The organism is Alphaproteobacteria bacterium (assembly GCA_017308135.1).
Lineage (GTDB): Bacteria > Pseudomonadota > Alphaproteobacteria > CACIAM-22H2 > CACIAM-22H2 > Tagaea.
The window spans coordinates 136,578-250,759 of sequence record JAFKFM010000007.1 but is presented as its reverse complement, the minus strand read 5'-3'; the positions used below and the strand labels follow the sequence as shown (position 1 = coordinate 250,759).

Annotated in this window: 107 protein-coding genes, 1 tRNA gene and 2 other RNA genes (2 of these 110 cut by a window edge); 38 read left to right on the top strand and 72 right to left on the bottom strand. The window is 64.5% G+C overall.

The window, feature by feature from the left end; genetic code table 11:
- Window positions 1–69, bottom strand: the 5' end (the start) of a protein-coding gene (locus tag J0H39_05650) for a dihydrodipicolinate synthase family protein (protein MBN9496216.1). Its footprint begins 891 nt before the window's first position; the window shows 69 of its 960 coding nt (coding positions 1–69); its start codon is at window positions 67–69; its stop codon lies off the left edge, out of view.
- Window positions 70–222: 153 nt separating this feature from the next.
- On the opposite strand from J0H39_05650, the gene J0H39_05645 reads away from it, so the two are divergent.
- From J0H39_05645 to J0H39_05635, 3 genes are all read left to right on the top strand, one after another.
- Entirely contained in the window at window positions 223–1,935 is a 1,713-nt protein-coding gene (locus J0H39_05645; protein MBN9496215.1) for a GMC family oxidoreductase N-terminal domain-containing protein, read from the top strand.
- A gap of 81 nt (window positions 1,936–2,016) precedes the next feature.
- Window positions 2,017–3,483, top strand: a complete 1,467-nt coding sequence (locus J0H39_05640) for an aldehyde dehydrogenase family protein (protein ID MBN9496214.1) — start codon at window positions 2,017–2,019, stop codon at window positions 3,481–3,483.
- 14 nt (window positions 3,484–3,497) lie between these two features.
- Window positions 3,498–4,688, top strand: coding sequence for a CoA transferase (locus tag J0H39_05635; protein MBN9496213.1), 1,191 nt, complete (start codon window positions 3,498–3,500; stop codon window positions 4,686–4,688).
- A gap of 39 nt (window positions 4,689–4,727) precedes the next feature.
- On the opposite strand, the gene J0H39_05630 is transcribed toward J0H39_05635, so the two are convergent.
- The 17 genes from J0H39_05630 to J0H39_05550 all read right to left on the bottom strand — a co-directional run bounded on the left by J0H39_05630 (window position 4,728) and on the right by J0H39_05550 (window position 23,113).
- On the bottom strand, window positions 4,728–5,519 hold the full coding sequence (locus tag J0H39_05630) for an enoyl-CoA hydratase/isomerase family protein (protein MBN9496212.1): 792 nt from the start codon (window positions 5,517–5,519) through the stop codon (window positions 4,728–4,730).
- Between the two features lie 21 nt (window positions 5,520–5,540).
- Window positions 5,541–6,827, bottom strand: coding sequence for a TRAP transporter large permease (locus J0H39_05625; protein ID MBN9496211.1), 1,287 nt, complete (start codon window positions 6,825–6,827; stop codon window positions 5,541–5,543).
- Between the two features lie 13 nt (window positions 6,828–6,840).
- The gene (locus J0H39_05620; GenBank protein MBN9496210.1) at window positions 6,841–7,338 is read right to left on the bottom strand and encodes a TRAP transporter small permease; all 498 of its coding nucleotides are present in this window, start codon (window positions 7,336–7,338) and stop codon (window positions 6,841–6,843) included.
- Window positions 7,339–7,365: 27 nt separating this feature from the next.
- On the bottom strand, window positions 7,366–8,376 hold the full coding sequence (locus J0H39_05615; GenBank protein MBN9496209.1) for a TRAP transporter substrate-binding protein: 1,011 nt from the start codon (window positions 8,374–8,376) through the stop codon (window positions 7,366–7,368).
- Between the two features lie 196 nt (window positions 8,377–8,572).
- Window positions 8,573–9,568: a substrate-binding domain-containing protein gene (locus J0H39_05610; GenBank protein MBN9496208.1), complete on the bottom strand. Its 996-nt coding sequence runs from the start codon at window positions 9,566–9,568 to the stop codon at window positions 8,573–8,575.
- A gap of 152 nt (window positions 9,569–9,720) precedes the next feature.
- Window positions 9,721–10,806 (bottom strand): Gfo/Idh/MocA family oxidoreductase, encoded by a 1,086-nt coding sequence (locus tag J0H39_05605; protein ID MBN9496207.1) that lies wholly within the window; start codon window positions 10,804–10,806, stop codon window positions 9,721–9,723.
- Window positions 10,803–12,509: a dihydroxy-acid dehydratase gene (locus J0H39_05600; protein MBN9496206.1), complete on the bottom strand. Its 1,707-nt coding sequence runs from the start codon at window positions 12,507–12,509 to the stop codon at window positions 10,803–10,805. The genes J0H39_05605 and J0H39_05600 overlap by 4 nt, the downstream gene beginning before the upstream one ends.
- A gap of 17 nt (window positions 12,510–12,526) precedes the next feature.
- Entirely contained in the window at window positions 12,527–13,633 is a 1,107-nt protein-coding gene (locus J0H39_05595; GenBank protein MBN9496205.1) for a mandelate racemase/muconate lactonizing enzyme family protein, read from the bottom strand.
- Window positions 13,630–14,541, bottom strand: a complete 912-nt coding sequence (locus J0H39_05590) for a Gfo/Idh/MocA family oxidoreductase (GenBank protein ID MBN9496204.1) — start codon at window positions 14,539–14,541, stop codon at window positions 13,630–13,632. Before J0H39_05590 ends, J0H39_05595 begins: the two co-directional genes overlap by 4 nt.
- A gap of 113 nt (window positions 14,542–14,654) precedes the next feature.
- Window positions 14,655–15,491 carry an ABC transporter ATP-binding protein gene (locus J0H39_05585; protein ID MBN9496203.1) on the bottom strand — a complete coding sequence of 279 codons (837 nt, stop codon included), beginning with the start codon at window positions 15,489–15,491 and terminating at the stop codon, window positions 14,655–14,657.
- A 1-nt stretch (window position 15,492) separates the two neighbouring features.
- Window positions 15,493–16,473, bottom strand: a complete 981-nt coding sequence (locus J0H39_05580; protein MBN9496202.1) for an ABC transporter substrate-binding protein — start codon at window positions 16,471–16,473, stop codon at window positions 15,493–15,495.
- A 22-nt stretch (window positions 16,474–16,495) separates the two neighbouring features.
- The gene (locus tag J0H39_05575; protein MBN9496201.1) at window positions 16,496–17,272 is read right to left on the bottom strand and encodes an ABC transporter permease; all 777 of its coding nucleotides are present in this window, start codon (window positions 17,270–17,272) and stop codon (window positions 16,496–16,498) included.
- A gap of 113 nt (window positions 17,273–17,385) precedes the next feature.
- Complete coding sequence (locus J0H39_05570) at window positions 17,386–18,126, bottom strand: SDR family oxidoreductase (protein ID MBN9496200.1); 741 nt, start codon at window positions 18,124–18,126, stop codon at window positions 17,386–17,388.
- A gap of 18 nt (window positions 18,127–18,144) precedes the next feature.
- Window positions 18,145–19,221, bottom strand: a complete 1,077-nt coding sequence (locus J0H39_05565; protein MBN9496199.1) for a mandelate racemase/muconate lactonizing enzyme family protein — start codon at window positions 19,219–19,221, stop codon at window positions 18,145–18,147.
- 17 nt (window positions 19,222–19,238) lie between these two features.
- Complete coding sequence (locus J0H39_05560; protein ID MBN9496198.1) at window positions 19,239–20,354, bottom strand: ABC transporter ATP-binding protein; 1,116 nt, start codon at window positions 20,352–20,354, stop codon at window positions 19,239–19,241.
- Entirely contained in the window at window positions 20,335–21,378 is a 1,044-nt protein-coding gene (locus J0H39_05555; protein ID MBN9496197.1) for an extracellular solute-binding protein, read from the bottom strand. Before J0H39_05555 ends, J0H39_05560 begins: the two co-directional genes overlap by 20 nt.
- Before the next feature lie 40 nt (window positions 21,379–21,418).
- On the bottom strand, window positions 21,419–23,113 hold the full coding sequence (locus tag J0H39_05550; protein ID MBN9496196.1) for an iron ABC transporter permease: 1,695 nt from the start codon (window positions 23,111–23,113) through the stop codon (window positions 21,419–21,421).
- Window positions 23,114–23,352: 239 nt separating this feature from the next.
- Here J0H39_05550 and J0H39_05545 point away from each other — a divergent pair, with 239 nt between their 5' ends.
- Complete coding sequence (locus J0H39_05545) at window positions 23,353–24,738, top strand: MmgE/PrpD family protein (GenBank protein ID MBN9496195.1); 1,386 nt, start codon at window positions 23,353–23,355, stop codon at window positions 24,736–24,738.
- Between the two features lie 15 nt (window positions 24,739–24,753).
- On the opposite strand, the gene J0H39_05540 is transcribed toward J0H39_05545, so the two are convergent.
- Genes J0H39_05540 through J0H39_05510 form a run of 7 tightly spaced genes read right to left on the bottom strand, consistent with a single transcriptional unit; the run spans window position 24,754 to window position 31,726 of the window.
- A complete protein-coding gene (locus tag J0H39_05540; GenBank protein MBN9496194.1) occupies window positions 24,754–25,545 on the bottom strand; it encodes a dihydrodipicolinate synthase family protein in 792 nt (263 codons plus the stop codon).
- Between the two features lie 31 nt (window positions 25,546–25,576).
- Complete coding sequence (locus J0H39_05535; protein ID MBN9496193.1) at window positions 25,577–26,218, bottom strand: aldolase; 642 nt, start codon at window positions 26,216–26,218, stop codon at window positions 25,577–25,579.
- 15 nt (window positions 26,219–26,233) lie between these two features.
- Window positions 26,234–27,013 carry a TIM barrel protein gene (locus tag J0H39_05530; protein MBN9496192.1) on the bottom strand — a complete coding sequence of 260 codons (780 nt, stop codon included), beginning with the start codon at window positions 27,011–27,013 and terminating at the stop codon, window positions 26,234–26,236.
- Entirely contained in the window at window positions 27,013–28,275 is a 1,263-nt protein-coding gene (locus J0H39_05525) for a four-carbon acid sugar kinase family protein (GenBank protein MBN9496191.1), read from the bottom strand. Before J0H39_05525 ends, J0H39_05530 begins: the two co-directional genes overlap by 1 nt.
- A gap of 20 nt (window positions 28,276–28,295) precedes the next feature.
- A complete protein-coding gene (locus J0H39_05520; GenBank protein ID MBN9496190.1) occupies window positions 28,296–29,279 on the bottom strand; it encodes an SDR family oxidoreductase in 984 nt (327 codons plus the stop codon).
- Window positions 29,276–30,112 (bottom strand): shikimate dehydrogenase, encoded by an 837-nt coding sequence (locus J0H39_05515; protein MBN9496189.1) that lies wholly within the window; start codon window positions 30,110–30,112, stop codon window positions 29,276–29,278. Before J0H39_05515 ends, J0H39_05520 begins: the two co-directional genes overlap by 4 nt.
- A gap of 15 nt (window positions 30,113–30,127) precedes the next feature.
- Window positions 30,128–31,726: a 3-oxoacid CoA-transferase gene (locus J0H39_05510; protein MBN9496188.1), complete on the bottom strand. Its 1,599-nt coding sequence runs from the start codon at window positions 31,724–31,726 to the stop codon at window positions 30,128–30,130.
- A gap of 124 nt (window positions 31,727–31,850) precedes the next feature.
- Between J0H39_05510 and J0H39_05505 the strand changes: the two genes are divergently transcribed.
- The 3 genes from J0H39_05505 to J0H39_05495 all read left to right on the top strand — a co-directional run bounded on the left by J0H39_05505 (window position 31,851) and on the right by J0H39_05495 (window position 34,684).
- On the top strand, window positions 31,851–32,549 hold the full coding sequence (locus J0H39_05505; protein ID MBN9496187.1) for a hypothetical protein: 699 nt from the start codon (window positions 31,851–31,853) through the stop codon (window positions 32,547–32,549).
- Window positions 32,550–32,691: 142 nt separating this feature from the next.
- The gene (locus J0H39_05500) at window positions 32,692–33,705 is read left to right on the top strand and encodes a LacI family DNA-binding transcriptional regulator (protein ID MBN9496186.1); all 1,014 of its coding nucleotides are present in this window, start codon (window positions 32,692–32,694) and stop codon (window positions 33,703–33,705) included.
- Window positions 33,706–33,793: 88 nt separating this feature from the next.
- Entirely contained in the window at window positions 33,794–34,684 is an 891-nt protein-coding gene (locus J0H39_05495) for a fumarylacetoacetate hydrolase family protein (protein MBN9496185.1), read from the top strand.
- 11 nt (window positions 34,685–34,695) lie between these two features.
- On the opposite strand, the gene J0H39_05490 is transcribed toward J0H39_05495, so the two are convergent.
- The 10 genes from J0H39_05490 to J0H39_05445 form a co-directional block, all read right to left on the bottom strand.
- Window positions 34,696–35,565, bottom strand: a complete 870-nt coding sequence (locus J0H39_05490; protein MBN9496184.1) for an isocitrate lyase/PEP mutase family protein — start codon at window positions 35,563–35,565, stop codon at window positions 34,696–34,698.
- Entirely contained in the window at window positions 35,565–36,692 is a 1,128-nt protein-coding gene (gene ugpC, locus J0H39_05485; protein MBN9496183.1) for a sn-glycerol-3-phosphate ABC transporter ATP-binding protein UgpC, read from the bottom strand. Before ugpC ends, J0H39_05490 begins: the two co-directional genes overlap by 1 nt.
- 3 nt (window positions 36,693–36,695) lie before the next feature.
- Window positions 36,696–37,553: a carbohydrate ABC transporter permease gene (locus J0H39_05480; GenBank protein ID MBN9496182.1), complete on the bottom strand. Its 858-nt coding sequence runs from the start codon at window positions 37,551–37,553 to the stop codon at window positions 36,696–36,698.
- On the bottom strand, window positions 37,543–38,421 hold the full coding sequence (locus tag J0H39_05475; protein MBN9496181.1) for a sugar ABC transporter permease: 879 nt from the start codon (window positions 38,419–38,421) through the stop codon (window positions 37,543–37,545). Before J0H39_05475 ends, J0H39_05480 begins: the two co-directional genes overlap by 11 nt.
- Before the next feature lie 166 nt (window positions 38,422–38,587).
- Window positions 38,588–39,784 (bottom strand): carbohydrate ABC transporter substrate-binding protein, encoded by a 1,197-nt coding sequence (locus tag J0H39_05470; GenBank protein MBN9496180.1) that lies wholly within the window; start codon window positions 39,782–39,784, stop codon window positions 38,588–38,590.
- A 257-nt stretch (window positions 39,785–40,041) separates the two neighbouring features.
- Window positions 40,042–40,806 carry an enoyl-CoA hydratase/isomerase family protein gene (locus tag J0H39_05465; protein ID MBN9496179.1) on the bottom strand — a complete coding sequence of 255 codons (765 nt, stop codon included), beginning with the start codon at window positions 40,804–40,806 and terminating at the stop codon, window positions 40,042–40,044.
- A 17-nt stretch (window positions 40,807–40,823) separates the two neighbouring features.
- The gene (locus tag J0H39_05460) at window positions 40,824–41,657 is read right to left on the bottom strand and encodes an ABC transporter ATP-binding protein (protein ID MBN9496178.1); all 834 of its coding nucleotides are present in this window, start codon (window positions 41,655–41,657) and stop codon (window positions 40,824–40,826) included.
- 1 nt (window position 41,658) lies between these two features.
- Window positions 41,659–42,168 (bottom strand): dehydratase, encoded by a 510-nt coding sequence (locus J0H39_05455; protein ID MBN9496177.1) that lies wholly within the window; start codon window positions 42,166–42,168, stop codon window positions 41,659–41,661.
- Window positions 42,169–42,195: 27 nt separating this feature from the next.
- Window positions 42,196–43,200 (bottom strand): ABC transporter substrate-binding protein, encoded by a 1,005-nt coding sequence (locus J0H39_05450; protein ID MBN9496176.1) that lies wholly within the window; start codon window positions 43,198–43,200, stop codon window positions 42,196–42,198.
- 35 nt (window positions 43,201–43,235) lie between these two features.
- Window positions 43,236–43,961, bottom strand: coding sequence for an ABC transporter permease (locus tag J0H39_05445; protein ID MBN9496175.1), 726 nt, complete (start codon window positions 43,959–43,961; stop codon window positions 43,236–43,238).
- Window positions 43,962–44,230: 269 nt separating this feature from the next.
- Here J0H39_05445 and J0H39_05440 point away from each other — a divergent pair, with 269 nt between their 5' ends.
- On the top strand, window positions 44,231–45,781 hold the full coding sequence (locus tag J0H39_05440; GenBank protein MBN9496174.1) for a 3-oxoacid CoA-transferase: 1,551 nt from the start codon (window positions 44,231–44,233) through the stop codon (window positions 45,779–45,781).
- A 262-nt stretch (window positions 45,782–46,043) separates the two neighbouring features.
- Here J0H39_05440 and J0H39_05435 read toward each other — a convergent pair.
- From J0H39_05435 to miaA, 11 genes are all read right to left on the bottom strand, one after another.
- Window positions 46,044–46,119, bottom strand: a tRNA-Lys gene (locus J0H39_05435).
- A 99-nt stretch (window positions 46,120–46,218) separates the two neighbouring features.
- Window positions 46,219–47,367 (bottom strand): rod shape-determining protein RodA, encoded by a 1,149-nt coding sequence (rodA, locus tag J0H39_05430; protein MBN9496173.1) that lies wholly within the window; start codon window positions 47,365–47,367, stop codon window positions 46,219–46,221.
- Window positions 47,367–49,253, bottom strand: a complete 1,887-nt coding sequence (gene mrdA, locus J0H39_05425) for a penicillin-binding protein 2 (GenBank protein ID MBN9496172.1) — start codon at window positions 49,251–49,253, stop codon at window positions 47,367–47,369. Before mrdA ends, rodA begins: the two co-directional genes overlap by 1 nt.
- Window positions 49,254–49,272: 19 nt before the next feature.
- Window positions 49,273–49,788 carry a rod shape-determining protein MreD gene (gene mreD, locus J0H39_05420; GenBank protein MBN9496171.1) on the bottom strand — a complete coding sequence of 172 codons (516 nt, stop codon included), beginning with the start codon at window positions 49,786–49,788 and terminating at the stop codon, window positions 49,273–49,275.
- Window positions 49,789–49,797: 9 nt separating this feature from the next.
- Window positions 49,798–50,676 carry a rod shape-determining protein MreC gene (mreC, locus tag J0H39_05415; protein ID MBN9496170.1) on the bottom strand — a complete coding sequence of 293 codons (879 nt, stop codon included), beginning with the start codon at window positions 50,674–50,676 and terminating at the stop codon, window positions 49,798–49,800.
- Between the two features lie 10 nt (window positions 50,677–50,686).
- Window positions 50,687–51,727, bottom strand: a complete 1,041-nt coding sequence (locus J0H39_05410; protein ID MBN9496169.1) for a rod shape-determining protein — start codon at window positions 51,725–51,727, stop codon at window positions 50,687–50,689.
- Window positions 51,728–52,114: 387 nt separating this feature from the next.
- On the bottom strand, window positions 52,115–52,945 hold the full coding sequence (locus J0H39_05405; GenBank protein MBN9496168.1) for a flagellin: 831 nt from the start codon (window positions 52,943–52,945) through the stop codon (window positions 52,115–52,117).
- A 142-nt stretch (window positions 52,946–53,087) separates the two neighbouring features.
- Window positions 53,088–54,107: a ketol-acid reductoisomerase gene (ilvC, locus tag J0H39_05400; GenBank protein MBN9496167.1), complete on the bottom strand. Its 1,020-nt coding sequence runs from the start codon at window positions 54,105–54,107 to the stop codon at window positions 53,088–53,090.
- 25 nt (window positions 54,108–54,132) lie between these two features.
- Window positions 54,133–54,645, bottom strand: a complete 513-nt coding sequence (gene ilvN / locus J0H39_05395; protein ID MBN9496166.1) for an acetolactate synthase small subunit — start codon at window positions 54,643–54,645, stop codon at window positions 54,133–54,135.
- A 49-nt stretch (window positions 54,646–54,694) separates the two neighbouring features.
- Window positions 54,695–56,503 (bottom strand): acetolactate synthase 3 large subunit, encoded by a 1,809-nt coding sequence (locus J0H39_05390; protein ID MBN9496165.1) that lies wholly within the window; start codon window positions 56,501–56,503, stop codon window positions 54,695–54,697.
- A gap of 66 nt (window positions 56,504–56,569) precedes the next feature.
- Window positions 56,570–57,508: a tRNA (adenosine(37)-N6)-dimethylallyltransferase MiaA gene (miaA, locus tag J0H39_05385; protein ID MBN9496164.1), complete on the bottom strand. Its 939-nt coding sequence runs from the start codon at window positions 57,506–57,508 to the stop codon at window positions 56,570–56,572.
- Window positions 57,509–57,520: 12 nt separating this feature from the next.
- On the opposite strand from miaA, the gene serB reads away from it, so the two are divergent.
- Window positions 57,521–58,417, top strand: a complete 897-nt coding sequence (gene serB / locus J0H39_05380) for a phosphoserine phosphatase SerB (GenBank protein ID MBN9496163.1) — start codon at window positions 57,521–57,523, stop codon at window positions 58,415–58,417.
- 13 nt (window positions 58,418–58,430) lie between these two features.
- The gene (locus J0H39_05375) at window positions 58,431–59,027 is read left to right on the top strand and encodes a UbiX family flavin prenyltransferase (protein MBN9496162.1); all 597 of its coding nucleotides are present in this window, start codon (window positions 58,431–58,433) and stop codon (window positions 59,025–59,027) included.
- A 34-nt stretch (window positions 59,028–59,061) separates the two neighbouring features.
- Here the strand turns inward: J0H39_05375 and J0H39_05370 are convergent, their stop codons facing one another.
- The 3 genes from J0H39_05370 to hflK form a co-directional block, all read right to left on the bottom strand.
- Entirely contained in the window at window positions 59,062–60,609 is a 1,548-nt protein-coding gene (locus tag J0H39_05370) for a DegQ family serine endoprotease (GenBank protein MBN9496161.1), read from the bottom strand.
- Window positions 60,610–60,947: 338 nt separating this feature from the next.
- Window positions 60,948–61,838 carry a protease modulator HflC gene (hflC, locus tag J0H39_05365; GenBank protein ID MBN9496160.1) on the bottom strand — a complete coding sequence of 297 codons (891 nt, stop codon included), beginning with the start codon at window positions 61,836–61,838 and terminating at the stop codon, window positions 60,948–60,950.
- A complete protein-coding gene (hflK, locus tag J0H39_05360) occupies window positions 61,835–63,037 on the bottom strand; it encodes an FtsH protease activity modulator HflK (GenBank protein MBN9496159.1) in 1,203 nt (400 codons plus the stop codon). The genes hflC and hflK overlap by 4 nt, the downstream gene beginning before the upstream one ends.
- 226 nt (window positions 63,038–63,263) lie before the next feature.
- Between hflK and apbC the strand changes: the two genes are divergently transcribed.
- Together apbC and J0H39_05350 are read left to right on the top strand one after the other, a co-directional pair.
- Complete coding sequence (gene apbC / locus J0H39_05355; GenBank protein ID MBN9496158.1) at window positions 63,264–64,367, top strand: iron-sulfur cluster carrier protein ApbC; 1,104 nt, start codon at window positions 63,264–63,266, stop codon at window positions 64,365–64,367.
- Between the two features lie 77 nt (window positions 64,368–64,444).
- Window positions 64,445–65,212, top strand: a complete 768-nt coding sequence (locus J0H39_05350) for an SPOR domain-containing protein (protein MBN9496157.1) — start codon at window positions 64,445–64,447, stop codon at window positions 65,210–65,212.
- Window position 65,213: 1 nt separating this feature from the next.
- On the opposite strand, the gene J0H39_05345 is transcribed toward J0H39_05350, so the two are convergent.
- Both J0H39_05345 and J0H39_05340 read right to left on the bottom strand, forming a co-directional pair.
- Window positions 65,214–65,465: a DUF1476 family protein gene (locus tag J0H39_05345; GenBank protein MBN9496156.1), complete on the bottom strand. Its 252-nt coding sequence runs from the start codon at window positions 65,463–65,465 to the stop codon at window positions 65,214–65,216.
- A 65-nt stretch (window positions 65,466–65,530) separates the two neighbouring features.
- Window positions 65,531–66,466: an FAD-dependent thymidylate synthase gene (locus J0H39_05340; GenBank protein MBN9496155.1), complete on the bottom strand. Its 936-nt coding sequence runs from the start codon at window positions 66,464–66,466 to the stop codon at window positions 65,531–65,533.
- A gap of 49 nt (window positions 66,467–66,515) precedes the next feature.
- Between J0H39_05340 and ssrA the strand changes: the two genes are divergently transcribed.
- The 5 genes from ssrA to J0H39_05315 all read left to right on the top strand — a co-directional run bounded on the left by ssrA (window position 66,516) and on the right by J0H39_05315 (window position 71,447).
- Window positions 66,516–66,833, top strand: a transfer-messenger RNA (tmRNA) gene (gene ssrA, locus J0H39_05335).
- A gap of 106 nt (window positions 66,834–66,939) precedes the next feature.
- A complete protein-coding gene (locus tag J0H39_05330; GenBank protein MBN9496154.1) occupies window positions 66,940–67,401 on the top strand; it encodes a hypothetical protein in 462 nt (153 codons plus the stop codon).
- A gap of 216 nt (window positions 67,402–67,617) precedes the next feature.
- Entirely contained in the window at window positions 67,618–69,117 is a 1,500-nt protein-coding gene (locus tag J0H39_05325) for a PAS domain-containing methyl-accepting chemotaxis protein (protein MBN9496153.1), read from the top strand.
- A gap of 81 nt (window positions 69,118–69,198) precedes the next feature.
- The gene (locus J0H39_05320) at window positions 69,199–70,815 is read left to right on the top strand and encodes a fumarate hydratase (GenBank protein MBN9496152.1); all 1,617 of its coding nucleotides are present in this window, start codon (window positions 69,199–69,201) and stop codon (window positions 70,813–70,815) included.
- 5 nt (window positions 70,816–70,820) lie between these two features.
- Complete coding sequence (locus J0H39_05315; GenBank protein ID MBN9496151.1) at window positions 70,821–71,447, top strand: glutathione S-transferase family protein; 627 nt, start codon at window positions 70,821–70,823, stop codon at window positions 71,445–71,447.
- Between the two features lie 12 nt (window positions 71,448–71,459).
- On the opposite strand, the gene J0H39_05310 is transcribed toward J0H39_05315, so the two are convergent.
- Window positions 71,460–71,966 carry a PAS domain-containing protein gene (locus tag J0H39_05310; GenBank protein MBN9496150.1) on the bottom strand — a complete coding sequence of 169 codons (507 nt, stop codon included), beginning with the start codon at window positions 71,964–71,966 and terminating at the stop codon, window positions 71,460–71,462.
- Between the two features lie 86 nt (window positions 71,967–72,052).
- Here J0H39_05310 and queC point away from each other — a divergent pair, with 86 nt between their 5' ends.
- The gene (gene queC / locus J0H39_05305) at window positions 72,053–72,751 is read left to right on the top strand and encodes a 7-cyano-7-deazaguanine synthase QueC (GenBank protein MBN9496149.1); all 699 of its coding nucleotides are present in this window, start codon (window positions 72,053–72,055) and stop codon (window positions 72,749–72,751) included.
- Window positions 72,752–72,758: 7 nt separating this feature from the next.
- Here the strand turns inward: queC and J0H39_05300 are convergent, their stop codons facing one another.
- Window positions 72,759–73,349 carry a hypothetical protein gene (locus tag J0H39_05300; GenBank protein ID MBN9496148.1) on the bottom strand — a complete coding sequence of 197 codons (591 nt, stop codon included), beginning with the start codon at window positions 73,347–73,349 and terminating at the stop codon, window positions 72,759–72,761.
- Window positions 73,350–73,385: 36 nt separating this feature from the next.
- Here J0H39_05300 and J0H39_05295 point away from each other — a divergent pair, with 36 nt between their 5' ends.
- Window positions 73,386–74,366, top strand: a complete 981-nt coding sequence (locus tag J0H39_05295) for a class I SAM-dependent methyltransferase (protein MBN9496147.1) — start codon at window positions 73,386–73,388, stop codon at window positions 74,364–74,366.
- Here J0H39_05295 and J0H39_05290 read toward each other — a convergent pair.
- The 4 genes from J0H39_05290 to J0H39_05275 all read right to left on the bottom strand — a co-directional run bounded on the left by J0H39_05290 (window position 74,347) and on the right by J0H39_05275 (window position 78,557).
- A complete protein-coding gene (locus J0H39_05290) occupies window positions 74,347–75,477 on the bottom strand; it encodes a type III PLP-dependent enzyme (GenBank protein MBN9496146.1) in 1,131 nt (376 codons plus the stop codon). The genes J0H39_05295 and J0H39_05290 overlap by 20 nt on opposite strands.
- Before the next feature lie 34 nt (window positions 75,478–75,511).
- Entirely contained in the window at window positions 75,512–76,930 is a 1,419-nt protein-coding gene (locus J0H39_05285; GenBank protein ID MBN9496145.1) for a homospermidine synthase, read from the bottom strand.
- A 595-nt stretch (window positions 76,931–77,525) separates the two neighbouring features.
- Entirely contained in the window at window positions 77,526–78,017 is a 492-nt protein-coding gene (locus tag J0H39_05280) for a transcriptional regulator (protein ID MBN9496144.1), read from the bottom strand.
- 30 nt (window positions 78,018–78,047) lie between these two features.
- Complete coding sequence (locus J0H39_05275) at window positions 78,048–78,557, bottom strand: response regulator (GenBank protein ID MBN9496143.1); 510 nt, start codon at window positions 78,555–78,557, stop codon at window positions 78,048–78,050.
- Between the two features lie 253 nt (window positions 78,558–78,810).
- On the opposite strand from J0H39_05275, the gene fumC reads away from it, so the two are divergent.
- From fumC to J0H39_05260, 3 genes are read left to right on the top strand one after another with little or no spacing between them, the layout of a single operon-like run.
- Entirely contained in the window at window positions 78,811–80,232 is a 1,422-nt protein-coding gene (gene fumC, locus J0H39_05270) for a class II fumarate hydratase (protein MBN9496142.1), read from the top strand.
- A 3-nt stretch (window positions 80,233–80,235) separates the two neighbouring features.
- A complete protein-coding gene (locus tag J0H39_05265) occupies window positions 80,236–80,526 on the top strand; it encodes a ribbon-helix-helix domain-containing protein (GenBank protein ID MBN9496141.1) in 291 nt (96 codons plus the stop codon).
- 5 nt (window positions 80,527–80,531) lie between these two features.
- Entirely contained in the window at window positions 80,532–81,041 is a 510-nt protein-coding gene (locus J0H39_05260) for a sel1 repeat family protein (GenBank protein MBN9496140.1), read from the top strand.
- Here J0H39_05260 and J0H39_05255 read toward each other — a convergent pair.
- Complete coding sequence (locus tag J0H39_05255; GenBank protein ID MBN9496139.1) at window positions 80,965–83,058, bottom strand: AsmA family protein; 2,094 nt, start codon at window positions 83,056–83,058, stop codon at window positions 80,965–80,967. The genes J0H39_05260 and J0H39_05255 overlap by 77 nt on opposite strands.
- Window positions 83,059–83,068: 10 nt before the next feature.
- A complete protein-coding gene (locus J0H39_05250) occupies window positions 83,069–83,461 on the bottom strand; it encodes a DUF4112 domain-containing protein (GenBank protein MBN9496138.1) in 393 nt (130 codons plus the stop codon).
- Window positions 83,462–83,586: 125 nt separating this feature from the next.
- Between J0H39_05250 and J0H39_05245 the strand changes: the two genes are divergently transcribed.
- Window positions 83,587–84,237 (top strand): TerC family protein, encoded by a 651-nt coding sequence (locus J0H39_05245; protein MBN9496137.1) that lies wholly within the window; start codon window positions 83,587–83,589, stop codon window positions 84,235–84,237.
- A 117-nt stretch (window positions 84,238–84,354) separates the two neighbouring features.
- Window positions 84,355–85,011 (top strand): YjbE family putative metal transport protein, encoded by a 657-nt coding sequence (locus tag J0H39_05240; protein MBN9496136.1) that lies wholly within the window; start codon window positions 84,355–84,357, stop codon window positions 85,009–85,011.
- Here the strand turns inward: J0H39_05240 and J0H39_05235 are convergent.
- The 4 genes from J0H39_05235 to J0H39_05220 all read right to left on the bottom strand — a co-directional run bounded on the left by J0H39_05235 (window position 85,008) and on the right by J0H39_05220 (window position 89,059).
- Window positions 85,008–85,805, bottom strand: coding sequence for a fumarylacetoacetate hydrolase family protein (locus J0H39_05235; GenBank protein ID MBN9496135.1), 798 nt, complete (start codon window positions 85,803–85,805; stop codon window positions 85,008–85,010). The two genes, J0H39_05240 and J0H39_05235, sit on opposite strands and share 4 nt — an antisense overlap.
- A gap of 1 nt (window position 85,806) precedes the next feature.
- Window positions 85,807–87,246, bottom strand: a complete 1,440-nt coding sequence (locus tag J0H39_05230; GenBank protein MBN9496134.1) for a TRAP transporter large permease subunit — start codon at window positions 87,244–87,246, stop codon at window positions 85,807–85,809.
- A gap of 31 nt (window positions 87,247–87,277) precedes the next feature.
- Complete coding sequence (locus J0H39_05225) at window positions 87,278–87,859, bottom strand: TRAP transporter small permease subunit (protein ID MBN9496133.1); 582 nt, start codon at window positions 87,857–87,859, stop codon at window positions 87,278–87,280.
- Window positions 87,860–87,934: 75 nt separating this feature from the next.
- Window positions 87,935–89,059, bottom strand: a complete 1,125-nt coding sequence (locus J0H39_05220) for a TRAP transporter substrate-binding protein (GenBank protein ID MBN9496132.1) — start codon at window positions 89,057–89,059, stop codon at window positions 87,935–87,937.
- A 295-nt stretch (window positions 89,060–89,354) separates the two neighbouring features.
- Between J0H39_05220 and J0H39_05215 the strand changes: the two genes are divergently transcribed.
- Window positions 89,355–90,173: a phytanoyl-CoA dioxygenase family protein gene (locus tag J0H39_05215; GenBank protein ID MBN9496131.1), complete on the top strand. Its 819-nt coding sequence runs from the start codon at window positions 89,355–89,357 to the stop codon at window positions 90,171–90,173.
- Here the strand turns inward: J0H39_05215 and J0H39_05210 are convergent.
- Window positions 90,170–91,576, bottom strand: a complete 1,407-nt coding sequence (locus J0H39_05210) for an FAD-binding protein (protein MBN9496130.1) — start codon at window positions 91,574–91,576, stop codon at window positions 90,170–90,172. The genes J0H39_05215 and J0H39_05210 overlap by 4 nt on opposite strands.
- Before the next feature lie 29 nt (window positions 91,577–91,605).
- A complete protein-coding gene (locus J0H39_05205; GenBank protein MBN9496129.1) occupies window positions 91,606–92,484 on the bottom strand; it encodes a DMT family transporter in 879 nt (292 codons plus the stop codon).
- A 142-nt stretch (window positions 92,485–92,626) separates the two neighbouring features.
- Between J0H39_05205 and J0H39_05200 the strand changes: the two genes are divergently transcribed.
- Complete coding sequence (locus J0H39_05200; protein MBN9496128.1) at window positions 92,627–94,006, top strand: CoA transferase; 1,380 nt, start codon at window positions 92,627–92,629, stop codon at window positions 94,004–94,006.
- Between the two features lies 1 nt (window position 94,007).
- Here J0H39_05200 and J0H39_05195 read toward each other — a convergent pair whose 3' ends face one another.
- From J0H39_05195 to J0H39_05165, 7 genes are all read right to left on the bottom strand, one after another.
- Window positions 94,008–97,607, bottom strand: coding sequence for a hydantoinase B/oxoprolinase family protein (locus tag J0H39_05195; protein MBN9496127.1), 3,600 nt, complete (start codon window positions 97,605–97,607; stop codon window positions 94,008–94,010).
- A 54-nt stretch (window positions 97,608–97,661) separates the two neighbouring features.
- A complete protein-coding gene (locus tag J0H39_05190; GenBank protein MBN9496126.1) occupies window positions 97,662–98,186 on the bottom strand; it encodes a winged helix DNA-binding protein in 525 nt (174 codons plus the stop codon).
- A gap of 46 nt (window positions 98,187–98,232) precedes the next feature.
- Window positions 98,233–98,763, bottom strand: coding sequence for an N-acetyltransferase (locus tag J0H39_05185; protein ID MBN9496125.1), 531 nt, complete (start codon window positions 98,761–98,763; stop codon window positions 98,233–98,235).
- Between the two features lie 205 nt (window positions 98,764–98,968).
- Window positions 98,969–99,868 carry an ABC transporter permease gene (locus J0H39_05180; protein MBN9496124.1) on the bottom strand — a complete coding sequence of 300 codons (900 nt, stop codon included), beginning with the start codon at window positions 99,866–99,868 and terminating at the stop codon, window positions 98,969–98,971.
- 1 nt (window position 99,869) lies between these two features.
- Window positions 99,870–100,829 carry an ABC transporter permease gene (locus tag J0H39_05175; protein MBN9496123.1) on the bottom strand — a complete coding sequence of 320 codons (960 nt, stop codon included), beginning with the start codon at window positions 100,827–100,829 and terminating at the stop codon, window positions 99,870–99,872.
- Between the two features lie 10 nt (window positions 100,830–100,839).
- Window positions 100,840–102,462 (bottom strand): twin-arginine translocation signal domain-containing protein, encoded by a 1,623-nt coding sequence (locus J0H39_05170; protein ID MBN9496122.1) that lies wholly within the window; start codon window positions 102,460–102,462, stop codon window positions 100,840–100,842.
- 62 nt (window positions 102,463–102,524) lie between these two features.
- Window positions 102,525–104,570, bottom strand: coding sequence for an ABC transporter ATP-binding protein (locus tag J0H39_05165; GenBank protein ID MBN9496121.1), 2,046 nt, complete (start codon window positions 104,568–104,570; stop codon window positions 102,525–102,527).
- A 164-nt stretch (window positions 104,571–104,734) separates the two neighbouring features.
- Between J0H39_05165 and J0H39_05160 the strand changes: the two genes are divergently transcribed.
- The 12 genes from J0H39_05160 to J0H39_05105 all read left to right on the top strand — a co-directional run.
- Window positions 104,735–105,469, top strand: a complete 735-nt coding sequence (locus J0H39_05160) for a TerB family tellurite resistance protein (GenBank protein MBN9496120.1) — start codon at window positions 104,735–104,737, stop codon at window positions 105,467–105,469.
- Window positions 105,466–106,350: an EamA family transporter gene (locus J0H39_05155; GenBank protein ID MBN9496119.1), complete on the top strand. Its 885-nt coding sequence runs from the start codon at window positions 105,466–105,468 to the stop codon at window positions 106,348–106,350. Before J0H39_05160 ends, J0H39_05155 begins: the two co-directional genes overlap by 4 nt.
- Complete coding sequence (locus J0H39_05150; GenBank protein MBN9496118.1) at window positions 106,347–107,078, top strand: N-acetylmuramoyl-L-alanine amidase; 732 nt, start codon at window positions 106,347–106,349, stop codon at window positions 107,076–107,078. Before J0H39_05155 ends, J0H39_05150 begins: the two co-directional genes overlap by 4 nt.
- Window positions 107,079–107,113: 35 nt before the next feature.
- The gene (locus J0H39_05145) at window positions 107,114–108,136 is read left to right on the top strand and encodes an aromatic ring-hydroxylating dioxygenase subunit alpha (GenBank protein ID MBN9496117.1); all 1,023 of its coding nucleotides are present in this window, start codon (window positions 107,114–107,116) and stop codon (window positions 108,134–108,136) included.
- Between the two features lie 100 nt (window positions 108,137–108,236).
- Window positions 108,237–108,431, top strand: a complete 195-nt coding sequence (locus J0H39_05140; protein ID MBN9496116.1) for a type II toxin-antitoxin system HicA family toxin — start codon at window positions 108,237–108,239, stop codon at window positions 108,429–108,431.
- Window positions 108,431–108,892, top strand: coding sequence for a type II toxin-antitoxin system HicB family antitoxin (locus tag J0H39_05135; protein MBN9496115.1), 462 nt, complete (start codon window positions 108,431–108,433; stop codon window positions 108,890–108,892). Before J0H39_05140 ends, J0H39_05135 begins: the two co-directional genes overlap by 1 nt.
- A gap of 33 nt (window positions 108,893–108,925) precedes the next feature.
- An RNA gene (rnpB, locus tag J0H39_05130) (RNase P RNA component class A) lies at window positions 108,926–109,339 on the top strand.
- A 287-nt stretch (window positions 109,340–109,626) separates the two neighbouring features.
- The gene (locus J0H39_05125) at window positions 109,627–110,067 is read left to right on the top strand and encodes a division/cell wall cluster transcriptional repressor MraZ (protein ID MBN9496114.1); all 441 of its coding nucleotides are present in this window, start codon (window positions 109,627–109,629) and stop codon (window positions 110,065–110,067) included.
- The gene (gene rsmH, locus J0H39_05120; protein MBN9496113.1) at window positions 110,064–111,011 is read left to right on the top strand and encodes a 16S rRNA (cytosine(1402)-N(4))-methyltransferase RsmH; all 948 of its coding nucleotides are present in this window, start codon (window positions 110,064–110,066) and stop codon (window positions 111,009–111,011) included. The genes J0H39_05125 and rsmH overlap by 4 nt, the downstream gene beginning before the upstream one ends.
- Window positions 111,008–111,334 (top strand): hypothetical protein, encoded by a 327-nt coding sequence (locus tag J0H39_05115; protein MBN9496112.1) that lies wholly within the window; start codon window positions 111,008–111,010, stop codon window positions 111,332–111,334. The genes rsmH and J0H39_05115 overlap by 4 nt, the downstream gene beginning before the upstream one ends.
- Entirely contained in the window at window positions 111,334–113,040 is a 1,707-nt protein-coding gene (locus tag J0H39_05110; protein ID MBN9496111.1) for a penicillin-binding protein 2, read from the top strand. The genes J0H39_05115 and J0H39_05110 overlap by 1 nt, the downstream gene beginning before the upstream one ends.
- A gap of 5 nt (window positions 113,041–113,045) precedes the next feature.
- Window positions 113,046–114,182, top strand: partial view of a UDP-N-acetylmuramoyl-L-alanyl-D-glutamate--2,6-diaminopimelate ligase gene (locus J0H39_05105; GenBank protein MBN9496110.1) — the 5' portion only. The gene runs 327 nt beyond the window's last position; the window shows 1,137 of its 1,464 coding nt (coding positions 1–1,137); the start codon lies at window positions 113,046–113,048; the stop codon falls past the right edge of the window.

The following is a 114,182-nucleotide window of genomic DNA, read 5'->3' as shown; positions in this document are numbered from 1 at the left end:
GACGGACTCGTCCGGATTGAACGGCGTTACCGGTGCGGCGATAACGCCGCGTGTAATGTCGTGCTTCATCGCTTCACTCCCTCACAATTTGATGGTAGCGCTTACATTACTAATCGAAGAGTGTCAATAGGACCGGCTTTCGGTGACGAAACATCCAAGTCCGCGATGCGGCCGCAAGCCTGATTGAGCCTGAAAATGAAAGCGGTTATAACGCGCGTGGGGATGGAAATGACTTACGACTACATCATCGTTGGCGGCGGCTCCGCCGGTTGCGTTCTGGCGGCCCGCCTTTCGGAAAAAAGCGAGTGCCGCGTTCTGTTGATCGAGGCCGGCCGCGACATCAAGGACGGCGCCACGCCCGACGAGATTCTCGACAGCTTCGCCGCGCGTGCGTTCCTCGATAAACGCTTCCTGTGGAACGACCTGCGCGTCACGACCGAGAGAATGCCGCAGAACCAGCCGGACGCGCCGCGTGCGCGGCTGCGCAAATACGAGCAAGCGCGCGTCCTGGGCGGCGGTTCGTCGATCAACGGCCAGCTCGCCAATCGCGGCGGTCCCGTCGATTACGACGAATGGGAATCGCGCGGCGCAAAAGGGTGGAACTGGAATTCCGTCCTGCCCTATTTCCGCAAACTCGAACGCGACATGGATTTCGACGATCCGCTGCACGGCAAGGACGGCCCGATGCCGATCCGGCGGATCTTCCCGGAAATGTGGGCCGGGCACGGCAAGGCGATGGCGGCCGGCTTCGAAGAACTCGGCTATCGCTACGTCGCGGATCAGAACGGTGCGTTCGAGGACGGCTATCACCCCTTCACGATTTCGAACGCCTATGACCGGCGCGTGCCGACGGCGATCGCGTATCTCACGCCGACGGTGCGCGCCCGGTCCAATCTGACGATCGAAACCGACGCGACGGTCGCCGCGCTGTTGTTCGAGGGGCGCAAATGCGCCGGCGTGCGCGTTGCCATGCGCGGCGAAGAACGCGAATTCCGCGCGAACGAAGTCATACTTTCCGCGGGCGCCATCCATTCGCCCGCGATCATGCTGCGCGCGGGCATCGGCGCGCCGGGCCATCTGCGCGATCTCGGCATCGATGTCCGTCACGCGCTCCAAGGCGTGGGCAAACGCTTGATGGACCACCCTTCCGTGGCCTTGGCCGCTTTCATACGGCCGCATGCGCGCCTCAACGGACGCACGCGCCGGCATCTTCTCGTGGGCTTGCGCTTCTCCTCCGGATTGCCGGATATGCCGGTCTCCGACATGGCGGTGTCGGTCTCGACGAAAGCCGCGTGGCACGCCGTGGGCGAGCAGATCTGCTCGGTCACGACATGGGTCAACAAGACCTTCTCGGAAGCCGGCGAAGTGCTTCTCGAATCGTCCGACTGGCGCCGATCGCCGCGCGTCGATTTCCGGCTGCTGCATGATCGGCGCGACGTCGATCGTATGATGGCCGCCCTACGCCATCTGCGCCGCGTGTTCGACACCAAGGCGGTGCGCGAGGTGTGCGATGATCCCTTCGCGGCCAGCTTCAGCGAAAAGGTGCGCCAGGTCGGCGAGATCAACGCCCGCAACGCCTTCCTGACCCGCATCATGGCGACGATGCTGGACGGCCCCGCGCCGTTTCGCCGCTTCCTGATGCGCAACTTCATCCTCGAAGCGCCGCCGCTCGACAAACTGCTGGCGGACGACGACGCGCTCGAGGCGTTCATCCGCCGTGCGGCCGTCGGCGTGTGGCACGCCTCGTGTTCGTGCCGCATGGGCGCCGAGGACGACCCGATGGCCGTGGTCGATTCCGAGGGCCGCGTGCGCGGCATCGACGGTTTGCGGATCGTCGACGCGTCGATCATGCCCACGATCCCCCGCGCCAATATCAACCTGCCCACGATCATGATCGCCGAACGAATCGCCGATCTGGTGAAACAATCCGGCTGAACGGCGCCGATTTCGTGTCCCTATTGACCAAAAAAGAAAGCGATTACATTATGCCTATCCAATTGGGGAGGAAGCAAATCCATGGCTGAAGCTTCGCGACGCGTTTCGTTGCCCGCGTCCCCTCATGAATTCGCGGCCCTTATCGGCGACAAATTGATCGCACCGGGCGCCGACGCCATCGTCCGCGAGAACCCGGCGCATCGCAGCCCCGTGTCGCGCTACCCCAATTTGGGCGCCAAGGGCGCGCTCGAGGCGATCGCGGCCGCGCGCAAGGCGGCGGATTCGCGCGTCTGGAGTTCGATGTCCGGTGCCGCGCGCGCCAAGGTGCTGCTCGAAGTGGCCCGCCGCATCGAGGCCGAGATCGAGACGCTGCGCGGCATCGAGAGCTTCGAAACCGGCAAACCGCTGGCGAACGCGGAGCGCGAGATGCGCGGCGCCGCCGCGCATTGGGAATACGCCGCCACGCTGGCGCGCCACACCTATGGCGACACCTACGATACGCTGGGGTCCAACCAGTTGGCGCTCGTGCTGCGCGAGCCCGTCGGCGTCGTCGCGATGATCACGCCCTGGAACTATCCGCTGGTCATCATCAGCCAGAAGCTGCCCTTCGCGCTCGCGGTCGGCTGCTCGGTCGTGGTGAAACCCAGCGAGATGACCTCCGGCACGACGCTGGCGCTGGGTCGCATCCTGCGCGAAGCCGGCTTGCCGCCGGGCGTCGTCAATATCGTGCCGGGCTACGGCCACGACGTCGGCGCGGCCCTGTGCGACAGTCCGGATGTCGACGCGATCTCGTTCACCGGATCGACGGGTGTCGGCAAGAAGATCGCCGCAAAAGCCGGCGCGGGGCTCAAGAAGCTTTCGCTCGAGCTCGGCGGAAAATCGGCCCATATCGTGTGCGCGGACGCCGATCTCGACGCGGCGGCCCAGAAAGTGGCGATCGGCGCCACGCGAAACTCCGGGCAGGCCTGCGTCAGCGGTTCGCGGTTGCTCGTCGAAAAGAAGGTCGCCGGCGCGTTCGTCGAGCGTGTGATGGCCCATATGAAGGCCATCAAGGTCGGCGATCCGCTGGAATTCTCGACCGAGATGGGCCCGCTCGTCAGCGCCGCCCAGCACGCGCGCGTGGAAGGCTTCATCGCGGCGGGCAAGCGCGACGGCGCGAAGCATTGGTCTGCCGGCAATGTGCCCGATGGATGGTACGTGCCGCCGACGGTGTTCACCGGCGTCGATCCCGCGAGTTCCATCGCGCGCGAGGAGATCTTCGGACCGGTCCTCTCCGTCATCGAGTTCGATACGGTCGACAAAGCGATCGAGATCGCCAACGGCACGTCCTACGGCCTGTCGGCGGGCGTTTGGACGCGCGATCTCGACAAGGCGTTCCGTTTCGGCCGCGGCCTTGCCGCCGGAACGGTCGAGGTGAACACCTACATGGCCGGCGCGCCGGAACTGCCGCTGGCGGGGCGCAAAGACAGCGGGCTCGGCCACGAACGCGGACGTTTCGCGGTCGACGAGTTCACCCACCTCAAAACGATCCAATTGCAGCTTTCCTAGAGCGGGAGTTTTCCATGCTGGAGAAAATGAAGGTCCTGAGTTTCTGCCACGTCCTGCAGGGCCCCGCTTGCACGCAATATCTCGGGGATCTGGGCGCCGACGTCGTGAAGGTCGAGCCGATCGCGGGCGAACGCGCGCGCCGCTGGGCGGGCCCGCATATCGGCGGCGTCGCGGGGCTTTATCTCTGCGCGTTCCGCAACAAGCGGACCTTCGCCGTCGATCTGAAGAACCCCGATGGGATCGCCGTCATCAAGGACATCGTCCGCCAGACGGACGTCGTGGTCGAGAATTACCGGGCCGGCGTGATGGATCGCCTGGGCTTGGGCTACGAAGCGCTCAAGCAGGTGAAGCCCGATTTGATCTACGCCAGCGGTACGGGCTGGGGCAGCAAGGGCCCGATGATCGAACGCGCGTCGCAGGACATCATCATCCAGGCCCGCACGGGCATGATGGCGGCGAACGGCCACGACACCGCGAAGGCCGTCGGCTCCGCGATCATCGACCAACATGGCGGCGCGGTCCTGGCGATGGGCATCATCGCCGCCTATGTGAAAAAGCTGACCACGGGCAAGGGCACGAAGGTCGAAAGCTCGCTTTATACCGCGGGCCTCGATCTCCAGACGGAACCGTTGACCGTCTATCTATCCACCCGGCCCGACCGCGCGATCATGAAGCGCGACGAGCATCTCGCGACTTGGTATCACCAGGCGCCCTACGGCCAATTCAAACTCGCCGACGCCGAAATCGCCATGTCGGTGAACGATCCGATGAAGGTCGCCGACGCGCTCGACAGCGACGAGCTGCGTGCCTTGGCGAAGATCGATCGCTTCAAGGAACGCGACCGCTACGCCCAAGCCTTCGCGAAGGTCGTCGCCACGCGCAAATTCGCCGATGTCGCGGCCGCGTTCGACAAAGCCGAACTTTGGTACAGCAAGGTCTTCGACTTCGACGACGTTGCCGAGGATCCGCAGGCCGAAGCGGTCGACGCGTTCAAAGAAATCGAAATCCGCGGCGAAAAGGCCGTACTCGTCAATCACCCGGTCAAGTACGACGACGAAACGCCGCCGCTGCGCATCCGGCCCTACGATGTCGGCCAGCATACGCGCGAGGTGCTTTCGGAACTTGGCTACAGCGCGAACAAGATTGACGACCTCGTCTCGCGCGGCGTCGTCGGCGCGGTCGAACAGGCCAAAGCGGCCGAATGACGCTTGCGGGCCCGCGCGTGCGCGCGCGGGCCGGCGGCCTTACTCGCCTTTGAAGGCGGGTGCGCGCTTTTCCAGAAACGCCGACATGCCTTCGCGCCTGTCGGCCGTGCCGGAATTGCGCCAGAGCGAGTCGCGTTCGTAGGCGATGCCGTTCTCGTGCGTGGCGCCCACGGCGACGCCGACGCAAGCCTTGCTGAACTTGACGGCGACCGGCGCGCGCGACGCGATCGTCGCCGCGATCTCGACCGCCCGCGACACCGTACGCTCGACCTCGCAGATTTCGATCACGTAACCGAGGCGGAACGCCGTCTCGACGTCGATCGGATCGCCGGTGAACAACATATACGACGCCCATTGCGGACCGACCTTGCGCGGCAAGCGCTGGGTCCCGCCATCGCCGGCCATGCCGCCGATTTTGACTTCGGGCTGGCCGAACTTGGCGTTCTTGCCGGCGACGATGAAGTCGCAGGTCAACGCGAGTTCGTTCCCCGCGCCGAAGGCGATTCCGTTGACGGCCGCGATGATCGGCTTCGGAAACTTCTCGAGGCTTCGCCACGCCGCGACGCGCTCGGGATTGTTCGACGTGCCCGCCGGGCCGCGCTCGAGCATCTCCTTGATGTCCGCCCCTGCGGCGAAGGATTCGGCACTTCCCGTCAGCACAACGGCCCGCACATCGCGGTCGGTGGCGGCGGCTTCCAGATGCCGCGCGAGCGCGATCACCATCGAGCTATGCAGCGCGTTCTTCTTCTCGGGACGATTGATTCGCAGCAACGCCACATGCGCCGCCGGCGTCTCGCGGACAATCAGATGGGACAGATCGTCTGTCGACATTGGCTTCAATCCGAAAGCGGGTTAACCGAGCAGCATGCGCGGCAGGAACGTCGTCAACGGCGGGATCGCCGCGACCAGGAAAAGCGCCACGCAAAGCGCGATGAAGAAGGGCAAGATCCCGCGGGACGCGCTGCCGATCCCGATGCGCGCGACCGCGGCGCTGATGAACATCAGCGTGCCCACCGGCGGCGTCACACCGCCGATCAGACAGCACATCACGATGATCGTGCCGAATTGCAGCGGATCGTAGCCGAGCGCTTGGCCCACGGCGTAAAGCGGTGCCGCGAACATGATGAGGATCGCCGTGCCGTCGATAAAACAGCCGAGGATCAGCAGCAGGATAACGATCAGCAGCAGCTGCAATTCGGACACGCTGGTGATCGCGTTCAGCAGCGAGATGACTTCGGACTGGAACTGTGCCCGGGTCAGCAGATTGGCGAACACGGTCGACGCCGCCAGAATCAGCATGACCATCGAGGTCGTCAACGCAGCACTCATCACGGCACCGCGCAGCCTCGACCACGTGAAGCTGCCATAGAAGAAATGGCCGATGACCAGGACCGCGACCGCCGCGACGATGCCCGCCTCGGTCGGCGTGAATACGCCGCCGACGATCCCGCCGATGATGATGAACGGGATGGTCAAAGCCGGCGCGGATTCCCGGACCGCCAAGATGAAGCCTTGCGTCGTGCGCGGCGGCGCGTCGTCGTTACGCCCGAATCCGCCCCGGACGGAAATTATGTATGCCGTGATCATCAGGATAACGCCGACGAGCACGCCCGGGATCGCGCCGGCCAGGAAGAGCTGGCCCGTCGAAACGCCAGTGAGAAAGCCGTAAATGATCATCGGGATGCTGGGCGGGATCAGCGCACCGATCGTCGACGAGGTCGCGCATACGCCGACGGCGTAAGGTGCGGGATAGCCTTTTCGCGTCATGCTCGGAATTAGGATCCCGGCCGTCGCCGCGCAGTCGGCGACCGCCGACCCGGAAACGCCGCCGAAGAGCATCGACGTGACGATGTCGACCTGGGCAAGGCCGGCCCGCATGCGCCCGACGAGAAAATTCGCGAGCTGCATGATCCGGTCGACAAGATTGCAAGCGCTCGCGAGCGTGCCCGTCAGAACGAAGAACGGAATCGCCATCAGCGGGAACGAGTCCATGCCGCCGAACAGGCGCGTAATCACTAGCGTGAAAGGCAGACGGTCGTCGAGAATAAGCGGGATGAACGTCGCCGCGCCGATCGAGAAGGCGATCGGCACGCCGAGAATCAGCAGGATGAAGAATACCGAAACGAGAATACCCAGCACGACCGCGACTCCCTTAATCGACCATCGACTGTTCGGATTCCGGAATCGGCTCTCCGCGACTCCAGATCGTCCAACCCAAGCGCAACGTCTCGAAAAGCATCAGCACGCCGCCGATGGGAATCGCGACGTAGACGTATCCCATCGGAAACTCAAGCGACGTCGATTGCTGCTCCATATTGAGGAGCGTGACCTTCGATCCGAACCAGATCAGGACCGCTTCGAACCAGATCATCACCAGTACGGCGAAGAGACCGAGAGCGACCCCGATCCCCTTCGGAAGTGCCGCAAGCAGAAGATCGACACGGAAATGTATGCCGTATCGGATCGTGAGGCCCGAGCAAAGGAAGACCATCCAGATACAAGCGTATCGGATGATCTCCTCCGCCCAATAGAGCCCGCCCCAGCCGGGAACGGCCCGCAGCACCGTCGAAGCGAAACCGATTCCGACCATCGCCGCGATGGCGACGAAGATCAGAACCTCGATGGTCTTGACGTAGATGCGATCAAGCATGGCGTTCCCGGCCGGTCGGTCGTCGGATCAGAACTTGCTGAGCTTCAGCATCTTTTCGTAAACCTCGACCACTTTCGGGCCGCGGTTCGCGAAATGCTGCCGGTTCATATCGACCAGCGGCGCACGGAAGGCCTGAATCTCGGCGTCCGAAAGCTCCGTGATCGTGACGCCGGCCGCCCGCATCGTCGCCAGCGCCTGTTCGTCGGCGGCCTTGTGCAGGGTCAGCTGATAGGCGGCCGCTTCCTGCGCGGAGGTCGTGATGATGTCCTGCAAGTCCTTGGGTAGACGGTCGAACCACGCTTTGTTGACGACGATCGGCTGCGGATAGTGGTTGTGACGCGTGGTGAGCAGGAACTTGGCCTTCTCGTGGAAGTTGCTCGTCACCATCGTCTCGTGCGTGGCTTCCAACGCGGCTATCACGCCGGATTCCAACGAGGTATAGACCTCGGCGAGCGCGATCGCGGTCGGTGTCGCACCCCAGCCGCGCGCGAGGCCGACGAAAAGCGGCGTGTTGGGAATGCGAAGACGCAACCCGCGGAAATCGGCAAGCGTCTTGAGCTGCCGCGTCGAGAGGACGTTGCGTGGCCCCTGGTACATGAGGCCGACGAGGTGGAACCCCTTGGGCTGCACGAAGCCTTGGAGATCGTCGTAGATCGCGTCGGTGATCGCCTTCAGATCTTCGACGTTGCGATAGACGTAGAACGCTTCCATCACCTCGATTTCGGGCGCGTAGGCGCCCGTACCCGGAAGACCGCTCAACACCATCTCGAGCGAGCCGCCGCGGACCATTTCGGCCATCTCGCGCTCGGAGCCCAATTCGCTATTGTTGTAGACGGCGACGGAGATGCGGCCGCCCGACCGCTGCTCGGCGAGCTGCTTGAAGCGGCCCGTCGCCACGGGGATCGTGTGCGTGGCGGGATAGACGTTGCCGACGCGCAAGCGGACTGTTCCGGTCTGCTGGGCATGGGCGTCGGGCCCGAGGGCGGCATAGCCGATAAGGGCGGCAGCCCCGGTCAATACGGTACGGCGTGATTTCATTTTCATTTCCCTCCCTAGGCCGCATCCCGCGGATCGGCGGCCGACGGTTTCGTTTTACGCGCGAACCGGTTTTCCGGCTCACTAAAGCGCTTACATTGTGAAGATGAAGATTCGCGAAGTCAAGCTTAGGCACCGGAATTCCCGGGGAAATCCGGGCACCGTAGCGGTCGATAGACGAACCGCAGCGATGTAAGCGCTAATTAACGGAGGTCGGCGCGCGGGCCGACGAGCCGCGGATCATAAGCTCCGCCTCGAACCGCGAAGGCAGCGTCGCCTCGCCGTTATCGAGCTTTCCGATGATGAACCGGGCGATAGCGTGCCCGATATCGATCGCGGGCACGCGAACCGTGGTCAACGGCGGCTCGAACTGCGCGGCCAATTCCAGATCATCGAAGCCGGTAACGCTGATATCGTCCGGCACGGACAATCCGGCCGCCTTGGCTTCGATGACGGCGCCCGCCGCCAAATAATCGTTCACGCAAACGACGGCGGTTGGGCGCACGCCCGACGTGCTTAAAATACGCTGCATCCCTTCGCGGCCGGCGCCGATCAGATAGCGGTCGACGATGACCTGATGCTGCGGGCGCACGGCCAGCCCGGCCTTCGACAGGACCGACTGCACGGCTTCGATCCGCTGCCGGATCCGGTCGTTGCCTTCGTAGGCGCGGCTGATAATCGCGAAATCGCGATGCCCTTGCTCCAGCAGATACTCGGTCATCCGCGACATTTCGCGGAAATTGTCGAAACCGATGCAGTTGGCCGTTCCATAGCGGCCGCTGGTATAGGCGATGACGTAGAAAACGCCGCGGCTTTTCAGAAAATCCATCAATGCCGGCGGCTGATCCTCGCCCATCAGGATCAAACACTCGATCCCATGCTCGAGCATTTTGGCCGCCTGACGCAACGTCAAATCCGGCTGCTGTGGCTCGGGCTTGCCCAGAAGCAGCGTATAGCCGGCATCCCCCAGATCCTGCTGGATCGCCTCGATCATCGACGTGATCGTCTGGTGGCCGAGCGTCGGAATGAGGGCCCCGACGGTGCGCGTGCGCAACGACGCCAGCGCCTTGGCCGCGCCATGCGGAATCCAGTTCAGTGCGCGGATGGCGGCGAGCACTTTTTCGCGCGTCTCGGCGAGGACTTTGTCCGGCGCATTGATGACGCGCGAGGCGGTCGCCGTGGACACGCCGGCCATACGCGCGACATCCTCGAGTTTCGAAGATCCGACGCTGCCCTTACGGACGCGACGGCGTTTCGGCTCGATTTTCGACGGAGAGCGTTGCTTCGATCGTGCCATGTCCGCGCCGCCTCCTTATCTTTAGAATGTCCGCGTTACACGGTTCGAAATTAGCCCGCGCCCCCCGATTCGTGCCAGCCCCTATATCGGGCGTGACCACCGTCGAGCGGCAGCCGCTGCGCGATGCCCGTATCCGCCGCCGTGAAAATCGCGGTTATCAATTCCAGCGAACGGCGCGCATCGGAAAGCTCGATATCGAACGGCGCACCGGATTTGAGCGCCGCGTGGAACGCCCGGAATTGGCCTTCGAAGAACAGCGCCCCGTCCGGTACGGCGCCGACGATCGCATCGACCTCCGATTGCCGCTCGGGATCTTTCGCGAGGAAACGCCAGGGTTCCAGTGCGGGCTTCGGCGCGTCAAGTCCGCGGCACTCGCGCTCGATGACGAGATTCTCGAAGCACAGCCTGAACCGCGTCAATGGCTCCGCCGAGCCCAGCGTCGCCGTCAACGTCGCCAACGAGCCGTCCGCCATCCGCAATCCGGCAACCGCGCAATCCTCGACCTCGATCGGATTGACGCGCGTCGTCTTGAACGCCACGACGTCACGCACGGGGCCGGCCAACGACAAAAACAGGTCGTGGATATGGATGGACTGCGTCAGCAATACGCCGCCAAGCTCGGTGGCGAACTTGCCCCGCCAGGGCACGCCGTAATAGGCGGGCCCGCGCAACCAAGCCGTCTCGACCGACGACGTATACAGCTTCCCGCCGAACCCCGATTGGACGAGCGCCCGCGCCTTCGCGAAACCGGGCCCGTACCGATACTGGAAGATCGGCATGATCCGCGCGGACGATCGGGTCTGCGCGTCGATGACGTCGTCCATCAACGCGAGCGACGATGTGAAGGGTTTCTCGCACAGAACGTGCTTACCCGCCGCCATCGCCTGACGAACCATCGCGTGGTGCTCGGACGGCGGCGTACAAATACTGACGGCATCGAGATCGCTCAGCGCCAGAATGTCCCGATAGTTGCGGCGCCGGATCGGAATTCCGTACTTCGCCGCGAAACTCTCCATCCGGGCTTCGTCGACGTCGCAACACGCCACGATCTCGAACAGGTCGGGCAACGACGCAAATCCCGTTTCGATCTGGGTGCCCGCAACCCACCCGCAGCCGACGATCGCGATCTTGATCATTCTTCCAGCTTCCCGCCGGCATCGGCGCGTAGAAAACGGAAATCACACCCCTGCTCGGCTTGCAATACTTCGCGCCAATAAAGCCCTTCGTATCCGCGGCCGGGGGGCGGCGGCGGCCGCCAGTCCTTCCGGCGGCGCGCGATTTCCGCTTCGTCGACCAGCAAGTTCAAGCGGCCTTCGTTCGCGTCCAGCGCGATGAGATCGCCGTTGCGCACGAACGCCAACGGACCGCCCTCCGCGCTTTCTGGGCTGATATGCAGCACGATCGTGCCGAACGCCGTGCCGCTCATGCGCGCATCCGAAATCCGCACCATGTCGGTGACGCCTTGCGCGGCGAGCTTGCGCGGAATCGGCAAATAGCCCGCCTCGGGCATGCCCGGCCCGCCCTTCGGGCCGGCGTTCTGCAGGACGAGCACGTCGGCGGCGGTGACGTCGAGTGCGGGATCGTCGATCCGCGCCGCCATATCCGCGAGCGACGTGAACACGACCGCGCGGCCCGTGTGCTTCAGCAATCGCGGCGTCGCCGCGGCATGCTTGATGATCGCCCCATTGGGCGCAAGATTGCCGCGCAACAGACGGATGCCGCCGCCGCGATGGACCGGATCAGCCGCCGAGCGCACGACATTCTGCGCGAAACCCGGTCCGACGGCGGGAATGGAATCGCCGATCGGCTTTCCGGTGACCGTCAGGCAATCGAGATCGAGGCGATCGGAAATCTCGCGCAGGATCGGACCCAGTCCGCCCGCTTTGTGAAGATCCTCCATATACCCGACGCCCGTCGGCTTCAGATCGACAAGCACCGGGATGTCCCGGCCCATACGGTCCAAAGCCTCGAGGTCGATCTCGATGCCAAGGCGGCCCGCGATCGCCGTCAGATGGATCACCGCATTGGTCGAACCGCCGACCGCCTGGAGAACGCGAAGGGCATTGTCGAACGCCTTCGCGGTCATGATTTGCGATGGCTTGAGGCGCTCTTTGCCAATGGCAACGGCGCGGGCCCCGGTTGCCTCGGCGTGGCGCAACCGGTCCGCATCGACGGCGGGCACGCACGCACCACCCGGCAACATCATGCCAAGCGCCTCGGAACACAAAGCCATGGTGCTCGCGGTCCCCATCACCATGCAGGTGCCGGGTCCCGGCGCCAGACGTCCGCCGATCTCTTCGATCTCCGCGGCGTCGATCGTACCGGCGCGATGCTTGGCCCAGAGACGCCGGCAATCCGTACAAGCGCCCAGACGCTCGCCCTTATGGCTGCCGGTGATCATCGGGCCGGTGACCGTCAAAATCGCGGGCACGTCGGCGCTCGCCGCCGCCATCAACAAGGCCGGAACGGTCTTGTCGCAACCGCCGATCAGCACCACCGCGTCCATCGGCTGGGCGCGGATCATCTCCTCCGCCGCCATCGCCATCAGGTTGCGCAGGAACATACTCGTGGGATGCGAGAACGCCTCGTGCAGGGAAATGATCGGAAACTCGATCGGCAAGCCGCCGGCGAGCATCACGCCGCGCTTGATCGCGTCGATCATCTCGGGGACGTTGCGATGGCAGGCGTTGTACGCCGAATAGGTATTCGTGATGCCGACGATCGGACGATCGAGCGCGTCGCCCGAATATCCCATCGCCTTGATGAACGCCTTGCGCAGGAACAGCGAAAATCCGGCGTCGCCGTATTGCGCCAAGCCCTTCTTCAGTCCATTTGCCATGATCGTCCGGAATCCATTCAGGCTTCGTCGTGGTCGCGGACGAAATCCATATCGAGTTCGAGGCCGAGCCCGGGCGCTTCGGGCACTTCCATGAAGCCGTCGACGGGCACGGCCGCATTCTTGAATACGCGCGCGGTGATTTCCTCGAACATCGCCAGGCGCTCCAGGAACGGCGCGTTGGGCGTCGCCGCGACCAGCGGCAGATGGACGTTCTCCATCGCGTGCGGCGCGAATTTCACGTTCCAGGCCTGCGTCATCCCGGCGATTTTCAACATCTCGGTGTAGCCGCCGGCGCGCGCGCCATCGGCCTGCACATAGTCCGCGGCTTCCGCGAGCAGCAGGTCGCGCACGCCGAACTTCGTGTATTCGTGCTCGCCGGTAGCCAGCGGGATATCCGTCGCCCGTCGGAAACGCGACAAACCGGGAATGTCGTCGGCGAAAACCGGCTCCTCGAAAAGCTTGATGTCGTATTCGCGGATGCGGTTGGCGAGTTGCGCCGCGGTGGCAGCGTCGAAACAGTTGTTCGCGTCGACCAGGATGTCGATATCCGGCCCGAGCGCTTCGCGCACCTTGCGTACGCGGACGACGTCGCGGCGGATATCCGTGCCGCCGGCATAACCGACCTTGAACTTCACCATCTTGAAGCCCCGCGCGGCGAAGGATCGCATCTCCGCGACGAGTTGATCGTCGGAGTAGGACGTCCAGCCGCCGCTCGCGTAGACCGGCACGCGCGTGCGGTCGCCGCCGAGCAGCCGGTGGACCGGGATGTTCAGGATCTTGCCCTTCAAATCCCAAAGCGCGATATCGACGGCGCTGAGCGCGCAGAACGTGACGCCCTTGCGGCCCACGCCGCGCAGATAGTGGAAGAATTCGTGCCACAAAGCGTCGCTTTCTAGCGGATCGCGGCCGACGAGTTTGCCGGTCATGTTCCGTACGATGAGATCGCGCACCGCCTCGCCGCCGACTTCGTGATACGTGACGCCGATGCCGGCGAGACCTTTATCGGTCGTCACCCGCACCAGCGTGAAACCGATCGTCTCGACCTTGCGCGTCGCGTCGGCGAAACCGCCGGTGATCGGATACGGCACCAAATGGACGTCGATTTTCGCGATCTTATGCTTCATCGTGATTCTCCCGAACGGCTGGAACTTTTACGCATCGTATCGATCGCTTCGAGGATCGCGGTCGTTTCGACGCCGAATTCGGCGTCCAGCGGATGCGCGCGCTTGCCTTGCGCGATCAACGAAATCAGATTCTCGATCGCGCGGACATAGGCGGACGGATAGTCGGGCGGAAGATCGGGAAACACCATTCGCGTTTCACCGTCGTCGAAAATGTAGCGGTTGCACCGGTCTTCCGGGCGGGCGCTCAACGTGATCAAGCTCGTCGCCATGGCGCCGCTTTCGTGGATCGTCTCGAAGCGCGAGTAACCCTCTTCCGATGGCAACGCGCGCTGCGCGGTCACGGGCCCTAGCGCTTCGATGAGAAGCGAGAGGATATGCGGCCCGAGATCCCACAATTCGGCACCGCTATCCCGGCGCCAAAAAGAATCCTTGTAGGGGCTCTCATTCGAGAATGCGGCGGAGAGTATCTCGACTGTGACGTTGCGCCATTTTCGTTTCTTCGCTTCGGCGACCGCCGCGACGAGTTCCGGAAAAAAACGCCGAGTGAAGAAGACAAGCGCCGTGACGTCGTTCTTCCGGATCTCGGCGGCCAATCGCTTCGCTGCAGCAAGGTTCGTCGCCATCGGCTTTTCGAGAAGCACGTGTTTTCCGGCGGCGATCGCGCGCAGCGCCATCTGCTCTTGGGCCATCGGCGGCAGCGCGAAACTCACAACATCGACCTCGGCGAGCATCGCATTGAAGTCGGCGTAGGCCCGCGCCCCCCATTTCTCGGCCAACGCGGCGGACTTTGCCGGGTCGCGGCCCCATACCGCCGTCAACTTGGCGCCTTTGACGCGTTGAAGGCCGACCATTTGGACGTTCGCAGCCCAGTACGCCGTTCCCGCCACGCCGAATTTAAGAGTTTTCACGCCCCGCCCCGATGACCGCCGAATTTGTTCGATAAGCGTATCATGATTTTGAATTTATGTAAGCGCTATCATAACTAGTGCGCACGCTTCAAGGGCGCATTACGGATCGGTGGTCACTCTTTGAGCACGCCGGCCGCATTGAAGATTTCCTTGATCTCGGCTGAGTACTCCGCAAACCGCGCCGAGGCGAGAACGGCGCTGTTGCGCGGCCGGGGAAGATCGATATCGATGATGCGATCGACGCGGCCCGGCCGCGAGGTCATGACGACGATGCGGTCGGATAGCGCCACGGCCTCTGCGATGCCGTGCGTGATGAACAACACGGTTTGCCGGCGCTCGAGCCAAAGCTTCTCGAGGTCGACGCGCATTTGTTCGCGCGTCAACGCGTCCAGCGCGCCGAACGGTTCGTCGAAGAACAGGAATTGCGGCGCGTGAACCAGCGCACGGCAGATCGCGGCGCGCTGGCGCATACCGCCCGAAAGTTCGAACGGATAGCGGTTTTCGAAACCGGCGAGGCCGACCCGCTTCAGCAGATCCAGCGCCGCCGGCTTCAACGCGCGCTCCGGAATTTTACGCAGCGCCGCATGCAGCAGCACGTTGTCCAGGACTGTGCGCCATTCCAACAACGCGTGATCCTGGAACACGATGCCAAGGTCGGTGAACGGACGATCGACAACACGCCCGTCGATCGTCGTCGTCCCGGCGGTCGCGGGATCGAGGCCCGCCGCGATCAGCATCAGCGTGCTCTTGCCGCAACCGCTGGGCCCCAGCACGGAGACGAACTCACCTTTGCGAACGCCGAAATCCAGCGGCCCCAAAGCCTCGATCGATCCGTCGAGCGCCTCGTAGGTCTTGCGCAAGCCGCGAAAAACGATTGCTTCGGTTACGAGCGTTTCGGCGGCGGGCGCATCCGCGACCGCCGCGCCGTTCGTGACAACGCTAACGCCCATGTCAGGCTGACGGCGCGACGAAATCGTTGGTGTAGAAATGTGTCGCCGGAAGATCGGTCTTGAAGCCGGTGTATTCCTTCAACAAGGCGATGTTCTGTTCCATCGCCGCCGGATCGGTGCGCCCCATGGGCCGCTCGCCGGTCAGCAACGTCGTGAAGGCGGCGAGATTGCCGCGCACCACGCGCGCGTCGAGCGGCGTTTCGGCGTGCTTGACCAATGCTTGCACCGCCGCTTCTGGATCGTCGATCGCCGCCTGCCACGAACGTTGTGTCGCCTGGACGAAGCGGCGCACGAGCCCCGGGTTCTCGCGGATCAGATCGGGATGGGTCGAAATGCCCGAACCTAATGTCGGCACGCCGAGGTCTTTATAGGTCTTGAACCGGGCGGCAAATCCAGCGTTCTGAAGCGTCACGGGCTGGTCGGCGGCGCTGCCCAGAAGCACGTCGCAACGCCCTTCGCGCAAGGCCGCCACGCCCGCCGTGCTGTCGACGTTGAACATTTCGTAGTCAGTCGACTTGATGTTGTTGGCCGCGAGCACCGCAGGCCAAAGTTGGGTGGCGCCGTCGCCCGCTGTACCGCAGACGCGCTTGCCGATGATATCGCGCGCTGTCTCGAACTTGGTACGTCCGTCGATCCATACGCAGGCGAGCGTGCTGATCGCCATCGTCATCACCTGCTTCACCTGCACGCCCTGCGCGGCTGCCAGCAGCAGCGCGCTTGTATCCGCCCAGGCGAACATATCGGCCTTCGTGCCGACTTGGCGCACCGTGACGCCGGATCCCTTGCCCTGGTCGGGGCGAAAATCGATGCCGACATCCTTGTAATAGCCGCGCTGCAGCCCGAGGATCGGCGGCGAATAATTTCCGATCCATGACCAGTTGAAGCGGAAGGTAACGCGATCGGGCGCCTGCGCGATCGCAGGTGCCGCAAGGACGGTCACCGACGCGGCGGTGGACGCAAGAAAGACGCGACGCTTCATCATCGTGTTTCCTCCCGGGGATTTTTCAATTGGGCGTCAAGCGGCGCTGGGCAATGTCCCAGGGCGTCGCGAGACGCTGGATCATTTCGACGACGAAATAGAGGAAAATGCCGATCATGCTGAGCAGCAACATACCGGCGAAGGCGAGCGGTGAATTCATCTCGCCATTAGCGACCAGCACGAGATAGCCGAGACCGCGGCTGGACGCGATAAATTCGCTGACGATCGCGCCGATCGCCGCGGCGGCCATCGACATCTTCAGCCCCGCGAACAGATTCGGCAGCGCGTGCGGCAGGCGCACACGCAGGAACATGTCGATCGGCCCCGCCCCCATCGAACGCGCGACGCGCAAAGGCTCAGGCCGAATCGAGGTAAAGCCGACGATCGCCTGAATCAGGATCGGGAAAAACGAGATCAAGAAGGTGATCAGCACCTTCGGCAACACGCCGAAGCCGAACCAGATGATGAACAACGGCGCGATCGCGATCTTCGGGATCAGCTGCGAAAAAACGACGATCGGATAAATCACGCGGCGGACGATCGGCACGAATGAGATCGAAAGCGCCAACGGGATCGCGACCGTCACCGACAGCGTGAAACCCGATAGAATGACCGACAAGGTCGCCGTGGCGTGACGCGCCAGAATTGGGGCGCGATCGTATATCTCGGCGAATATCCGGGTCGGCCGTGGCAGCAGATGTTCGGAAACGCCGAAGACAATCACCGCAACTTCCCAGCCCGCGAATAGCAGCGCTAGGGCCAAAAGCGGCCCGATCGTGTCGAGTACCTGTCGCTTCCGCAACGGCGCCCTCCCATCGTTTTATGCAATCGCTTACATAGCGCTTCGATCACGTCACGTCAATCGCCAAACGGCATTCTTCCCGCCCTCGGCAATGGGTTCGGCCGCTCATGCGATCAAATCGTCTGGCCACCATCGATCACGTGGATCTGGCCGGTGGTGAACGCGGCCGCGTCGCTCGCGAGATAGACGACGAGGGCCGCAATCTCCTCCGGCGTGCCGAACCGGCCGATCGGTTGACGCGCGATGAACGCCGCGCGCGCCGCCTCGTAATCGCCTTGCGCGCGCAAACGATCCTGCAGCGATGGTGATTCGATTGTGCCGGCGCAGATCGCATTGCAGCGGATACCGTCGCGGATGAAATCGGCCGCCACCGATTTGGTAAGGCCGATCAACGCTGCCTTCGTCGTGCCGTAGGCGAAACGATTGGGCGCACCCTTCACGCTTGATGCGACTGACGCCATGTTGATGATCGAGCCCGATTTGCGCGTCAGCATGCCGGGCAGGAACGCGCGGATCGTGCGCAACGCCGCCGCGACGTTGAGATCGAATGCCGCCGCCAGCATCTCCGGCGCGCAATCGAGAATCGTCCCGCTATCGACGCGACCGGCGCAATTGAACAGGATGTCGATCGGACCGGTCCGCGTGGCCACCGCCGCGATCTCCGCCACCGACAATACGTTGAGCCCAAGCACGGCGACCCGCGGGTCCGCCTTGGGCATATCCGCAAGAGCGCTTTCGTTGATGTCCGTCGCGAAGACTTTTGCGCCCGACGCCGCCAAAGCCAGCGCCGAAGCACGGCCAATGCCTTGTCCGGCCGCCGTCACCAGCGCCGTCTTTCCCGTCAAATCGAACATACCCAATCCTCGTGCCCGTTACGCCGCGCGGTACTTGCGCCAAGCTTCCGCCGTGAATTCCACGCCATGGCCCGGCTTGGTCGGAACGAGCAACATGCCGTTCTCGACTTTCAGTCCTTCGACCAGCAGATCGTCCATGAACGGGTAGAATTCCACATAGGACGCGCGCGGCAACGCCGCCGCGACGTGGATATGCAGCACGGTCATAAAATGCGGCGCGAGCGCCAATCCGGCGCTGTCCGCGATGCGCCCGATGCGCATCGTCTCGGTTATCCCGCCGACGAAGCACATATCCGGCTGCACGACATCGACGGCGCCCGACAGGATGAACGGCATGAAGTCGCGGCGGGAATGGACGTGCTCGCCCATCGCGATCGCCATCGGCAGCGCCTGGCGCAGGCGGCGATAGCCTTCGATATCCTGGGACAAAATCGGCTCTTCGAACCAATGAACGCCGAAATCGGCGAGCTGGCGGCCAAGCCAAAGCGCGGTGGGCAGATCGAGCCGTTCGTTCGCGTCGCACAGAATGCGCGGCGCATCGCCGATCGCCTGGCGCACCGCGCGGATGCGCTCGATATCCTTGCCCGGCTCGCGCCCGACTCGGATCTTCACCGCGTCGAAGCCGTCGCGGATATAGCCCGCCGAAAGCTCGACCAACTCGTCGATCGGAAGGCTGGGACTCGCCTTCCCGCTGCCGTAGCACGGCACGCGGTCGCGCACCTGGCCCAGCATCCGTGCGATCGACATGCCGGCTTCGCGCGCGCGCAAATCCCATAGCGCCACGTCGATCGCCGCGATCGCCATCGCGGCGATACCGTGCCCCAATCGATGGGTGTAGTGGAACAACTCGTCGTTCAGCGCCTCGACATCCATCGCCGCCCGGCCATGTACGCGCTTCAACAGCACCGTATCGAGCAACGCCTTGACCGCCTCGCCGCCGCCGTAATCGGAGGTGAAGGTCCAACCCGTCCCGCGCACACCGTTGTCGTTCTCGAGCGTCACGCCGATCAGCTCGAAGAACTCGTCGCTGCGCTCGGCAGCGGCGCGGTTCGAGGCGAAACGGAGAATCCAGCTTTCGGTCTTCCTGATCGTCATCGGTGTTCCATCCATCGTCAGTCGAGCAGCGCCACGCTGCGGTCGGGTGAGAAGGTTAGTTCGACGGTAGCTCCCGGCTGCGCGGCGGCGGGCGGGGTCGTCTGCACCCGGATCTCCGTGCCGTCGGCAAGCGTCACGAAATAGTCGATCAGACCGCCGGTGAATGCCGTCGTGCGGACATGGCCGCGCAGCACGTTGCGCCCGGCGACGGCCGATCCCGCCGCGCCGATCGCGATTTCCGCCGGGCGGACAGATATGGTCGCCGATCCGCGCGCGGCCGCTTCGGCGAGCGCGCCGGCGGCGACGCGCAGCTTCGTGCCGTCGGCCAAGGTCCCGGCGAGCCCGGCCCCTTCGGCGCCGATATTCCGCAGGGCCAGGAGATTCGTCAGGCCGATGAAGCCGGCCACGAATTTCGATTTCGGCGTGTTGTAGATTTCCGTCGGCGCGCCGAACTGAACGATATTGCCGTCCAGCATCACGGCGATGCGGTCGGACATCGCGAGCGCTTCGTCTTGGCTGTGCGTCACGTAGACGCCGGTGATGCCCAAACGCTGCTGCAACGAGCGGATCTCGAAACGCATCTGCTCGCGCAAGACCGCGTCGAGGTTGCTCAGCGGTTCGTCGAACAACAGAATTCCGGGCTCCGTCGCGATGGCGCGCGACAATGCCACGCGTTGCTGCTGTCCGCCGGACAATTGACCCGGATAGCGCGTCGCGAATTGCGTCATACCGACGATCTTCAGCACCTCGGCGACTTTCGCCTCGATCGATGCACGTTCGCGGCCGCGCCGCTTGAGGCCGTAGGCGATGTTGTCGGACACCGTCATGTGCGGCCACAACGCATAGCTCTGAAAGACCATCCCCAGATCGCGTCGCTCAGGTGGCAATTGCGCGGCACCGTCGACCAGCACGCGATCCCCCGCCACGATACGCCCGCTGTCGGGGCGCTCGAGACCGGCGATCATGCGCAGCGTCGTCGTCTTGCCGCAGCCGCTGGGCCCGATCAACGCGATCATCCCGCCGGCCGGGACGTCGAACGTCACGTCCCGGACGGCGAGAAACGATCCGAAGGACTTGCGCAGCCCTTCGACCTTCAGCGCGATGCCGGCGGCTTTATCGGCCGAGGGCTTCATGGAACTTCCGCGCCTGCGTACGCTTGTTCTCGGAGATGAAGCCGGAATCGACGTTCACGATCTTCACCTGATCGAGCGCCGAGCCGTCGGGGAATTTGTACGCGACGTCGTTGCGCACCGGTGCGCCGCCCAGCGAGGCCGGCATCAGCGCCTGCCCTTCTTCCGAGATAATGAAGTCGAGCCACAGCTTGCCGAGCTCTTTCTGGCGCGAAGCGCGCATCAAGCCGAACGCGGACAGCTCGCCCGGCGCGCCCTCGATCGGCCACACGTTGCTGGTCGGCTCACCGCGATTGGCGGCCGTCTGCGCATTCGCCAGCAGATTGATCCCCAGCGGACGCTCGCCGCTGACCGCCAAGTCACGGATCGTGCCGTGCGAGGATTCGAGATGGACGCCGTTGGCACCGAGCTTCTTGAAATACTCCCAGCCGTATTTCGCCGGATCCTGCTTGACGAGATGGTCGGCGATGAACCAGACGAAGGATTGCACCGACTGCGACGAGTTCGGGTCAGCCATCGCAATCTGGTTGCGCCATTTCGGCTCGAGCAGATCGAACCAGCTTTTCGGCGCATCCGCCGCTGAAATGCGGCGCGTGTTGTAGTGGATGAGATAGAGATTCACGAAGGCGGGCGTGAACACGTCACCGGGGCTGCGCATCTCGGCGCGTGCCTTCTCGATACCGGCGGCCTTGTAGGGTTCGAACGCGTCGTGCCGACGCTGCAGATAGGCGATCGATGCATCGTTGAGCCCGACGACGTCGGCCTTAGGACTGCGGGCGCGCAGTTCGAGTTCCAGCGTGGCGAGCAGCTCTTCACCCGGCTGACGGAAATGATCGACGCCGATACCGGGGTTCTTCGCTTCGAAAGCACGCGCGAGCGGCGCCACCTGCGAATTCTCGTAGGCAGAGTAGATCGTCAGTTTGCGCGCCTGCGCCGAGGCCGGAACGATCGACGCGGCGGCGAGCCCCGTTCCCGCACCTATCAGAAGCGCGCGGCGGGAAATATCGTTATGTTTCGTGCGTTTCATTGTGTCCTCCCTTTTATGCATTTGCGTTTATCAGGTTGATTCAGCCGCCCATGCGTATGCCCGCTTTGCGCGAAAGCGCGGCCGCTGCCCCCAAAATGGTGGCGACGGAAACGAACATCGTCATGCCGAAGGCACAGGCCTGCGCGAGACCGCCATTGCCGTTCCAGATGTCGAGCAGGACGGTCGATAGTGTTTGGGTGTGGATGCCTTTGAGGATGATCGAGGCGCTAAGCTCGGGAAGCGCCAGCACGAAAACCAACAGCCATGTGTAGATGAACGTCTGGCGCATCATCGGCAGAGTAATGAACCCGACTGTGGTGAGGCCGTTGGCGCCCGCAACGCGCGAGGCTTCTTCGAATTCTGGCGAGAGCTGGATCAACGCACTTTGGCTTGTTCGCACACCGAAGGTTACGAAACGCGTGATGTAGGCAACGAACAAGATGCCGAAAGAGCCGTAGAGCCCCAACATGTTGAGTGGCGGATTGAGGTAGATGACCGCCAGCGCGATGGCGAGCGCCGTCCCCGGTACGGCAAGCGGAATGATCGACAAATAGTCGAGCAGTGAGCGTGCCGGAATTTTGGATCGCACGACAACATGCGCGACGAGGAAGCCGAGAATGGCGACCAGCGTCGCGGCCGATGCCGCCAGCGTGATCGATAATTGCGCCGCCGCGCGCACCGCCGGATCCGCGAAAACCACGCGATAATTGTCGAAACTCCAGTTCCCAGCGCTGAACCCGAGCCCGACACTTTTCATCAGCGAGATCACGAGCATCCCGCCATAGGGCACGATCAACGCCGCGAGCACATAGGCAATCCCGAGCGCCGTAAACGCGTGGCCGACCCAGCCCAAATCGGTGTCGCGGCCGCCGAAGGACTTACCGCCGACCGTGCGGAAGCGTTCGGCCTGACGCGTGCTGCGGCGATAGACGACCAGCGCCACAAGCGACATCAGAATCAGAATGATCGAAGCCGCAGACGCGCCTTTGAAGTCGAGCCGGATGAGGGATTCCCGGATCGAGATGGTCAACACGTTGAGCCGCAGCATATGCGGCGGACCGTACATGGCGAGGCTACCTGCGAAGGCCAGCAACGCACCCGACATCAGCGCGGGCCGCATCAGCGGCAGCGTCACATCGCGCAAGGTTTGCAGCGCGCCCGCACCCTGCACGCGCGAAGCTTCCTCCAGCGCGGGATCAACGTTGCGCAAGGCCGGCACGAGCGTCAGGAAGACGTAGGAAACGCCGTGCGGCAACGCGGTGAAGATCAGGCCCCACAGCGTGAAGATATTGAGCGGCCCCGACATGATGTCGAGATCGAAGACGCGACGCAGAGCGAGATTGAAGTACCCGACATTGGGCCCGGCGAGCGCGATATAGGCCATCGCGAGCAGGAAATCGGGAGAAACGAGCGACACGATCATCGTGGCGCTGACGATTGCTTTGCCACGCATGTTGGTGCGCGCGACGCCGAACGCCAAAGGTGCGCCCACCAGCACGCTCAACACCGCCACGCCCGCCGCGACCAACAGAGAATTGCGCATCGCCACGCGCAGCTTGGGATCGTCGAAGAATTCCCGATACGCGGCGAGGGTGAAACCGCCGTCGGTCAGGCTGTCGTAAGCCATGTAGCCGATCGGAATGGCGACCAGATAGCTAAGGCACAGGAAGCCGATCAGCCACGGCACGAGCGGCCCGATGGGATAGCCGGAACGAGGCTGTGCGACGGCGCTCACGCGTTCACCGGAAAGCGCGGCCCAGGCCTTCTCCGGCCCTGCAAAACGAGCTCAAACCACTGCTCCGCAATGCAATTTCCTCCCAGCCCTGGCGCCTGCTCGGTTCCGAACAGAAACCTTGCTTTGCCATGTAAGCGTTTTCATAATCTAGTGATCGAAGTCGAGCCCGTCAAGAAAAACGCGCCGATGCCCGCCTACAGCTGAATGTCGCCGAAACGAATATGGGGGAACCGCCGCCGATGACCGATGTCACGATCGATCGAAACTACGGCTATGGCGCTGCCGTCGCGCGCTACGCCGCCGGCTCGGCTAAATTCCCCTATCCGGATGCGGTCCGCGAGAAAGGCAAACTTCAGCTCCTGGATACACTCGCCGCGATTGTTTCCGGCGCCGCCCTCGAAGCCGGCATCGCGGGAAGGCGTTACGCGGAATCGCTCGGGGGGCGTTCCGTCGCGTCGATCTTAGGGACCGATGCGCGCGCATCCTTGGTTGAAGCCGCACTCGCCAACGGCATGTCGGCCCATGCCGATGAATCCGACGACTCGCACGAAGAAAGTCAAACGCATCCCGGCTGTGGCGTCTTGCCGGCGGCGATGGCGGTCGCGGAGGAATTGGGCAGCTCGGGCGAGGCGCTGCTGCGCGCCACGATTCTCGGCTACGAAATGACGATCCGCTTCGCGCGCGCGCTCGGCGCGGGCATGACGTTCAAAGCATCCTCGATGTCGAGCCACGCCTACGGTCCTTTGTTCGGCGCAGGCTACGCTGCGGGCGCCCTGATGGGCTTCGACGAGCATCGCTTCATGGTCCTACTGAATTATCTCGCGCAGGAAGCATCCGGGCTGACGACGTGGCGGCGCGACGAGCGGCATACGCTGAAAAGCTACGTCTTCGCGGGCATGCCGGCGATGAACGGGGTGAAATGCGCCGCGCTGGTACGTGCGGGATTCTCGGGCGGCGGCGACGTGTTGGAGATGAACGACAGGAACATGCTCGACGCGATCACCGCCAAGCCGAACCCGATGGCGTTGACGGATCGCCTCGGCACGCGGCACGAGATCCTCGATACGGATATCAAGCTCTATCCGGTCGGATATCCGATCGCCGCTCCGCTCGGGGCGCTCGAGAAGATCATCGCGGATCACCGGGTGACGGCCCTGGAAGCCAAGCGCATTCGCATTTTCTATAACGAGGACTGGTACAAGGTGATCGGCGACAAAAGCCGTATGCCCGACGTCAATCTCCGCTATTGCATGGCGGTCACGCTGGTTGACGGCAAACTGACCTTCGATGCTGCCCACGATGCCGAACGGATGCGCGATCCCGCCGTCGAGGCGGTTGGGCGGCGTATCGAGTTTCTGGGGCCATTGCCGCAACTTCAGCGTTTCGACAGCCGTGTCGAGATCGACACCGAACGGGGCACCTTCGGCGCGGATCAAGACCGCAACGTCCTTGGCCGGGCCGAGAATCCGATGTCGAAAGCCCAAGTGCAAACGAAGGCACGGGAATTATTCTCGACCGTTCTAACGGCCGGCGCCGCGGACAAGCTCATCGAGACCGTGGATCGGATCGAGACGGTTGCCGACGTCGGGGAAATTATCCCTTTGATGACGCCGGCACGCCCATAAAGGATCCGGCGACTTTCATCGAGGCATTGCTGTACGGGCGAGTATAAATCCGGGCGGCAAGTTCTCCGGCTTATCTAGACGGTGGCGCACAAAAAAACCATCGATCGCCTCAAGTAAATCCCGATTCGGGGGAGCGATCGGTGCTCGCGTTGTGGCGCTAGCGATTACACGTTGACGGTATAGAATCTGCTTGGCGATCGTCACGAACCTGCCGGCGTCCCCCGTCGCGCAAAACTTGGCCCAAGGCTCGATCTCGCCCCAAAGACGTTCAGCTTGCTGCATATCACCGCGGTCCAGAAAACGGTTGAGCGCAACCATCTTAGACGTCGGCAATCCCGCGAAGCCGAGAACTGCACCGAGACATCCCCTCTTGCGATCGTCAAGAAAGGACACTTCGTCGGTCGTCAGATTCTCTGACATCGCCAAGGACGAGAGCTGGTCGACTGCCAATAGATCGTCCGCACCAGCGATCGACGCTCGCGTTCCACCGGCCGAAATCAAGAATCCTTCAGCACCAGCTTCAGACAAATCTTGCACTGTTTCGCCTATTGTACCCCACCTCGTATCGATGCCGGTCACGACGGCGCAGACACCGCGCGCTGCATCCCTAGCCCGGGCAACGATGTCAACCGCCTCTGTGAGAGAAAGTGCGGCGGCTTCACCGAGGACGGTATTCACAACCAAGCCGTCCGGTGATCCAGCGACGACTTCTGCGAAATATGCACGCAAGGACGGCCAGTCAATCGAACCGTTCGACCAGAACGGCGTCACGCAAGCCGCGTAAATTCCCTTCGTAAAATCGAACACGCGATACTCCCATCTCGCCTATGGATCACAATCAGCTTGGGAACAACTCGCCGAGTTGCGTAACTTGCGCCTGGGTCAGATAGCTGAGCGCCTTCGGGCCATTAAGCAGCAGATAGAGCTTTGCCGTCTCCTCGAGTTCCTCGACGGAATAGACCGCGTCGTCGAGCGATTTGCCCGCGACGATGGGGCCGTGATTGGCGAGCAGCACGGCATTGTGCTTCTCGGCCAAGGCCGCGACCGCGTCGGCGAGCGAACGCTCGCCCGGCGGATAGTAGGGCACGAGCGGCAGCTTGCCGATGCGCATCACGTAATAGGCCGTGATCGGCGGCAACACGTCGCCGGTGTCGTCGTGGCACATGCACGACACCGCGACACAATGCGTGGAATGCAAATGCACAATCGCCTTGGATACCGGGCGTTTGCGATACATCGCGAGATGCAGAAACGCTTCTTTCGACGGCTTGTCCCCGCCGACATGCGTGCCGTCATCCGTAACTTTAGAGATGCGCGCAGGATCGAGCCGCCCCAAGCAGGAATTGGTCGGCGAGATCAGGAAGCCACCTTCGACGCGCGCGCTGATATTGCCCGAACTACCGTGCGCGTAGCCACGTACATAAAGGGATTCTCCGTGGCGCGCGATCCATTCGCGGATCCCCGTTTCGCTGCTGCTCACGTTTATCCTCCCTCGTCAGATACTCCGAAATCGATCGTACCAGCCAAGCCCCTCTTGGGTCGTCGTGCGCGGCTTGTATTCTGCGCCGATCCAACCTTCATAGCCCAGTCGATCCAATGCCCGGACGATATGACCGAAATCGATCTCGCCTTCGTCCGGCTCCGCGCGGCTGGGAACCGCCGCGATCTGGACATGGCCGATCGACGCCAGATGGGCTTCCAGTTTCTTCGTCACGTCGCCTTCCATGACCGCGACATGATAGACGTCGAACATCAAACGGAGATGCGGGAAACCGAGCTCGCCGATGATTTCGAGCGCTGGTGCGATCGTCGAATAGAAATATCCGGGCTTGTCCCGCCGATTGAGCGGCTCGAGCAGAATCCGGAGCCCCTTCTCGCCCGCGATATCGGCGGCGGCGCGAAGGTTCCGTAAGAAAGCCGGACGGGCTTCCGCGACGACCGATGGATCGATCAGCCCCGCCATCACATGAACGCTCGCGGCGCCGGCACGCGAAGCGTAGTCGGCGGCAATGCGCATCGACGCCAGAAAATCCTTCTCGCGGCCCGGCAAGGCCGCCAATCCGAACTCGCCTTTCGCCGTGTCGCCGAGCGGCGAGTTGAGCGCCAGAAGCTTGACCCGGTGTTGCGCGCAAGCCCGCGCGACATCCGCCGCCGGAACTTCGTACGGCCAATGCAATTCCACCGCGCCGAAACCCGCATGCGCCGCCGCAGCGATCCGCTGCGCCAGCGGAAGTTCGGTCCACAAAAACCCGAGATTGGCGGAGAATTTCGCCATTAGCCCCTGCCCTTGCCGGTCGCGAGAGCGCCAAGCGCCGCCGCGAAAAAATCGTCCGCGCCGAAATTGCCGCTTTTGAGCGCCAAGCGATAGGGCGACGCGCCCGCGACGGTCAAGACCGGCACGCCGGGGTCGATCTCCGGCCCGACGCGCATCGTCGTAACGCCCAACGCCGAAACGACGGCGCCCGAGGTTTCGCCGCCGCCGATCGCCAAACGCGTGAAACCCGCGTCGCGCAACGCCACCGCCAGCTTGCCGAAGAAGCTTTCGAGCGCTTCGGCCGCGACCGTCGTTCCGTAACGCTGTTGCGCGGCGCGCACCTCGGCGGGATCGGCGCTCGAATAGATCAGCGGCGACTTATCTTTATTGGCGCGGGCGAAATCGAGCGCCACGGCGACATCCATACGCTTTTCGATCACCGCATCGGCGGAAATCGCCAGCGCAGGATGCGACGCGGCATGCGCTTTCACTTGGCGGCGCGACGCTTCCGAGCACGAGCCGCACAACGCCACACCCGGCCCCGCGATGAAGGGCTCGGCCATCGGTTTCGCCGCCTTGCCGCTTTTGACGAAATTCGCCGCGAGCCCCTTGCCGATGCCCGAGCCGCCGGTCACGAGAACGTCGTCGGCAACCGCTTCGCCCAAAACCAGAAGATCCGCGTCGTCGACCGCATCGGTCACGGCGAAGCCCTGCCCCTTCGCGATGGCGGCATCGAGGGCCGCGCGCACGGCGCTGGCGCCTTTCTTCACGGTCTCATAGGCAACCAAGCCGACCGGCACATCGGTTTGGTACGACAGCCAGCGGCGAATATCGGAATCGGTCATCGGCGTCAGCGGATGGTTGCGCATGCCCGATTCCGCCAATGGCGTGCCGTTGACGAACAGATTGCCCTGGTAAAGCGTGCGGCCGAGCGACGGCGCCACCGGGCAGACGATCGCCATCTTGGCGCCGAGCCTGGCGCGCAAGGCTTGCGCAACCGGGCCGATATTGCCGTCCTTCGTGGAATCGAAGGTCGAGCAATACTTGAACAGAAATTGTTCGCAGCCCGCCGCGATCAACCATTCCAGCGCCGCCAATGATTCGCGCACGGCATCGGCGACGGGAATCGTGCGCGTCTTCAACGAAACGACCAGCGCGTCGCAATCGGGAGCCGCACCTTGCGGTATGCCGACCGACTGAACCGTCGCCATGAAGCCGCGCACCAGCGTATTCGCGGCGTCGCTCGCGCCGGTGAAATCGTCGGCGATCACGCCAAGCCGCATCGCGTCTTCTCCGCTTTCGTTCAAGCCACTACGATACCGCTTAGTTCTTCGTCGATATATGCCCGTATGATCGCATCGATACTTTCGTCGACGGGGAACCCGAACCGAGTGGCCGCATCGCATGCGAAGGCTCTCGGCCACGATCCGACGATCCGCGCGATCGTATCGTCGGGGGACCGGCGCACGCGCGCGACCGCCTTGGCGCCCGCGACGCGCGACAAGGCATCCAACATTTCGCCCGCGGTCACGGTGATGCCCCGGCCCGTCAGCGCATGATCCGCGCCAAGCGTGGCCATATCGATTTCGGCTGCATGGATCAGGGATTGGATGGCGATGCCGGGCGATGCGATCCATGCGGCCACGTCGTCGGCGACGGGTAGTACCGCGTCCTTACCGGCAAGCGGCTCGCGCAAAATCGACGACAGGAAACTCGATGCCGCCTTGTTCGGGGCACCCGGGCGCACGACGATCGTCGGCAAACGTAGCGCGACACCGTCGACATAGGCTTTACGGGCGTAGTCGGCGACGAGCAGTTCGCCGATCGCTTTTTGCGCGCCGTAGGAAGATTGCGGCGTCGTGCGCTGGCTGTCGGGGACGATATCGGGCAACCGGCCGCCGAAGACGGCGAGCGAGGACGAGAACACGAAACGCGGGCGGTTCGCCGCAAGGCGTGCCGCTTCGAGCAGACGTCGCGTCCCTTCGACGTTGACCGCGTAGCCGAGCGGGAAATTCTGCTCGGCTTCGCCCGAGACGATCGCCGCGAGATGAAAGATGTAGTCGGGCGCGCGGCGCGCCAGCAGGCCGTCCAAATCGCCCGCGACGATATCCACGGCTTCGGCGGACGCCGCCGTGCCGAGATCGGCGATTTCGGGCGCCTTGAGATCGACGAGATGCACGGAACCAAGGGGGCGCTTGCCGATACGGCCCTGCGCCAGCAAGCGGCGCGCGAGTTTGCGGCCCAGCATGCCCCCGCCGCCGACGATAAGTACGCGCGCGCCGTTCATCGCGCCGCCTCGTAGCCGAAGAAATCGACCATCTTGCTGATCTGCCCGAGCATCATTTCGCGGCCGCCGAAGGCGACGCAGCCGCCGTCGCGCGCGAGCTTCAGCAGGGGCGTGACTTCCGGCTTCACCACAGCGTCGAATACGACGAGTCCGGCGGCCAGCTTTTCGACCGGCAACGGCAGGCGGGCGTCGCCCAACATTCCGATGGGCGACGCGTTGATAAGAATATCGGCGCTATCCGCGCTCGCCGGGCCGGTCGTCGTGTCGATCGCCGGATCGACGCGCTTCACGCGCGCCGCCAATTCGGCCGCCCGCGCCGCGTCCGGATCGAACAGCCGCAATCTTGCGGGCGCTTCATGCGCGACGGCGACGGCGATCGCCGCGCCGGCGCCGCCGGCCCCGAGGATCTGCACGGTCTTGCCCTTGAATCCCAAGCCGCGCCGGCGGAACGCTTCGACGCAGCCGATCCCGTCGAAAATATCGCCTTCCCAGACGCCGTCTGTGTTTCGCCGCAGGGCGTTGATGGCGCCGACCTTCGTGCCGTTCGAACCGATCTTCCCGGCGAGCGGCACCGCCCGCGCCTTGTAGGGAATCGTGAAGACCAACCCGTCGAGATTCGCCAGACGCATCAATCCGCCGATCGTCGCGTCGAATTCGTCCGGCAGCACATGCAGCGGCAGCATCAACGCGTTCACGCCGCGGCGTTCGAACTCGGCGCCGAAAAGTTCCGGCGACTTCACCTGCTCGATCGGATGACCGACGATGCCGAACAGCCGCGTGCGACCGTTGACATACGCGACCTCGTCCGGAACGTTGGAATGCGCGACCGACATCGTCGTGTCCTTTCCTCAGGTCCGCCGCACGACGCGGCGCGGGGTCCGCGCGGCCCGGCTTGCTTTGGCGATATCGGCGGCCAGCCCCATCGGCGCTTCCGCGAACAGGCGCCCATCCATGGTGCGGATGTCGTCCGCGATCAGCGGCTTGAACGCCATATGCGCGACAATATCGCGCTCGATGTCGATCCCCGGCGCGACTTCGACCAGCCGAAGCCCATTCGCCGTGGCGTGGAACACGGCGCGTTCGGTTACGAAAACGGCCGCGCGTCCCTCCGCTTCCGCCATCTTGCCGTTGTAGCAAATCTGTTCGATCGCCGGGACGAACTTGGCGTGCCGCCCCTCGCGGACGATCTTCAATCGCCCTCCCTCGATAGCGATTTGCAGCCCGCCGGCCGTGAACGTGCCGCTGAAGACGACCTTCCGGGCGTTCTGGCTGATATTGATGAATCCGCCGATGCCGACGATCTTGTCGCCGAAACGGCTGATATTGACGTTCCCGGACGGATCGACTTCGACGAAGGATAGGAACGCGACGTCGAGCCCGCCGCCGTCGTAGAAATCGAACTGGTAGGGCTGATCGACCATCGCGTCGTAGTTCTGCGCGGTGCCCGAATCCGGGCCGGTCAGCGGCGCGCCGCCGATGAAGCCTTGCTCGTTCGTCAGCACGATGCTGTCGAGAATGTTCTCCTCGGCGGCGACGGCGGAAACGCCCGTCGAAATGCCGGCGCCGAGATTGCAGATCGCGCCCGGAACGATCTCCATCGCCGCGCGCCGCGCGATGATCTTGCGTTCCGAGAACGGCAGACGCTTCAAGTTCTCCAACGGAACGCGAAGTTCACCCGAATAGGCGGGATTGTAGACCGTCGCGTATGTCTGGCGCTGCTCGGGATCCACGACGATGTAGTCGACCAGGATGCCCGGGATCTTCACCTGGCGGGCATTGAGCGTGCCGCGCTTCGCCAGGCGCTTGACCTGCACGACGACCGCGGCGCCGAGACGTCGGCCCGCTTGCGCGCTCGACAGCATTTCGCCGGGGATCGCTTCGTGTTCCATCGTGACGTTGCCGTCCTCGTCGGCCGACGTTCCCCGCAGCAGCACGACATCCAATGGAAACGGCTTGAACCGGAGCCACTCTTGTCCGTCGATCGTCAGGAGTTCGACCAGATCCTCCTTCGCGCATTTGCTCTGGCGCGCGCCCAGCTGGCGCGGATCGACGAAGGTGTTGAGGCCGGTCCGCGTGATCAGGCCCGGGCGCCCGGCCGCGATCTCGCGCGTCAGCTGCGCGATCACACCTTGCGGGATCGAATAGGCTTCGATCTTGTCGTCGAGCGCCAATTGGATCAAAGGCGGCGAGTCGATCAGCGCACCCGTGATGCTGCGTTTCAGCATTCCCGGATGACGGAAGCGCGCGGCACCTTGAAGCTGGCGATCGCCGATGCCCACCGCATGGATCAAGGTCAGGTCGCGCGGCTGGCCATGCGCGAGGAAACGCGCCTCGATCGCCGCCAGGATCGTTTCCGGCACGCCATGTCCGCCGCCCGAACCGCTCACCAGAATACTGTCGCCGGGTTCGATGATGCTGGCGATCTCAGAGGCCTCGACGACTTTCATACCGTTCTCTCCCCATCGCTCCCGATCCGGGGCGGGATTGACAATTTCCAGCAATTCTGTAACCGGTTACAAAGATATCGTCAACAATCATGCCGCGGGCTCGACCGGGGCGATGGAGGAAGAAATGCCGCTGCTCGGCGAAGGATTGCTCGCGATCTGGAACGACATCGCGCCGGAGGCCGAAGCGGCGTTCGCCGAATGGCATGTCCGCGAGCACATTCCCGAACGGGTCGGCGTCGCCGGATTTTTGCGCGGCCGGCGCTACGCGGCCGTCGAGGGCACGCCCAAATACTTCAACTTCTATGAAACGCGAACGCCCGATACGCTGCGCTCCGCCGCCTATGTCGAACGATTGAACGCGCCCAGCGATTGGACAAAGCGCGTCGTCGCGCATTTCAAGAACACGTCGCGCACGATCTGCGCCGTCACGCGATCGTTCGGAATCGGCGGCGGCGCCCATATCGCGACCTTCCGCGCGACGTCAGGGATGGCGCCGGCGCGGTTCGCGGCGAATATCGCGCGCGTGCTCGGCGATGCGATGGCGGCACCCGGGATCGTCGGCGCGCATCTCGCGGCCGGCGAGGCGCCGCCGCCCGGCGCGCCGACCGCCGAAATGAAGCTGCGGGGCGGAACCGACGCGACGATCGGCTGGCTGATAATGGTGGAGGCCGTCGGCGTTGACGCCCTTTTCGCCGCCTGCGACGCCGTATTGCAGGCACCCTTCCTTCAAGACGCCGGCGTCGAGCGTTTCGAGCGCGGCGTCTATTCGCTTCAATACACGTTGTCCGCCGAGGAGTTGCGCCAAACGGTGCCGACGCGCTAGCGTCGGGCGGACGGCCTTTCGACCGTCGCCGGGGAGCGTTTTTTTGTCGACGAAACATCGTCCCGCGACGCGGGCAAAGCGGGCGCAAGCGAAGCAACCCGACGCGAAGCCGGCACCGGCCAAGCCGGCGGGCAATGTGGGCTTGCGCCAAGTCGCGAAAGCCGCCGGCGTATCGACCGCGACGGTCTCGCGCGCCATCAACAAACCCGAAGTCGTTTCGCAGGAGTTGCGCGAACGAATCGCCTCCGTCGTCGAACGTCTGGGCTGGGTCCCGGACGGCGCCGCGCGCGCATTGGCCACCCGCCGGTCGGGTGTATTCGGCGCGGTGTTCCCCACCCTGACCCACGGCGATTTCGCGCGCGCCGCGCACGCGATCCAAGACGAGCTTTTGAAGCGCGGCTACACGCTGCTGCTCGCCTGCTCGGAATACGATCCCAAGCAAGAATTCCAGCAAGCCCGCAAATTCGTCGAACGCGGCGTGGACGCGCTCATCCTCGTCGGGCAATCGCACCACGCGGATCTCGCCGCGTTTTTGGATCGCCAACGCGTCCCGACGATCAATACCTTCGCCTACGATCCGACGGCGCACGGCACCTGCGTGGGGCCGGACAATCGAAAAGCCCTGTATCGCCTGACGAAGTACCTGATCGAGTTCGGGCACACCGATTTCGCGACGATCGCGCAGTCGACCGAGAGTAACGATCGGGCGCTCGCGCGCCTGGAGGGCACGAAAGACGCGCTCGCCGAACGCGGTTACGCGATCCGCCCGCAGCATATGCTGTTCGGGCGATGGTCGATCGACGAAGGCCGCAAGCTTTGCCGCCAGTTGATGACGACGTCGCCCCGCCCCACGGCGATCGTCTGCGGCAATCCCTATTTGACGATCGGCGCCGTGCTGGAGGCGCAGGAGATGGGGCTGCGCGTGCCCGACGACGTCTCTATCGTCGGCTACGACGATATCGAGATCATGGCGCAGATCGCGCCGCCCATCACCACGATCCGCGTGCAGAGCGACTTGGTCGGGCGCTTCGCCGTCGCGCACCTCATCGCCCGATTGGAGGGCCGCGACGCGCCGGTTCCGTTCGAGTGCGACGCGGAGATCGTCGTTCGGAAATCCGCGGGTCCCGCCCCCCGATCGGCGGCGCGCCGCCGCTGATGCGGCATCCGGCGTTGATAATCCATATGTAACCGGATACATTTCCGATCAGCGACGCATTCGGTCGCATCATTCAGGGAGATACGCCATGAAGCTCGTCCGATACGGCGAACGCGGACAAGAACGCCCCGGAATTCTCGATGCGGCCGGCGGGATACGCGACCTTTCGTCCGTCGTGCCCGATATCACCGGCGCCGCGCTGTCGCCGAACACGCTCGACAAGCTGCGGGCGCTCGATCCATCGAAGCTTCCGGCCGTCCCCGGCAAGCCGCGCTACGGCGCGCCGATCGGCGACGTGCGCAATCTGCTGTGCATCGGCCTCAACTACACCGATCACGCCGAGGAAACCAACGCGCCGATCCCCACGCAGCCGATCCTGTTCGCCAAACATGCCCAAGCGCTCAGCGGCCCGTTCGACCCGGTGATCCTGCCGCCAGGCTCGCGCAAGCTGGATTGGGAAGTCGAGCTCGCCTTCGTCATCGGCTCGCCGGCCTGGCACGTTTCCGAAGCCGACGCCTTGAAGCATGTCGCCGGCTATTTCGTCATGAACGACATTTCGGAGCGCGAGTTTCAGATCGAGTGGGAAGGCCAATGGCAGAAGGGCAAGAGCTATCCGACCTTCGCGCCGGCCGGCCCTTGGCTCGTCACCGCCGACGAGATCAAGGATCCGCAAAATCTCGATCTTTGGCTCGACCTCAACGGGAAGCGCGTCCAGACCGGGACGACGAAGCGCATGATCTTCTCGATCGCGCATATCGTCGCGTATCTCAGCCGCTTCGTCGCGCTGACGCCCGGCGATATCGTGACGACGGGCACGCCCCCGGGCGTCGGTCTCGGCATGAAGCCGCCGGTCTTCATGAAAGCCGGCGACACGATGCGCTTGGGGATTTCCGGTCTGGGAGAACAAGCCCAAACGGTCGTCCCCTATAACGACGCGATGGGCCAAGCCTGGAATCGCGGCGAAGGCCTGAAAATCTGAACGCCCGAAGATCAGCGCCGGATGCCGTGCGTCCGGCGCTCGATCTCCAACAGCGCTTCCAGATCCAGCAATTCGTAGATACGCCGCTCCTCGACGGCGCCGTCGCCGCCCACGGTCGGGTCGCGCTCGCGCCGGGCCAACGCCGCGTAGGCGGCGCGCAATGCACGGGCCATGGCGAAAATCGGCGTCGCCGGATCGCCAATGAGGCCGTAACCGAGAGCCGCCATCTCGTCGAGCGACAGCGACATCTCGCCCAATCCGCCCAGCGGCACCAGATACATCAGCGGCGCCGGCAATCGTTCGGCGAAGTAGCGCAGATCCTCGGCCGACCGCGCCATCGGCAGCAGAATATCCGCGCCGGCGCGCGCATAAGCTTCCGCGCGGCGCATCGCGTCGTCGCGGTCGGTGGCGCGCACGCCGTTGGTCCGCGCGATCACCAGAAATTCGCGCGATCGGCGCGCGGCGACGGCCTGCTCGATCTTCCCGACCATCAGTTCGATCGGCACCAAATGCTCGATGCCCGCGTGATGATGCACGCGCTTGGGCAGCACCTGATCCTCGATCTCGATCGCGTCATATCCGGCGGCTTCGGCATGCGGAATCACATGGCGCAAATGCACCGGATCGCCCCAGCCGCATGTCCCGTCCATAATCAGATGGATGCCGCTTTGCGCACGGATGGACACACCCGTCCGCACCATCTCTTCAAGGCCGAGATTCGCTTCGAGGCCGCCGTTGAGGAAACCGAGCGCGCCGCCGCCGACATAACCCGCCTTGAAGCCCGCCGCTTCGGCGTATTTCGCCATCAGCGGGTTGAGGACGAGCGGCGCGTAAACCTGGCCCCCGTCGAGCGCGCGCCGCAACGTGGCGTCCGCAGGCATCACGCCCCGGCTTTCGTCAGGCGCGCGCCGGTGACCGGATCGAACAGGACGGATTTCGAGAGGTCGAACGCCAGTTTGGCCGACTGACCCGGCCGCGGCTCGGCGCCCGGATGCACGCGGCACAGCGCGCGCCGGCCGTTCAATTCGGTGAATACGAGCGTATCGGGACCTGTGGGCTCGACCAGATCGACCTTGACCTCAAGCATCTGAAGTTCGGCGAGCCCTTCACGGACCGAGAGGCTGTCCGTGATGCGTTCGGGCCGAATACCGAGAACGACATCCTCGCCGACATGCGCGTCGTAGTTCCCGTCGAGCGAGATGCAACGCAACGATCCGCGCGCGACCCGCGTATCGACCGAGATCCCGTACCCGGCGCCGGCCTTCTCGAGCTTGCCGGGCACGAAGTTCATCGGCGGCGCCCCGATGAAGCCGGCCACGTACATATTGGCGGGCGCATCGTATATCTCGCGCGGATTGCCAAGCTGTTGGACTACGCCATCCTTCATGACGGCGATCCGATCGCCGAGCGTCATCGCCTCGATCTGATCATGCGTCACGTAGCAGATCGTCTTGCCCAGGCGCCGATGCATCATCTTGATTTCCGCACGCATCTCCAAGCGCAGCTGCGCGTCGAGATTGGACAGCGGTTCGTCGAACAGGAACAGCGTGGGATTGCGCGCCAAAGCGCGCCCCATCGCCACGCGCTGACGCTGCCCGCCGGAAAGCTGGCGCGGACGGCGATCGAGCAAGTGCGATATCTGCAGCGATTCGGCGACGGTATCGACGATGCGCTTCTGCTCGGCTTGGGCGATTTTACGCACCTCCAGGCCGAACGAGATGTTCTCCCGCACGGTCATGGTCGGATAAAGCGCGTAGGATTGGAACACCATCGCGATGTCGCGGCTTTTGGGCGGCAGATCGTTGACGAGACGGCCCCCGATCCAGATCTCGCCGCGCGAGATCGTTTCCAGCCCGGCGATCATGTTCAGCAAAGTCGACTTGCCGCAACCGGAACTGCCGACCAGGATTAGGAACTGGCCTTCCGCGATATCGATGTCGATGCCCTTCAGCACTTCGACGCCGTTGGGATACGTCTTGTGGACGCCGCGAATACTGAGACCGGTCATGTTCTAGCCCTTGACTGCGCCGGCCATCAGGCCGCGAACGAAATATCGGCCGCCGAGAATGTAGACGAGCAGCGTCGGCAGCGCCGTGATGAGGGCCGCCGCCATATCGACGTTGAATTCCTTCACGCCCTCGGAGGTGTTGACGAGATTGTTGAGCCCCACCGTGACCGGCCGGGCCGCTGGACCCGAGAAGACGACGCCGAAAAGGAAGTCGTTCCAGATCTGGGTGAACTGCCAAATGATGCAGACCATGAAGATCGGCAGCGACAGCGGCAGGAATATCCGGCGATAGATCATGAACAGCCCCGCACCGTCGACCCGCGCGGCTTTGACGAGCTCAACCGGAATGTTCACGTAGAAATTCCGGAACAGCATCGTGGTGAAGGCGATGCCGTAGACGACGTGGATCAGGATCAATCCGCCGATCGTATTGGCGATGCCGAAGAAGCCGAGGAACTGGGCCGCCGGCAGCAGGATCGCCTGGAAGGGAATGAAGAAGCCGACCAGCAAGCCCGTGAATACGATATCGGCGCCCGGAAACCGCCATTGGGCGAGCACGTAGCCGTTGATCGATCCCAACAAGGACGACAGCAGGACGGCCGGAATCACCATCTTCACGGAATTGAAGAAGAAGGGCTGCAGGCCGTCGCAGCGCACGCCGGTGCACGCCGTGCTCCACGCTTTGATCCAGGCGGCGTATTCGAACCGCGCCGGCAAGGCGAGCAGATCGCCGCGGCGCAGCTCCTCAAGCGACTTGAACGACGTGACGATCGTCACGTAGATCGGGGTCAGGAAGATCAACGCGAATACGATCAGCGTCGCGTAGATCGCGACCCGGCCGATTGTGACCTCACGCGGCATTTCGCGTCGCCCTCGATTCGAGATACATCAACGGCACGAGGATCGCGACGACCATCGCCAGCATCATCATCGCCGAAGCCGCGCCGATTCCCATGCGGCCGCGCTCGAAAGCGTAGGTGTACATGAAAATGGTCGGAAGAATCGTCGACGTTCCCGGGCCGCCGGCTGTCATCGCGACCACTAGGTCGAACGTCTTGATCGCCAGATGCGTCAGTATCAGCATCACCGAGAAGAACACCGGGCGGATCGTCGGCAGAACGATACGCCGATAGATCAGCGGCTTCGACGCGCCGTCGACTTGCGCCGCCTTCACGATCTCCTCGTCGACGCCGCGCAAGCCCGCGAGGAACAAAGCCGCGACGAAGCCCGTGCATTGCCACACCGCCGCGATGACGACGCAGAAAATCGCCCGGCTGGGATCGCTGAGCCAATCGAAGCTGGCGCCGCGCCACCCGAGCTGCTCGGCGACATGCGAAAGCCCGAGCGACGGATTCATAAGCCACTGCCACGCGGTGCCCGCGACGACCTGGGAAAGCGCCAGCGGATAAAGATAGATCGCGCGCAGCGCGCCTTCCGCGCGGATGCGCTGATCCAGCAAAATGGCGAGGGTCAAGCCGACGATCGTCGAAATCACGATGAACGGCGCCGCGAACCAAAACAGATTGGCGACGGATTCCCACCAGACGTCGTTGTCGAACAGTTCGCGATAACGGTCGAGGCCGACGAATTCGTAGCGCGGGAGCAATCGCGAACTCGTAAAGGACAGATATCCGTTCAAAAACACAAATATATAGACGAACAACAAACTCGCCGCGACGCTGGGGGCGAGGACGACGGCGGGAAGCCAACGATCGAACAAGATCGACAGTGCGGGGAAGCGGCGGGCGTTCGTCACGGGCGTTCGACGTCCTCGGATTGCTTACGTCTCGATTCGCTTCGGTACTTGGGCGAGCGCTCGTGGGGTGGCGCTCGAAGTTTCGGCTTGCGGGACCGCCACCGGCCCGCAAGCCGCACTCTAACCTAACTACAAGACGTCAGTTGTTGCGCGCGGCACGGGCCAAAGCCTGAACCGCACTTTGCGAGTCCTGGTTCGAGTTGAGGAACCGCGTGACGACGTCGCGGACCGCGCCGAGCATCGCCTCCGGAATTCCCTGGTTCATCGCCGGGACCAAGCCGTTCGCGCGCGACGCGCCTTGCATGTCGTTCGACGACTTTTTCGCGCAATCGTCGAAATTGGACAGCGAGACCGTCGTGTTCGCCGGAATGGCGCCTTTGTAGAGGGCCGCTTCCGCCTGGTACGCCGGGTCCATGATCATCGACGCGAGCTTGTTCTGCGCCGGCGTCGCGGGCTGGTTACGCTGCTTGAAGAAGACGAAGGTGTCGGCGATGAACGTGAACATCCCTTCGGTCCCCGGCCGCGCGGCGCAGACATAATCGACGCCCGGTACCTTATTGGCGTTCGCGAACTCGCCCTTGGCCCAGTCGCCCATGAACAACATGCCGGCCTTGCCTTCGATCACCATCGCCGCCGCGATGTTCCACGGACGACCTTGGATGCCGTCGTCGAAGTAGCGCTGCGATTTACGCAGGATGTCGAAGACTTCGACCATCTTCGGCGAAGTCAGCGTCGCTTGGTCCTGTTCGAGGATCGCCTTGCGATAGAAGTCCACCCCCATCGACTGCACGATACCTTCGAAATAGACGCCGTCGTGATACGGCGTGCCGCCATGCGCGATGGGAATGATGCCCGCCGCCTTGAACTTGTCGGCGAGATCGAAAAGTTCGTTCCAAGTGGTCGGAACCTTGCCGCCGACCTTATCGAGGGCGGGCTTGTTGATGTACATCCAATTGACGCGGTGGATCCAATGCGGAACCGCGTAATAGGTCCCTTTGTATTTCAGCGCCGCGTCGATCGCGGGCGGCAATTCGCGGTTCCAATTCCCGGCGATCGCGTTCAATCCGACGAGCGCGCCTTGATCGGCCCAATCCTGAATGACGGGGCCGCGCATCTGAACGGCCGCCGGCGGATCGCCAGACACGGCGCGCGTCTTCAACACGGTCATCGCATTGGCGCCGCCGCCGCCGGCGATGGCGGAGTCCTTCCAATTGATGCCCTCTTTCTCGAGCCGCTGGCGCAGCACGTTGACGGCTTTGGATTCGCCGCCGGAGGTCCAGTAATGGAGAACTTCGATATCCTGCGTCTGGGCTTGCGCCGCCACGGCGCCCGCCATCAATCCCGCGGCAACGAAAGCCGCAATAGCCCCTTGTTTCACGGCGCGATCTCCTCCCGATGAACCGTCCTTCGGACGGCGTTACGCGTATGTAACCGCATACATTATGCGTCCGTCAACGACATTCCGCATGCAGAGTGAAGTATCGCCGTTTTTATTGATATATCTCGAGGTTCCGCGACGGACGGCGATGTGCGGCGGTTCGTCATACGAATGATATGCGCTTTTTATGAAAGCGCTTTCCTAGGCATGCACCGTCAGCTTCCGCGAAAAACCGGGCTTCTTTTGGCGAAGAACGCGCGCATCCCCTCTTGCAGATCGTCGGAATCGAAAATCGCTTGTTGCGCGACCGTCGAAGCGCCAAGCGCCGCATCCAATGCCTCGTCCAAGGATTTCTCGATCAGCATTTTGCCCAAGCGGTTCGAGATCGGACCGCGCGCCGCGATCACCTTGGCCCAATCGCGCGCGGCGTCGAGGGCGGTCGCGTCGGCGGTCACGCGGTCGACGAGGCCCCATTCCAAAGCGATCCGCGCGTCGATCGTCTCCCCCATAAACAACAGTCTTTTGGCCCGGGCCGGCCCGACGAGCCGCGCCGCCCGGACGGCGCCGTTCGCCGCAAGCCCGCCAAGGCGCGATTCGGTCAGTCCCAACGCGACGCCCGCGGCGGCGACGCGCAAATCGCAGGCGAGCGCCAGTTCCAGCCCGCCGCCCAGCGCCGGGCCGTCGATCGCCGCGATCGTCGGCATCGGCAGGCGCGCGAGATTTCGCAGCACCATATCTTCGAACAGAATCTTGTCCTCGCTCGCATTGCCGCGAAGATGGGCGAATTCCTTGATGTCGCTGCCCGCGCAAAAGGCCCGCGCGTCGCCGCCGTGCAGAACGACGCAACGCACGTCCCGATCCTTCGCCAACGCGTCGATCGCCGCATTGAGCGCGCGCAACGCGTCGCGCGTGACGAGATTCAAGGGCCCGTTGCGCAGTGCGATCTCCGCGATCGCGCCGTCCTTCGCCGTCTCGATCATCGCCCGCGCGCCCGTTCTCACCGGGCCGCGCGGCGCTTGGGATCGACGCCGTGCAGAACGCCGATACGCGCGAAATGCCGATGGATGCGATCGACATAGGCGGTGAATTCCGGCGCATCGCCAAGCACGAGCGGACGCGGGCGCGGCAGGGTCACTTGGATATCGTCGATGACTTCCCCCGGGCTCGGGCTCATCACGAGTATGCGGTCGGACAGCCCGACCGCCTCCTCCACGCTATGCGTGATGAACAGAACGGTCGGCCGGCGACGCAGCCAGAGGTCTTCGAGATCGGCGCGGACTTCCAGCCGCGTCAACGCGTCGAGCGCGCCGAAAGGCTCGTCCATCAAAATCACGGCGGGATCGTGAACCAGCGTGCGGATCAACGATACGCGCTGGCGCATGCCGCCGGACAGCTGCGAGGGATATTTCGACATCGCATGCTCGAGTTTGAGCTGCGCGAAGAGTTCGCGCGCGCGCTTCTCGAGCGGCGCGCGATCCATGCCCCGGATATCGGCGTGCAGCATCACGTTTTCGAACGCGGTCCGGAAATCGAGCAGCAAATGGTCCTGAAAGGCGATACCGACATCCGTTATAGGACGATCGACGCGCCGGCCCGCGACGACGATCTCCCCCGCCGATACGGGCAGAAGCCCGGCGACCATCAACATCAAAGTGCTTTTGCCGCACCCAGAAGCGCCGACGACCGAAACGAAGGCGCCCGCGTCGATCGTCGCGTTGACCGGGCGTAACGCTTGGAACGGCCGCGAAGTCTCCTCGCCGAAGACCTTCGCGACGTTCCGTATCTCGATCGGAACGCCTGAGCCGGGCGCGTCGTTGGTCGGTGCGGTCACGTTATCCCTCGCCTTTCGTCTCGCCCGACGCCGCGACGGCGGCGAGCGGCACTTTCGACACCAGAAGCGCCTTATGGCCCTTCTGCACGATGGCGCCGTCTTGGTTGACGAGTTCGACTTCGAAATTCGCGATCGCCTGCGTGGGACGCGACTTGCTGTCGCGCAATTCGACGATCCGATAATTCACGAAGATCGTGTCGCCGATGAAAATCGGGCCGACGAACTTCCAGTCGGATATTCCCAGAAAGGCGATGGCGGTTTCCCGCAACTCGCCCGTCCGGGCCCACATCAAACCGTGGGCGTAGGCAAGACCCAGCATGCCGTGGGCGACGCGACGGCCGAACTGGCTCGCTTGCCCGTAGACCTCGCTTGTGTGCAACTCCGAAAAGTCGCCCGTAAGGCCCGCGAAGCCGATCAGGTCCGCTTCGCCGATCGTCCGTCCGGGACTGCGGAACCGCATCCCCACGTGAAGATCCTCGTAGCGATATCCGATCCTTCTTTCGCTCGTCATGCCGGGTCTCCCGTCAAGTATCGGCGTTCACTTGCAAGCGCGCATTTCCGCGTCGGGCGGCAGGAACGCGTTGGTGTAGTAGCTCTTCGGATCCTGCCCGGCCGGCAGCAAGCCCACTTCGGACAACAGCGCCTGCGTGCGGGTCCAGTGCGCGTCTTCTGCCTTGCCGAGATATTTCGCGTCACCCGAGCAGAACAGCGGTCCGATCGCTGCCAGTTCCGACGCGGCGAGCTTCTCGTTCACTTCGGGGAACACCGTGCGCAGATGCTGGACCGTGCGCGCCGGATTGTCGATCGCGAAACCCCAGCCCTTCAGGCTCGCGGCAATGAACTTGCGCAGCACGTCGGGCTGTTCGCGCGTGAACGCGGTCGACGCGAAAATCGAGGTGCTGACCGTCGGCACACCGTAATCGGCGAACCGATAATTGTCGAGTTCGGCGCCCTGCGCCTCGAGTTGGATCTGATAGGCGTCCATCGAACCCAGGATCGCGTCGACCTGCCCCTGCAGCAAGGCCGGCACCATCGACGCCGGCGGCATGTTCATCAGCGTCATGTCGCTTTCCTTCAAGCCGTTGGCCTTCAGGAACAGCGGCAGCATCGTCGTTTGCGACGAACCGGCGGGCAACCCCACCCGCTTGCCCGCGAGATCCTTGATCGACTTGATGTTCGCCTTCTTCAGCGCCGAAACTTCGTTCGGATTCGACTGATAAACCGTCGAAACGATCGTCATGGGGGCGCCGCGCGCGATCAGCTGGCTGACGGCGACCGCGTCCGCGTAAGCGATCTGCGCGCGCCCGTTCGCGACGAGCTGAGCTGTGTTGCCCGAGCCGTTGCCCTGTACGATCGTCACGTCGAGCCCGGCCGCCCGGTAATAGCCTTCGCCGACCGCGGCGGCAAAGCCCGCATTGGGGCCGCCCGCCGTCCAGTTCAGCTGGAACGTCAGCTTCGTTTGCGCCGACGCGTCGGCGACGGCGAGGACCATCGACGCCGCCCCGATGGCGGCCGCGAGAATTCGTCCGATACGCATGTTCATTCCTCCCTATTTTGCGATTTGATTCGATTCGCGCCTTAGCTGCGGCTGATCCGCTGCCACGGCGTCATCACCCACTCCGCGATCTCCACGGCGTAGTTGATGATGATTCCGATGACGGTAAGAACGACGAGAACCGCGAAGGTCAATTCGAGGTCCATCTGACTGGTGCCGCGCAAAAGCACGTAGCCCAAACCCTGATTCGCGCCGACGAACTCGGCAACGATCGCGGCCGTCGCGGCGATCGTCGCGGAGGTCTTCAACCCCGCGAAAATCACCGGAAGTGCGGCGGGGAAGCGCAAGTACCGGAACGTCTGCCAGATCGTGGCGCCCATCGATTTCGTCAGATACAGGTAGCGCTGATCGAGAATCTGGAAGCCGCTGATGCTGGCGATCAACAAGGGAAAGAACGTCATCAGCGTCGTCAGCAGAATCTTCGATTCGATTCCGAAGCCCAGCCAGACCAGGAACAACGGCGCGACCGCGATCTTGGGGACAAGCTGCAAAAGGACGATCGGCGGATAAAGCGTCTGCTTGGCCAAACGCGACAACGCGATCACGAGCCCGGCCGGAATGGCGGTCACGACCGTCAACGCGAAGCCCGCGACGATCTCGGTCAGCGTGACCTGGGAATGCGTCCACAACATCGGCGCATCGGCGATCAGCCGGCGAAACACCGCGTCGGGCCCCGGCAACAGATAAGCGGGAATCTTGAACTGGTGAACGGCCGCCCACCAAGCGGACACGATCGCGACGAACGACAATGGCGGCAACACGCTCCAGCCGAGCGCCAACAGCGCACGCGCGAGGGGCCCGCGCCGGCGCGGCACGAACGATGGGACTGCGGTCTTCTCGGAGTTGGCCACGCCGCTCACTCGTATCCTCCCTGGCGGTCCGCGATCGATTTTTCGACGCGGCGATGCCGGCAACCGACCGAATTGACTTCGGATGCGACAATATGTAACCGGTTACAGGATTTTGATGCGTCCGTCAACACGCGCGAGCGGCATCGGGACGAACCGGGAGGATTCGAATGAAGATTGTAACGGCGGACGATGCGGCGTCGCTGATTCCCAACGGGGCAAGCATCCTCGTCAGCGGGTCGGGCGGCGGACACGCCATCCCGGAAATGGTGCTGGAAGCGATCGAGCGCCGATACCTTGAGTCCGGCTCGCCCGCCGGCATGACGCTCATCCACGTCGTCGGCATCGGCGACCGCCGGACGAAGGGGGCGGCCCGGTTTCGCCATCCGGGCATGCTCAAACGGTCCCTGACCAGCGCCCTGATCGACTCGCCGCCGCTGATCGAACTCGCGCAGAACGACGCGATCGAATCCTACACCTTGCCGCAAGGCGCGTTGTCGTTGCTTCTGCGCGAGATCGCCGCCGGCCGCCCCGGGCTGGTGACGCGCACGGGGCTGCATAGTTTTGTCGATCCACGCCACGGCGGCGGGCGCCAAAGCCCTAGCGCGAATGAGGACCTCGTCGAATTGCTGACGCTCGACGGCAAGGAGTATCTGCGCTTCAAACCGTTCGCGATCGACGTCGCCGTCCTGCGCGGCACGACCGCCGACGAGGACGGCAACGTGACGATGGAGCACGAAGCCATTCTCGGCGAAATGCTGTCGAGCGCCCAGGCGGCGAGACGCCAGGGCGGCATCGTCATCGTCCAGGTGAAGCGTCTCGCGCGTCGCGGCACGTTGCCGGCGCGCGCCGTGAAAATCCCTGGCATCCTGGTCGATTTCGTCGTCGTCGATCCCGATCAAACACAGACATACGCGACCGAATACAGCCCCGCTTACGCGGGCGAGTTCAGGGTCCCGCAAACGGCGTTGAAGCGCGTGCCGTTCGACGTCCGCAAGATCGTGGCAAGACGCGCCGCAATGGAGATCTTTTCCGGCGCGATATGCAATCTGGGCTCCGGCATCTCCACCGGTATCGCCGCCGTCGCGTCGGAGGAGAACATCCTCGATCGTTTCGTCCTCACCAACGAGCAGGGCTTCATCGGCGGCGCGCCGTTGACGGGCGTCGACTCGGGCGCCGCGCAGAACTACGACGCGGTAGTCGATCAACCGTATCAATTCGACTTCTACGACGGCGGCGGGTTGGATATCGCATTCCTGTCTTTCGCCCAGGTCGACGCGCGCGGCAACGTCAATGTCAGCCGCTTCGGCACGAAGATCGTCGGCGTCGGCGGGTTCATCAATATCAGCCAGAACGCGAAGAAGGTCGTCTTCAGCGGCACCTTCTCCTCGGGCGGGCTCGAGGTGGAGACCGGACGGGGCACGTTACGCATTACGCGCGAAGGCGCGCATCGGAAATTCATCGGGAACGTGGAGCAGCTTTGCTACAACGCCGAATTCGCGATGGAGGAAGGCCGCAAAGCCGTTTTCGTCACCGAACGCGCCGTGTTCGAGACCACGGCCAAGGGGCTGCGGTTGATCGAGATCGCGCCGGGCATCGACATGACGAAGGACATCTTGTCTTCGATCCCGTTCCCGATCGAGATCGCGGCGAATCCCGCCGTCATGGACGCGCGTCTATTCCGTCCGGAGCCGGTTGGACTGGCCGAGCGCTTCCGGTAGGCGTCGATTATCGTTACAGAATGTAAACGGTTACTCCATTGAGCGGGCAAAAGGCGACAGATCGCACAGCGGCAAACGATCCGACCAAAGCGGGAGCCTGGGACCAAAACGGATTGCCATCGTCGCGATCGAAACGCCCGCATTCAATTTGCGCGTGTCGGATATCGGCTGAAGGGCCGTATCGGCGGCCAACGCGGTACCAACAGGGAATAAACAAAAAAGCCCCGGTCGGAAACCGGGGCCTTTTGTTCGTCGGGGCCGATGGTGGGCGATGTAGGGCTCGAACCTACGACCCGCTGATTAAGAGTCAGCTGCTCTACCAACTGAGCTAATCGCCCTCTCGGCATCGAGAGGCGCGCTGTGTAGCAAGCCCCCCGGGCTTTGTCGAGCCCCGTTTGCAATAGGGCAAGTCCCTGTGGATAAACGCTTTTAGAGGCTTACGTATCGCCCCGGCGCGGCACCACGACGTCGCGATGCACATAGACGCCGATCAGGATTCCGAATCCGAACAGCAAGGTCAGCATCGACGTGCCGCCATAGGAGACGAGCGGCAGCGGCTCGCCCACCACGGGCACCAACCCCATCACCATCGCCATGTTGATGAGCGCGTTGAGATAGATCCCCGACAGCAGCCCCACCGCGACCAAGCGGCCGAACTGGCTGCGCGCGCGCAACGCGATGGCGAGGCCGTAGAGCACAATGATGGTGTAAAGCCCGATCAACACCAGCCCGCCGACGAAACCGAATTCCTCCGACAGCATGGTGAAGATGAAATCGGTCTGCTTCTCGGGCAGGAATTGCAGATGGCTTTGCGTGCCCCCGCCCAGCCCCTTGCCCCAAATCCCGCCCGAGCCCAGCGCGATCTTCGACTGGATGATGTGATACCCCGCCCCCAGCGGATCGCTTTCGGGGTTGAGGAAGGTCAACACGCGCTGGCGCTGATAATCGCGCAGCAGGCTCCAGGCGATCGGGACGGCCCCCGCCGCCGAGGCCGCGACCAGGATGAATTTCCACATCCTGACGCCCGCCATGAAGAACACGATCGCCGTCGTCGTCAGCACGACCAGCGTGGTGCCGAGCTTGGGTTGCTTGAAAATCAGGAAGGCCGGCACCAGCGTCAACAGGATCGGCCAGACGAGATAGAGCGGATTGCCGATCTGCTCGTGATTGATGCCGTGGAAATAGCGCGCGATCACCAGCACGATCGAAATCTTGGCGAGCTCGGCCGGCTGGATCTGGACGAAACCCAGATCGAGCCAGCGTTGGGCGCCCATGCCGACCTCGCCCATCAAATCGACGGCGACCAGCAGCACGACCGATAGCGCGTAGAACGGATAAGCCGCCTTCATCCAGAAACGGATATCGACGGTCGCGACCGCGATCATGATCGCGAAGCCCATCGCGAAGCGCGAGATCTGGCGCGACGCCCACGGATCCCAATCGCCGCCGGCGGCCGAATAGAGCATGACGAAGCCGATGCTCGAGACCGCAAGGATCGTCAGCGCCAAGCCCCAGGTGATCTGGCGCAGCTTCTCGCCGAGGCTGAGACGCTTATTCGATTGGCCGAGGGCGGAATGGGCGGGCATCAGCCGCTCCGTTCCGCGATGCGCGCCGGGCCTTGCGGGCGCGTGCGCTCGCGCTCGCGTTCCAAGCGCATCGCCTCGCTCAGAACTTCCTTCGCGATCGGCGCCGCGACCGACGAGCCGCCGCCGCCATGCTCGACGATCACCGAAATCGCGTAACGCGGCGATTCGAGCGGCGCGTAGCCGACGAATAGCGCGTGGTCGCGTTCGCGCCACGGCACTTGGTCGGGTTTGCGCAAGCCCACGCGGCGTTCTTCCTCGGTGATGCGGCGCACCTGCGAGGTGCCGGTCTTGCCGCCGAAAGTCCAGTTCTGATCGACGATGCGCTGGCGGAATGCGGTCCCCCGCGGATCGTTGATCACCGCGCGCATACCGCGCAGCATGACCGCGAGATTGGCTTGCGGCACGCCGATCGGCGGAAAATTGCCTTGCGGGCGTTCGGCCAAGCGCCGTTCCTGCACGATATCGCGCGTAAGATGTGGCGTCACCGCGAAGCCACCGTTCACCAGCCGCGCCGTCATCGTGGCGAGCTGCAACGGCGTCGTCAGAACGTAGCCCTGGCCGATCGACGCGACCAGCGATTCGCCGGTCGCCCAGCCCTTGCCGGTGCGCGCCTGTTTCCATGCGCGCGTCGGAATGATGCCGCCGCGCTCGCCCGGCAGATCGATCGACAACGTCGAACCCAAACCGAAGCGCCGCGCCATTTCGGCCATACGCTCGGGCCCTATGCGGCGGCCCATTTCGTAGAAATAGACGTCGCAGGATTGCGACAGCGCTTCGACCATGTCGAGCGGGCCGTGGCCGCCGCGTTTCCAGCAATGGAATTTATTGTCGCCCAATTCCATATGGCCGGGGCAGTTGACCCGGAAATCCGGCGAAACGCCCGATTCCATCGCCGCCAGCGCCACCATCATTTTATAGGTGGAGCCCGGCGCGTATTGGCCGGAGATCGCCTTGTTGGTGAGCGGCGCTTTCGAATTGGCGAGCAACGCGCGCCACGCCGGGCCGGAAATGCCGCGCGCGAATTCGTGCGGATCGTAGGACGGGTGCGAGACCATCGCCAGGACATCGCCGTTGGTGACGTCCATCACGACGGCGGCGGCACTTTCCTCCTGCGCCAAACGCTTGGCGGTGAATTCCTGCAGCGTGGCGTCGAGCGTGAGCACGATATCGTGCCCCGGCTCGCCTTCGTTGCGCGCAAGCTCGCGGATCGGCCGGCCCAGCGCGTTGACTTCGATCTGCGTGTTGCCGGCACGCCCGCGCAACGCGAGATCGTAGACGCGCTCGATGCCGTTGCGGCCGATGCGGAAATCGGGAAGTTCCAACAGCGGATCGCCGGTCAAATCGCTTTCGGCGGGCGGCGCCACGTAACCGATCAGATGCGAGGTGGTGTCGCCGAAAGGGTAAAGCCTTGTCGAGCCCACATCGATCGATACGCCGGGCAGATCGGGCGAGTTCACCGCGATGCGGCTGACATCGTCCCAGGCGAGATTGTCCTTCACCGTCACCGGCAGGAAGCGGCGCTTGCGCGACACTTCGCGCAAAATGCGCCGGCGCTCGGTTTCGGAAATCGGCACGATTTCGGACAACGCGTCGAGCGTGGCGGCGACGGAACCCGTCTGCTCGGCGACGACGACGACGCGGTAATTGAGCTGGTTCTCCGCGACGACCCTGCCGTAACGGTCGACGATGCGCCCGCGCGGCGGGGCGAGCAGGCGCAGATTGATGCGGTTGTCGTCGGCCATCGTGCGGTACTTGTCCGCTTCGACGACCTGCAAATAATACATGCGCCCGATCAGCACGCCGAACAGCGCCATCTTGCCGCCGGCCAGCAGCGCCAAGCGCCGCGTGAACAGCTTGGATCGGGCGGCGTCGCGATCGCGGTTCATGAGGCGGTTCATCGTCCCCTCACCCCGCCGTCAGGAAGAGGCGCTGCACACGGCCCAGCACCGCGCCGATCGCCGGATAGATCGCGATGGTCAAGGCGAGTTGCGTCGCGAACAACGCGACCGGGACCGAGAGATGCGCCGCCGCATAGGCGACGATCGCGGTGACGATCGCCGCCCCCGTCGCGATCAACGCGAACGACGCCCAGATCAGCCAGAACGCTTTGCCGCGGAAAAATTTGTGCTGCGCGACGATGGCGTAGTGCACGAGCAGCAGCACCAGCGCGTTGAGGCCCAGCGGCGCGCCCGACAACGCGTCGTCGAGCAGACCGACCAGAAAAGCGCACCACGCCGGAAACAGATCGGGCCGGTGCACGATCCAATAGAAGGCGCAGATCAGCACGACATTGGGGGCAAGCATCGAATATTCGGGGATCGGCAACGGCACGACCGAGAGCAGCACGGCGAGCACCGTCGAGATGACGGGCAGCGCCAGCTTCAACGACCGGTCGAGCTGGGCGAAGACAGCGCCGACCATCGCCGCGCCCTAACGCCCGCGCCGGGGCTGCGGCGGCGGTGCGGCGACCGGCAGCGTGCCGGCCAGGCCGTAATCGACGATGCGGATCGCCTCCAGGCGATGGAAATCGGCGAAGGGGCGCACGCGCACGCCGTGTTCGCCGGTCTGCACCACGATGCCCACCGGCAGGCCCGGCGGGAACACGCCGCCATCGCCCGACGTCACGATGCGATCGCCCAGCTGGGGCCGCGCCCCCGACGACAGGAAGGTGAGCTTGGGCATATCGGAGTTGTCGCCGTCGATGATCGCGCGATCGCGCGTGCCCTCGATCTGCACGGGCACATGGCTGTTCAAATCGGTCAGCAGCAACACGCGCGCCGCACGCTCGCCCGTTTCGCCCACGCGCCCGACCAGACCGTCGGGCACCAGCGCCGGCTGGCCCTTCGCGATGCCATCACGCGTTCCCGCCGCGATCAGCACCGAACGCACGAAGGCACCGCCAGCATCCGCGATCACGCGCGCGGTGACGAAGGTGAGGCCCGGCTCGGTCGCCACGCGCTGCATGTCGCGCATCGCGCGGTTTTCGGCTTCGAGATTGCGCGCGACTTGCTGCCAATGCAGCAGGCGGAGATTTTCCTCGCGCAGACGGCGGTTTTCCTCGTGCACGTCGGCGTAGTGGCGCGCCGTGTCGATCATGCGCGCGGCCGTGTCGATCGGCTTGCCGATCGCGTCGAGTATCGGCGCCACCCCATCGACGACCGTCATGCGCGCGCGCTCCACGACCGGCGCTTCCGCCTTGCCGAGCACGAGCAGCCCCACCGACGCGCCGATCAACCCGGTGAACGCCATGCGCTGCAGCAGCACCTTCAGCGGTGCCGTCAGCTTCATGGTGGTCCCGGGTCGCGCCATCGGCGAAGCCTCAGTACATCGTGATCAGAACGTTGCGCAGCGTCTTCATCTCTTCCAGGCAGCGGCCCGTACCGAGTGCGACGCACGACAGCGGATCGTCCGCGACGGACACGGGCAGGCCCGTGGCGTGACGCAGCACGAAATCGAGATTGCCGAGCAACGCGCCGCCGCCGGTCAGCACGATGCCCTTGTCGACGATGTCGGCAGCGAGTTCGGGGGCGGTGTGTTCCAGCGCCACCTTCACCGCTTCGACGATCGCGGAGACGGGCTCCGACAGCGATTCGGCGATCTGGCGTTCGGAAATCGCGAGTTCCTTGGGCACGCCGTTCATCAGGTCGCGGCCCTTGATCTCCATCACGCGGCCTTCGCCCTCTTCGGGCGGGGCGGCGGAACCGATTTCCTTCTTGATGCGCTCGGCCGAGGATTCGCCGACCAGAAGATTATGGTTGCGGCGGATATAGGCGATGATGGCTTCGTCCATCTTGTCGCCGCCCACGCGCACGGATTTCGAATAGACGATGCCGCCCAGCGACAACACGGCGACTTCGGTGGTGCCGCCGCCGATATCGACGACCATCGAGCCCGTCGGCTCCGTCACCGGCAAGCCGGCGCCGATCGCCGCGGCCATCGGTTCTTCGATCAGGAACACGCGGCGCGCACCGGCACTCTCGGCGGATTCTTGAATCGCGCGGCGTTCGACGGCCGTCGAACCCGACGGCACGCACACGATCACCTGCGGCGACGCGAAGGAGCGGCGGTTGTGAACCTTGCGAATGAAGTGCTTGATCATCTCCTCCGCGACTTCGAAGTCGGCGATGACGCCGTCGCGCAGCGGACGAATGGCGGTGATGTTGCCGGGCGTACGGCCGAGCATCAGCTTGGCTTCGTCGCCCACCGCAAGCACTTGCTTCTTGCCCTTCACGTCGGCGATCGCGACGACCGACGGCTCGTTAAGAACGATGCCGCGGCCCTTCACGTACACAAGCGTGTTCGCGGTGCCGAGATCGATGGCCATATCGGCCGAGAGCATTCCGAGAAGTCGCGAGAACATCGAAACGAAGTGCCTTTCAGAAGAAACTTTGGGGAGCGGTCCGGTCGCCCGGCGCTAACTCCCTTCCATACAAGCGGAATTCGGCGCAATTAAGCCCAAAGCGCCGGACTTGTCGACTGCGCTGCGCCGCCGCATGAAAGCGGCCGATCGCGGCGGCGACACCGGCAAAATTTCGGCCCGGGTTTGCGCCATTGACTGCACCCCTGATGAAGCCCTGTCCCGCCATCCGGCCCTGTGGATAACCCCGGCAAAGCGGCGATCCGAACAAGGTACCAGATCGCCCCCGCGACTGCCTAGGCAAGCCGGATAGCCAAATCGAATCAGAGGCTTAATTTTACCTACCGAGGGACGAAAACTCGGCCGGCACGCCGGGAAGCTGCCCGCGGATCAGCGAAACAGGCCGAGCAGCACGGAAGGTTGCTGGTTGGCGATGGACAGCGATTGGATGCCCAGTTGCTGGCGGACCTGGAGCGCCTGCACCGACGCGGCCGCCTTGCCGATATCGGCGTCGACGACCGCGCCAAGTCCGGTCGTCGTCGCGTCCATCACCGAATCGATGAAGCCCGATTGCAGTTTGAGCGTGCGCGTCTCGGCGGCGACCTGCCCAAGCGCATTGTCGACCGCCTCCTTGAACGTCGCGAGCGTGCCGAGCGACACCGTGAACAAAGTCGGCATCGCGGGCTGATAGGTGGTCAGCGCCGTCGATATCGAGGATTGCGAAGACATCGGCAGCGTGGTGGCACTGACATCGGCGAGGAAAGTTTTGGCGACCGATCCGGACGACAGCAGATTCACGCCGTTGTAGTTCGCCTGCGAGATGAAATTGCTGATCTGGTTGTAGAGCTGGATCGCGTCGCGCCCGTAGATATTCTGCTGGTTGGCGGAAATCGAGCCGTCGAGATATTGCGTCGATTTCGCCTGAAGATTTCCGATAAGGTCGGAGATGTTGGTCAGCGCGGCCATCGTGACTTGGCCGAGCCCCACGCCGTTGGCGAGCGAGCCTTGCACGGCCTGGAAGGCTTGCAGATTGCCGCGAATGCCTTGCGCGACCGAAAAAGTCGACGCGTCGTCTGACGCGTCCGACACGCGATAGCCGGTCTGCACCTGCTTGGACGCCGCGTGGAGGGCCGACTGCGTCGTACGCAGCGACGCCAGCGCGACCATCGCGCCCACATTCGTGTTGATCGAGTTCGACACGGGCGGAATGACCTCCGGCACGAACACACGCTCTCATTGCGTAAATCTTGGAATCGCCCTCGATGCGCGTCAATCGAAGATTGGAGTAGCGATCGGAAACGAAAAAACCCCGCCGGCGGACCGGCGGGGTTTCCCCAAGCGCAACGCCCGAAGGCGGGAAGGCTTAGTTCTTGGCCTTGTCGACCAGCTTGTTCTTGCCGATCCACGGCATCATGCCGCGCAGGCGCTCGCCCACCTTTTCGATGTCGTGGGCGGCGTGACGGCGGCGCATCGCCTTGAACGAAGCCTGGCCGGCGGCGTTCTCGAGCACCCAATCGCGGGCGAATCGGCCCGACTGGATGTCGTCGAGGATGCGCTTCATCTCCTTCTTCGTCTCGTCGGTGATGACGCGCGGACCGCGCGTATAGTCGCCGTACTCGGCCGTGTTCGAGATCGAGTAGCGCATGTTCGCCATGCCGCCCTCATAGATGAGGTCGACGATCAGCTTCACTTCGTGCAAGCACTCGAAATACGCCATCTCGGGCGCGTAGCCGGCTTCGACCAGCGTCTCGTAGCCCGCGACGATCAGCGCCGACAGACCGCCGCAGAGCACGGCCTGCTCGCCGAACAGATCGGTCTCGCATTCTTCCTTGAACGTCGTCTCGATGACGCCCGAGCGGCCGCCGCCGATGGCCGACGCGTAGGACAGCGCGATTTCCAGCGCGTTGCCCGACGGGTTCTGGTGCACGGCCACGAGGCACGGCACGCCGCCGCCCTTCTGGTATTCCGAACGCACCGTATGGCCGGGGCCCTTGGGCGCGATCATGAACACGTCGATGTCGGGACGCGGTTCGATCAGGTTGAAATGGATGTTGAGGCCGTGGGCGAAAGCGATCGCCGCGCCCTGCTTCATGTTGGCCTTGAGATCGTCCTTCCAGAGCTGCGCCTGGAGCTCGTCCGGCGTGCAGATCATCATGACGTCGGCCCACTTGGCCGCGTCGGCCGGGCTCATCACCTTGAAGCCCGCCGCTTCGGCCTTCTTGATCGTGGCCGAGCCCGGGCGCAGCGCGATGGCGACGTCCTTGACGCCCGAATCGCGCATGTTCTGCGCATGGGCGTGGCCCTGGCTGCCGTAGCCGACGACGACAACCTTCTTGCCCTTGATCAGGTTCGCATCGGCATCGCGATCGTAGTAAACGCGCATCTTCTTTTTCCTCTTGGTTTGGAAATCACATCCCGCGTTCGCCGCGGGCGATGGCAACCACGCCGGTGCGGCTCACTTCGGCCAGCCCCAGCGGTTTCATGAGTCCGACGAAGGCGTCGATCTTCTCGCCCGAGCCGGTGATCTCGAAGGTGAAGGAACCGATCGTCGAATCGATCGCCTTGGCGCGGAAAATATCCGCAATGCGCAAGGATTCGACGCGCTTCTCGCCGGCGGACACGACCTTGACCAGCGCCAATTCGCGCTCGACATGCGCACCTTCCATCGTGAGATCGCTGACGCGATGCACGGGGACCAGACGGTCGAGCTGCGCCTTGATCTGCTCGATCACCATCGGCGTGCCGCGCGTCACGATCGTGATGCGGCTGCGATGGCCTTCGGCATCCGTCTCGGCGACGGTCAGGCTTTCGATGTTGTAGCCGCGGCCCGAAAACAGGCCGACGACGCGCGCCAAAATCCCGGGCTCGTTGTCCACGAGCACGGCGATGGTGTGGCGTTCGATGGGTTCGTTTTTCGACATGGGAATTCTCTTTCGACGGAAGGGTTCTAACGGATGAAGCGCGTTCGCCTCAAACCAGAACCATCCCTTCCTCCGAAATCGGACCGCCCTTTTTGTTCGTATCGTCGGGACCGAGCAGCATCTCGTTATGCGGGGCCCCCGACGGGATCATCGGGAAGCAGTTTTCCTTCTGATCGACGCACATATCGACGATGACCGGCTTCTTGATCGCGATCATCTCGTTGATCGTGTCGTCGACCTCGGACGTCTTGGTCGCGCGCAAGCCCACGCAATGGAAGGCTTCGGCGAGCTTCACGAAATCGGGCAACGATTCGGTGTAGCTTTCCGAATAGCGCGAGCCGTGCAGCAATTCCTGCCACTGGCGCACCATGCCCATATATTGGTTGTTCAGGATGAACACCTTCACGGGCAAACGGTACTGCGCGATGGTCGAAAGCTCCTGAATGTTCATCAGCGTCGAGGCTTCGCCCGCGACGTCGATGACCAGCGCATCGGGGTGCGCGATCTGCACGCCCATCGCCGCCGGCAGACCATAGCCCATCGTGCCGAGACCGCCGGAGGTCATCCAGCGATTGGGCTTCTGGAACTTCAGATACTGCGCGGCCCACATCTGGTGCTGGCCGACTTCCGTCGTGATGAACACGTCGTCGCGCTTGGCGGTGATCGCCTGCAAGCGTTCCAGCGCGTATTGCGGCTTGATGATCGTGTCGGATTTGCGATAGGCGAGGCAATCGCGCTTGCGCCACGTCTCGATCTGCGCCCACCACTCGGCCAGCGCCTTCTTGTCGGGCTTGGCGCCCGCGGCGATGCGACGATCCCATTCGGCGGCCAAGGCCGCGATGATGCGGCCGGCATCGCCGACGATCGGCACCTCGACGCGCACGTTCTTGTTGATCGACGACGGATCGATATCGGCGTGGATCTTCTTCGAATTCGGCGAGAAGGCGTTCAAACGGCCGGTGACGCGGTCGTCGAAGCGCGCGCCGATATTCACCATCACGTCGCAGCCATGCATCGAAAGATTGGCTTCGTAGGTGCCGTGCATGCCCAGCATGCCCAGGAACAGCGGATCGGCGGCGGGCATCGCACCCAGGCCCATCAGCGTGTTGGTGATCGGGAAGCCCGTCTGGCGCACGAATTTGGTCAACGCCGCCGAGGCTTCCGGGCCCGAATTGATCACCCCGCCGCCCGTGTAGAAAATCGGGCGCTTGGCCGACAGCATCAGATCGACCGCCTGCGCGATCGCCTTCGGGTCCGGATCCAAACGCGGCGTGTACGAAACGCGCTTGAAGGCTTCGGCACTCTTGTACTCGCCCTTGCCCATCAGGATGTCCTTGGGCAGGTCGATCACCACCGGGCCGGGACGGCCCGAGCGCGCGACATGGAAAGCCTCGTGCACCGTCTGCGCGAGCTTGGTGATGTCCTTGACCAAGTAATTGTGTTTGGTCGCGGGCCGCGTGATGCCGGTCGTGTCGGCCTCTTGGAAAGCATCGTTGCCGATCAGATGCGTCGGCACCTGGCCGGTCAGGCACACGATCGGAATCGAATCCATCAACGCATCGACCAAGCCGGTCACGGCGTTGGTCGCACCGGGACCAGAGGTCACGAGCACCACGCCGACCTTACCGGTCGAACGCGCATAGCCTTCGGCGGCATGCACGGCCCCGCCTTCCTGGCGCACCAGGATGTGCTTGACCGAGTTCTGCAGGAAGATCGCGTCGTAGAGCGGCAATACCGCCCCGCCGGGATAGCCGAAGATAACCTCGACGCCTTGCTCCACCAGCGCCTTGAGGACGATTTCCGCGCCATTCATCTGGGCGGTGTCCTGGGTCGTGGGGGATTTGGCGGCGGTCGACATTGTCTTCTCCTTTGCACGCTTGCGGTATGGCAAGGCGGCGCAAAATAGGGAGGTGACCTACGCCCGTCAACCCATTTTTCTAATAAACATGCGAATTTCGGGAAGCAGACTTTCCGAAAATTGCGCATCGAGCCGGGTAGCTGCCTTGAGCTGGTTGCGGAACCAGGTGCGCTGGCGCTTGGCGAATTGCCGCGTGCTCGCCTTCAAGGCGTTGATCGCATTCTGTAAATCGCATTCCCCCCGAATATGCGCGGCAAGTTCGGGCACGCCCAAAGCGCGCATCGCGGGCAGCGTGTCGGGCAGATTCTGGGTCAAAAGGGCGCGGACTTCGTCGACGGCGCCGTCCGCGATCATACGATCGACGCGAATATCGATGCGTTCGCCCAACAAATCGCGCGGCGGATCGAGCAGCAAAGTCGGCCAGCTCGAATTCTCCAACGGTGCGGCCGCATGGAAATCCGACAAGGCCGCGCCATGCGCTTCGACGACTTCCCAGGCGCGCAGCACGCGCTGCGTGTCGTTGGGCGATAGCTTGGCGCCCGCGACCGGATCGCGGCGCGCGAGTTCCGTGTGAAATGCGACGGCGCCGAGTTCGGCGTGGCGTGCCCGCGCGCGTTCGCGGATTTCCGGCGGCACGGGCGGCACCGGCGACAGACCTTCGACGATCAGCTTCAAATACATGCCCGTCCCGCCGCACAGGATGGGCCGTTTCCCGGCATCATGCGCGGCGGCGATTTCGGCCAAGGCGGCCGCGCGCCATTTGCCGACCGTGCCGTGTTCGGCGGCGGGCCATATGCCATAAAGCCGATGCGGCACCGCCGCTTCTTCCTCGGCCGTGGGGCGTGCCGAAACGACGCGCAATTCGCGATAGACCTGCATCGCGTCGGCGTTGATGACCACGCCGTCGAATTCGCGCGCGATCGCGGCCGCGAGCGCCGATTTGCCCGAGGCCGTGGGCCCCGCGACGATCAACGCTTTCTTGCCTTCGCCTAGCGGCCCGACCATGATCCCGGCCCCATGACCCACGCCCTCGTTCTTACCTCGAACCCCCAAGCGGGGGAACTCGCCGACGACCTATACCGGAATTTGCGGGCAAGCCTCGCCGCCGAATTCGGCGAGGCCGCCCCGCCCCGCCGTTTGGACGCGCATTCGGCGGCCGAATTCCTGCCCGGCGGCGGCGATCCCGAACGCTTGATCGCCTTCGCGCAAACGCTGATCGGCGATCGCAAGATCGACGTCAACGCGGTGCCTCTTGCCGGGCGGCGCAAGAAGCTGCTCGTCGCCGATATGGAATCGACCCTGATCCACAACGAGATGCTCGACGACATCGCCGTGTTGCTCGGCATCGGCGAACGCGTGGCGACAATCACACGCCGCGCGATGAACGGCGAATTGGATTTCCGCGCAGCCCTTGCCGAGCGCGTGGGCCTGCTGAAGGGCCAGCCCGACTCCATTCTCGAAAAAGCCGGTGAAGGAATCGCGGCGATCCCGGGCGGCGCCACGCTGGCACGCACGATGAAAGCGAACGGGGCGCTCACCGCCATCGTCTCCGGCGGCTTCACCTATTACACGGCGCGCGTGCGCTCGGCACTCGGCTTCGATCGCGATTACGCGAATGTGCTGGAGATCGAAAACGGCAAGTTGAAAGGCAGCGTCGCCGAGCCGATCCTGGGCCGCGAGGCGAAGCTCGCCACGCTTGAATCGCTCGCCGCCGAAATCGGGATTGCCGTCGCCGACGCGATTTCCGTGGGCGACGGTGCGAACGACCTGCAAATGCTCGGGGCCGCCGGTTTGGGCGTGGCCTTCCGCGCCAAGCCGATGGTCGCCGCACAAGCCCGCTACCGGATCGATCACGGCGATCTGACCGCGCTCTTGTTCCTGCAGGGCTATACCGCCGACGCCTTCGTGGCGTAGGCTCGGGCGCGTCATGGCCAAGAACCGCATCATCGTCGGCATTTCGGGCGCGTCGGGCGCGATCTACGGCATCCGCGCGCTGGAAGCCTTACGCGCGGCCAAGATCGAAACGCATCTGGTCCTGACGCGCACGGCGGCGATGACCATTGCGTACGAGACCGATTTGTCGCTCGCCGACGTCAAGAAACTGGCCGACGTAGTGCACGCCAACGAGGATCTCGGGGCCGCGATCTCATCGGGCTCGTTCAAGACGCTGGGCATGATCGTCGCCCCGTGCTCGATCCGCTCGGTTTCCGAAATCGCCTATGGCAACACGACGACGCTGCTGACGCGCGCGGCCGACGTGCAATTGAAGGAGCGCCGCCGCGTGGTGCTGCTGGCGCGTGAGGCGCCGCTGCACCTCGGCCATCTGCGCGCGATGACGCAGGCCGCCGAAATCGGCGCCGTCATCGTGCCGCCCGTCCCGGCCTTCTATACGAAGCCCAAGACGATCGACGACATCGTCGATCACACGATCGGCCGCGCGCTCGATCTGTTCGAGATCGACACCGGCCGCGTCAAACGCTGGGGCGAAAAGTCCGGCCCCAAAATGAAAAAGCCCCGCGCCTAGGCACGGGGCTTTTCCTTTCCGCGATCGAACGCGATCAGCCGGGCGACACCGGCAGGCCGACGAAGCGCTGCTCGCCGCCGCGTTCGACCATGATCAACACCGAGCGCCGCCCGGCGGTGCGCTGCTCGCGCACCTTGTCCTGCGCCTGGGCGGGCGTGCCGATTTCGGTCTGCGCGATTTCGACGATCACGTCGCCGGCACGAATACCGCGCTCCTGCGCGACCGAGCCTTCGGCCACCGTCACCACGACGACGCCCTTGGCCTTGTCTCCCAGATTGAAGCGCTGCTTCGTTTCCGGCGTGATCGGCGCGATGGTCATGCCGAGCAATTCGATCTGACCGGCGGGGGCCGCCGGGCTTTGCGGCTGGCGCTGGACGGGGGCCGCCGCTTGGGCCTGCTCCTCCTCCAGCTCGCCAAGCTTCACGTCGAGCGTGACGGTCGAACGGTTGCGCCAGACTTCGACCTTCACCGCCTTGTCGACCGGCGTTTCGGCGACCAGACGCGGCAAGCGGCGCATATCGGTCACGTCCTTGCCGTCGAACTTCACGATCACGTCGCCGGCCTTGATGTCGGCCTTGGCGGCGGGACCGTTTTCCGGCACGCGCGCGACCATGGCGCCGCGCGCCTTGTCGAGCCCCACGCTTTCGGCGAGTTCGTCGGTCACGCTTTGGATATTCACGCCCAGCCAGCCGCGCCGCACGCGGCCTTGGGTGCGCAATTGCTCGACCACGTTGCGCGCGATCGCCGAGGGGATCGAGAAGCCGATGCCGACCGAGCCGCCGGTGGGCGAATAGATCGCGGTGTTAACGCCGACCACTTCGCCCGCGAGGTTGAACAACGGCCCGCCCGAATTGCCGCGATTGATCGAGGCGTCGGTCTGGATGAAATCGTCGTAAGGCCCCGCGTTGATGTCGCGCTGGCGGGCGGAAATAATGCCTTGCGTCACCGACCCGCCAAGCCCGAACGGGTTGCCGATGGCGACGACCCAATCGCCCACGCGCGCGCGATCGCTGTCGCCGAAGCGCACGAAGGGCAGCGGCTTCGGGCTTTCGACCTTCAGCACCGCCAAATCGGTGCGCTGGTCCTTGCCGATCAGCTTGGCCTGGAGCGTTTGATTGTCGTGGAAGACGACGCGGATTTCCTCCGCCCCGTCGATCACGTGATTATTGGTGACGATGAAGCCTTCGGCCGTGATGACGAAGCCCGAGCCCAGCGACTGGCCGCGGCGCTGCGCTTGCGGGCCTTGGCCTTGCGGGTTCTGGCGATCGAAGAAGTCGCGGAAGAATTCCTCGAACGGCGAGCCGGGCGGGAATTGCGGCGCGTCGGGGCGGCGCTGCTGGGGTTGCTGCTGCCCTTGGCCTTGGCCGGGGCGCTGGCCCTGCGCTTGCGCAGGCGCGGCCGTCACGACCTGAATATTCACGACCGCCGGCAGCAGACGCTCGGCGAGATCGGCGAAGGTCGACGGAGCGAGCGTCGTCGCGATCGGGCGCGAAGGTGCGGCGAGCGAGGGCGAAGGTGCCGCTGGGGCGGGTACCGCCTGCGGCGCTTGGGCATAGGCCGGCAAGATCGCCGAAACGGTCATCGCCGCGACGGCGGCGATGCGGAGGGAGGCTGCGAGCGACTTGGCCAAGGTTCTAATCCTCGGATCGTGAAGGGGGCCTTGCGGCCGATTATGCCGGGCTGCTCGACGCAGCGCCAGACCGGCCCTCAAGGGAGTTAGGCGGCGGACGACGCGGTTCAAGCGGAAACCCCGGACCGTCGATTTCTGCCCGCCGATTACGGCCAAATCGCGGCGGCGCCGGCGGCGTTACCCGCCGTTACCCCGCCGCCGCCCCCGGAAAAGGAAACGCCCGGCGCGGAGAATTCCCGGCCGGGCGTCGTTTTGTCCGACGGATCGCGGTGTCCGTCGGCAGGGGGCCGTCAGCGACGGGGCGAAGGCGCGCCGCCGGGGCGCTGTTCGCGGAAGTAGCGGAAGAAATCGCTATCCGGCGACAGCACGATGGTCGAATTCGACTCCGACAGCGACTTGCGATAGGCCTCGAGCGAACGCCAGAACGCGAAGAATTCGGGGTTCGCCCCGTAGGTCTTGGCGTAGATGTCCGCCGCTTCCTCGTCGCCCTTGGCACGGGTGATCGCCGCGTCGCGCTGGGCGTCGGCCAGCACGACGGTGCGTTCGCGATCGGCCTCGGCGCGGATGCGCTGGGCCGATTCAGCACCTTGCGCGCGCTCGGACGTCGCTTCGCGCACGCGTTCGGTTTGCATGCGCGCGAAGATGGCGTTCGAGTTATCGGTCGGCAGATCGGCGCGCATGATGCGCACATCGACCACGTCGATACCGAAGGAGCGCGTCTCCGACACCACGCCTTCGGTGATCTGGCGCATCAACGCCGCACGGCGTTCGTTGAACAACGCGCCCAGCGGGGCCGAACCGAACGTGTTCTGCAGGTTCGACTGCACGGCGTTCGCCAGACGCTGGCGCATCCCCGCTTCGTTGCGCGCGGCCGTGAAGAACATCAGCGGATCGCGGATGCGATAGCGCGCGAACACGTCGACCACGATACGCGCCTGGTCGCCCATGACGATTTCGCGCGGCGTGTCGTCGAAATCGAGCAAGCGCTTTTCGAAGTAGAGCACGTTCTGCACGAACGGGATCTTCACCTGAAGCCCCGGCTCCTGCACCACGCGCACGGGCGCGCCGAATTGCAGGACCAGCGCTTGCTGCGCCTGCCCCACGGTGAAAAAAGCCGACGACGCCAGAATGGCGAGGCCGCCCAGGACGATCGCGATCGCCGCGAGTTTCACTTGGCTCATCGCACCGCTCCTTGCTGCTGGGGCTGCTGCCCGGCCGCGGGCGCCGTCGCGGGGGCCGGCCGGCGCAGCAATTCGTTGAGCGGCAGAAGCGGAACGACGCCTTGACCGCTTGCGCCGCCGCCGTTCTGGTCGATGATGACCTTCTGGTTGCCGCGCAACACGTTTTCCATCATTTCGAGATAGAGGCGCTGGCGCGTGACATCCGGCGCCGTGCGATAGGCTTCGAGCAGCGCCTGATAGCCCGCGACGTCGCCGGTGGCGCGCGCCACGATCTGCTGGCGATAACCTTCGGCTTCCTGGGCCAAACGCTGCGCTTCGCCGCGCGCGCGCGGCACGATGTCGTTGCGGTAGGATTCGGCCTCGTTCTGCGCGCGCTGGCGATCCTGGATCGCGCGCTGCACGTCGCGGAACGCGTCGATCACCTGCTGCGGCGGCTCGACCGCACGGAACTGCACTTGATCGACCGCGATGCCCGCTTCGTAGAAGTCGAGCAGGCTTTGCATCGCCGCTTTCACGCGCGTTTCGACCGAGTTACGATTCTGGAAGATCGGCTGCATGGGCGTGAGGCCGATCGTCTCGCGCATCGCGGCTTCGGCAACCGACTTCACGGTGATCTCAGGTGAGGCGACGTTGAACAGGAATTTCGACGCGTCGGCGATGCGCCATTGCACCGTGAAGCGCACGTCCAGAATGTTCTGGTCGCTGGTCAGCATCAGCGATTCGTCGAGCATCGTACGATCGCGGCGCGCTTCGTTGCCTTCGCGGAAGCCGACCGACAGCTGGTTGACCTGCAACACGTTGGTCTGGATCACGCTCTCGACCGGATAGGGCATGTGCCAGTTGAGGCCGGGATAGGTGATGCGTTCCATTTCGCCGAAACGCAGCACGACGCCGACATTGGCGGGCTCGACCCGGTAGAACCCGGTCGCGAGCCAGCCCGCGACCAGCACGATGGCGCCCAGCGCCAGCGCCTTGGCCGACAGGCCCTGGCTGCCGCCGCCCGGTCCGCCCGGGAAGTAACGGCGCAGCTGTTCCTGGCCTTTACGGACCAGATCCTCGAAATCCGGGCCCTTGGACCCGCCACCCCCGCCGCCCGGCGGACGCCCGCCCCAGGGGTTGTTCGGGCGCTGGCCGCCGCCATTGCTGCCGCCACCGCCGCCGCCCCATGGGCCGCCGCCACCACCTTGATTCCACGGCATGGAGATGTGCTTCCTTTCCCTGTCGTGAGACGTTGCGAATGTTCCGCAACGTCCGTTCCTAAAACCGATCTTCCGGAACAAGTGGCCCCGGATCGAGTGCGCGCCTATATAAACGCCGAAGCGCCCCGGATCAAATCAGGACGCGCACGGATTTAAGCAAGTTTTACAGCGTTTCAAGTTCCCGCCCGATGAAGGACCCCCGCCCGTGAGCGTTGCCCAAGCCCAAATCCTCGAAGCCCTGAAGAAAATCGTCGACCCGGACGCCGGCAAGGACATTCTCACCCTCGGCATGGTCCAAGGATTGGTGGTACGCGACGGGCATGTGGGTTTCTCGCTGGAAGTCGATCCGGCGCGCGGCCCCAAACTCGAGCCTTTGCGCAAAGCGGCGGAGCAAGCGGTCGAAAAAATTCCCGGCGTGCTGTCGGTCACGGCGGTTCTGACGGCGCAAAAGGGCGGCGCGCCCGCGGCACAGAAGGGCCACGGACATAGCCACGGCCCGGCGCAAGGTGCGGGCGCCAAGCAGCTCGTTCCCGGCGTCAAGGCGATCGTCGCCGTCGCCTCGGGCAAGGGCGGTGTCGGCAAATCCACGACCGCGACCAACATCGCCGTGGCGCTGGCGCAGAAGGGCTTGAAGGTTGGCTTGCTCGACGCCGACGTCTACGGGCCGTCGCAGCCGCGCATGCTGGGCCTGTCGGGCCGCCCGGATTCGCCCGACGGCAAGATCCTCGCACCCATGACCAATCATGGCGTTGCGTGCATGTCGATGGGATTCCTCGTCCCCGAAGACACGCCGATGATTTGGCGCGGGCCCATGGTGATGGGCGCGCTCGAACAAATGCTGCGCGACGTGGCGTGGGGCGAGCTCGACATCATGATCGTCGACATGCCGCCGGGGACGGGCGATGCGCAGTTGACCATGGCGCAGCGTGTACCTCTGGCCGGGGCGGTGATCGTTTCCACGCCGCAGGACATAGCACTGCTCGACGCGCGCAAGGGCCTCAACATGTTCCGCAAGGTCGAGGTGCCGGTGCTCGGCATCGTCGAGAACATGAGCTACCACGTCTGCTCGAGTTGCGGCCATCGCGAGCACATCTTCGGCCATGGCGGCGCGCGTGCCGAGGCCGACAAGCTGGGCGTGCCGTTCCTGGGCGAAGTGCCGCTGCATATCGCGATCCGCGAAACCTCCGACGGCGGCACGCCGATCGTCGCGAGCCAGCCCGACAGCGCCCATGCCGCCGCCTATCGCGCGATCGCCGATCAGGTTTGGGCCAAGGTCGAACCCGGCCTTAAATCGTCCCGGCCGGCGGGTCCGCGCATCGTCGTTCAGTAACCGCGATTTCGCGAGTACAATCCGGGACTAGTCCGATTCGGGATCGGTCCATGACGATGCGCGTGCGTAAAAAATCAATGTTGTTGGCCGGGGCCGCCCTCGTCGCGTTGGCGGCGTGCGCGGACGATTCGGCGCGCATGCCGGCGGCCCAGCCCGCCATCGTCGTGGCCCCGCCGCCCCCGCCGCCCAGTGCCATGGCGCCGGTGCCGCAAGTCGCCCCCATGGCCCCCGCCCCGATGGCGGCGGCCCCCGCCCCGCAAGCGATGCAAGCGCCGTCGATGGTGCTGGCCGGGCATCTTGCGTCCTATCGCACGGCCGAAAGCGCGCAAGCCGGCTGGCAGCAATATGTCCGCCAGCAGCCCGCCTTGCAGACGCTGAAGCCCTATTTCGTGCCCGTCACGATCAACGGCCAGCCGTGGATCCGCTTGCTGGCGGGCGATTTCCCGAACGCCGAGGAAGTGAACCGCTTCTGCAATTGGGCGCGCTCCAACCGCATGTATTGCGTGCCGATGCCCGTCGCCGCGGCGAGTCAGCCCAATGCGCAGATGCCGCGCGCGAATGCGCCGGCTGCTTCACCCGCTTCCCCCGCCGCCACGCCCGGGTCGGGAACGATGCAGCGCCAACGCCAGCCGCGCGGCACGCCGCAACCGGCGGCCGAAATGCCGGCCCCGGCCGCGCCACCGGCGCAGATGCCGGCACCGGCCGCGACGGTGACGCCGCCGCCGCCCGCGCCGGTGCAAGCACCGACACCGCAAGCCGCACCCGCCGCCAACGGCGCGCCGACGCCCTTGGCGCCGCCGCTACCGCCGCGCCGTCAGCCCAGCAACACGGGCATTCCGCAGTAAATCAGCCGCCGAAGCGGCGTATTTGCGCGCGGATTTCCGCCGCGTCGACCGCGATATCATGATTGGCGAAATCCGCCGCGATTTTGCGAACGACATCTTCGCAGCCCGGCGCCTCGTAATCGGCGGTGACGATTTCCTGTTCGTAGGCGTCCATCCAGGCGCCGGAAAAGCCCATGCGCCGACCGGCCCACTGCGCCAAGCGGCGGTTGCGTTCGCGAATATCGGCGCAACGAAATTCCCGATCGTCGACCATGACGCGGGATATGGGTAAGCGAAACGCCCGCTTCCAGGCTTATAAAATACGTCGCGCCGCCGGGATTAACGCTCCAGCGTGGCCATCAACTCGGTCCACTCGCGCTTGCCGAGGCCCGAGTTTTCCTGCGTGACGTTTTCACCCGCCAGCAAGCGCTTGATCACCGCCATGCCCGGCCCCGACACGGCCGTGCCCGTCATCCGGTAATCGCGGAACGCCTCGAACGCGATCGGGCACCAGCGCTCGACGATCTTGCAGATCTCATCGGCATAGACGCGGATTTCGTATTGCGCATGGGCGTCGGCGCGCAACGACAGGAAATGCAGAAGGTTGTTGAGATCGACCTTCCAGTACCATTGCGTGTAGTAGTTCGTCGGCAACGTCATGCGCGCGAGCTCGCGCGCGAGGCCCGGCTTGCCCGGCACGATCGTCGTGCCGTCGCGCGTCTCGTTCAGCAATTCCTCGTAGACGCGATAGGCTTCGGCCGAGAGATTCTCGATCGCCGACAGCGCTTTCTCGGCGTCCGCGCCCTGCAACAAATCGCCGCGCCCCTGGCGGTTCACGGTCGATTGCGCGGCAAGCTGGCCCGGGACCGGCACGTAGAATTCGCGGTCGAGGATCGAATATCGCGCCGAATACTCGTTCACATTCGCCGTGCGATGGCGGATCCACTGGCGCGCGACGAAGATCGGCAGCTTCACGTGCAGCTTGATCTCGCACATCTCGAACGGGGTCGAGTGGCGGTGGCGCATGAGGTAGCGGATCAGGTTCCGGTCGTCGGAAACCTTCTTGGTGCCCTTGCCGTAGGAGACGCGCGCCGCCTGCACGATCGCCGCATCGTCGCCGAAATAATCGATCACCCGCACGAAGCCGCTATCGAGCACGGGCAACGCCGAATAGAGGATTTCCTCCAACGCGGGCACCGTCGGACGGCGGGTGGTCGCCTGGGCCGCGCGGGCGGCATCGATCTCGGCTTGTTGTTCGGCGTTCAGATTGGACATCGGCGCGACTCGGGGCTGGTATTTTATGGGGGCGGAGTGTACCGCCCGCCCCCTTTCCCCGGAACCGCCGAACGCCTATATTCGGGGTGCCGGGCAACCGGCTATGGCGATAAACGGCTTACGTAATAGCCGATGCGGACCCGGGGGCAGTGCCCGGCGCCTCCACCATCTACGGGGGCGAACCAGGATCGACGCGCGGGTAAAGGTATGACTTTCGCTCGGCATGGTACCGCCGATATCGGGCCAATCTAGAGATGCCAACGACAACGTGGCTCTCGCTTCGGAAGCGCGTCTGGCCGCCTAACGGCGCCTGACGTATGTCCTAAAGCGCGGCTCGGGGGGCGCCGGGCAACAGAAGCCCCCCACTTTCGACCGGCACGAAGCCGGGCGGACGAGCACGATTCCCGACCACGATTCCCGACGGGGTGCGGCCAGTGAGCAGCGAAAAGAACGACAAACTGCACTACGATCGGATGATGGAGAACGCGCTGCGCGGCGTGGTGCGCGAGGCGCTGGAAACGGCCGCCGCGACCGGGCTGCCGGGCGAGCATCATTTCTACATCACCTTCCGCACCGAATTTCCCGAGGTCGATATTCCCGCGCGCTTGAAGCAGCGCCACCCCGACGAAATGACGATCGTGCTGCAACACCAGTTTTGGGATTTGAAGGTCGATGCCGATCGCTTCGGCGTGACCTTGTCCTTCGATCGCGTTCATGAACGCCTGATCGTGCCTTACGCCGCGATCACCGCCTTCGTCGATCCGTCGGTCCAGTTCGGTTTGCAATTCCCGGCGAGCACGCCGCCGGCCGCGAAGCCGGAAGCCGCGCCGGCGAAAGAAATCGCAAAAAGCGAAGCGAAAACCGAAACGCCGGCCGAACAACCCGAAAGCGGCGCGCGCGTTGTGGCGCTTGATGCATTTCGCAAGAAAAACTGACATCGAGTCTACAGAGTTGCGAAATCGGCCCGTCGATCCGCGACACGCAGGATACGTTCGTATGCTGCGAACCGGCAGCGGAAAAAACGCGATTGTACGAATCGCCGCCGATTTTTAAGACAAGAATAAGACAACGACATCACTCTCCCGCCCGTAGCGCAGTCGCAATCCAGCGATTGCCGACGGCGATAGCGCCGAAGCGGGAGAGAGAACCAGATGTTCGGGTCACAAGCGTCCAACGCGAAAACAATCTTGGCTGCGCTCGATAAGTCGCAAGCCATCATCGAATTCGAACTGGATGGCACGATCGTCACGGCGAACGAGAATTTCTTGAAGGCGATGGGTTATTCGCAGGAAGAAGTGCGCGGCAAGCATCATTCGATGTTCGTTGAGCCCGCCTATGCCGCGAGCCCGGAATACAAGGAATTCTGGGCGAAACTCAATCGCGGCGAATTCCAGCGCGCGCAGTATCTGCGCCTGGGCAAAGGCGGCCGCGAAGTATGGATCGAGGCGTCGTACAACCCGATCTTGAACGCGTCCGGCAAGGCGGTGAAAGTCGTCAAACTCGCGACCGACATCACCGCGACGAAGAACGCGGCGATCGAGCAGGAGGGCCAGATCAAGGCGCTCGACCGTTCGCAGGCGACGATCGAGTTCGACCTCGACGGCATGATTCTCGACGCCAACGCGAACTTCCTGACGACGCTCGGCTACGCCCTCGACGAGATCAAAGGGCGGCACCATTCGATGTTCGTCGAGCCGGCCTTCGCGGCGAGCGGCGAGTACAAGACGTTCTGGGCGAATCTGCGGCGCGGCGAATTCCAGGCCGCACAGTACAAGCGGATCGGCAAGGGCGGGCGCGAAGTGTGGATCGAAGCGTCGTACAATCCGATCTTCAACACACATGGCCAGCCCTACAAGGTCATCAAATTCGCCACCGACCTGTCGCCGCGCAAGGCGCAGACCCGCGCGCTGGCCGACGATTTCGAGAAAAACGTCAAATCGCTGGTCCAAACGCTCGCCGCCGCATCGGGCGATCTGCGCGTCACGACGCAAAGCCTGGCGTCGGCGGCCGAAGAGACCAACTCGCAAGCCTCGACCGTGTCGGCGGCGACCGAGGAGCTTTCGGCGTCCAGCAGCGAGATCGCGCGCCAGCTTTCCGACTCGACCACGATCGTCGGCGCCGCCGTCGATCGCGCCAAGCAGTCGGAATCGATGGTCGCCACGCTCGTCGCGGCGGCCGAGAAAATCGGCAGCGTCACGAAGCTGATCACCGACATCGCGGGGCAGACCAATCTGCTCGCGCTCAACGCGACGATCGAAGCCGCACGCGCCGGCGACGCGGGCAAAGGCTTCGCGGTCGTCGCGTCCGAGGTCAAGTCGCTCGCCAACCAGACCTCCCGGGCGACGGAGGAGATCGCGGCCCAAATCGCCGACATCCAGAACGCGAGCCGCACGACGGCGGACGCGATCCGCGAGATCGGCGAAATCATCGGCCGCGTGAACGGCATCAGCACCTCCATCTCGGGCGCGGTCGAGGAGCAATCGGCCGCGACTCGCGAGGTGTCGTCCAACATCACGGGCGTCAGCCAATCGGCGGCCAGCACCAGCGAATCGCTGGTGTCGATGCAGACGCTGGCCGAAAACCTTTCCGGCCAAACGAGCGATCTGTCCGGGCGCGTCGACGCCTTCGTGGCGACCGTCCGCGCGATGTAACCCGGTTACCCTCCCCCCGCTTTGCGCGGGGGGAGGCGTTTGGGTAGAGTGCGGCCTTCCTTAGCTCGGGGAGCCGACAGAATGCCCGGATTCGAATATCGCGAAATGATCGACGTGGCGCATGACGATGTGCCGATGCGTAAGTTGGCGGACGGCCCCGTCTCGAAAGCCAAATTCGAAGGCCGCGATATTCTGAAGGTCGATCCGGCGGCCCTCACCCTTCTCGCCCGTCAAGCCTATATCGACATCGCGCATTTGCTGCGCCCCGGCCATCTGGGCCAATTGCGCGCGATCCTCGACGACGCGGAAGCCTCCGCCAACGACAAGTTCGTGGCGGCCGATCTGCTGAAGAACGCCAATATCGCCGCGGGCGGCGTGCTGCCGATGTGCCAGGACACCGGCAACGCCATCGTCATGGGCAAGAAGGGCCAGAACGTGTGGACCGGCGGCGACGACGCCGAAGCGCTCGCCAAGGGCGTGTGGCAATCCTATGCCGAGCGCAATCTGCGCTATTCGATGGTGGCCCCGCTGGGCATGTTCGAAGAAACGAACACCGGCGACAATCTGCCCGCGCAGATCGACCTCTACGCCACCGAAGGCGACGAATACGAATTCCTGTTCGTCGCCAAGGGCGGCGGGTCGGCCAACAAGACGTTCCTGTTCCAGGAAACGCCGTCGCGCCTGACCGAGAAGGGCATGCTCGATTTCCTCGACGCCAAGATCAAGACGCTCGGCACCGCCGCCTGCCCGCCCTACCATCTCGGCATCGTCATCGGCGGCACGTCGGCCGAGCAGAATCTCAAAACGCTGAAACTCGCGACGTGCCGCTATCTCGACGGTTTGCCGGAAGCCGGCAACAAGCACGGCCAAGCCTTCCGCGATCGCGGCATGGAAGAAAAAGTCCATAAGCTGACGCAGATGAACGGCATCGGCGCGCAATTCGGCGGCAAGTATTTCTGCCACGACGTGCGCGTGGTGCGCCTGCCGCGCCACGGCGCATCGCTGCCGATTTCGATCGGCGTGTCGTGCTCGGCCGATCGTCAGGCGCTGGGCCGCGTCACAAAGGACGGCGTGTTCCTCGAACAGCTCGAACAAGACCCCGCGCGCTTCCTGCCGGATGTGGACGTCTCGAAACTGGCGGGTGCGCCCGTGCAGATCGACCTGAACCGGCCGATGAAGGATATCCGCGAAACGCTGTCGCGCTTGTCGATCACCACGCGCGTCAACCTGACCGGCACGATCATCGTGGCGCGCGATTTGGCGCATGCGCGGTTGCGCGCGGAACTCGAAAAGGGCAATCCGCTGCCCGATTATTTCAAGAACCACGTCGTCTATTACGCCGGCCCCGCTAAAACACCGCAGGGCTACGCCTCCGGCTCCTTCGGGCCGACGACGGCGGGCCGTATGGACAGCTTCGTCGAGCAATTCCAGGCCGCCGGCGGCAGCTACGTGATGCTCGCCAAGGGCAACCGGTCCAAGGCGGTTACGGAATCCTGCAAGAAGCATGGCGGCTTCTATCTCTGCTCGATCGGCGGCGAAGGCGCGTTGCTGGCCGAGCATTGCATCAAGAAGGTCGAGTGCATCGCGTATCCGGATCTCGGCATGGAAGCGATCTGGAAGATCGACGTGGTCGATTTCCCGGCCTTCCTGGTCGTCGACGACAAGGGCAACGACTTCTTCGCCAAGTGGAGCGGCTGACGCGCATGATCCTGATCGGCCAATTCGACTCGCCTTATGTGCGCCGGGTCGGCATCGCGCTGAAGCTCTACGGCCTGGCTTTCGAGCATCGCCCGTGGTCGACCTTCGGCGAGGCCGACAAGATCCGCGCCTATAACCCGCTGCTGCGCGTGCCCACGCTGGTGCTGCCGGATGGCGACGTGCTGATCGAAAGCCACGCGATCCTCGATTACGTCGACTCGCTGGTGCCGGCCGGAAAGCGCCTATACCCGGTGGCCGAGCCCGATCGCCATCGCGCGATCAAGGTCGCGGCCTTGGCCACCGGCTTCGCCGACAAGGCGGTCAGCCTGTTCTACGAAAAAGTGCTGCACGACAAGGCGTCCACGATGATCGACACGCGCTGGCGCGACCAGATCGGCGGCGCGTTGAACGCGCTGGAAGCCGACCGCGCATCGCGGGCCACGCCATATTGGTTCGGCGCGACGATCGGGCATGCCGATATCGCGGTCGCCTGCGCGCTGCGGCACGCGCGCGATGCGCATCCGGGTTTGATCCCGTTCGATCGCCTGCCCGCCCTCGCCGCGCATTCGCAGCTTTGCGAAGCGTTGCCGGTGTTCCGGGAGATTTCGCAGGTCTTCATCCCGCCGTCGTAAGCGGGAACCGGCCTAGCAATTCTCGAAATTGGTGAAGAACAGGACCATGTCCGTGTTCGCACCGTCGGCCGCCAGCGGCAGGAACAGCGTATAGCGCGCGATATAGCGCCCGCCCCACAGCATATCGCCGCGATTGTCCTGCCCGCGCACCGACGTGTCGCGGAATAGCGGCCGCCCGCCGGCGATCACGCTGCGATAATTCGACAGAACCTGTTCGCGCATGCCGGGCACGTCTTGGCCGAGATAGCCTTCGACCACCGGCCGCCCGGTCGGATCGAAACCGCGCGCGGCGACCTGCCGCGTGCCGAGCAAGCGATAGCGAAAATAGGGATCCTCGCCCAGCACGTCGACCAGGCCGATATCGGGCAGATGCCCGGGAATATCGCCGGGTTCGAGATCGGCGCGCGCGGGCATTTTCCGCGCCCCCCGCTTGGCGGCCCAATAATCGAACAAATGCCGGCCGCGCGAATCGAGCGCGTCTTCCGCCGGCAGCCCGTCGATTTCGGCCTTCAAATCCAAGAATCGTCTCCGCGAAAGGGACGTAATGGTTTCTCCCCGTAGCTTAAGAAAAGGTTACGATTGGCCTCGTTCACGAAGGATTACATATGTCTGACTCCGCCCTTGTTCTGTTTTCCGGCGGGCAGGACTCCACCGCCTGCCTGGCCTGGGCGCTACGCCGTTATGCCCGCGTCGAAACCGTTGGATTCGACTATGGCCAACGCCACCGCGTGGAACTCGATTGCCGGCGCGACGTGCTGTCCGCGATCCGCGCCGCGTTTCCCGAATGGGACGCCAAATTGGGCGAGGACCATATGGTCGATCTGGCGGCGCTGGGCGCGATCTCGCAGACGTCGCTGACGCGCGAAACGGCGTTCGAATATGCGCGCGACGGCCTGCCCAACAGCTTCGTGCCGGGGCGCAATCTGCTGTTCTTCACCTTCGCGGCGGCGATCGCCTATCGGCGCGGCTTGAAGCGCCTGGTCGGCGGCATGTGCGAGACCGATTACTCGGGCTATCCCGATTGCCGCGACGACACGATGAAGGCGCTGCAAGTCACGTTATCGCTCGGCTTCGACAAGCGTCTCGTGATCGAAACGCCGTTGATGTGGATCGACAAGGCCGCGACCTGGGAAATGACCCGCGAACTGGGCGGCGACAAACTGGTCGATCTGGCCGTCGAACACACCCATTCCTGCTATGCGGGCGACCGGACCAAACGCCACGATTGGGGCTATGGCTGCGGCGTGTGCCCGGCTTGCGAATTGCGCGCGGCGGGCTGGAAGAAATGGCGCGCAACGAAATAAACGGCGGCTAGTTGATCGAGCGCGTCTCGCCGGGCGAAACGGCCCCGGGCAGGCCAGCCCCCCAGGCGAGCGGCAATTCCCATTCGGCCTTCGCGGCCGCGTCGCGCAAGATGCGCATCAAGCCGAACAGCCCGTCATCGGCCAAGGCGATATCGATGCGCGCATTGTCCGTCGCGATCAGCACGATCGCCGTGCGCGCATCCGGCTGGCGCTTGATGTTGAAGCCCCACAGCAAGCGCGGCGGCGGCAAGGCATTGGCGGCTTGTGCGGCCGGCGGTGGCGGCGCGGCCGGTGCGGCCTCGGTTGGCGCCGACTGGCGCGGCGGGCGCACCGCGGCGCGATCCTCGAACGCGGTCGCGAAATCGGCCTTCGCGGTCAGGCGCGTTTCGGCCATATCGAGCAGGAAGTCGCGCGCGGCGGGCGATTTCGCCTCCGCCACCGTCTTGCGCAGCTCCTCCGTCAGCCCCTTCCAGAACAGCGCCAGAAACCGCCGCGTCAGCCAGAAGCGCATCGTCGCTTCGCCGGCCGCGTTCATTTTCAGCAAAAGCCGGTCTTCGACCGGCACGACGTCGACGCCGAATTGTTGGATCGTGGCCATGTTCGAGTAATGTGACGGGAAACCGGACACGGGACAATGCGCGAGAACGGCGACGATCTGGATTTGCTGCTGGCGGCGATCAAACCGCGCGACGAGGCGCGCGCGTTGTTCGCCAACGCCGCCGCGCATCCGGCCCTCGCCGCGTGGGGTTCGCATCTCGATTGCCGCCAGGACTGGAAGCCGGATGCCGACGCGCTGACCCAATCTGGCGCCAAACTGGTCGACGCCGCGACCGGCCCCTACGACGCCGCTTTCGTGCGCCTGCAACGCCAGCGGCAGCGCCATCTGGGCACGCTCGCCCGCGCGCTCGGCGCCCTCAAACCCGGCGGCATTCTGGCCGTGTGCGGGCTCAATGCGATGGGCGGCGCCAGGCTTGCCGACGATCTGGCCGAGATGGGTGTGGAAGGCAAATCCACCTCCAAGCACAAATGCCGGCTGGTCGTGGCGGCGCGCCCCGCGAAGCTCGATCTCGCGCGCTTCGTCGATCTGGATGCGCCGCGCGAAGTCCCCGCGATCGGCGCCCGAAGCGCCCCGGGCGTGTTCGCCTGGGACCGGATCGATCCGGGCACGACGTTGCTGCTGGAAACGTTGCCGCCGCTTGGCGGACACATCGCCGATCTGGGCGCGGGCTGGGGGGCGCTGGCCCGCGCGATCCTGGCGCGCAATCCCGCCACGACGATCGACGCTTACGAGGCCGACGCCGTGTCGGTCGCGTGCTTGCGCGCCAATCTGCCAAGCGTCACCGCGCATTGGCACGACGTGACGAAGGGATTGCCGCGCGCGGGCTATGACGCGGTCGTCTCCAACCTGCCCTTCCACGATGCGCGCGGCGAGAACCGCGCGCTGGCCGCCGCCTTCGCGACCAAGGCGGCCGAGGCGCTGAAGCCGGGCGGGGCGTTCTACGCCGTCGCCAACGCGCATCTGCCCTACGAAAAAACGCTCGACACGGTGTTCACCCGTGTCGAGCGTCTGGCCGAACGCGGCGGCTACAAAGCGTTCAGATGCAGTAGGTCTTGATCGGTTCGAAGCCGTTGAACGCGACGGCCGCATAGGTCGTCGTGTAGGCGCCGGTGGCACGGATCTCCAAACGGTCGCCCGCTTCGAGGTCGAGCGGCAGGCGGTAATCCGCCTTCTCGTACATCACGTCGGCCGAATCGCAGGTCGGGCCGGCGATGACGACGCGCGCACTCGGGCCCTTCTTGGCCGAGACGATCGGGTACTGGATCGCCTCGTCCATCGTTTCGGCGAGACCGCCGAACTTGCCGATGTCGAGATAGACCCAGCGGCGCGCATCCTTGGCCGACTTGCGGCTGACGAGCACGACTTCCGTGTCGATCACGCCGGAATTGCCGACCATCTGGCGGCCCGGCTCGACGATGATTTCCGGCGGGATGCGGTTGCCGAAATGCTTGGCCAACGCCGCATGGATCGCCGCGCCGTAGGAGCCCATCACCGGGATGTCCTTGCGATACTTGGTCGGGAAGCCGCCGCCCATGTTGAGCATGTTGAGCGTCACACCCGCCGCTTCGCATTCGCGGAAGATCCACGCGGCTTGCGCCACGGCCGAATCCCACGCGTCGACGTTCTTCATCTGCGAGCCGACATGGAACGACACGCCGTGCGGCACGACGCCGCGCTTGGCCGCGGCGATCAAAAGATCGCGCGCCATTTCGACGTCGCAGCCGAATTTGCGCGACAGCGGCCAATCCGCACCTTCGCCCGAGGTCAGGATGCGGCAGAACACCTTGGCGCCCGGGGCGGCCTTGGCGATCTTGTCGAGCTCGGCTTCCGAATCGAAGGCGAACAGCGTCACGCCGCGCGCATGCGCTGCGGCGATGTCGCTCTGCTTCTTGATCGTGTTGCCGAACGAGATGCGCTTGCCGTCCACACCGGCCTTGAGGGCCATGTCGATCTCGTTGACCGAGGCGGTGTCGAACGCCGAGCCGAGCTTGGCCAGCAGCGCCAGGATTTCCGGCGCCGGGTTGGCCTTGACGGCGTAATAGATGCCCGCCTGCGGCACGGCTTCCTTCAGCTTGCGGTAGTTATCCGCGACCAGATCGAGATCGACGACCAGATACGGCGTCGCGCGTCGTTCGGCGAGGAAGCGCTGGATCTTCTTGGTGGTCATTTCCCAGTACCCTTTTCTTTCCCAGGAAAACGCGTCAAGCGACGCGGAAGTTTTCGAATTGCCACGGGCATTCGCGATCGAGCTGTTCGGGGAACAGTTTTTCGCGGTCCTGTAGCGGCGTCCAATCGGTGTAGGTCCCGGAGACTTCGCCCAGATACGGGCGGCAAATCTCCATGCAGCGCACGTGATCGATTTCGTCGGCTTCGACCACGCCCGAATTCGGGTTCTCCAGCGCCCAGATCATGCCGGCCAGAACGGCCGCCGTGACTTGAAGCGACGTCGCGTTGTTATGCGGTGCCAGTTTGCGCGCTTCGTCGATCGATAGATGCGAGCCGTACCAAAGCGCACCCTTGGCATGGCCCATCAGCAGCACGCCCAGCTCGTCCACGCCCTTGATGATTTCTTCCATCATCAAGCGCTTGGAAGGCTGCAGGCGCCAATTCTTGCCGGCGATCTCGTGGATCGACAACACGGCGTCGTCGCACGGGTGATAGGCGTAGTGGACGGTCGGCCGGTACACGGGCTTCCCGGCCTGCGCGACCGTGTAGTAATCGGCGATCGAGATCGCCTCGTTATGCGTGATCAGGAAGCCGTGGAACGGCCCTTCGTTCGGCGTCCAGGTGCGCACGCGCGTCGCGGCACCCGGGCGCATCAGATAGATCGCCGCGTCACAGCCGAAATCGTGGCGGCGGCCGTCTTCGGGCAGGCGCTTTTCGTGGCTGCCCCAGCCCAATTCGGCCGGCTGCTGGCCTTCGCCCACGAAGCCGTCGATCGACCAGGTGTTGACGAATTCGCCCGGCTGCTTGGCCACGGCGGCGACTTGGGTGTCGCGCTCGGCGACATGGATCGTCTTGACGCCCAGGTCGCGCGCCAGCGCCGCCCAGCCCTCGCGGCTCGCCGGGATCGCGGCCTTGCGGCCGGTGTCGGCGGCGATCTTGAGCAGCGCTTCCTTGACGAAATGCGACACCAGGCCCGGATTGGCGCCGTGGGTCAGCACGGCGGTCGGACCGCCGGCGAATTTGCCGCGCAGTTTGCGCGCCGATTCGCGCAGCGCGTAGTTCGAACGCTGCGAGGGCGTGAGCGACGGGTCGGTATAGCCGCCGGCCCAGGGCTCGATGCAGGTGTCGAGGTAGAAGGCGCCCAGCTCGTGCGCGAGTTCGATCAAGGCGACCGACGAGACGTCGACCGACAGATTCAGCAGGAAGTCGCCCTTGCCCAGGCGCTTGGTCAGTTCCGCGCGATAATTGTCGCGGGTCAGCGCGGTCTGGACGAACTCGATCCCGTATTCCGCCGCTTCGTCGATGCCGCGCGGCTCCGCCGTCACGATGACGATGCGGTCCTTGGGCATTTCAACATGGCGCAAGATGAGCGGCAGCACGCCTTGGCCGATGGAGCCGAAGCCCACCATCACCAAACGGCCGCCGAACGTCACATGCTTCTTGTACTCGGTCATCGACGCGTATCGCTCTCCACGGGCGCCCGGTAGGGCGCCTTACCCGCGGGCGATGCGTCGTTCCCCTCCGGGGGCGCATCGGCCGTCGCGGCTGTTCCACTCTGCTGCTTGTCGGGAAGTCGATGCTCCGATCGCATCCGCCTTCCGCAAGAGACCCTGCCGCTTCCGGCCCGCCTCGACCCCGAAGGGTCGTTTCCCGGCGGCACCGGCGGGGCGGACGAAACGGACCGGAAAGCCCGCGTCGCCGCCCTGCGGCGGTTATCCTTGCGTAAGCGGAGGGAGCGAAGCCCCGTCCTTGGCCGCAACCATCGTCAACACCCCTTAAGGACACCGGCCCACTGGCGACCGGCTTGTACCGAAAAGGACGCTTGTCGTTGCTTGACCTCGAGCGCTTGGGACCGAGAGACGTGGAGGTTCTTCGCGAACTTCCCGCCCTGCCTCTTAGCGCTGCCTCGTGGGCCTGGGGCACGTGCGTGCGTCGTAAAAGCGCAAATAACACAAACGCGCGGGCGCGCAAGTGAAAATCGCGGCTGCGGGGAAAATTTCACGAAGTCGGCGACGGCGTGTTGCGCGCGCGCATCGCCCGCGCGGGCGCTTACTTGTACTTGGTCGACGCTTGGCGCAGCGCTTTGAGCAGTTCCGCTTCGACCTTGCCGCCCAGTCCGGTGATGCGCTGGGCGAGCACGACGTAAAGCGCGTCGATGTGATGGGCGAAGATCACGCCGTGCCACACATTCGCGTCTTTGATCTGCGCGGCGTAGTCGTGCAGCGACTTGGCGATCTGCGTGAGCAGCGGAAACTTGAACGTGCCGCCGAGTCCCTTGATCTCCAGCGCGTCCGACGCGACGCGCTCGATCAATCCCGGATTGGGCGCCACGCCGTCGTCGAGGGCGGCCAGCGCCTCGCGCAGCTGCTTCAGCTTCGCGGCGATCTGCCGCACGAAGCCGTCGGAGGATTTCTCGACCACCGTCTGCAGCTTCACCGTCTCCTCGGGCGTGAGGATGACGCCGAAGCCGGTCTTGAAATTGACCGCGCGTTTGCGCAGATCCAGCGACGGCTGAATGATCTGGACTTTGGGTTTGGCCACGTTCGGATTCTCCGCGAGGACCGGCCGAGCTTAGCTCGGCTTGGCGTTGGGATCGACCCCGCGCCGTTCTTTGCCGTTGAAAGGCATCTGCTTGCGCCGCCGGTCGGGCCCGAAATAGCCGGGCGCCGAGATGAACGGCCGCGGATAGGCGATGACCGACGACAAACGCTTATAGAGCGAGTCGACCGTATAGGGTTTCGCGACGAACTCGTTCACCCCGTGGTCGCGCGCCTCGATCACGTACTGCTCCTCCGACCGCGCGGTCAGCATGATGACGGGCATCAACCGGTCGCGCGAGGCGGGATCGTTGCGGATATAGTCGCACAGCTTGTTCCCGCCCTCGACCGGCAGGTCGTATTCGGTGATGACGATGTCGATATTGCCCTCTTTGAGGACACCCATCGCCTTCTCGAAATCGTTCACGCGGCGGACGTAATTCGCCCCCAGCATGGACAGGATATCGCCCAGCATCGTCAGCGACAGCGCGTTGGGGTCGCAGATCAAAAACCGGATTTTGCTGAAATCGATCTTTTCGGGCATCGTTCCGAATCACGGAGGTCGGCAGTAAAACTTAGGTTATCTCATACGTTTGGCGGGGCCCCGTGACAAGCCCCGCCGCACCTACCCGGGTGCGATAGGCGGGATTCGGCGCACGGCGGGGTCGCTATGCCTTATTGTCATACGAATACCTATTGAATAACCCACTCTGCGCGTGCCTAAATCGCGGGCGGTTAACTGACATATCAATCTGACCGCCCGGCACGAACCGGCTTTGGGGGAGATCGAGACCGTCATGGCGGACCGAGCCGCGACGCGGATCGAACGCGACAGTTTCGGGCCCATCGAGGTGGCCGCCGACCGGTATTGGGGCGCGCAGACGCAGCGCAGCGTCGAGCTATTCCGAATCGGCGACGAGCGCATCCCCGAACCGCTGATCCGCGCTTTCGGCGCCCAGAAAAAAGCGGCGGCCCTGGCTAATCTCGCTTTGGGCGAGTTACCGGCCGAGCTGGGGCCGATGCTGCTGAAGGCCTGCGACGAAGTGATCGCCGGCGTGCTGTCCGATCATTTCCCGCTGGTCGTCTGGCAGACCGGGTCGGGCACCCAGACCAATATGAACGCCAACGAGGTCGTGGCGAATCGCGCGAACGAATTGCTCGGCCATAAGCTCGGCGAGAAGAAGCCGGTGCACCCCAACGATCACGTCAATCGCGGGCAATCGTCGAACGACTCCTTCCCCACCGCGATGCACATTGCGGTCGTTGCGGAAATTCACGATCACCTGCTGCCCGCCCTTCAGCGCCTGCACGAAGTGCTGCTCGCCAAGGCGACCGAAACGGCGGGGCTGATCAAGATCGGCCGCACGCATTTGCAGGACGCCGTGCCCATGACGATGGGCCAGGAAATCGGCGCCTGGGCCCGCCAGGTCGAACTGGGCATGACGCGCGTCGAGCAGACGATGCCGCGCCTCTATCGCGTCGCCCAAGGCGGGACCGCCGTTGGCACGGGGCTGAACGCGCATAAGCAATTTCCCGCGCGTTTCGCGCAGGAACTGGCCCGGCTGACCAACCTTCCCTTCATGCCCGCCGAGGATAAGTTCGAGGCGATCGCCGCCCACGACGCGATGGTCGAATGCTCGGGGACCCTCAACACGCTGGCCGCGGGCCTGTTCAAGATCGCCAACGACGTGCGCCTGCTCGCCTCGGGCCCGCGCTCGGGCCTGGGCGAACTCGCCTTGCCGGAGAACGAGCCCGGCTCCTCGATCATGCCCGGCAAGGTCAATCCGACCCAGGCCGAAGCGCTGACGATGGTCTGCGCCCAAGTGATGGGCAATCACGTCGCCGTCACGATTTCGGGCGCGAGCGGCCATTTGCAGCTCAACGTCTTCAAGCCGGTGATCGCCTATAACGTGCTGCAATCGATCCGATTGCTGGGCGACGCCGCCCTGTCCTTCGCCGAGAACTGCATCGCGGGCATGGCGCCGATCCCGGCGACGGTCGCCCACCATCTCGAGCGCTCGCTGATGCTGGTGACGGCGCTCAACCCGCATATCGGCTACGACAACGCCGCAAAAATCGCCAAACACGCCCATGCCCATAACCTGACGCTCAAGGAAGCCGCCGTCGGTCTGGGTCTTGTCACTGAAGCGGATTTCGACCGCTGGGTTCAGCCGATCGACATGCTGAGCCCGCGGGACAAAAAACAATCGGGGGAGTAGAAAATGGCCGGATCGATTCGCAAACGCTCGGTGGTTATCGCAGGGCACCGGACGAGCATTTCGTTGGAGCCGGAATTTTGGACCGCGCTCAAAGACATCGCGCGCAAGCGCAACGCATCGATCAACGATCTCGTGACCGAGATCGACAAGATGCGCGCGGCGCGCGATCAGGCGGGGAACCTGTCCAGCGCGTTGCGCGTCTATGTGTTGCAGGCGCTGACCGGCACGCTGCCGGCGATCGCCCCGGTGGTCGCGGCCGCGGCGACGGCGCAACCGGCGCAAAAGCCGCTCTGAGGGCGATGGCACTCGCGGCCTTGATCGCCGCGAGCGCTTTTTCGCCGTCCGCCGCTTTCGATCGCGACGACGAATTCGATCAGGGCGTGACGGCGTTCCAATCGCGCGATTACGAAAGCGCTTGGTTCCGTTTTTGGGGCCTTGCGCGCATGGGCGACCGCGAGGCGCAGTTCAATCTGGGCCAGATGTATCGGCGCGGCGAAGGCGTGCCGCGCGATTTGGTGCAAGCGCGCCGCTGGTACGAAGCGGCCGCCGCCCAAGGCTTCGACGAAGCGCAGTATCAATTGGGCGTGGTGTGGGAAACCGGGAACGGTGTCCCCGCCGATTTGCTGGAAGCCCGCCAATGGTATGCGCGCGCGGCGCGCAGCGGTCACGAACGCGCGCAGGAAGCGTTGAATCGCGTCGAAACCGCGCTGGCGGGCGGGCGCACGCGTACGATTATCGAGACGCCGGACGCCCCGCCGGCCGCGACCGTGCGGCCGAATCCGCCCGCGGCGCCGCGCCGCCAGAATTAGGGATTTGCGCGGGCGGCTGGAAATTCAGACGCGGATTGGCGAACGGGCCTTGTGCGGCAAAGCGCCAGGATTTCTTCCCCGCGAAGGCGAATTCGGCGACGAGGTCCAGCGCCCACGCGCCGATATCAATCTGCCCGGAACCGTCGATCGTCGCCCCCGCCCCGGCGGCGCGCCAACGTTCGACCCGCGCATGCCCCAATTCGATGCGCAAGCGCGCGTCGAATTCGTCGAGCACGCTGCGTCCGCCGCGCCCGGCAAGCCGGGCAAGCTCGGCGATATCGGGCGGATTGCCGGGGGCCGCATAACGGCGCGCGATGGCGCCAAGATCGAGACCGTCGATGATGGCGCCGGGGGCGGACAACGCCGCAGCCCCCTTGAGGTTGCCCGCCCAAATCGAGAAGGTGCCGCCTTGCGATTCCACACGGCCCGACAATTTGGCGGGGCCGCGTAGCACAGGCGTAAGCCCCGAAGCGTTGAGCATTTCACCCAACTCAAAATCCGTCACCGCGAATTCGGCGACGAAGCCGGGATTGTCGCCGCCCGCGAGCTTGCCCTTGGCGTCGAACCGGCCGCGCCACAACGAGCCCGACAATTGCCGCACATCGATCCCGTCGTCGCCGAAACCGGCTTGCACCAGCGCGTCGCCCAGCGTGGCGCCGCCGACGATCAATTCGCGCGCGCGCATGGAAAGGTCGAGCGGGATCGCGCCCGCAAGATCGAAGGCCAAGGGTACGCGGCTCCACCCGCCGGGGCCGGGGGCGGGTCCTTGGGCCGCGCGCGCCGCCTGGGCTTGCTGGCTGCGCGTCAGCAACGGCCCGCGCTGCACGGGGCGCGGCAAGGCGCGCAGGAAGAAGGGGTCGAGATCGATACGCTCGCCCGCCAATTCGGCGACCAAGCGCCCGTCGCGCCATAGGATCGATCCCGCCATGCGCTGACCGGCGAGACCCAGCTCAAGCGGGGCGACGCGCATCGCCACCGGATCGATCTTGCCGCGTACGCTGAGTTCGCCCAGATGGCGCGCGATCGGCACGCCCAACGTCTCGAAAAACCGCTGCGCATCGGGGCTGCGCAGATCGACGATGCCGTCGCGCACGCGCAAGCTGGCGCCGCCCAAATCGCGCACGGCCAATTCGTCGATCGCCCAAACGCCGTTTTCGCGCCCCGCCGTCAGAATGGCGCCTTGCGCGTCGCCCGCTTGCCATGTCGCGCGGCCGATGCGCGCGCGCAAATCCAAGTCACCCGCCAACACGTCGCCGCCGCGCGCCAGCAGATCGGCGAGCTTGGCGAGTTCGATCTCCCCGAAGCGCAGATCCAGCGCCCAGCGCCCGTTCTGGCGCGCGAGCGTGCCCCCGCCGCCCGTGAAACGTAGATCGGGCACGTCGAAATTTTCGCCATCCAGGCGCAGATCGGCGTCGAATTCGCCCAACGCCGCGTCGACGATATGCGCGCGGCCTTGGAACACGCGGTCGGCGCCGATGCGCCCGTCGAGATGCCAATTGGGGCCGCCCAGCGAAATGCCGCCGGTCGGGTCGATACCGCCCGTCCCTTTGATCCCCGCCCATTCGGCGGTGAGATCGGCAAGCCCGCCCAGCGCCGCGCGGCCTTCCAGCGTCAACGGCAGTCCCGCCGCCGACGCAGCGATCGACAGGCGCTTGGTGTCGCGCTGAAACGCGATCGTCAGATCCGGGGCGGCGAAGCGCGCCTCGGTCTGCTTCAAGGTCAGCGCGCCGTCGCGCCGCCACAAGGCGGCGCGCGCGGTTCCCGTCCCGTCGGCCGCCAGCACCAGATCGTCGAGCGTGCCGATATCCGCGATCTCGACCCGCGGCACGTGCAGCGACACATCGAACCAGCCGCGCAGTTCGGGCTTGCCCACGATGCGCGTTTCCAGCCCCGTATCGCGGCGCAAAGCGGCCGCGAATTCGGCCGCGCGCGTCACCGGATCGGGACGCGACAGGAAAAAGATCGCGATGGCGGCGAGGATCAGCGCCGGCACCGCCAGCAGCAAGGTCCGGCGCATGGAAACGAGTTTAACCCGCGCGCAGGTGATCGCGCAGAATTTCCAGATTCCGCGAATTGGCCTTGAAGTAGACGTCGAAAATATCGCCCGCGACCGGCACGATCCCCACCCCGGCATCGATCAGGACATTCGCCATCATGCGCGCGAGCTTGCGCTTGGGCACGCCCAGCCGCGCGGATTCGACCACGATCCAGGTCGCGACGGCGGCGGTGAACGCGTCGCCCGCGATCGGGACAAGCCCGATCGCCGCATCCAGGCCGATATAGCGGCGCGTGCCGGGGATTCGCACGGCCGTGTCCATCACGCGCGCGAAACGCGCCAACCGGTCCACCGCGGCGACCAAATGCGGCGGAACCGTTTCGCCGCTCCGAGCGTCCGATTCGAAATCGTTGGATTTCGCCATCACACCAAGCAGTTGGGCGGCGCGGCCCAGGCATTCAAGTCCGGGCCGGTTTCCCTTCTACTAAAGGGGGTTGGCATGCTATGTCGCGTTGCTTTCCGCAATCGCCCCCGGACGCTGGAGGAAGAATGTTCGCCGATTTGTCGATTTACTACACGTGGGACGCGGCGTTCGCGCTCTGGCAGGTCATCATGATCGACCTGGTTCTGGCCGGCGACAACGCGGTCGTCATCGGCATGGCCGCGTCGGGTCTGCCCAAGGATCAGCGCAACAAAGTCGTCATGGTCGGCATCGTCGCCGCGACGGTTTTGCGTATCGCCTTCGCCAGCGTGACGGTGCAGTTGCTCGCAATCGTCGGCCTGCTGTTCGCCGGCGGCGTTTTGCTGCTGTGGGTGTCGTGGAAGCTGTGGCGCGAAATCCGCGAACAGGAAACCCACGACCGGCAGGAAGGCGAAGCCGCCCTCGAAGGTCAGGAAGCGCCGACCGCCGAGCGCAAAACTTTCCGCGCCGCCGTCATCCAGATCATCGTCGCCGACGTGTCGATGTCGCTCGACAACGTGCTCGCCGTCGCGGGCGCTTCGCGCGATTATCCGCTGATCCTGATCTTCGGCTTGGCCGTGTCGGTCATTCTGATGGGCGTCGCGGCGATCTACATCGCGCGCCTGCTGCAGAAGCATCACTGGATCGCGTATGTCGGCCTGCTCCTGATCCTCTACGTCGCGCTGAAGATGATGTGGGACGGCTTGCCGGAAATCCTGACCCTGGCCGGCATGGCCTGATTCGGAACAACGACTGAAGCACCTCCAAGCCCGGCGCGGGTCTGCCATACCCCGCGCCGGGCTTGGTTATTTTCGGCCCGCCCGCTAATTTCGATTTCACGAGGGGGAGTCGAAATAATGGATGCCGATAATCTGCTTTTGGGTCTGAGCATCGCGCAATGGACGATGCTCGGGACCGTCATCATGGTGAATTTCGTGCTGTCGGGCGACAACGCGGTCGTCGTCGGCATGGCCGCGTCGGGCCTGCCCAAGGAACAGCGCCAGAAAGCCTTGTGGTTCGGCATCGTCGCCGCGACCGTCTTGCGCGTCGCCTTCGCGCTGCTCGCCTCGCAACTACTGCAAGTCGTCGGCCTGCTGCTGGCCGGCGGCGTTTTGCTGCTCTGGGTGGCGTGGAAGCTCTATCGCGAAATCTCGCCCGCCGACGACGTTCAGGAAGCCGAAGGTGCGGCCCTGCTCGGCGGCGAGCTGGTCGAACATGTCGGCCCGCAAAAGACGATGGGTGAAGCCTTGTGGCAGATCCTGGTCGCCGACGTGTCGATGTCGCTCGACAACGTGCTGGCCGTCGCCGGGGCCGCGCGCAGCGACCCGTTCGTGCTGGCGGTCGGGTTGATCGTCTCGGTCCTGCTGATGGGCATTGCTGCCGCCGCGATCGCCAAGCTGATCGAAAAGCACCGCTGGATCGCCTATGTCGGGCTGGTGCTGATCCTGTACATCGCCGCCAAGATGGTCTGGGACGGCGGTCAAGAAGTCTTCGCCGCCGTCGCGGGCGCCTAAACGAAGTTCAGCGCGACCTCGCCCATTCCGTCGAAGCCGGCGACGATCTTGTCGCCGGCGGCGGCGATATGCAGGCCCGTGCAAGTGCCCGTCGTGACGATCTCGCCCGCCAGCAACCCTTCGGGCGTGCACGGATTGTTGGCGAGCCAAACGAGCGCCGCGATCGGATCTTCGTCCATCACGGCCGCGCCCGTGCCCTTGCCGACGATCTTGCGGCCCGCACGCATCGCAACCTTGGTCTTGGCGAGGTCCAGTTTGCGCCAGCCTTTGACCGGCAGGCCGACCACGAGTGCCCCGTTGCAGCCCATGTCGGCGACGAGTTCGGGCAACGTCACTTTGCGGAAATCGGTATAGCGGCTGTCCACGACCTCGATCGCCGGATGCAAATCCTCGATCGCCGCCAGCACCTCGGCGCGGCTATACGGCTTTTTGCGCGGCTTCAGGTTCTTGCCCAGCACGAAGGCGAACTCGCCCTCGACACCGCGCAGCCGGTACTGCGCCGCGGCGAACGACGTGCCCGAGACGAAGCAGCGCGACAGAAACACGCGCCCCGCGAAGGGACCGTCGGATTTCATGATCTTGCGGGCGGGCTCGCTGGTGCAGCCGATCTTCCAGCCAGCCCGCGTCAGCCCCAGCTCGGCCGCGACCAGACTTTGCAGCCGATAGGCCTCCGCCAGATCGCGCGGCCGGCACGATGCCGGCAGTGCAGGCAATGTCTGGCCCATGCGCCAGACTTCCGACAAGTATCCGACGGCGGGTGCAAGTCGCCCGCCCGCTTTGCGCTTCGCGGCCATCTCAGTCGTTCTCGCCTTCGACCGGCGCGTCGAAGAAATCGCCCTCGGGCTTGATTTCCTCGGCGGCGGGCGGCGGCGCTCCCTCCAATTCGTTCAACGCTTCCGGCGTCATCGGTTCGTTGCCGTAAAGATAGTCCGGAAGCCACAGCGCGATCTCGGGAAAAATATAAACCAGCGCCATGCAGAAAATCACGATGTAGATAAACGGCATGACGCCCGCGAAAATGTTCTCGAGCGTGACATGCCGGGGTGCCACGCCCTTCAGATAGAAGGTCGCCATCGCGACCGGCGGGGACAGGAAGCTGGTCTGAAGATTGAGCGCGATCATCACGCCGAAGAACAGCGGCGAAATCCCGAAATTGTCCAAAAGCGGCAGGAAAATCGGGACGAAGATGACGATGATTTCCGTCCATTCGAGCGGCCAGCCCAGCACGAAGATGATCGCCTGGGCGAGCAGCATGAACGTGAACGAATTGAGGTTCAGGCTTTCGACGAAATTCTCGATCATTTGCTGGCCGCCGAGATAGCCGAACACCGACGAGAAGATGAACGAGCCGACGAACAGCCAGCACACCATCGCCGAGGTGCGCGCGGTCAGCAGCACGGATTCCTTCAGTCGATCGAAGGTCAGCGCGCGATAGCACGCGGCCAGCACCAGCGACCCCAGCGAGCCCATCGCCGCCGCTTCCGACGGCGTGGCGAGCCCCATCAAAATCGCGCCCAGCACCATCGCGATCAACGCGGCGAGCGGAAAGAACGACGTCGCCAGCGCCGCCAGAATCCGCAAGACGGGAACGTTGCGTTCCTCGAGCGGCAGACGCGGCGCGCGGTCGGGATAGACGAGGCCGACGCCGATCGCATAGAGGATATAGAGGCCCGCGAGCATCAATCCCGGGATGAAGGCGGCGGCGTAGAGCTGCACGACCGATACGCCCGCGGTGGCGCCGTAGAGAATCAGCATGATCGACGGCGGAATGAGGATGCCCAGACACCCGCCGGCGCAGGTGACGCCCGCCGCCAGGCGCACGTCGTAGCCCGCGCGCAGCATCGCGGGGAACGCGAGCAGCCCCATCAGCGTCACGACCGCGCCGACGATGCCCGTGGCCGTCGCGAACAGCGCGCAGGTCGCCAGCGTGGCGACGGCCAGCGATCCCGGAATGGCGCCCGAGGCGAGCTGAAGACTTCGGAACAGCCGGTCGAGAATGTTCGCCCGTTCGATCACGTAGCCCATGAACACGAACAACGGCACCGATATCAGCACGTCGTTCGCCATCACCGCGTAGGTGCGCTGGACGAACAGGATGAACACGTTGTCGCCCAGCGAGCCCACGTAGCCGAAGAACAAACCCAGCGCCATCAGGCTGAAGGCGATGGGAAAGCCCAGCATGATGACGAAAATGAACATCACCAGCATGGTGAGTCCTAGGGCGGGATCGCTCATGGAACGCGGCTTTCGTTGACAGAGGTGATTTTCACGCCCGGCCTTGGCGCTCGGCTTCGGCGCGTTCGAGAATCAGCTTCTCCATCTCCTCGACGTCGTGCAGGCGCGCCGGCCATTCGCCGTCGCGAAGGCAGACCACGCAGCGCACGACTTCAGCGACGCCTTGCAGCGACATCAACACGCCGACGAACGGAATGAGGAATTTGAAGGGCCAGATCACGGGGCCTTCGGGGGAAAAGGCCGAATGCTCGTTCTGGGCGTAGCTCTGCAGGAAGAACCGCCAGCCCATCCAGGCCATCGCCGCCATGGCGGGATAGAAGAACAGCAGCCACAGCGCGAGATCGAGCGCCGCCTGACGGCGCGGCGCGAAATTCCGGTACAGAAAATCGCCGCGCACATGGCCGTTGCGCGCCATCGCGTAGGCGCCGGCCATCATGAACAAGGTGCCGTAGAGGATGTAGCTGACGTCGAATGCCCAGGTGGTCGGCGCGCGGAACGCGTAGCGCGAAAAGACCTCGTAGGCGATGGCGACGGTCAGCGCGACGATCGTCCAGGCGAAGGTCTTGCCGAAGAAATTGCTGATCTTGTCGATCGTCAGAAGGAATTTCTGCACGGGGAACCGTCCGGTCGGAAGCGTCGTCCCCGCGCCGGCGTACCGGCGCGGGGATTTCGCGTATCGCGCGTCGAACTAACCGCGGCGCGCGAAGAAGTGGTTGTAGGCCAGCGAGTCCGAGGCTTCGTAGTTGAGGAAGAAGCCCGTGACGCGCTGCGACCAGGCGCGCTGGCTGTCGACCACCTTCTTGAAATAGGCGTCGGACGACAGTTCCGTGATGACCGTATCCCACGCCTTGAGCTGGGCTTCCTGGATCGAGCGCGGGGTCGCCGCCACGCGAACGCCGGCCTGCCGGATCGCCTGCAGATCCTTGGGATAGCGTTCGTGCGCCTTCCACAGCATGTCCGACGACGCGGCTTCCGACGCGTAGCGCAGGATGTTCTTGATCTCGGTCGGCAGCGTGTCGAATTTCTGCTTGTTGAAGAGAACTTCGAAGCACTCGACCTTCTGATGGAAGCTCTGCAGAAGGTAGTTCTTCGCGACGTCGGGGAAGCCGAGCACGCGATCCGACGACGGGTTGTTGAACTCCGCCGCGTCGAGCAGGCCGCGTTCCAGCGCCGGAACGATTTCGCCGCCCGCGACGATCGTCACCGCGGCCCCCATCGCCCGGTAGAGATCGGCCGCCAGCCCGACCGTCCGGTACTTCAAGCCCTTCAGCTGATCGGGGTTGGTGATCGGCTGACGGAACCAGCCGAAAGGCTGGGTCGGCATCGGGCCGGTCAGATAGGCGACGACGTTCACCTTGGTGATATCGTAGAGCAGCTCGTTATAGAGCCCCTCGCCGCCGCCGTAGTAATACCAGGCGAGCAGCGAGTTCGCGTCGCCGAAGAAGGGCGGCGCCGTGCCGAACAGCGAATAGGCCTTGTTCTTGCCGTACCAATAGGCGGCGACGCCGTGGCCGCCGTCCAGCGAGCCCGAATGCACCGCATCCTGCATTTGGAACGCGCCGACGACCGCACCCGCCGCGAGCAGTTCCAGGCGGAAGCGGCTGCCCGTCATCTCGTTCACGCGCTTCACGTAGTCGCCGGCCATCTCGTGGAAGATGTCGCGCTGCGGCCACGTCGATTGGAAGCGGAAGACGGTCGTTTGCGCGCGGCTCACCTGCGGCGACGCCAGCGTGGCCGTCGCGACGGCCGCACCGCCCAAGGCCAATTTGCCCAAGAAGCCGCGACGCGAAGCGGAAGCTTTCTTCGTTGTCATAAAGGCTCTCCTCCTGTCGGAGGCCTATTTTTGCGCACCGCGAAGACGCCGACCTCCATCGCGCCTCCACTCCTGCGGCGCGCCTGCCGGGATCGAAACCCCGCCCGCATTCGCCGCTATCGGATCGCCGCCGGTATTCCGGTCGGGACCCGCTCGCGGGATCGACTTTGCATGAAGGCGGGCGCGGCACGCAAGCGCCGCGATTGGTTGCACAAAATCGCCGTGTTCAAATCGGATTCGTCGCGTCATTGGCGCCGCTTGGACGCCGCGCCCGGCGCATGCTAAGCGCCGTCCGATGGCGCCGTCTTTCGACTTCGACAAAGCCGCCCTCGCCGCCGCTTATGCGCGCGACGGTGTCGCGCATGTGCCCGGCGCCTTGAACGCGGCATGGGTCGACCGCATGCGCGCGGCGGTCGATCGCGCGATGGCCGTACCATCCAACGACGCGATGGAATTCGTCCCTCCGGGCGAGGGCGGGCGTTTTTTCGGCGACATGTTCATGCACCGGCGCGACGCCGATTTTCGTGCGCTGTTCTTCAAAACGCCCTGCGCCGAAATCGCCGGGCGCGCGATGGAGGCGGCCGAGGTGCGGCTGTTCTACGATCAGATTTTCGCCAAGGCGCCGGCCACGAAGCGCGAAACGCCCTGGCACCAGGACGGGCCCTATTGGCCGATTTCGGGCGAGATGGCGTGCACGGTCTATCTGGCGCTCGATGCGATCGACGACGGCAATGGGGCGGTGCGCTATGCGCGCGGCAGTCATTTGCCCGGCCGCGATTTCCGCCCCGCCCCGTTCCGATCGGGTGCCGACAACGCGCTGCGTTATGCGGGATCGGCGTTGCCGGTCGTCGAAGCGCCCGACGAAGCCACGCTGGTTTCGTTCAAGCTCGAACCGGGCGACGCGGTCGTGTTCCACGGCCGTATGGTGCACGGCGCCCCCGGCAATCCCAGCGCCGATCGGCCGCGCCGGACGATCGCCCTGCGCTTTACGGGCGACGACATACGCTGGCGGCGCGGTATTTCGACCTTCAGCCGCTTGCGCAAAGCCGATCTGGCGCACGGCGCGCCGCTGTCCGCGCGCGACGAACTCTTTCCGGTGCTGTGGCGGCGCTAAACGCGGACGATCTTGCCCGGGTTCATGATGTTGTCGGGGTCGAGCGACTTCTTGATCATCCGCATCAGCGACACGGCTTCGCCGTGCTCGGCGGTCAGGAAGTCGATCTTGCCGTAACCCACACCGTGTTCGCCGGTGCAGGTGCCGTCCATCGACAGCGCACGCGCGACCAAGCGGTCGTTGAGGCGGTTCGCCTCCGCCACTTCCTTCGGGTCGTCCATGTTGAGGACGAAGCAGAGATGGAAATTCCCGTCGCCGACATGGCCCACGATGGGGGCCGGAATGAACGAAGCTTCGAGATCGGCTTGCGTTTCGACGATGCAATCGGCCAGACGCGAAATCGGCACGCACACATCGGTCGCCCAGATCGAGCAGCCCTGGCGCAGCGCCTTGCAGGAATAGGCGGCGTCGTGGCGCGCCTGCCAGATTTTCTTGCGCTCGGCCGGATCGGTCGTCCAGCGGAAATCCTCGCCGCCATGCTCGGCGGCGATGGCTTGCACGAACTCGGCCTGTTCCTTCACGCCCGTTTCGCTGCCGTGGAATTCGAGCCACAGCGTCGGCGCGGCGGGAATGTTCAGCTTCGAATAGGCGGCGATGGCTTCCATCTGCAGCTTGTCGGCAAGTTCGATGCGCGCCACGGGAATGCCGGCCTGGATCGTGGCGATGCAGGTATCTACCGCCGACTTCACATCCGGGAAGGCGCACATCGCCGAGCTGGTCGCTTCGGGAATGCCGTAGACTTTGACGGTGATTTCGGTGATGACGCCCAGCGTGCCTTCCGAGCCGACGAACAAACGCGTGAGGTCGTAACCGGCCGAGGATTTGCGCGCGCGCCGCGCCGTTCGCACCACGCGCCCGTCGGCGGTGACGACTTCCAGCGCCAACACGTTCTCGCGCATTGTGCCGTAGCGCACGGCATTGGTGCCCGAGGCGCGCGTCGCGGTCATGCCGCCGATGGAGGCGTCCGCGCCCGGATCGATCGGGAAGAACAGGCCGGTATCGCGCAGATATTCGTTGAGCTGTTTGCGCGTCACACCCGGCTGCACGCGCACGTCGAGATCACTGGTGTTGACCGCGAGCACCTTGTTCATGCGCGTGACGTCCACGCAAATGCCGCCATGCAGCGCCGCCGTATGGCCTTCCAGCGCGGTGCCCGCCCCGAAGGGGACTACCGGAATGCGATGCTTGGCACAGGCCTTCACCACCGCGACGACTTCCTCGGTGCTTTCGACGAAGGCGACGGCATCGGGCGGGGCGGGCTTGTGATAGGCCTCGCCCTTGCCGTGCTGCTCGCGCACCGCGAGCGCGGTGGTCAAACGGTCGCCGAGAATGGCGCGGATCTCCGCGATCGCCGCGTCGCGCGCGGCGGGTTCGGTCGCTGTAATCTCGGCGGCACTGGCCATGTCGTTTCTTCTCCCTGAAGGCGACGAAATTACGCCGCCGGGCCTTGCGCGGCAACCGCCGCTTCGCGGGATTTTTCGGCCGCCCGGACGCGCTCGCGCCAGATCGTGTAAAGCCCGGCCGCGACGACGATCGCCGCCCCCCACCAGACATTGTCGGACGGCCATTCGCCCCAGACGAACCAGCCGAGAATGGCCGCCCAAATCAGCTCGGTATAGTGGAACGGCGCCACCGCGCCGATCGGGGCGAGGCGGAACGCGCGGATGGTGAACAACTGCCCGAGCAGCACCAGCACCGCCATCGCGACGATGACCAGCCACATATGGCCGGGCACGGGGGCCGAGACGATCGCCGCCCCGGCCGCGCCCGCGAAAAGCATCGCGGTGTTCTGCGACACCATCATTGAAAGATCCGTCTCGGTCGAGGCGAGCCAGCGCACGCAGGTCATCCCGCCCGCGTAGAACACCGCCGCCGTCAAGGCGAGCATCGCGCCGATCCCGAATTCGCCGTCGGCGATGCCCGGGCCGATAATGACCACGACGCCGATAAAGCCGATCGCCACGGCCGACCAGCGATGGACGCCGACCTTCTCCTTCAGCACGGGGACCGAGAACGCCGTCATGAACAAGGGTGCCGCGAAACCGATCGCGATGGCGGTGGCGAGCGGCAGATGCCGCAGGCTTTCGAAAAACGTGTACATCGCGCAGACTGACAGCCCCGCGCGCAGCAAATGGCCCAGCGGCCGTTTGGTGCGCAGCGCCGCGAAGCCGCCGGCACGGATCACGAAGGGCGTGAGGATCAGCAGCACGAAGACCGAGCGGATCGCCATCAGTTGCCCGGTCGGCAGATGTTGAATCGCGTATTTCGTGACGGCATCCATCACCGACAGCAGCACGACGCCGAACGCCATCGACGCGATGCCCAGGAGCGGACGATCGGAGCGGCCGATTCGACTGCGCGGAGCCGGGGGCTGGGTTGCTGCTGTTGCGGGGTTCGTCATGGGTGCAACGTCTATACTCGATATAGACCAACAAAATCTCGGCGGATCGCGCATGAATGTCTCGACGCTGACGCATTCGATTCTGGCACTTGGCGGCCGGCTCCCGCGCAACGACGACGTGTTGGAGATTTCCGGCGACGGCGATCCCGTTTTTCCCACGCCGTTTCGCATCGCAACGGCGGCAAGCGCGGTGCTGGGGGCCGCGGGCTTGGCGCTAAGCGATCTCTGGCGATTGCGCGGCAATGCGGCGCAAAGCGCGCGTATCGATACAAAATCGGCGGCGGCGAGTTTACGTTCCAGCGTCTATGTCACACGCGACGGTGTGAAACCCATATTCTGGGATCCGCTCGTCGGCCATTACCGCACGCGCGACGGCCGGCATATCTTCCTGCACACCAATCACGCGCATCATCGTGCGGCGGCGTTGCGGCTGTCCGGCGCGGCGGGCGATACACGCGCCGATCTGGAAGCGGCGGTCGCGAAGCTCGACGCGTTCGCGTTCGAGACCGCGTTGGCCAACGAAGACGGGATCGGCGCGGTGACGCGCACGCTCGACGAATGGAACGAATCGGCGCAAGGCAAGGCGGTCGCCGCGTTGCCCTTGTTCACCATCGACAAGATCGGCGAGGCATCGCCGCGCAAATTGCCCGACGCCGCGCGGCCGCTCGCCGGCATTCGCGTGCTCGACTTGACGCGCGTTCTGGCGGGCCCGGCGGCGGGGCGTTTGCTCGCCGAACATGGCGGCGACGTTTTACATCTCGCCGCCCCGCACACGCCCTATCAGACCGAATTGCTCTACGACACCGGGCCCGGCAAGCGTTGCGCGTGGCTCGATCTCGATACGGCGCAAGGCCCCGCGCAATTGCGCGATCTCGCGGCCGGGGCCGATGTGTTCCTGCAATCCTATCGGCCCGGTGCGCTCGCCAAGCGCGGTTTCGGGGCGGAAGACCTCGCGCGCTTGCGTCCCGGCATCGTGGTGACCGAGCTTTGTGCCTATAGCCATGAAGGGCCATGGGCATTGCGGCGCGGCTTCGACTCGGTCGTGCAGAACGCGATGGGCTTGGCGGCGACGCAAAGCGCGCTCGCAGCACCCAAGAACATGCCCGTGCAAGCGCTCGACTATATCGGCGGCTATGTCGCGGCCCTCGGCACGATGCTGGCCCTCGCGCGCCAAGCGCAAGAAGGCGGCACCTGGCGCGTGCGCACGTCGCTCGCCCAGATCGGGCATTTCCTCGCAAGCCTCGGCACGCTCGACGCGCGCGAGGCCGCCGCCGATCTGCCGCCGGACGATATCGCCAAGCTGATGATCGAAGTCGACTCGCCCTTCGGGCGCATCGGCCATTTCAAGCCGGTGCTGGAACTCGACCGCACGCCCGGCTTCTACGCGCGGCCGCCCGAGCCCTTCGGCAATTCGAAGCCGGAATGGCTATAGGCTAATTCGCCTTGCCGTAGCCGCCGCCGCCCGGCGTTTCGATCACGAACATGTCGCCCGGCTTCACGTCCCATTGGGCCGTGGCGCCCTTCTCCTCGATCGTGCCGTTCGTGCGTTCGACCCAGTTGCGGCCGAGCTTGCCGTTGCCGCCGCCATTGGCGCCAAACGGTTCGACCTTGCGCCGGTTGGCGAGGATCGCGCAGGTCATGTCTTCGAGGAAACGCACCTTGCGGATCGTGCCGTCGCCGCCGCGAAATTCGCCCTTGCCGCCCGAGCCGCGCCTGATTTCGAAGCTTTCGACGCGTACGGGAAAGCGCCATTCCAGCACTTCGGGATCGGTCAGACGCGAATTGGTCATATGCGTCTGCACGGCGTCGCAACCGTCGAAGCCGGGGCCCGCGCCGGAACCGCCGGCGATCGTCTCGTAATATTGGTGCTTGTCGTTGCCGAAGGTGAAGTTGTTCATCGTGCCCTGCGCGCCCGCCATCACGCCCAACGCACCGTAGATCGTGTCGGTCACGGCTTGCGAGGTTTCGACGTTCCCGGCCACGACGGCGGCGGGATATTGCGGGCGCAGCATGCAGCCTTCGGGGATGATCACCTTCAACGGCTTCATCACGCCCGCGTTCATCGGAATGTCGCCTTCGACCAGCGTGCGGAACACGTAAAGCACGGCGGCCATGCAGACCGACGCGGGCGCGTTGAAATTATTCGGCCGCTGCGCCGACGTGCCCGTGAAATCGAGAATGGCGCTGCGCGTCGCCTTGTCGATCGAGACCTTGACCTTGATGACCGCGCCGTCGTCCATCGGATAGGCGAATGCGCCGTCCTTCAGCACGTCGAGCACGCGGCGCACTTGCTCCTCGGCGTTGTCCTGCACATGGCCCATATAGGCGCGCACGACGTCGAGGCCGAATTCGCGAACCATCTTGCGGAGTTCTTGGGCGCCCTTCTCGCACGCCGCGATCTGGGCTTTGAGGTCCCCGATATTCTGCGCCGGGTTGCGCGCGGGATATTTGCCCGATTTCAACAGCGCGACCATTTCCGCTTCGCGGAAGCGACCTTGATCGACGAGCTGGAAATTGTCGATCAACACGCCCTCTTCCTCGACCGTCGTCGAGCCGGGCGGCATCGAACCGGGCGTGAGGCCGCCGATATCGGCCTGATGACCGCGGCTCGCGACGAAGAACAGAATGTCCTTCCCCGCTTCGTCGAACACCGGCATCACGACCGTGACGTCGGGCAGATGCGTGCCGCCGTTATAGGGCGCGTTCAGCACAAATACGTCGCCGGGGCGCATCGTGCCTTCGCGTGCGCGCGTGACGGCGGCCACACTCTCGCCCATCGAACCCAGATGTACGGGCATATGCGGCGCGTTGGCGATCAGATTGCCCTGGCGATCGAACAGCGCGCAGGAGAAATCGAGACGCTCCTTGATATTGACCGAGTACGCGGTGTTCTGGAGCGCCACGCCCATCTGTTCGGCGATCGACATGAACAGATTGTTGAACACTTCCAGCATGACCGGATCGACCTTGGTGCCGATCGCGTGCTGGCGCTGGATCGCGACCACGCGGCGCAACACCAGATGATCGCGCGCGGTGACTTCCGCCGCCCAGCCGGGTTCGATCACTGTCGTCGCATTGCGGTCGGACACGATCGCGGGGCCGGGCACTTTCATGCCCGGCTTCAACGCGTCGCGTAAGAAAACCGGCGTCGAATGCGTTTCACCGTCGGCGTACATCTTGACCGTCGCCGCCGGGGCGGGCGGCGCGGCGGCGCCGATTTCGCGCACGACATCGTCCGCACTTTCGGTATGGCCGACGACTTCAACCGCCACGGCTTCGACGATCACCGCCTTGCCGGGCATCGAGAAGCCGTAGCGCTGGCGATGCTGCTCGACGAAAGCGGCACTCGCGGCTTCGATCGTGCCGAAATCGACGACCAGCGCGGAATCCGTGCCTTCGTATTTGAGATGCAGCTTGCGCCGAACCTCGATCTTCGCCGGGTCGATGCCCTGGCGACGCATTTCGGCGAGGCCTTCTTCCGCCAGCGCCGCGAGTTCGGTTTCCAGCGTGGGCAGGATCGCGTCGGCGAGTTTGGCTTCGACCGCCTTCTCGCGCATCACGCGCAAATCGGCGAGGCCCATGCCATAGGCCGAGAGCACGCCCGCCAGCGGATGGACGAAGACGGTCGTCATGCCCAGCGCATCCGCGACCTTGCAGGCATGTTGCCCGCCCGCCCCGCCGAAGCAATTGAGCGCATAGCCCGACACGTCGTAGCCGCGCTGGATCGAAATCTGTTTGATCGCGTTGGCCATGTTCTCGACCGCGATCTTCAAGAACCCATCGGCGATCGCTTCGGGCGTGCGCTTCTCGCCCGTGGCTTTTTCCACTTCGGCCGCGAGGGCGGCGAATTTCGCGCGCACGATTTCGGCGTCGAGGCGCTGATCGCCGTTCGGCCCGAACACGGCGGGGAAGAAGTCGGGCACGATCTTGCCGACCATCACGTTCGCGTCGGTCACGGCCAGCGGGCCACCGCGGCGATAGCAGGCCGGGCCCGGATTGGCGCCCGCACTTTCGGGGCCGCAACGGAAGCGCGTGCCGTCGAAAAACAGGATCGAGCCGCCGCCCGCCGCCACCGTGTGGATCTTCATCATGGGGGCGCGCATGCGGACGCCCGCGACGATCGTCTCGAACGTGCGCTCGTATTCGCCGTTATAGAGCGTCACGTCGGTGGACGTGCCGCCCATGTCGAAGCCGATGATCTTGTCGAAGCCGGCCATCGCGGCGGTGCGCGCGGCCCCCACGATCCCGCCCGCGGGACCCGACAGGATCGAATCCTTGCCCTGGAAATAGCGCGCGTCGACCAGACCGCCATTCGACTGCATGAACATCAGCCGTGTGCCGCCCAGCTCGCCCGCGACGCGGTCGACATAGCGGCGCAGAATCGGTGAGACGTAAGCGTCCACGACGGTCGTGTCGCCGCGCCCGACGATCTTCATCAGCGGCGAGACTTCGTGCGAGATCGAAATCTGCGTGAAGCCGATCTTGCGCGCGATATCGCCCAGCGCCTTTTCATGCGCCGGGTAGCGATAACCGTGCAGCAGCACGATGGCCAGCGCCCGAATCCCCTGATCGTAGATCTTGCGCAGATCACGCTCGGCGGCGGCTTCGTCGAGCGTGCGCAGCACATTGCCTTGCGCGTCCATCCGCTCGTCGATTTCGACGGCGGTTTCGTACAGCAATTCGGGCAGCACGATCCGGCGCACGAACAGCTTCGGCCGGTTCTGGTAGGCGATGCGCAGCTGGTCCTTGAAGCCCTTGGTGATGGCGACGGCCACGCGCTCGCCCTTGCGCTCCAGCAGCGCGTTCGTGGCGACCGTCGTGCCCATCTTCACCGCTTCGACCGGCGCACCGGTCAGCGGCGCATCCTTGGCGAGGCCGAGGAGTTCGCGAATGCCTTGAAGGGCGGCGTCCTTGTAGCGCTCCGGGTTTTCCGACAGCAGCTTATGCGTGGCGAGCGTGCCGTCCGGGCGCTTGGCCACGATATCGGTGAACGTGCCGCCGCGATCGATCCAGAATTGCCACTGCGCCGTCATCGGGAATCCCTCCGGCCTCGGTTATGACAAAACGTTGACGAATCGTCAACGTTCCTAGAGCGTCGCCGCCGACCGGCTGGCCTGGTCGTAAAGCCCCGACAAGGCGCGCATCAACGCGGCGACTTGGGCGATCGCGTCATGCGGTTCGCCGATGCGCGCCACGGCATCGACCAGGCAGGTTTCGCGGATCGCGCGGTAGCGGTCGCACAAGGCGCGGCCCTTCTGCGTGGCCGCCCAATGGACTTCCTTGCCTTGTTTGACGCCCGAGACGAGGCCGAGACGCTTCAGCTTCTTGAGGCCGTAATTGACGAGGTGGTCATCCTCGACATTCAGCACCAAGGCGAGATCGGCGAGCGTCTTGGCGCGGTCGCGATGATTGGTGTGATGGAGGATCAGCACGTCGAGCGGCGAGAGATCGCCCTGCCCGGCGGCCGCCGTGCAGCGCACGATCCAGCGCCCATAGGCATGGAAGATCGGCGTCAGCGCGAATTCGAATTCCGACAATTCGGCCACGCGGTTACCCGCGAGATGCGCGGACGACACGATTTTGGGCGCGGGTTTGTCCTTGCGCTTGGCCATAAGGCGATACTCCGTCGATAAAACGTCGACGGAGTATCGCTTACGATCAGGCGGCCATCAATCCGCCGCGCCCGCGAACCAGCCTCCCGGGGTGGCGGCGAATGTCGCCCGACACCCCTTGGAACGCGTCCTTCGCCAATTCGCAGGCGAGCAGCCGGTGCGGTTGTTCGCCCGGCATGACCAAGCCCATCGGGGCGGCCGGCGCGAAACCGAAGCGCGCGTAGTAATCGAGATCGCCGACCAGCACGATTCGCGAATGCCGCGCCCAGGCGGCGGCGTCGAGGCCGTGGAACATCAACGCCGCCCCGATCCCTTGGCCTTTGAGTTTGGGCTCAACCGCCAGCGGGCCCAGCAACAGCGCGCCATGCGCGCCGATGGCGACGGGCCAGAAGCGCAGCGTGCCGAGAATCGCCCCGTCGTCCTTCGCCCGCGCGACGAAGGAAAGTTCGGCGAGCGGGTCCACGCCCTGCCGATAGCGATAGCTCTTCTTCGATTTCCGCCCCGGCCCGAAGGCCCGGTTCAGCAGAAGCTCGATCCGCGTCCCGTCGCCGGGCCGCTCGGTGGTGATGTCGAACATGGAATTTTCCTCGCGAAAACAATGCGTTGCAGAGCCCTACAACGGGTGCTGCGGAGGACGCTTATTCGCGAGGGAAGGAAAAGGACGGATGGACCTTATCCGCGCACGAACGCAAGCGCACCCGGCACCCGGGTGCTACGTCGTCGCGCGGAAATGGCGATCCACATCGTCATGCGTCGCAGTTAAAGCGAATTCGCCCCGAACGTCAAACCTTGAATTTGGGGTCGAGCCAATCGCGCAGACTGTCGCCGAACAAATTGAAGGCGAACACGGCGACGGAGATGGCGAGCCCCGGGAACAGAATCATCCACGGCGCCTCGCGATAGAAATCCGAAGCGTTGCCCGACAGCATCAAGCCCCAGGCGGGCGTGGGCTCGGTCACGCCCAGCCCCAGGAACGACAGCGACGCTTCCAGCAAAATCGCCTGCGCGATGAACGCCGTGAACATGATCAGGAACGGGGCCGCGACGTTGGGCACCATATGGCGCAGGATGATGCGGATATGGCCGAAGCCCGCGGCGCGCGCCGCGTCGATATAGGGCATTTCGCGGATCGACAGCGCCGCCGAGCGCACGACGCGCGCGACCTTCGGCACGATCGGGATCGCGATGGCGAAGACGAGATTGATGTCGATGCCGCCGATCTGATTGCGGCCCAGCATCGCCACGACGACCAGCGCCAGAACGATGATCGGGAAAGACAGCATCACGTCGATGAAGCGCTGCACGATCATATCGATGCGCCCGCCGAAATAGGCCGAGGCCACGCCGATCATGGCGCCCGACACGCAGCCCATCAGCGAGGCGAAGAAGCCGATCGTCAGCGCGGTGCGCGCCCCGAAGATCACGCGGCTGAAAATGTCGCGGCCGAACGCGTCCGTGCCCATCCAATGCTCCCAGGACGGCGGCGCCAGCATCGCGCTGAAATCGATCGCCAACGGATCGTAGGGCGCCACGAAATCGGCGAATACGCCGCCGAACAGCATGATCAAAATCGCCACGCCCGAAATGGCGCCCAGCGGCTGAGCGAGGCAGAACATCGCCAGCGCCGAATGGCGCTTGGGCGCCGCATAGGTCACGTTCGGCTGGGAGACGGCCTCGGCCATGTCACTTCCCTCCCAACCGGATGCGCGGATCGAACAGCGCGTAGAGCAGATCGACGATCAGATTGGTCACGATGAACACCACCGCGATCAGCATGACGATTGCCTGGATCAGCGTGAAATCGTTGCGGCTGACCGCCTGCACGAACAGCTTGCCGATGCCGTTGAGGTTGAACACTTGCTCGGTCACGACCAAGCCGCCGATCAGGAACGCGAATTCGAGGCCGATGACGGTGATCGCGGGCAGCAAAGCGTTACGCATCGCATGGCGCGCGACGACGAGTTTTTCGTACACGCCCTTGGCGCGCGCGGTGCGGATGTAATCCTCCTTCATCACCTCGACGATGGAGGAGCGGACCATGCGCGCGACGACGGCGGAGTAGCGGTAGCCGACGGCCAGCGCGGGCCAGATCAATTGGCTGATATTGGCCACGGGATCGACATAGATCGGCGTGTAGGTGATCGGCGGCAGCCAATTGAACCAATAAAGCAGGCCCAAAATGATGATCATGCCCAGCCAGAAGCTGGGCACGGCGAGCCCGGCGATCGTAATCAAACGCACCGCGTAATCGATCCACGTGTCTTTGAACAACGCGGATATGGTGCCGAGCGGAATCGCGATCAGGACGGCGAAGATCGTCGCCATGATCGCGACCTGCATGGTGAGTTCGAGACGCAGGCCGATCTCCTCCGTCACCGGACGGTCGGTCCACATCGACTTGCCGAGATCGAGCGTGACCAGCCCGACCATCCAATCGGCGAATTGCACGCCAAGAGGACGATCGAGGCCGAGGCGCGCGCGCTCGGCGTCGATCGTCTCCTGCGTGACGGATCCCCCGTCGCCGCGCAGCTTCACTTCCACGATGTCGCCGGGCACGACCCGGAGCATGAAGAAGATGAGGACCGCCACGCCCAAAAGCGTGGGGATCATCAGAAGGATGCGGTTGACGAGGTAGCCGAACATCGAGCGTCCTTTACGTGTTCAGCCAAACATCGGCCAAATCCTGGCCGAGATTGTGGCTGGGCGACATTTGCCAGCCCATGACGACCTTGTGGGTCGGCACGATGCGGTGCCACCACAACAGCGGCACCTGATAGGCCTGGTCGAAAGCGCGCTTCTCGAACTGGCGGATCAGATCGAAGCGCTTCTGGAAATCGCGCTCGCGGCTTTGGGCGGCGTAAAGCCGGTCCATCTCCGCGTCGATCGCGCGGCTGCGGTTTTCCGGCGCCTTGTTGAACGACAGATACTTCGCCAGTGCGAGCGACGGCTCGTCCATGAACAGGTTCGAGAAGTCGATCGCGACGTCGAAATTGCCGCTCGACATGCCCGCGAGATAGGGCGACGTCTCCGACTGGCGGTGTTCGACGTTCACGCCGATCTGGCGCCATTGGTCGACCAGGAAGATGCCGGCCGGCGTGTAGGGCTGCGCCAGATTGCGGTTATGCAGAACGAAGGTGAGGTTCGGCACGCCCGCTTCGCGCAGCAGCCGGCGCGCTTCCGCCCGCGCGGCGGCGATGTCGCGCCCGAAGCCCGGGACCTTCAACAGATCCTCGTCCTTCATCGCGAAGGGCGAACCGGGGCGGACCAGACCGCCCGGATCGCGCAACGTCGCCGTACGCGCAAGGCCTTGGGCACCCGCGCGCCGGTCGATGGCCAGATGCAGCGCGCGGCGCACGCGCACGTCGTCGAACGGCTTCTTCTCGGTGTTGAACACGACCATCAGGTTCAGCGTCCAGCTCGATTCCTCGGTCCGGATGCGGTCGCCCATCACCTGCACCAGACGATCGCGTTCGGCGGGCGAAATGCCGCGGAATTCCGCCAGCACTTGGCCGCCCTGCATCGCGTTCATCATCGCGGCGGGCTGGGTCATGAACACGCCGCGGAATCCGTCGAGATAGGGGCGCCCCTGGCGGAAGTATTTGTCGTTGCGGGTGCCGGTGATGTGGCTGCCGCGCACATGTTCGCCGAAGCGGAACGGGCCCGTGCCGTTGATCGCGGTGCGCGGGGCGTTGGCGTTCGCGGCGAGGTCCTTGGCGGCGTAGATCCAGTTCCACGGGCTGGCGAAATGTTCGAGCATCGCCGGGTTCGGCGCCTTCATCTTGAACACGACGGTCAGCGGATCGGGCGTTTCGATCGTATCGATATCGATGAACGTCGCCTGACGGGTGGAGACCACGCCGGTGGGCGGATTGCGCATCCGGTCATAAGTTGCCTTCACGTCGGCCGAGGTCAGTGCCGTGCCGTCATGGAAGGCGACGTTCGGCGTCAGCTTGAACGTGTAGGTCATGAGGTCGGCGGCGACGTCCCACGACGCGGCGAGATCGCCTTTCACCTTGGGATAATCGGCAAGGTTGAATTGCAGCAGCGTCGAATAGAAGGGCGCGCCGAAATGCAGCGTGGCGAAGGTGTCGGAGCCGTGCGCGTCGTAATGCGGCGTTTCGGCCGAGATCGCGAAGGTGAAATTGCCGCCGCGCTTGGGCGCACCTTGCGCCGCAGCGGGCGACGCGTCGTAAAGGCCGAGGCCGGCGGTGGCGGCGGCCAGCGCCGTGGTCTGCAAAAACTGCCGGCGTCCGAAGCTCAAATAATCCTGATTCATGACGTTCCTCCTGTTTTGATTATTTTGGACTCGGTGGAAACGGGCGCTCTGCGGCGCCTCGTTCAAACTTTTAGACAAGCCACAAGATGGCCGGGTTTGACCTCGCGGATTTCGGGAATGGTGGCTTTGCAGGCATCGTCGGCCAGCGGGCAGCGCGTGTGGAACACGCAACCCGACGGCGGACGCAAGGGCGACGGGATTTCCCCGCCCAACGTGCGCGCGGCGCGCGATTTCTCGATCGCCGGATCGGGAATGGGGGCGGCGTCGAGCAGCGCCTTCGTATAGGGATGCAGCGGCTCGGCATAGAGCGCGTCGCCGTCGGCGAGCTCCATCATCCGGCCCAGATACATGACCGCGACGCGATCCGAGATATGGCGCACCACCGCCAGATCGTGGGCAATGAAGAGGTATGTGAGGCCGAGCTTCTTCTGGAGGTTCTCCAGCAGATTGATGATCTGGCCTTGGATCGACACGTCGAGCGCCGAGACGGGCTCGTCGCAGACGATGCATTCGGGCTCCATCGCCAAGGCGCGCGCGATCCCCACGCGCTGGCGCTGGCCGCCCGACATTTCGTGCGGATAACGCTCGGCCATATAAGCGAACAGGCCGACGGCTTCGAGCAATTCGGCCACACGCTTTTTGGCGGCGGCGGCGTCGGGCACGATTTTATAGACGAGCAGCGGTTCGGCGATGATCTGGCCGATCGTCATGCGCGGATTGAGCGAGGAATACGGGTCCTGGAAAATCACCTGGATCTTGCGGCGGATGGGCCGGAGCTCGGCCGCACCGAGTTTGGAGATATCCTGGCCCTTGAACGTGATCGATCCTTCGGTCGGCGTTTCCAGACGCAGGATCAAACGGCCGACGGTCGTCTTGCCGCAGCCGGATTCGCCGACGAGCCCCAAAGTTTCGCCGGGCGAGATATCGAACGACACGTCGTTGACCGCGCGCACTTCGCTTTTGACCGAGCTGAACGTGCCGGTCTTGCGCGACACTTCGAAGAATTTCTTGAGGCCGCTGACCGAGAGCAATTTCTCGCCCGCGCGGCCTTCGCGTTTGCCGCCGGCTTCGATGACGGGCTTCTCGCGGCCGATTTCGCCCGCGGCGATTTCCTTGGCGCGCAAGCATGCCGACAAATGCCCGGGCTCGATTTCCTCGAGTGCGGGATCGTTCGCGCAGATATCGGCGCGGAACTGGCAGCGTGCCGCAAATCGGCAGCCCTTGGGCGGGTCGAGCAGATTGGGCGGCAAGCCTTCGATGGTTTCGAGCTTCGCCCCGCGCGGCCGGTCGAGGCGCGGGACCGAGCGCATCAGGCCCATCGCATAAGGATGGCGCGGGCGCAGGAACACGTCGTCCGCCGTGCCCTTTTCCACCACGCGCGCGGCGTACATCACGTTGACGCGATCGGCGTAGCGCGCAACGACGCCAAGGTTATGCGTGATGATGACCAGCGCGATGTTGAGCTTGCGCGACAATTCCTTCATCAACTCCAGGATCTGCGCCTGGATGGTGACGTCGAGGGCGGTCGTCGGCTCGTCGGCGATGATGAGCTTGGGGTTGCAGGCAAGCCCGATCGCGATCATCACGCGCTGGCGCATGCCGCCGGAGAATTGATGCGGATATTGGTCGAGCCGGCGTTCGGGATCGGTGATGCCGACCAGCGAGAGCAATTCCACCGCCCGGGCGCGCGCCTGTTCCTCCGTCATCTTCAGATGGATGAACAGCGGCTCCATGATCTGCAGCCCGATCGGCAGGACCGGGTTGAGGCTCGTCATCGGCTCCTGGAAGATCATCGAGATGTCGCGGCCGCGCCGCTCGCGCATCTCCTCGTCGGTCAGGTCGAGAAGATTGACGCCCTCGAACATGATCTTGCCGTGGACGACGCGTCCGGCGGGCTTCGCCAGCAAGCGCATGATCGCCAGCGACGACACGGATTTTCCGCAGCCCGATTCACCGACGATCGCCAGGACTTCGCCGCGCCGGACCTGATAGGACACACCCTCGACCGCGCGCACGACGCCGCGCGACGTGACGAAATGGACGTGCAAATCCTCGACCGACAACAGAACGTTGGAATCGCTCAAAGCGGGCGCCTCGACTGTTCGCATTTATCGTGTTTTTTTGATCCCTAGCACGGGACACCCCGGGGATGCCACCCCCGAAGGCCGCCAGTCCGATCTGCGGAACGGCGCCTTGTTCCTTTTCGCAACGGCGAATAGCTTGGCGCGACGCTCTCGATTTTCACGTGGTTGGATTCGGAATTACGCGGAAGATGTCGATCTGGGGAAGTTTGTTGGGGGGCACGGCGGGTTATGCGCTGGGCGGCCCTTTGGGCGCGCTGATCGGGCTCGCCGCCGGCCATGCGGTCGATCGCGTCTTGCGCGCGAACAAATCGCCGGAGAGCGAACAGGAGAAGCGCAAAATCGCCTTCACCATCGCGACCGTGGCGCTGGCCGCGAAAATGGCCAAAGCCGACGGCGCGGTGTGCGATCGCGAAAAAGCCGCCTTCGCGCGCATCTTCCATTTCGATCCGGCCGAGCGCGCGAATGTCGAGCGCGTTTTCGATTTCGCCGCGCGTTCGACGCACGGCTTCGAAGCCTATGCGCGCCAAGTGGCCGGGCTATTCGACAAGGGCGCCCCGGCGCTGGAAGAATTGCTCGACTGCCTTTTTCATATCGCGAGCGCCGATCACGCGATCACCGAGGACGAGCTTGAGTATCTGCGCGCGGTCGCGACCCATCTCGGTCTCGACGAAGGCGTCTATCGCGCGATCCGCCAGGCGCATATCGGGCCCGACGCGAACGATCCGTACGAAGTTTTGGGCGTCTCGCCGCAGGCCGATCTCGACGAGATCAAGCGCGTGTGGCGCGAACAGGCGCGCCTGCATCATCCGGATGTGCTGACCGGCCAAGGCATGCCCGCCGAATTCGTGGCGCTGGCCGAGAAGCGCTTGGCCGCGATCAACGCCGCCTATGAGAACATTCTCGAACGGCGGAACGCGGCATGAGACCGATCGACTCCGCCCTGACCGTCGGGATCATGATGATCTGGGGCCTCAATTTCGTCGTCGCGAAATTGGCGCTCGCGGAATTGCCGGCGATCTTCACCATGTCGCTGCGCTTCGCGCTGGTGGCGATCTTGCTGCTGCCCTTCGTGAAGATGCCGAGCCGCCAGGACATGAAGGCGATCGCCTTGCTCGGTTTCACGCTGGGCGGCTTGCATTTCTCGTCGATGTTCACCGGCATGAAGAATCTCGACGCCGGGCTCGCCGCCATCGCGACGCAAAGCCAGGTGCCGTTCGCGGCCCTGCTCTCCGCCGTCATCCTCAAGGATTATCCCGGCTGGCGGCGCTGGACCGGCATGGGCCTCGCGTTCTTCGGCATCTGGCTCGCGACCGGCGGCGCCGTTTCGGGGGCGGCACCTTTCTATGTCGGGCTGGTGCTGTTCGCGTCGTTCATGTGGGCGGTCGCGAATTTCCAGTTCAAGTCGCTCACCCATATCGACGGCTTCACCCTCAACGCCTATACGGCGTTGTGGAGCGTGCCGTTCCAGGTCGCGTTCTCCGCGATGCTGGAAACCGGGCAGATCGAAGCCTTCGTCAACGCGTCGTGGCGCGCTTACGCCGGCGTCGTTTTCATGTCGGTGATGATCACCATCTGCACCTATTGGATGTGGTACCGCATGTTGCGCCGCTATTCGGTCAACGTGACGATGCCCTATACGCTGCTGGTGCCCGTGTTCGGCGTGATGGCGGGCGTCATCTTCAACGGCGACGATCTGGGCTGGCGGATGATCGCGGGCACGGCCGCGACCATCGCGGGCGTCGCGATCATCGTGCTGCGCCGCCCGGCCGATGTCGGCGGCGAGTCGACGAGCAAGATGTCGTGAAGCTCGAAACGCAGCCCTCGCCGAATTTCGACGCGCGGCCCGACGGTGTGGCGCCCGAATTCCTGGTGCTGCATTACACGGACACCAAGGATCGCGCGGAAAGCCTGTCCTATCTGCTCGATCCCGCCAAACAGGTCAGCGCGCATTATCTGATCGACATGGACGGCACGATCCTGGCGCTGGTGCCCGAAGATAAGCGCGCTTGGCATGCCGGCGTGTCGTGCTGGCGGGGCAAGCGCGACGTCAATGCGCGTTCGATCGGCATCGAGATCCAGAATCCCGGCCATCGCCTCGGCTATCGCGATTATCCGGCCATCCAGATCGATGCGGTGATCGAACTTTGCCGCGCGATCGTCGACCGGCACGGTATCGCGCCGCGCGATGTCGTCGGCCATTCGGACGTGGCGCCGTCGCGCAAGAAGGATCCCGGTGAGTTATTTCCGTGGGAACGCCTCGCCGAAGCCGGGATCGGGCTTTTTCCGTCCAACGTCGCGCGCCGCCATCGCAGCACGCGCGATTTCGGGCCCGGCGAATCCGACGACGCGGTGACGGACGCGCAAAATCTGCTGGCGCGCTTCGGCTACGACATCGAAGCGACCGGCACGCTGGACAACGCGACGCACGCCGTGATGGTCGCCTTCCAGCGCCGCTTCCGGCCCTGGAAATTCGACGGACGGCTCGACGGCGAAACCCATGCGCGGCTGCGCGCCCTCGTCGCGATGCTCTGAATTCCGGCACGCGGGTTGCTTGCCCTTCCCGCATCATGAATCTGACCGATATCCCCGCGTTGCGCCGGTACTGGTATCCGCTCTGCCAGGATTCCGATCTCGATAAAGGCCCGCTCGCCCAGCGTTTGCTCGGCGTCGATTTGGTCTTGTGGAAAAGCGACGACGGCAAGCCCAACGCGGTGCGCGATCGCTGCCCGCATCGCACCGCCAAATTGTCGCGCGGCTTTGTGGAGAATGGCGCGATCGTTTGCGGCTATCACGGCTGGGCGTTCGAAGGCTCGGGCAAATGCGTGAAAATTCCGCAGCGCGCGGACCCGGCCGCCACCGGCAAAATGCGTGTCGATGCGTTCCACGCCCAGACCTATGGCGGGCATGTGTGGGTGGCGCTCGAAACGCCCGTCGAAGACATTCCCGTATTCGCCGAGGACGGCGATCCTTCGTGGCGACGCATCCCCGAATTCGTCGAGAACTGGGCGTGCAGCGCGCTGCGCGTGATGGAGAACGAATTCGACAACGCGCATATCGAATACGTGCACCAAGCGACGTTCGGCAACACGCGCGATCCGATTCCGGCGGAGAACGAGATCGAGGAATTCGCCGGCGGTTTCGTGGCGCGCGCGGTGGTGCGCGCGGCAAACCGCAAGATCGGCGCGGATTACACCGGTGCGACGGGCGAGCTCACCACGCGGACCACGGTGCATCGTTATTGGTTCCCGTTCCTGCGCAAGCTGGAACTCACGTTTCCGAACGGGCTATGCCACCGCATCGTGACCGCGACCGTGCCGGTGGACGATGCGCATACGCGCCTCGTGCAATGGGTCTATCGCAACGATACCGACGCCGACGTGCCCGCCGAGAAGGCCATCGCCTTCGACCGCGCGGTGACGCTGGAGGATAAGGACATCCTCGAAGCGACCGATCCCTATGTGCCGTTGCGCGATTACATGACCGCCGAGCGCCACATGCCGTCGGACAAGCCGGGCCTGATCATGCGCCGCATGCTGGTCGCGGCGGCGGACGCGGATATCGCGCCCGTAGGGGCCCAAGGCGACGATTGACACAATTTTTATGTATGTGTATTTTTTACATCGCGACCCGCTGACACGGGATTGGAGGGGCCAGGGATATGAGAGACCGACAAATAGAAGGTAGTCAGCGATGCCCCCTTCCAGCAAAGAGGTTATCCGCGCCCTGACGGACGACGGATGGTTCCAAGTCGGTCAAACCGGCAGCCACGCCCAATTCAAGCATCCGACGAAGCCGGGCAAGGTGACGGTCAAACATCCGGATAAGGATATCCGGATCGGCACGCTCAAAAGCATCGAGCGTCAAGCGGGATTGAAGTTACGCTGATGAATGCGACGAAAGCCTATATCGCGATTATCGAAGGCGGCGACACGCCGGGTTACAGCGTGTTTTTCCCGGACCTGCCCGGCTGCGCAAGCGGCGGCGACACGATCGACGAAGCGATCGGCAACGCGCATGAAGCGTTGAATCTGCATCTCTCGGGCATGGCGGCGGATAACGACCCCATTCCCGAACCGTCGCCTTTCGAAGACATCGAGGTCGATCCCGAAGTGCGGGAAGTCGCGCGCGTGTTGATCCCCGCCGAGATTTCCGGCCGCACGGTGCGGCTCAATATCAGTCTCGACGAAGGGATCGTGGCGCTGGCCGACCGTAAGGCGACGGCGCGCGGTTATACGCGCTCGGGCTATATCGCCGCGTTGATCCGCGACGACGCGACGCGCTCGGCGCGCCACTCCGCTCCCGCCGCGAAATCCAAAGCCAAGCCCAAGCGCCGTCGCGCGGGTTGACGCTGCGGGCCAAACGCGCGCATATCCGCCCCGCCAGACGGCCGGACGACCGCGGGGTGCTTCGCGCATCGCGAGGAAAGTCCGGGCTCCACGGAGATAAGGGTGCCGGGTAACGCCCGGCGGGCGCGAGCCCAGGGACAGTGCAACAGAGAAAGACCGCCAAAGCCGGGCGTGCGCGGGGTTGGACTTCGCGCAAACCAGGCCGGTAAGGGTGAAACGGTGGTGTAAGAGACCACCGCGGACGCGGCAACGCGGACGGCATGGCAAACCCCACCCGGAGCAAGACCAAATAGGGGCGGCACGCGAAGGGCAACCTTCGCAGGTCGGTTTCCGGACCGCCGCCCGGGTCGGTTGCTTGAGGCCGCCAGCAATGGCGGTCCTAGAGGAATGGTCGTCGTCGTCCGGCAACGGGCGTCACAGAACCCGGCTTACAGGCCGTCTGGCTTTTTCCACATTCTGATCGCGGTATCGCCCCAAAGCCCCACTAGGGTCAGGGGGCTTGTTCCCAATTTTCGGTAAATTTGGCGGCGTCGCGCCTCGAGAGAACAGACCGTGTCCATTACAAAACAAGCACTTAGCCCGTTGACGCCCATATACACCCATGATATCCCATATTGTCCCACGAAAACCGCCTTTCGCGAAGGCAGGTAACGGGGGACCCCAAAGGGAAGAAAACTCCTCGTCTTTCCAATGGGTTGAACAATGGGGACGGCACGAGAGGGTCAACGCGGGCGATGGCCAAATCCGCGTTCATTTCGACCTATACGTTCAAGATCGATCGGAAGGGGCGCGTCTCCGTTCCGGCCGATTTCCGTGCCGTCATGTCTGCAAAAGGCGAAGAAGGTCTCAATGTGCTGCCGCTTTCCGGCCTGAAAGCGGTGCGCGCAATCGGTGCCGACGTCCTCGCCAAAATCGGCCAAAACGCGGATCCGCTCGCGGCGTTTCGTCCCTCGTCCCTGGACCATGCCGCGATTCTGGCCGCCGATTTGGTCGCCTTGCAGATCGATTCCGAAGGCCGTGTCGGCCTTCCCGAAGCGCTGATCGCGCATTGCGCGCTCGGCGAAACCGCCGTGTTCGCCGGCCGCATCCAATTCTTCGAAATCTGGAATCCCGAGGCCTTCGCCGCCGACCAAGCGGAAAAGCGCCGCGCGATTTTGGGCGGCGGACCGGCATGACGCAGCCGCAAATCCACGTGCCCGTGATGCTCGCCGAGGTGTTGGCCGCCTTGGCGATCAAGAACGGCGGCGTCTATCTCGACGGCACGTTCGGCGCCGGCGGCTATTCGACCGCGATCCTCGACGCCGCCGATTGCAAGCTCGTCGCCTTCGATCGCGATCCCGAAGCGATCGCGCGCGGCGCGCCGTTGAAGGCGAAGTACGGCGAACGGCTCACGCTGGTCGAAGGCCGCTTCGGCGAGATGGACAAGCTGTCGCCCGAACGCGACCTCGACGGCATCGCGCTGGATCTGGGCGTGTCCTCGCCGCAGATCGACGACGCGGCGCGCGGCTTTTCCTTCCGCGCCGACGGGCCGCTCGACATGCGCATGGAAAAAGCCGGCCTGTCGGCGGCGGACATCGTCAACGACTGGCCCGAGCGCGATTTGGCCGACGCGATCCACGAATTGGGCGACGAACGCCACGCGCGGCGCGTCGCCAAGAACATCGTCAAGGCGCGTGGCCTGAAGCGGATCGAGCGCACGTCGGAACTCGCCGAGATCGTGCGGTCTTGCGTGCCGCGCTCGAAGGACGGCATCGATCCCGCGACGCGCACGTTCCAAGCTTTGCGCATGGCGGCGAACGACGAATTGGGCGAACTCGCGCGCGGCCTCGCCGCCGCCGAGCGTTTGCTGAAACCCGGCGGACGCCTCGCGGTCGTGTCCTTCCATTCGCTGGAAGACCGCGCGGTCAAACGCTTCCTGAAGCGCCGCGCCGGCAACGAAGATCGCGGCTCGCGCCATCTGCCGTCGCGCGGGGTGGAGCGTGCGCCGTCGTTCAAGCTGGTCGAACGTAAAGGCGTGAAGCCGAGCGAGGCCGAGACCGCGCGCAATCCGCGCGCGCGCTCCGCCATGTTGCGCGTCGCCGAACGCACGAACGCGCCCGCCTGGGGTGAAGCCGCATGAGCCGCTTCGTCACCCTGCTGTGGATTCTGATCGCGGGTGCGGGTGCCTTGGCGCTCTATCAGATCAAGCACGAAGTCATCGCGCAGGAGCGCGAGCTTGCGCGCCTCAACCGCGCGATCGTGCAGGAACAGGAATCGATCCACGTGCTGCGCGCGGAATGGAGTCTGGTGAACCAGCCCAAGCGCCTGCAAGCCTTGGCCGAGCGTCATCTTGACCTTCAGCCGATGAAGCCCGGCCAGTTCGGCCGCGTCGACGCCGTGCCCGCGCAATCGCCGCAAGTCCCGACGGCCCAGCCGCGCGCGATCGCGCAGGAGCGGCGCTGATGGCGACGAACTTCCTCGACATCGTGCGCGGCTTCCCCGCCCGTCTGCGGGTGGAAAGTGCGGCCAAGCAATCGATGGAGACGGCGCGCCATCGCCTCGTCATCGGCGGCATCCTGTTCGCCGTGTGCTTCGCGGTGGTCGGCGTGCGCCTCGTCGACGTGACGCTGCTATCCGAAGCGCGCGAACCGCGCGCGGCGCGGGCACCCGCCACCGGACCGCTGGAACTCGCGCGCGCCGACATCGTCGACCGCAACGGCGTGCTGCTGGCGACGTCGCTGGCGACGCAATCGCTCTACGCCAATCCGCAGATGATCGCGAACGCGGCCGATGCGGCGCGGCGCCTTGCCGCGACGCTGCCGGGGATCGACGAGAAGCAATTGCGCGACCGCCTGTCCGGCGAGAACCGCTCCTTCGTGTGGATCCGCCGCAACCTCACGCCGCGCCAGCAATTCGAAGTCAACCGCCTGGGCATTCCGGGCCTGTTCTTCCAGCGCGAGGAACGCCGCGTCTATCCGCACGGCAATCTCACCTCGCATGTCGTCGGCTTCTCCGACGTCGACAATCGCGGCTTGGCGGGCGTCGAGCAAAGCTTCGACGAGCGCCTGAAAACCTCGAACGAGCCGTTGCGCCTGTCGATCGACGTGCGCGTGCAGCACGCCGTGCGCGAGGAATTGCAGCACACGATCCAGAACTTCAACGCCATCGGCGGCATGTCGGTGATGATGGACGTGACGACCGGCGAAGTCATCTCGATGGTCTCGCTGCCCGATTTCGATTCCAACGCGCCGGGCCTGGCCGACGCCGATGCGCGGTTCAACCGCAACACGCTCGGCGCCTACGAGATGGGCTCGACGTTCAAGATGTTCACGGTCGCGATGGGCTTCGATTACGGCGTCCTGCGCATGACCGATTCCTTCGACGCCAGCCGCCCCTATCAGATCGGCCGATTCACGATCTCCGACTTCAAGGGCAAGAATCGCTGGCTGACGACGCCCGAGGTTTTCATCTATTCGTCCAACCTCGGCGCGCTGCGCATGTCGCTGCAAGTGGGCCCGACGCGCCAGCGCGAATTCCTCGACCGGCTCGGCTTCCTCAAGCCCTCGCCCATCGAATTGCCGGAAATCGGCCATCCGCTGATCCCGCGCCCGTGGCGCGAGATCAACATGCTGACGATTTCCTTCGGCCACGGCATTTCGGTATCGCCCATGCAGCTGGTCGCGGCGGGTGCGGCCGCGGTCGATGGCGGCATCTATCGCGCCCCCACCATTTTGGCGCGCGACGACGCGACCGCCGTGCAGGGCGAACGCGTGATGAGCCAGCGCGCGTCGGACATGCTCAACCAATTGCTGCGCTTCAACGCCGAAAAGGGTTCCGGCAGGACCGCCGAAGTGCCGGGCTATTTCGTCGGCGGCAAGACGGGCACGGCCGAAAAGGTCCAGGCCAATGGCGGCTACAAGAAGAACGCACGTATCTCGTCGTTCTTCGGGTCCTTCCCGGCGCATAAGCCGCGCTACGTGCTGCTGGTGATGGTCGACGAGCCGCAGGGCCGTCGCGACACCGGCGGCTACGCGACCGGCGGCGTCGTTTCGGCGCCCACGGCCGGGCGCATCATCGCGCGCGTCGCCCCGATCCTGGGCGTGGCGCCGACCGAGGATCTTCCCGTCGATCTCACCAAGCCGCTGCTCGCCGCAGCCAATCTCCGGTAGGGGCGATGCGCTTGAGCCTGCTTCTCGACCCCGAGATCGAACTGCTGAACGCCGCCGGGCTTGACCCCGCGATCGCGGGCGTGACGGCGGATTCGCGCGCGGTGACGAAGGGCTTTCTGTTCGCCGCGTTGTCGGGCGCGAAGCAGGATGGCCGCGCCTATGTGGGCGATGCCTTACGTAAGGGTGCCGCCGCGATCCTCGCCGCACCCGGCCTGGATCTTCCTGCCGGCATTCCCTATCTCGCCGCCAAAAATCCGCGCCGCGCCTTCGCGCGCACGGCCGCGCGCTTCTACGCCGCCCAGCCCGCGACGATCGTCGCGGTCACGGGAACGAGCGGCAAAACCTCGGTCGCCGCCTTCGCGCGCCAGATCTGGGCGATCCTGGGCCGCAAAGCCGCGAGCATGGGCACGCTCGGCATCGTCGGGCCGGATTTCGAGCGCTACGGCTCGCTGACCACGCCCGATCCGGCGGCGCTGCACAAGGATATGGCCGAGCTTGCGCTTGCGGGCATCGACAACGTGGCGCTCGAAGCGTCGAGCCACGGCATCGATCAGCATCGCCTCGACGGCGTCACGCTGAAGGCCGCCGCCTTCACGAATTTGAGCCGCGACCATCTCGACTATCACGGCGATATGGCGAGCTATCTCGCCGCCAAGCGGCGTTTGTTCGATACGCTGCTGCCGCGCGGCGCCGTCGCCGTGCTGAACGCCGACATTCCCGAATACGCGCAGTTGCGCGCCGCGTGCGACGCGCGCGATCTGCGCGTCGTCACCTATGGCCGCCACGGCAAGGAACTGCGGCTGATTTCGGCGACGCCGCTGCCGCAAGGCCAGGCGATCGAAATCGAAGCCTACGGCGTGAAGCAAAGCTTCGTGCTGCCGCTGGCCGGCGCGTTCCAGGCGATGAACGCGCTCGCCGCACTCGGTCTCGTCGTCGGCACCGGCGCCGCGCCGCATGAAGCCTTGCAGGCGCTGACCAAGCTGCAAGGCGTGCCCGGCCGTTTGGAACGCGCGGGCGTGCGCAAGAACGGTGCTGCAATCTATGTCGATTACGCGCATAAGCCCGGCGCGCTCGCGACCGTGCTGGAAGCGTTGCGCCCGCATGTGACCGGCAAGCTTCATGTCGTCGTCGGCTGCGGCGGC

What these genes read in the sequence shown, in the direction of transcription:
- J0H39_05330 (MBN9496154.1), top strand. Translation starts at nt 66,940, where the DNA reads ATGATGGAGAACGCGCTGCGCGGCGTGGTGCGCGAGGCGCTGGAAACG.
- J0H39_05145 (MBN9496117.1), top strand. Translation starts at nt 107,114, where the DNA reads ATGAATCTGACCGATATCCCCGCGTTGCGCCGGTACTGGTATCCGCTC.
- J0H39_05375 (MBN9496162.1), top strand. Translation starts at nt 58,431, where the DNA reads ATGGCCAAGAACCGCATCATCGTCGGCATTTCGGGCGCGTCGGGCGCG.
- J0H39_05165 (MBN9496121.1), bottom strand. Translation starts at nt 104,570, where the DNA reads ATGCGAACAGTCGAGGCGCCCGCTTTGAGCGATTCCAACGTTCTGTTG.
- J0H39_05195 (MBN9496127.1), bottom strand. Translation starts at nt 97,607, where the DNA reads ATGACGGCGCAGTGGCAATTCTGGATCGATCGCGGCGGCACGTTCACC.
- J0H39_05480 (MBN9496182.1), bottom strand. Translation starts at nt 37,553, where the DNA reads ATGCCGCGTGAGGTCACAATCGGCCGGGTCGCGATCTACGCGACGCTG.
- J0H39_05180 (MBN9496124.1), bottom strand. Translation starts at nt 99,868, where the DNA reads ATGGCCGAGGCCGTCTCCCAGCCGAACGTGACCTATGCGGCGCCCAAG.
- J0H39_05205 (MBN9496129.1), bottom strand. Translation starts at nt 92,484, where the DNA reads ATGGCGTTCGGCGTCGTGCTGCTGTCGGTGATGGATGCCGTCACGAAA.
- J0H39_05605 (MBN9496207.1), bottom strand. Translation starts at nt 10,806, where the DNA reads ATGATCAAGATCGCGATCGTCGGCTGCGGGTGGGTTGCGGGCACCCAG.
- ilvN (MBN9496166.1), bottom strand. Translation starts at nt 54,645, where the DNA reads ATGTCGAAAAACGAACCCATCGAACGCCACACCATCGCCGTGCTCGTG.
- J0H39_05220 (MBN9496132.1), bottom strand. Translation starts at nt 89,059, where the DNA reads ATGACAACGAAGAAAGCTTCCGCTTCGCGTCGCGGCTTCTTGGGCAAA.
- J0H39_05515 (MBN9496189.1), bottom strand. Translation starts at nt 30,112, where the DNA reads ATGTCGGTCGCGCATTCCAACGTTCCGGACGAGGTCGCGTATGTCAAC.
- J0H39_05530 (MBN9496192.1), bottom strand. Translation starts at nt 27,013, where the DNA reads ATGGCGAAATTCTCCGCCAATCTCGGGTTTTTGTGGACCGAACTTCCG.
- J0H39_05255 (MBN9496139.1), bottom strand. Translation starts at nt 83,058, where the DNA reads ATGCGCCGGACCTTGCTGCTGGCGGTGCCGGCGCTGATCCTCGCCGCC.
- J0H39_05560 (MBN9496198.1), bottom strand. Translation starts at nt 20,354, where the DNA reads ATGAAGCCCTCGGCCGATAAAGCCGCCGGCATCGCGCTGAAGGTCGAA.
- J0H39_05285 (MBN9496145.1), bottom strand. Translation starts at nt 76,930, where the DNA reads ATGACCGAGTACAAGAAGCATGTGACGTTCGGCGGCCGTTTGGTGATG.
- miaA (MBN9496164.1), bottom strand. Translation starts at nt 57,508, where the DNA reads ATGGTCGGGCCGCTAGGCGAAGGCAAGAAAGCGTTGATCGTCGCGGGG.
- J0H39_05350 (MBN9496157.1), top strand. Translation starts at nt 64,445, where the DNA reads ATGTTGTTGGCCGGGGCCGCCCTCGTCGCGTTGGCGGCGTGCGCGGAC.
- J0H39_05465 (MBN9496179.1), bottom strand. Translation starts at nt 40,806, where the DNA reads ATGATCGAGACGGCGAAGGACGGCGCGATCGCGGAGATCGCACTGCGC.
- J0H39_05125 (MBN9496114.1), top strand. Translation starts at nt 109,627, where the DNA reads ATGGCCAAATCCGCGTTCATTTCGACCTATACGTTCAAGATCGATCGG.
- J0H39_05140 (MBN9496116.1), top strand. Translation starts at nt 108,237, where the DNA reads ATGCCCCCTTCCAGCAAAGAGGTTATCCGCGCCCTGACGGACGACGGA.
- rodA (MBN9496173.1), bottom strand. Translation starts at nt 47,367, where the DNA reads ATGCCCGCCCATTCCGCCCTCGGCCAATCGAATAAGCGTCTCAGCCTC.
- J0H39_05580 (MBN9496202.1), bottom strand. Translation starts at nt 16,473, where the DNA reads ATGATGAAGCGTCGCGTCTTTCTTGCGTCCACCGCCGCGTCGGTGACC.
- J0H39_05340 (MBN9496155.1), bottom strand. Translation starts at nt 66,466, where the DNA reads ATGTCCAATCTGAACGCCGAACAACAAGCCGAGATCGATGCCGCCCGC.
- J0H39_05495 (MBN9496185.1), top strand. Translation starts at nt 33,794, where the DNA reads ATGAAGCTCGTCCGATACGGCGAACGCGGACAAGAACGCCCCGGAATT.
- J0H39_05555 (MBN9496197.1), bottom strand. Translation starts at nt 21,378, where the DNA reads ATGAAACGCACGAAACATAACGATATTTCCCGCCGCGCGCTTCTGATA.
- J0H39_05155 (MBN9496119.1), top strand. Translation starts at nt 105,466, where the DNA reads ATGAGACCGATCGACTCCGCCCTGACCGTCGGGATCATGATGATCTGG.
- J0H39_05265 (MBN9496141.1), top strand. Translation starts at nt 80,236, where the DNA reads ATGGCCGGATCGATTCGCAAACGCTCGGTGGTTATCGCAGGGCACCGG.
- J0H39_05160 (MBN9496120.1), top strand. Translation starts at nt 104,735, where the DNA reads ATGTCGATCTGGGGAAGTTTGTTGGGGGGCACGGCGGGTTATGCGCTG.
- J0H39_05620 (MBN9496210.1), bottom strand. Translation starts at nt 7,338, where the DNA reads ATGCTTGATCGCATCTACGTCAAGACCATCGAGGTTCTGATCTTCGTC.
- J0H39_05370 (MBN9496161.1), bottom strand. Translation starts at nt 60,609, where the DNA reads ATGACCGTTTCGGCGATCTTGCCGGCCTATGCCCAAGCGCCGCAGGCG.
- queC (MBN9496149.1), top strand. Translation starts at nt 72,053, where the DNA reads ATGTCTGACTCCGCCCTTGTTCTGTTTTCCGGCGGGCAGGACTCCACC.
- J0H39_05260 (MBN9496140.1), top strand. Translation starts at nt 80,532, where the DNA reads ATGGCACTCGCGGCCTTGATCGCCGCGAGCGCTTTTTCGCCGTCCGCC.
- mrdA (MBN9496172.1), bottom strand. Translation starts at nt 49,253, where the DNA reads ATGAACCGCGATCGCGACGCCGCCCGATCCAAGCTGTTCACGCGGCGC.
- J0H39_05230 (MBN9496134.1), bottom strand. Translation starts at nt 87,246, where the DNA reads ATGAGCGATCCCGCCCTAGGACTCACCATGCTGGTGATGTTCATTTTC.
- J0H39_05615 (MBN9496209.1), bottom strand. Translation starts at nt 8,376, where the DNA reads ATGAAATCACGCCGTACCGTATTGACCGGGGCTGCCGCCCTTATCGGC.
- J0H39_05490 (MBN9496184.1), bottom strand. Translation starts at nt 35,565, where the DNA reads ATGCCTGCGGACGCCACGTTGCGGCGCGCGCTCGACGGGGGCCAGGTT.
- J0H39_05410 (MBN9496169.1), bottom strand. Translation starts at nt 51,727, where the DNA reads ATGTTCTCGCGACTTCTCGGAATGCTCTCGGCCGATATGGCCATCGAT.
- J0H39_05245 (MBN9496137.1), top strand. Translation starts at nt 83,587, where the DNA reads ATGTTCGCCGATTTGTCGATTTACTACACGTGGGACGCGGCGTTCGCG.
- J0H39_05320 (MBN9496152.1), top strand. Translation starts at nt 69,199, where the DNA reads ATGCCCGGATTCGAATATCGCGAAATGATCGACGTGGCGCATGACGAT.
- J0H39_05290 (MBN9496146.1), bottom strand. Translation starts at nt 75,477, where the DNA reads ATGACCACCAAGAAGATCCAGCGCTTCCTCGCCGAACGACGCGCGACG.
- J0H39_05595 (MBN9496205.1), bottom strand. Translation starts at nt 13,633, where the DNA reads ATGAAGCATAAGATCGCGAAAATCGACGTCCATTTGGTGCCGTATCCG.
- J0H39_05610 (MBN9496208.1), bottom strand. Translation starts at nt 9,568, where the DNA reads ATGGCCGGCGTGTCCACGGCGACCGCCTCGCGCGTCATCAATGCGCCG.
- J0H39_05520 (MBN9496190.1), bottom strand. Translation starts at nt 29,279, where the DNA reads ATGAACGGCGCGCGCGTACTTATCGTCGGCGGCGGGGGCATGCTGGGC.
- J0H39_05325 (MBN9496153.1), top strand. Translation starts at nt 67,618, where the DNA reads ATGTTCGGGTCACAAGCGTCCAACGCGAAAACAATCTTGGCTGCGCTC.
- J0H39_05240 (MBN9496136.1), top strand. Translation starts at nt 84,355, where the DNA reads ATGGATGCCGATAATCTGCTTTTGGGTCTGAGCATCGCGCAATGGACG.
- ilvC (MBN9496167.1), bottom strand. Translation starts at nt 54,107, where the DNA reads ATGCGCGTTTACTACGATCGCGATGCCGATGCGAACCTGATCAAGGGC.
- J0H39_05635 (MBN9496213.1), top strand. Translation starts at nt 3,498, where the DNA reads ATGCTGGAGAAAATGAAGGTCCTGAGTTTCTGCCACGTCCTGCAGGGC.
- J0H39_05190 (MBN9496126.1), bottom strand. Translation starts at nt 98,186, where the DNA reads ATGGCCAAGCGCAAGGACAAACCCGCGCCCAAAATCGTGTCGTCCGCG.
- J0H39_05510 (MBN9496188.1), bottom strand. Translation starts at nt 31,726, where the DNA reads ATGAAAGTCGTCGAGGCCTCTGAGATCGCCAGCATCATCGAACCCGGC.
- J0H39_05235 (MBN9496135.1), bottom strand. Translation starts at nt 85,805, where the DNA reads ATGGCCGCGAAGCGCAAAGCGGGCGGGCGACTTGCACCCGCCGTCGGA.
- J0H39_05450 (MBN9496176.1), bottom strand. Translation starts at nt 43,200, where the DNA reads ATGAACATGCGTATCGGACGAATTCTCGCGGCCGCCATCGGGGCGGCG.
- J0H39_05210 (MBN9496130.1), bottom strand. Translation starts at nt 91,576, where the DNA reads ATGGCCAGTGCCGCCGAGATTACAGCGACCGAACCCGCCGCGCGCGAC.
- J0H39_05600 (MBN9496206.1), bottom strand. Translation starts at nt 12,509, where the DNA reads ATGGCAAATGGACTGAAGAAGGGCTTGGCGCAATACGGCGACGCCGGA.
- J0H39_05250 (MBN9496138.1), bottom strand. Translation starts at nt 83,461, where the DNA reads ATGGCGAAATCCAACGATTTCGAATCGGACGCTCGGAGCGGCGAAACG.
- J0H39_05295 (MBN9496147.1), top strand. Translation starts at nt 73,386, where the DNA reads ATGCGCGAGAACGGCGACGATCTGGATTTGCTGCTGGCGGCGATCAAA.
- J0H39_05135 (MBN9496115.1), top strand. Translation starts at nt 108,431, where the DNA reads ATGAATGCGACGAAAGCCTATATCGCGATTATCGAAGGCGGCGACACG.
- J0H39_05545 (MBN9496195.1), top strand. Translation starts at nt 23,353, where the DNA reads ATGACCGATGTCACGATCGATCGAAACTACGGCTATGGCGCTGCCGTC.
- J0H39_05640 (MBN9496214.1), top strand. Translation starts at nt 2,017, where the DNA reads ATGGCTGAAGCTTCGCGACGCGTTTCGTTGCCCGCGTCCCCTCATGAA.
- mreD (MBN9496171.1), bottom strand. Translation starts at nt 49,788, where the DNA reads ATGGTCGGCGCTGTCTTCGCCCAGCTCGACCGGTCGTTGAAGCTGGCG.
- J0H39_05200 (MBN9496128.1), top strand. Translation starts at nt 92,627, where the DNA reads ATGAATGTCTCGACGCTGACGCATTCGATTCTGGCACTTGGCGGCCGG.
- J0H39_05115 (MBN9496112.1), top strand. Translation starts at nt 111,008, where the DNA reads ATGAGCCGCTTCGTCACCCTGCTGTGGATTCTGATCGCGGGTGCGGGT.
- J0H39_05175 (MBN9496123.1), bottom strand. Translation starts at nt 100,829, where the DNA reads ATGTTCGGCTACCTCGTCAACCGCATCCTTCTGATGATCCCCACGCTT.
- J0H39_05585 (MBN9496203.1), bottom strand. Translation starts at nt 15,491, where the DNA reads ATGGGCGTTAGCGTTGTCACGAACGGCGCGGCGGTCGCGGATGCGCCC.
- ugpC (MBN9496183.1), bottom strand. Translation starts at nt 36,692, where the DNA reads ATGACCGGTCTCAGTATTCGCGGCGTCCACAAGACGTATCCCAACGGC.
- J0H39_05315 (MBN9496151.1), top strand. Translation starts at nt 70,821, where the DNA reads ATGATCCTGATCGGCCAATTCGACTCGCCTTATGTGCGCCGGGTCGGC.
- rsmH (MBN9496113.1), top strand. Translation starts at nt 110,064, where the DNA reads ATGACGCAGCCGCAAATCCACGTGCCCGTGATGCTCGCCGAGGTGTTG.
- hflC (MBN9496160.1), bottom strand. Translation starts at nt 61,838, where the DNA reads ATGAGCCAAGTGAAACTCGCGGCGATCGCGATCGTCCTGGGCGGCCTC.
- J0H39_05645 (MBN9496215.1), top strand. Translation starts at nt 223, where the DNA reads ATGGAAATGACTTACGACTACATCATCGTTGGCGGCGGCTCCGCCGGT.
- fumC (MBN9496142.1), top strand. Translation starts at nt 78,811, where the DNA reads ATGGCGGACCGAGCCGCGACGCGGATCGAACGCGACAGTTTCGGGCCC.
- hflK (MBN9496159.1), bottom strand. Translation starts at nt 63,037, where the DNA reads ATGCCGTGGAATCAAGGTGGTGGCGGCGGCCCATGGGGCGGCGGCGGT.
- J0H39_05565 (MBN9496199.1), bottom strand. Translation starts at nt 19,221, where the DNA reads ATGACGATCAGGAAGACCGAAAGCTGGATTCTCCGTTTCGCCTCGAAC.
- J0H39_05525 (MBN9496191.1), bottom strand. Translation starts at nt 28,275, where the DNA reads ATGCGGCTTGGCGTGATCGCCGACGATTTCACCGGCGCGAGCGACGCC.
- J0H39_05390 (MBN9496165.1), bottom strand. Translation starts at nt 56,503, where the DNA reads ATGTCGACCGCCGCCAAATCCCCCACGACCCAGGACACCGCCCAGATG.
- J0H39_05570 (MBN9496200.1), bottom strand. Translation starts at nt 18,126, where the DNA reads ATGTTCGATTTGACGGGAAAGACGGCGCTGGTGACGGCGGCCGGACAA.
- J0H39_05300 (MBN9496148.1), bottom strand. Translation starts at nt 73,349, where the DNA reads ATGGCCACGATCCAACAATTCGGCGTCGACGTCGTGCCGGTCGAAGAC.
- J0H39_05275 (MBN9496143.1), bottom strand. Translation starts at nt 78,557, where the DNA reads ATGCCCGAAAAGATCGATTTCAGCAAAATCCGGTTTTTGATCTGCGAC.
- J0H39_05185 (MBN9496125.1), bottom strand. Translation starts at nt 98,763, where the DNA reads ATGTTCGACATCACCACCGAGCGGCCCGGCGACGGGACGCGGATCGAG.
- J0H39_05630 (MBN9496212.1), bottom strand. Translation starts at nt 5,519, where the DNA reads ATGTCGACAGACGATCTGTCCCATCTGATTGTCCGCGAGACGCCGGCG.
- mreC (MBN9496170.1), bottom strand. Translation starts at nt 50,676, where the DNA reads ATGGCGCGACCCGGGACCACCATGAAGCTGACGGCACCGCTGAAGGTG.
- serB (MBN9496163.1), top strand. Translation starts at nt 57,521, where the DNA reads ATGACCCACGCCCTCGTTCTTACCTCGAACCCCCAAGCGGGGGAACTC.
- J0H39_05505 (MBN9496187.1), top strand. Translation starts at nt 31,851, where the DNA reads ATGCCGCTGCTCGGCGAAGGATTGCTCGCGATCTGGAACGACATCGCG.
- J0H39_05440 (MBN9496174.1), top strand. Translation starts at nt 44,231, where the DNA reads ATGAAGATTGTAACGGCGGACGATGCGGCGTCGCTGATTCCCAACGGG.
- J0H39_05455 (MBN9496177.1), bottom strand. Translation starts at nt 42,168, where the DNA reads ATGACGAGCGAAAGAAGGATCGGATATCGCTACGAGGATCTTCACGTG.
- J0H39_05345 (MBN9496156.1), bottom strand. Translation starts at nt 65,465, where the DNA reads ATGGTCGACGATCGGGAATTTCGTTGCGCCGATATTCGCGAACGCAAC.
- J0H39_05470 (MBN9496180.1), bottom strand. Translation starts at nt 39,784, where the DNA reads ATGGCGGGCGCCGTGGCGGCGCAAGCCCAGACGCAGGATATCGAAGTT.
- J0H39_05170 (MBN9496122.1), bottom strand. Translation starts at nt 102,462, where the DNA reads ATGAATCAGGATTATTTGAGCTTCGGACGCCGGCAGTTTTTGCAGACC.
- J0H39_05110 (MBN9496111.1), top strand. Translation starts at nt 111,334, where the DNA reads ATGGCGACGAACTTCCTCGACATCGTGCGCGGCTTCCCCGCCCGTCTG.
- J0H39_05215 (MBN9496131.1), top strand. Translation starts at nt 89,355, where the DNA reads ATGGCGCCGTCTTTCGACTTCGACAAAGCCGCCCTCGCCGCCGCTTAT.